The sequence below is a fragment of the Streptomyces sp. WG5 genome, from assembly GCF_049974565.1.
Taxonomy (GTDB): Bacteria; Actinomycetota; Actinomycetes; order Streptomycetales; family Streptomycetaceae; genus Streptomyces.
In genome coordinates this window covers 111,069-223,215 of sequence record NZ_JBNGGC010000011.1, presented here as the reverse complement: position 1 = coordinate 223,215, position 112,147 = coordinate 111,069, and the positions used below count along the sequence as shown (strand labels likewise).

Below are 112,147 nucleotides of genomic sequence, written 5' to 3'. Positions count from 1 at the left end.
GCGGAAGAGGTCCGCGTAGCTTCTGCGGCTCGTGTCTGGCATGCGGGGAGTCTGCGGCGGCCCGGAGACCCGCCGTTATTGTTTCGCGTGGACGCGAAAGGTGGGGGAGCGCCGAGGGGGGCGGGGTGGTATGGGCTGGTGGCAGATCAACGCCGACACGCTCGCCCGCAGCCGTTTCGTCCTCTCGCCGCTCGCCGAGACCTTCGCCTGTCTGAAGCTGCTGCACTCCGGCGTGGCCGGGCATCCGGGCGAACGGGCCTGGCGGGACGCCCACCTGCCCGCCTACCGGCGTCGGCTGGCGGGCGATCCGGTGACCGCGCTGCTCGTCCGCTCGGGGATCGGCCGGGAGTGGATCGCCGACTTCCTCACCCCCGCCCCGCGCGAGGGCGAGACCTTCGAGGAGGGCGTCGCCCGGGTACGGGCGGCCCACCCCGACGAGGCCAGGGCGGATCTCCGCGTCTCCCTCGCCGGTCCGCTCCCCGCCGCCCTGCACCGCGACGACCTGCCCGAACGCGCCGCCGCGCTGCTGGAGTACGTCTGGGACGAGGCCGTACGGCCGGACTGGGACCGGCGCCGCCGTGTCCTGGAGGCCGATGTCGTCGCACGGATCGCACAGGTGAGCCGGGGAGGCTGGGCGGCCGCGCTGGACACCCTGCGGCCGGGCACGCGCTGGCTCGGTGACAGCCGGCTCCAGGTCAACCTGAACGCGTATCCGCCGCGCGAGCTCTCCGGGGCGGAGCTGGTCCTCGTACCGATCACCCCGCAGCGGCACGGCTGGGTGTCGTGGGAGGAGGCGGAGCGGTACGCGGTGGTCTACCCGTGTGCCGGTGTCCTCGCGGACGGCGGCGCACGGGTCGTGCCCGCGGCCCTGGGCGCGCTGCTCGGGCCGGCCCGGGCGGGTGTGCTGGTGCTGCTCGGCTCCCCGATGAGCACCAGTCAGCTGGTCGGGGTGACCGGGCAGGGCCTCGGTTCGGTCGGACGGCATCTGCGGGTGCTGCTGGACGCGGGGCTGGTGGAGCGGCGGCGGGCGGGCCGGTCGGTGCTCTACTCGCGGACGGCGGCCGGGGAGGTGCTCGTCGAGGCGGGCGAACGCGGGGGATGACATGGCCGGGAGGGGACACGGCCGGGCGGAGACGCGGTCGGAGCGGGTGGGCGCCGGAGCGGGTGGGCGGGGCAGGGCCGTCGTGGTCCGGCGCGGGGCTAGCATCCGCTCATGACGACCTCCGAAAAGAACGCGCAGCACCACGACGGCCTCCCCCTCGACGTCGAGATCGGCGCCCTCCAGGGCGGGTCCGCCGACCTCGCCCAGTACGCGGGCCGGGTCGTGCTGGTGGTCAACGTGGCCTCCAAGTGCGGGCTCACCCCGCAGTACGCCGGTCTGGAGCGGCTGCACGAGCGGTACGCGGAGCGGGGCTTCACCGTGCTCGGCGTGCCCTGCAACCAGTTCATGGGCCAGGAGCCGGGCAGCGCCGACGAGATCGCCGAGTTCTGCTCGGCGACGTACGGCGTCACCTTCCCGATGACCGAGAAGGCGGAGGTCAACGGGGAGGGCCGGCATCCGCTGTACGACCGGCTGACCGGCTTCGCCGATGCCGGCGGGCACAGCGGGGACATTCGCTGGAACTTCGAGAAGTTCCTGATCGGGCGGGACGGCAAGGTCGCCGCGAGGTTCTCGCCGCAGACCGAGCCGGAGTCGGCCGAGGTCGTGGCGGCCGTGGAGGAGCGGCTGGCGGACTGATCGCACGGGTCCGGGCCGGCTGGTTGACCTTGCCCCTGGGGCAGGCCCGAGCGTCCTCGTTGCCGGGCGGAGAGGCCGCCCGGTGACGGAGGATGACGACGTGGACGATGCACGCGACGACGAGTTGCTGGCCATCGGGGCGTTCGCCGCGCGGGCCCGGCTGTCGGCCAAGGCACTCAGGCTTTACGACCGTATGGGCCTGCTGGTGCCCGACCATGTGGACGAGGCCACCGGTTACCGCTACTACCGCACCCGCCGGATCGAACGCGCCCGGCTCGTGGCCCTGCTGCGCCAGCTGGACATGCCGCTCGCGGAGGTCGCGGAGGTGGTGCGGGCGGACGGCCCCGGGGCCGCCGTTCTGCTCGACGCCTACTGGGCGGGAGTGGAGGCCCGGGTGGCCGGGCAGCGGACGCTCGTCGACTACCTCCGTGGACGTCTTTCGGGGAGGAGTTCCGAGATGTACGGGACATTCGTGGTCGAGACGGTGGACGTGCCCGAGCGGGTGGTGATCAGCGAGACCCGGCACACGCTGGCGGACGAGCTGCCGGCGTGGATCGGTGGATCGCTGACCCGGCTGGAGGAGGCGGCCCGGGACTGCGGGGGTGTGACGGCGGCGCCGTTCGTCGTGTACCACGCCGAGGTGTCGATGGAGAGCGACGGCCCGGCGGAGTCGTGCGTGCCGGTCGCCGACGAGGCGGCGGCCCGGGCGTGGTGCGAGGAGCGGGGGCGGGCCTGGCAGACGCGGGTGCGGGTGGAGCCGGCCCGGCGGCTGGCCTGCACCCGGATCGCCAAGGCGCAGGTGGCCCATCCGCAGATCCTGGCGGCCTTCGAGGCGGTGGAGGAGTGGATCGCCGCTCAGGGCCTGACGGTGGCGGGTCCGTGCCGTGAGGTGTACTTCGCCGACTGGGACGCGGCGGGCCCCGAGGACCCGGTGTGTGACATCGCCTTCCCCGTGCGCTGAGGCGGGGGCGAGGCCGGGTGACGGACGGTCAGTACTGAACAGAGCCCTCTCGGCAAGGTCGGCGAGCTGGTCGAGAGGGCTCCGTCGGCGGTGCCGGCGGACGGCGCGCGGAGTCGTTACTTCTTGACCGAGGTCACGAAGGCGTTCCACGCGTCGGCGGGGAACGCCAGGACCGGGCCCTCGGTGACCTTCGAGTCGCGTACGGCGAGTGCCGCCACGAGCGGTGACCGGACCTCGACGCACGCACCGTTTCCTCCGGAGTAGGAGGACTTGGTCCATGATTCCGTGGCGCCCTGAAGAATTGCCATGTCTGCTCCGATGGCGAGTTGCTGAGTACTGTCGCCGTGCCGCGCGCCCGCTGGGCCGCAGCGCGGTTTACGCCAATGACACGTGATCTTTGGCGTGATCGACGCTACTCGCTGACCTCGCCGATCGGAGCAGCCATTCACCCGACCGGATGGCATATCCAGACGACACTTCCCATACCACCTATCGGGGTGTAACATCCCGCCGCCTTGTCAGCGGGCGTAGTCCTTGGCCACATCCTCGATGCGCTGCCGCGACTGTTCCACGTTCAGCGCCTGGGCTCGCAGGTGCTCGTACATCACCGTGTACTTCTGCACGTCCTGCGCCTTCTCCAGGTACAGGTCGCTGGTCACGCCCTCGATGTACACGACGCTGGAGTCGGCCGCGTCGGCGAACTCCAGGATCGAGTACTGACCGTTGATACCGGGGTGCGCCCCGACGTCGAACGGCAGCACCTGCACGGTGATGTGCGGCAGCTGCGACATCTCGGCGACGTGCTCCAGCTGTTCCCGCATCACCTGCTTGCCGCCCACCACCCGGCGCAGGCTGGCCTCGTCGAGGACCACCCACAGCCGCAGCGGGTTGTTGTCGGCGCAGATGCGTTCCTGGCGCCGTATGCGGACCTGGACCCGTTTCTCGATGTCCGCGACCGACGTCTCGGGCAGGGCGCCCTGGATGAGCGCCTCGGCGTACGGCCGGGTCTGCAACAGGCCGGTGATGATCTGGGGTTCGTACGTCCGCAGCGACTCCGCGTCGGTCTCCAGACCGATGTAGACGCTGTAGGGGATGTCCCCGAACGCGTGCCACCAGCCCTGCTGGCGCGAGTCCTTCGCCATCTGCATCAGCGAATCGACGACCCGCTGGTCCTCGACCTCGTACACCCCGCACAGGTCGCGGACGTCACGCTGGCTGATGCTGCGCCGGCCGTTCTCCAGGCGGCTGATCTTCGACTGCGAGACCAGCAGCCGCTCCGCCACTTCCTCGGCCGTCATGCCCTTGAGCTCACGGAGCCGGCGCAGCTCCTGGCCCAGCCGGCGCCGCCTGACGGTGGGATTGACATTGGACGCCACGGGACGTGCACCTCCGGCTGCGTGACTCATGACTGCCACTTTGCGTATCTGCTGCTGAGCAGACTGCCACCAAGGTGCTTTCTACCGCTGGGAAACGGTCGATATGCGCCGCGTACACGCCAGTTCGGGGTGCCACCCGCACACATGGCCGCGCGGGGCGGCGGGAGCCTTCCGTACGTCCGGGCGCGCCGGACGTACGGTCGGCCCCGCCACCCCGCGCGAACCCGCGGCTCCCGTAACCGGGTACAAGGGGACTGGTGGTGCGGCGGTGCGTTACTGCGGTGCGGTGCGGCTCAATGGGCCACCGCACGCGCCATGGATCCGTGGCGCGGTTGCGCCGGAACACCGCGGGCGGGTTCCGGGGCGGGCCTGGCTCCCGGTCCCGCGGCCTGGCGGCCGGCCGGGGCCGGGCTGCGGCGCGGCTGGGCCGCAACGCCGTTCTGGACGTCCATCACGGCGTGCGCCACCAGTCCGCCCATGGGGTCGTGCCTGATGAGGTCCCGCAGGCGGGACCGTGACGAGCGTCCTTCGTTGCCCGGGTAGAGGTGCTTGCCGAGACCGACCGCGTGGGCCAGCGCGGCGAGCGCCGCGGTCCGCGGGTCCGGCGGTACGCCGGTGCGGATCGCCGAGTCCAGCCGGGCCTTGATCTCCCTGCTGATCGCCGTTTCCGTCGCCTGGTAGCGAGTTGTCGGCAGCACCCCGCACATCTGGCCCTCCACGGCATGCACCATGCCGCATCGCTCCAGATGCGAGAGGTAGGTCTGGCGCAGCCCCAGGCGGGGCCCGCCGATCCAGTTGACCGCCCGTACCGGAGCGCCACGCCTTCGCAGCAACTCCAACGCGCAGTCCAGTGTTGGATCTCCTGTCGGCCGTGGTGCCACCACGGCGATACGATCCCCGTCTGGGGCTATCCGTCCGGCCAGCGCCAGCTCCACCAGCTGTGCTCCGGCCAGACCGAGGTCGAGCGACTGCGGCTGTGCGGTGGTACCCGTGGTCGGGTCCAACGCCAGCAGCAGAAGCTCCTCCGGAAGTGTTCTGCGGCTCCTGCCCATCCATGCCTCCCCGCGTGGATGACAGACAGGGTGACCCCTCTCACATTGGTCTGTCGAGGGTGCGTGACCGCTTCGTAGTGGAACCAGTAGGTATGTCGTTCTCGTCTACCGCGTGGGTTCTACCCGTACACAGGACACTGGTACATGGTTCGGTAGCGCACACAGAACGTGCGCGGCGCGTGGAGGAGGCATCGGTGGCGGGCGAGTCCCCCGACAGTTCGAAGCAGTGCGAGTCGTCGGAAGAACCGACGTCGGGGAGCGTGGGCCCGGTTCCCGAAGCCAGGACCGAGGCGAGCGAGACGCGTGATCCGCGGCTGGCAGTGGCACGGGAGGACGCGAAGTCCTCGGCGTCCACGGGGTCCGCCGGGGCCCGCGGGAGCGTCGACACGGCGACCCGGGTGCTCTCGGTGCGCGAGACGGAGGCGGAGGCGGCCGCCGGACCGGGAAGCCCCGCCGAGGACGGGACAGAGACCGAGGACGAGGCCGCCGGCCGGGTGAACTCCGCCGGGGACGACGACGCCGAGCCCGCCGCTCCGACCGACGGTCGGCTGCGGGACGCCGTCGCCGCCTGGGTGGTGACCGCGGACGAGCGGGCCGCCGCGAACGCGCGGCTCGGGGACACGGGGGATCCGGGAGACGCTGAGGACTCGGGAGACGCTGAGGTCTCGGAGGACCCGGAGGACCCGGTGGAGGCCGGGGCGAGCGCCGCGGGCACGCCGGGCCCGGGGGCCGCGGCGGAGAGCCGGCGGGACTCGGAAGCGCCCAAGGACGGGCGCGGCGCCACCGCCGCGGACGCCGGCACGGCTTCCGGGACGGCCCCGGGCGCGCCCGACGCGCCCGCGGACACCGAGCAGCCCGCCGACGGCGGGACCGGCGGCCGTGCCGGCACGCCGCAGGGCACGGAGCAGCGCGAGGACGGCGGCGCCCCTGCCGGGGCCGAGCCGGGCCCCTCCGAGGACGACGGCGATGACGGCGCCGGCGGCGTTGACGACGAGCACCCCGTCGATCAGCCCACCGCCGTCTTCACGACCCCGCGGCCCTCCGCGCCCGCCGTCGACCAGCCGACGACCATGCTGAAGCTGGGCGACGCCGCATCCGCGCCCAGGAAGACCGCGCCCGCGAAGACCGGCGGGGGTGCCGAGACCGACTCCGAGCGGACCAGCAAGTTCGTCGCCCTCCGGCACCCGGACGACCCGGCGACGCGCAAGCCCCCGCAGCCCCCGTCCAAGGCGTCCGAGGCCTCCCAGGCCGCCCCCAAGGCGCCGCAGGCGCCCCGTACCGGCGCCACCGCCGCCGTACCGCAGGCCGGGCCCGAGCTGACCAGGCAGCAGCCGCTGCCGCCGAAGCCGCCGCTGGATCTGCTGGCGGAGCTGACGAACACCCCGCCGCCCCCGGAGACCCCGCTGCGGGCGACGGTGCGCCGGGTCAAGATCTGGACCCCGCTGGTCGTCCTGCTGGTGATCGTCCTCGGTGTCGTGCAGTCCATGCGTGCGCTGCCGACGCCGACCCTCGACCTCACGGCGCAGGACAGCTTTACCTTCGAGGGCGGCAAGCCCGAGATCCCGTGGCCGTCCAGCGGGCAGGCCGCGCTCGACGTGCAGGGCATCGGCACGTTCGGCTCGTCCGGCGAGCAGAAGCCCGTGCCGATCGCGAGTGTCGCCAAGGTGATGACCGCGTACGTCGTGCTGCGCGACCACCCGCTGGGAAGCGGCGTCGAGGGGCCGAAGATCCCGATCGACCAGGCCGCCGAGGACCAGTCGGACGCGGGGGACGAGTCGACCGTCCAGGTCTACGCGGGCGACTCGATCTCCGAGCGCGAGGCGCTGGAGGCCATCCTGATCGCGTCCGCGAACAACGTGGCGCGGCTGCTCGCCCGCTGGGACGCGGGGTCCGAGGAGGCGTTCGTGGCGAAGATGAACGCCGCCGCGAAGGACCTCGGCATGACGAACACGACGTACACCGACCCGTCGGGTCTGAACGACACGACGGTGAGCACGGCCGTGGACCAGGTGAAGCTGGCCAAGGAGGCGATGAAGTCGCCCGCGTTCCGCGAGGTCGCCGCGAAGATGTCGTACGACGACTACAAGGGCGAGAACCACCCCAACTGGAACCAGCTGGTGGGCTCCAACAACGTCGTCGGCATCAAGACCGGCACCACCACCTCCGCGCTCGGCAACCTCGTCTTCGCGGCGAAGAAGGAGATCGGCGGCGAGACCCGGACCATCATCGGTGCCGTGGTGCGCCAGCCGGCCGGCGGCAAGGACAACACCATCCTGGGTGCCGCGCTGGCCTCCAGCGACAAGCTGATCCGGGCCGCGCAGGACACGCTGGAGTCGTCGACGATCCTGAAGAAGGGCTCCGTGGTCGGGTACGTCGACGACGGCCTCGGCGGCCGGACGCCGGTCGTCGCCACGAAGGACGTCACGGCCGTCGGCTGGGCGGGGCTGACGGTGAAGCTGACGTTCACGGCGGACGAGGTGCCGCACACGGCCGCGGCCGGCACGAAGGTCGGCACGCTCACGGTGGGCGACGGCGGAGCCGCCGGCGCGGTGCAGGTGCCGGTCGCCCTGCAGGAGGACCTCGTGGAGCCCGCCCTCATGGACAAGCTGACCCGCCTGGGCTGACCCGCCCGGGCCGGACCGGCCCTCCCGTCCCCGCGGCCCCCCCGGCCGCGGGGACGTTCGCGTCCCGGAAGGTCACGGAAGGCCCGGAAGGGGCCCGGAGGGGGCCCGGAGGGGCGCCGAGGCGAGGAAGCCACGGTGCGGGGGTGCGTGCTAGCGTCACGAAACGGGGCAGGTCGCCGGTCGCGGGAACGGGACACGGCCGTAAGCAGAAGACGGGACACGGGGAGTGCCTTCAGGTGGCCACTACGGAGCCGACACGCGCCGACGACGCCGATCCGGGCTCGGGAGCCGGCCCTCGACCACACCTACCCGCTCCCCGCAAGGACGACGGGAAGAGCGGCGGCGCCGGTCACGGCCCGGTGGACGGCGACCGTGAGCCGGACCGTACCGGTACGGAGCGCGCCGGACCCCGCGGTGCGGGACCGGAGGAGCCGTCCGCGATGAAGGCCGCCTTCCTGGCCCTGCGCGAGCGCATGCTGCGCCATCCCGTGCTGTCGGTGACCGCACTGGCCGGGGTGCTCCACATCGCCTGGTTCTTCACGTTCGCGAACAGTGGTGGCGATCTCGCGGCCCAGGACGCGTGGGCGGAGTTCGTCGGCCGGCACCCGGACTCGGCGTACAACCTCGCCTGGTACGGCGGCATGCACCCGGTGTCGTACAGCGTGGTCTCGCCGTACCTGATGTCGGCGCTCGGCGTGCGGACGACGATGATGATCGCGGGGACGCTGTCGGCCGGGCTGCTGACGATGATCCTGATCCGCAGCCGGGTGGTCCGCAACCCGTTGTGGGCGTCGCTGGCGGGCCTGTTCGGGCTGCTGGGCAACGCGGCGTCGGGGCGGGTGACGTTCGGGCTGGGCATGATGTTCGGTCTCGGCGCGGTCGCCGCGGTGTTCTGCTGGCCGTACCGCTGGCGGTACGAGCGCTGGGCCAAGGGGCTGTGCGCGGCGCCGCTGGCCGCGTTGGCCACCATGTCGTCGCCGGTCGCGGGCCTGTTCGTGGGCCTGGTGGCGGTGGCCCTGTTCCTGCAGAAGCGCCGCCCGGGCGCCTGGTCGCTGGGGCTCGCCCCGGCGGCGGTGGTCGCGCTGTCGGCGGTGCTGTTCCCCTTCTCCGGCACGCAGCCGATGGGCTTCGGCTCGGCGGTGCTGCCGATCGTGTACGCGGGCCTGGTGTACGCGTTCGTGCCGCGCACCTGGACGACCGTTCGGATCACGTCGGCGGTCTACGGCCTGTCCGTGCTGCTGGTGTGGCTGATCAGCTCGCAGATCGGGTCCAACATCACGCGCCTCGCGATGCTCTTCGCCGGGGTGGCGCTGGTGGCGGCGCTGCCGTTCACGGTGCCGAGAACGCGCAAGTGGTACGCGCTCGTGGTCTCCTTCGTCGGTTTCGTCGGCTGGATCGGTTTCAAATCGGCCGACGACATCGTCCACACCCAGCCGACCGCCTCCTGGGCGCGGGAGCTGGCGCCGCTCGTCAACGAGTTGCAGGAGGTCGGTGCGGAGAAGGGCCGGGTGGAGGCGGTACCCGCGCGCTCCCACCGGGAGGCTTCGGCGCTCGCGCCCTACGTGAACCTGGCCCGCGGCTGGACCCGCCAGGCCGACATGGAGCGCAACCCGCTCTTCTACGACGACACGCTCAACTCGGCGAACTACCACGAGTGGCTGAAGCGCTGGGCCGTGCACTACGTGGTGCTGCCCAAGGGGGAACCGGACGGCGACGGCGGCAAACGCGAGCGGGAGCTGCTGCAGCGGGGTCTGCCGTACCTGAAGCAGGTGTGGGGGGACGCCAACTGGCAGCTGTTCGAGGTGATCGACCCGACGCCGCTGGCGGAGCCCCACGCGGTCGTCCAGCGGGCCGAGCAGGACGAGTGGACGATCGACGTGAAGCAGCCCGGCCGCATCCTGATCCGGATGCCGTACTCGCCGTGGCTGAGCCTCGTCGACGCCGAGGGCAAGAAGCTGGAACCGCCGCAGGAGACGGAGGCCTCCGAGAACAGCTCGGAGGGCACGCCGAAGACGTACGACAACGTCAACGGCTGCCTGATGGAGACGGAGGAGACCGCCGAGGGCGACACGTGGACGACGCTGATCGCCCCCGAGGCGGGCACGTACCGGCTGGCGTCGCCGTACGGGCTGAAGCGCGGCACGCCCTGCCCGGACGAGCTGAAGTAGGCGGCCTCGGGACACCCGCCAGGACGTTCATGTAGGTGAACCGAGGTCAGCAAGCCGAACATTTTTACTTCCTCTTGACCTTCCCCTTTCTTGTCGTGCCCTCGTCGACGCAACCACGATGAGCGGGCACTTCGCGGCCTGCCTCGCCCCTACCCCGCTCGTGCGAAGTGCCAACCAGCTGAGCGGAGTTCACAAGGCGGACCCCGGAAGGGGGCACATGAACGGTCTCGACTGGTCCGTGCTCATCGGCTACTTCGCCGTCATGGTGGCGATCGGTGTCTGGTCGCACAAACGCGTCGACGACGTCAGCGACTTCTTCACGGCCGGCGGCAAGATGCCCTGGTGGCTCTCCGGCATCTCGCACCACATGTCGGGCTACAGCGCGGTGATGTTCACCGGGTACGCGGGCATCGCCTACACCTACGGCGTCACGTCCTTCGTGACCTGGTCCTTCCCCATCGCGCTCGGCATCGCCATCGGCTCCAAGCTGTTCGCGCCGCGCATCAACCGGCTGCGCTCACGGCTGCACGTGGCCTCTCCCCTGGAGTACCTGAAGAACCGGTACAACCTGCCGACCCAGCAGGCCCTGGCCTGGTCCGGCATGCTGCTGAAGATCGTGGACGTGGCCGCGAAGTGGGCCGCCATCGCCACGCTGCTGTCGGTGTTCACCGGTATCTCGCTGAACCAGGGCATTCTGATCACGGGTGTCGTCACGGGCATCTACTGCACGATCGGCGGTCTGTGGGCGGACGCGCTGACCGAGCTGGGGCAGTTCATCATCCAGCTGCTGGCCGGTATCGCCATGTTCGTCACGGTGGTCGTGGAACTCGGCGACCACGGCGGTTTCTTCGGCGTCTGGGACGAGCCCGAGCTGCAGGGCCACGGCGATCCCCTGGTCGGCCCGTACGGCACGGTGTTCCTGCTCGCCTATCTGTTCATCAAGCTCTTCGAGTACAACGGCGGCATGCTCAACCAGGCCCAGCGTTACATGGCCACGCCCAACGCCCGCGAGGCGGAGCGGTCGGCGCGGCTGTCGGCGGTGCTGTGGCTGGTCTGGCCGCTGGTGCTGTTCTTCCCGATGTGGATGTCGCCGCTGCTGGTGGAGTCGCAGAAGCCGGACGGTTCCGACTCCTATGCCCTGATGACCGAGCAGCTGCTGCCGCACGGTCTGCTGGGTCTGGTCGTGGTCGGTTTCTTCTCGCACACCATGGCCATGTGCTCCTCGGACGCCAACGCCATCGCGGCCGTGTTCACCCGTGACGTGGCGCCGGTGCTCTCGGTGCGGGCGCGCTCCTGGGGCCGGCGGTCCGGGCTGCTGGCGGCGCGGCTGACGACGGTGGTCTTCCTCGCCCTGTCGATGGCGGTGGCGACGCAGGTCGACTCGCCGACGTTCAAGGACATCATCACCGTCGTCATCAAGTGGGTCGCCGGCCTGATGGGCCCGATCGCGATCCCGATGATGCTCGGCCTGCTCCGGCCCTTCCGCCGCTCGGGCCCGACGGCGGCGCTCACCAGCTGGGCGATGGGCCTGCTCGCGTTCTGGCTGGTCAACTATCCGATCAACTGGAACGTGGAGGGCGGAGTTCCGCTGGAGTACCAGGTGTCGATCCCGCTGGCCGTGTCGCTGGTCCTGTACGTCGTGATCGGCTTCCTGAAGCCGGAGGACACCCCGGAACGGCTCGCGATCATCGAGCGGGTCAACACGGACGGCGACGACGACACCTCCGGCGCGGCGGCCGCGGTCCCGGTGCCTGCGGGTGGCGCGGACGACGCGGTGGGGCGGAGCCGGGTGGGTGACTAGTCGGTGACCAGGGCCAGGGCGACGGCCTGACCCTGGCCTGAGCGGCCGGTGCCCCGGTGGTCGGGGCACCGGCCGTCGGGGCACCGGCCGGGCTCAGCGCAGGTCCTGGATGCGGATCTGGTGGCCTGCGGGGTCGCGGAAGACGCAGTCGCGGACCCCGTACGGCTGCTCGGACGGTTCCTGGACGATCCCGGCGTTCCGGGCGCTCACCCGGGCTGGTCAGCGGGACCGGCCGTGATCGGAACCGAGGGCGCCGCGGTAGAAGGCCGCGTGCTCCACCGGCCCGCTACCCCGGCTCGCTCCCCCAGCCCGCTCCACCGGCCCGCTCCACCAGCCTGTCGCCGGGGGCGGGCGGCTAACCCCGCGGGTATCGCCTCAGCCAGCCCGGGGAGGATCCCGCTGGGCCGTGCAGGGCGGGGCCCTGGGTCATCTCCATGGCGAAGTCGTCGGCCAGTTCCAGGAGGGTCGGGCGGCCCTCCAGTTCGGCCAGCCAGGCCGGGGGGAGCGCGGTCTCGCCGTGCAGGGCGCCGAGCAGTCCGCCGGTCAGCGCCCCGGTCGCTGCGGAGGGGCCGCCGTGGTTGACGGCGAGTCGCAGCCCGTGCCGTACGTCCTCGCCGACGAGGGCGCAGTACACGGCGGCGGCCACCAGGCCCTCCGCCGTCCCCTCGCCGATCAGCTCGGTCACGCGCCCCGGTGTGGGCAGCCCTTGGCGTACCGCGCCCAGCGCCTGCTGCAGGGCGTCCGCCACGACCTGGTGCCCCGGGCGGACGGCGAGCAGGGCGAGCCCTCGTTGTACGGCACCGTCCAGGCTCTCCCCGCGCGCCAGCCCGTGCACGATCACGGCGTACGCGCCCGCCGACAGGTAGCCGGTGGGGTGGCCGTGGGTCTGTGCCGCGCACTCCACGGCGAGCTGGGCGACCAGTTGCGGCTCCCAGCCGACCAGGAGTCCGAACGGCGCCGACCGGGCCGCGGCCTCGGGCCCGCGTTCACCGGGGTTCTTCGGCGCGTCCGGCGTTCCCATCGTGTCGTCGCCGAGCCCGAGCAGCAGCGCGCGTGTCGCGCCCCGGCGGGCGTACAGCCACTCCTCTCGGGCCAGCCAGCCGTCCTCCTCGCGCCGCAGGTCGGGCCCCCAGTCCCGCTGGGTGGCGGCCCAGCGCCGGTACGCCCGGTGGAGGTCGGTCGGCGGGTGCCAGGCGCCGGTGTCCCGCCGTACCTGCGCGCGGATCAGCCCGTCCACGGAGAACAAGGTGAGCTGCGTGAGGTGGGTGACGGCACCGCGCCGGCCGTAGGCGGAGGCGAGGTCGGCCAGCCCCTGCGGGCCGTGCGCCGCGCGGATGCCGTCGAGGTCCAGCCCGGCGACGGGCGCCCCGAGGGCGTCCCCGAGGGCCGCTCCGAGCAGCGTCCCACGTACCCGGCTGCGGAAGTCCTGCTGCTCGGCACGCCCCCAGACGGCACCGGCTGTCGCGCCCACCTGGACCTCCCTACGGCACTGTCCGTACGTACGACGTGCAGCACTGTATGCGAACGGAGCGGCCGGTTCAGGGGTGGAACGGTGTGGATGCGTTCACGTGGCGGTGTGCGTCTCCCGGCAGCAGCGGACGAAGTCCTGGACGACGGGGTTGGTGTCGTCCACGGGGGCCCATGCGACCGCGACCCTGCTGGGGCTCACCCCGGTGACGGGACGGTAGACGACCCCGGGGCGGGTGTAGAAGCGGGCCGCGGATTCGGGGGCGAGGGCGACGCCGTATCCGTTGGCGATCGCGCTGAGCCAGTCGTCCGGCTGCTCGGTGACCGCGCCGACGCGCACCGGGTGGCCGTCGCGCTCGTCCGCGGCCAGCCAGTACTCCCGCCACCGGCCCGTCTCGGCCGGGGCGGCGACGAAGGGCTCGTCCCACAGGTCGTGGAAGGGAATCGTGTCCCGGGCGGCCAAGGGGTGTGCCCCGGGCAGCGCGGCCCAGCGGGGTTCGCCGAACAGGACCGTCACCCGCAGCGCGTCCTGGCCGGGGAACGGCAGTCGTACCAGGGCCACGTCGACGTCCGAGTCCGCGAGTCCGGCGGACGGGTCCGACCAGGCGGCCTGCCGCATCTCGGCCCTCCAGCCGGGCCGGCGCCGGGCGAACTCCGCGACGATCGGCTGGGTCGCCTCGTTGGCTGCACTGGCGATGAACCCGACCCGCAGGACGCGGGCCGCACGGCTCGCCGCGGATCTCGTCTCGCGCCGTGCAGCCTCCCACCCGTCCAGCAGGGCCGGGACCCGCTGCGCCAGCGCCCGCCCCGGCTCGGTGAGGGTCATGCCGGTCCTCGACCTCGTGAACAGCTCCACCCCGAGCCCGGCCTCCAGCCGGCGGATCTGCTTGGTCAGCGCGGGCTGGGAGACGAACAGCCGCTCGGCGGCCCGGGTCAGGCTCCCTTCCTCCGCCACAGCGGCGAAGTACCGCAGCAACCGCGTGTCGACATCCATGCCGCCAGGTTATGGGCGCGGGTATTGGACGCCGCGGCGGGCCACGACGAGGCTTGACGGCAGGGAAGCGGCCCGCGTCGTGCCGGGCTCGCGAAGGCGCCGGCCGGAAGGAGAGGCACGTGTTCACGGCCTATGTGATCGTCACCGTCGTCGCGATCGCGGCGAACGCCGGGATCACCGTCGCGGACCTGGCGCGGGCCCGGTTCGTCCTCGCCAACTCCTCCGAGGTGGACGTCCCCCCGTCGTGGCTTCCGGGGCTCGCCGCGCTCAAGGCCGCCGGAGCCGCCGGGCTTCTCATCGGCCTCCTGGGCGTCCGGCCGCTCGGCGTCGCCGCCGCGGTCGGTCTCGTCCTCTTCTTCGTCGGCGCCGTGGCCGCGCACGTGCGCACGCGGGTCTGGCACAACATCGCGTTCCCCCTCGGCTACCTGGCCCTGAACGCAGCCGCGCTCCTCCTGGCCGCGGGGGCACTGTCCTGTCGGAAAGCGTGAACTTCTCGGGCCCTGCGTACTCGGGGAGCTCATGTGAGCGGCTGAAGGACGATTCGGTTCGAAAGTTCACGTGATGGGCGAGGGGGGTGGGCCTCCGCGGCCCTCCGCCCCGCCCCGCCGCCCGGACCTCACGGTAGTCGCGGCAGTCGCGGCAGTCGCGGCAGTCGCGGCAATCGCCCGGTTGCGGGGCGCGGAAGGCTCGGTCGCAGTCGTCGCAGGTCCGGAGGGGGCCGGGGGCGGGCGGCGGGGCCGAGGGCCTCGGCGCGGGCAGGGCCGAGGAAAGAATGTCATCGGCCCCCGCCGACGCCACCGTCCACGTCCGCGGCTCCGAGGGGAGCCACGGCGCCCGGCCGGCGTTCACCGACGTCTCGTGGGCCGCGTTCGGAGGCACCCAGACGCTCCCGGACGACCTGGACGACCTCCGCGCCCGTCCGCTCGCCGACCCCGGTCGCCACACCCGTCACCGTCGCCGCCAGCAGCCCGATGGCGGCAGCGGCAAGCTCAGCAGTCTCCACCCCGACCCCCGTTTCCCCATCGCATCAGGAACCATGGTGTTCCCGCTGCGGCGCAGGAGGACACCCTTCCGTAAGCCGTATCGCCGGCGGACCACTTCAGCATGATCACGATCTGTGAACCCGGCACTCGGGGCCCGCCGCGCCTGGAAACATCCCTCCCATGTCCAACACCCCACGCACTCTTTCCCTCGCGGCCACCGTGCTGACCGCCGTCCTCGCCCTCTACATCGCCCTCGTCGCCTTCGGGAACATCACCGATTTCGGCACCAACCGGGATTTCGTGCGTCATGTCCTCGCGATGGACACGACCTTCAAGGACGACGACCTGATGTGGCGGGCGATCACCAGCAAGGGCGTTCAGGACGCCGCCTACGTCGCGATCATCGTGTGGGAGACGGTGGCCGCACTGGTGCTGATCTACGCGACCTGGCTCTGGATACGCAGCGACCACGCCCCCGCACGACGCATGACCACCTACGGCACGCTCATGCTGATGCTGCTCTTCGGGGCGGGGTTCATCGGCATCGGCGGGGAGTGGTTCGCGATGTGGCAGTCGGCGGACTGGAACGGGCTGGAAGCGGCGACCCGGGTCTTCCTGCTCAGCGGGGTCGTGCTGATCGTCGCGCACCTGCCGTTCGGACAGGAGGACGCTAGCCGACGACCGTGACCTTCGTGCCGGTCGTCGCGAACGCCCAGACCGCCGTGCCGTCGGCCTTGTGCAGCCGTATGCCGCCCGTCTTCGCTCCGGAGGCGGGCGGAGGCGGCGAGGAGCCGTCGACGGCGTTGGAGAAGGCGACGGAGACGCCGTCCTCCTGGGCGAAGTAGACGATCTGCTCGATCCGCACGCCGTCGGAGCCGGTCGTGGCCCCCTTGCTGCGGGTGCCGACCGTGTAGGTGCCCGGGTCGGGGCTGACCGTGCCCGGCCACACCGTGAACGTCCGCCGCGCGGCGTCGCTGGCGTCGACCAGCCACACCCGCTTCTGGTCGAGCGAGTACACGATGCGCCGCCCGGTGCCGGAGCCGTCCGGTACCCGGGCCGGCGCGGTCTCCTTCGGCGTCGGCTGCGCCTCGGCCGACACCGACGGGCTCGGCCTGGCGACCGAGGCGGTGGGGTGGGGGCCCTGGTCCGCCTGTACGGCCAGGACGGTCACCGCCGCGATCGCCCCCACGGTCAGGCCGGAGACCCAGGCCCACGAGGGAAGTCGGGCTGGCACGGGCACGCATCTCCTCAGCTACGAGAACCCCGACACACCGGGGGCCCGATCATCGTACTGCGGGCGGCCCGTGCCCCTGCCGCTGCCCGGAATTCAGTCCAGTACCGGCAGCAGCCGCGGCAGATGGCCGTCCGACGCCGTCGCCGCCAGCTGCCGCTCCCGCGGCACCTCGCCGTACAGCGTCGTCCGGGGCCTCGCCGGGCGGCCCGCCGCGTCCGCTACGGCGATCAGGTCCTTGACCGACTTGTACGAGCCGTACGACGAACCCGCCATCCGGGAGATCGTCTCCTCCATCAGCGTGCCGCCGAGGTCGTTCGCACCGGAGCGGAGCATCTCCGCCGCACCCTCCGCGCCCAGTTTCACCCAGCTCGTCTGGATGTTGGGGATGTGCGGGTGGAGGAGGAGGCGGGCCATCGCCGTGACCGCGCGGTTGTCGCGCACGGAGGGACCCGGCCGCGCGATGCCCGCCAGGTACACCGGCGCGTTGGTGTGGATGAAGGGGAGCGTCACGAACTCCGTGAAGCCGCCCGTGCGCTGCTGGATGCCGGCGAGGGTGCGCAGGTGGCCCAGCCAGTGGCGGGGCTGGTCGACGTGGCCGTACATCATGGTCGAGGAGGAGCGGATGCCCAGCTCGTGCGCGGTCTCGACGATCTCGATCCACGTCGCCGTGGGCAGCTTGCCCTTGGTCAGGATCCAGCGGACCTCGTCGTCGAGGATCTCCGCCGCCGTGCCCGGGATCGAGTCCAGGCCCGCCTCCTTCGCCGCGCTCAGCCACTCGCGGACGGACATCCCGGTGCGGGTCGCGCCGTTGACGACCTCCATGGGCGAGAAGGCGTGCACGTGCATGCCGGGGACGCGTTCCTTGACGGCCCTCGCGATGTCGAAGTACGCCGTGCCCGGCAGGTCCGGGTGGATGCCGCCCTGCATGCAGACCTCGACCGCGCCCACGTCCCAGGCCTGCTGCGCGCGGTCGGCGACCTGCTCCAGGGACAGCGTGTACGCGTCGGCGTCCGTGCGGCGCTGGGCGAAGGCGCAGAAGCGGCAGCCGGTGTAGCAGACGTTGGTGAAGTTGATGTTCCGGGTGACGATGTACGTCACGTCGTCGCCCGACACGGACTTCCGCACGTCGTCGGCCACCTTGCACAGGGCGTCCAGCGCCGGGCCGTCGGCGTGCAGCAGGGCGAGGGCCTCGTCGTCCGTCAGCTTCGTCGGGTCGTCGGCCGCCGTCGCCAGGGCCTGGCGCACGTCGGTGCCGATGCGCTCCGGTGCCATGCCGGGGGCGGCGGCCTCGCGCAGGGCGCCCCAGTCGCCGTACACCTCGTCGAAGTCGTCGCGGCGGTCCGACGTACGGCCCTCGGTGTCGATGGCCGTGTGCAGGTCGGTTCGGCCGGTCGCGGTGAACGCCTCGTCCGGTTCCTGCCACGGGTGGCCCTCGACCGTCGCGTCCTCGCGGGCCAGCCCCGTCGCCGGGTCGGCGAGGGCCGCGACGTGCGGGCGCAGGCGCGGGTCCAGCCAGGGTTCGCCGCGGCGCACGAACTCCGGGTACACGCAGAGGCGTTCGCGCAGTGCGAAGCCGGCCGTGCGGGACTTCTCGGCGAGTTCGTCGATCTGCGGCCAGGGGCGCTCGGGGTTGACGTGGTCGATGGTGAGCGGGGAGACCCCGCCCCAGTCGTCGATGCCGGCGCCGATCAGGCGCTCGTACTCCGAGTCCACCAGGTTGGGCGGGGCCTGGAGGCAGGCGGACGGGCCCATGATGTGCCGGGCGACGGCCACCGTGGCGACCAGCTCGTCCAGCTCCGCGTCCGGCATGCCGCGCATCGCCGTGTCCGGCTTGGCGCGGAAGTTCTGGATGATCAGTTCCTGGATGCCGTGGTAGGCGCGGGAGACCTTGCGGAGGGCGAACAGCGACTCGGCGCGTTCCTCGTAGGTCTCGCCGATGCCGATGAGGACGCCGGAGGTGAAGGGGACCGAGGAGCGGCCGGCGTCCTCCAGGACGCGCAGGCGTACGGCCGGTTCCTTGTCCGGGGAGCCGTGGTGGGGGCCGCCGGGCTCGGACCACAGGCGGGTGGCGGTGGTCTCCAGCATCATGCCCATGGAGGGGGCGACCGGCTTGAGGCGCTGGAAGTCCGTCCAGGTCAGGACGCCGGGGTTGAGGTGCGGGAGGAGGCCCGTCTCCTCCAGGATGCGGATCGAGATGGCGCGGACGTAGGCGATCGTGTCGTCGTAGCCGTGCGCGTCGAGCCACTCGCGCGCCTGGGGCCAGCGGTCCTCGGGCTTGTCGCCGAGGGTGATCAGCGCTTCCTTGCAGCCGAGGGCGGCGCCGCGCCGGGCGATGTCGAGGACCTCGTCGGGGGACATGAACATCCCGTGGCCCTCGCGGCGCAGCTTGCCGGGGACGGTGACGAAGGTGCAGTAGTGGCACTTGTCCCGGCACAGCCGGGTCAGCGGGATGAAGACGCTCTTCGAGTACGTGATGACGCCGGGGCGCCCGGCGGCCTCCAGGCCCGCGTCCCGGACCCGGGCGGCGGACGCGGTGAGCGCGTCGAGGTGCTCGCCGCGGGCCTGGAGCAGCACCGCGGCCTCGGACACGTCGAGGGCGACGCCGTCCCGCGCGCGTTTGAGGGCGCGGCGCAGGGAGTTCTCGGTCGGGCCGGTGCGGCCGGTGTGGCCGGTCGGGCCGGAGGAGCCGGTTCCGGGGGTCTCGGAAGTCGTCATCCTTCGAGCATACGAGCGGGGTGATCAATAGGGTGGGGCCCGTCGCACCGGCCCGCCTCGCGGCCCCGCTCCCCCACCGCGCGGTTTCTCGCTCTCAATCCGTCGACCCCCTTTTCTTGTACGGGAGTTCACGGCTCAATACGAGGGTTGCACGCACCACCCCTGCACCACCGATGTCATGTCACTGACGACGCAGACGACACATGGGAGCAGCAGCATGTGCGAGGACGACCACGCCGGGATCGGCAGACGCGCGGTGTTCGTGACGGGAGCCGCCGCGGCGCTTACGTTGGGAAGCGTGAGCTTCGCCTCGGCGGCGCCCCGGGAGCAGCGGAAGAGGACGGTGCGCGGCACCCTGCCCCCCGGCTCGCCCGACTTCGTGTACATCCCCGTCGAGGTCCCGGCCGGTGTCCGGGAGATCCACGTCGCCTACACCTACGAGCGCCCCGCCGTCCCGGCCGGCACCCAGGGCAACGCCCTCGACATCGGACTCTTCGACGACCGCGGCACCGACCTCGGGGGCCGGGGTTTCAGGGGCTGGTCGGGCGGGGCGCGTACGGAGTTCTTCGTACGGGCGGACGACGCGACCCCCGGCTACATCCCCGGGCCGGTGCGGGCGGGCGTGTGGCACATCGCGCTCGGCCCGTACACGGTGGCTCCGCAGGGACTGCCGTACGAGATCACGATCACGCTGACGTACGGGGAGCAGGGCGAGACCGCGCGGCCGGTGTATCCGCCCGAGCGCGCCAAGGGGCGGGGCCGTGCCTGGTACCGGGGCGACTGCCACCTGCACTCCGTGTACTCCGACGGCCGCTACACCCTCGCCGAGATCGCGGCGCTCGCGCGCGCGGCCGGCCTGGACTTCATCAACTCCTCCGAGCACAACACGCACGCGGCGCACGCGCACTGGGCGCCGGAGGCCGGGGACGACCTGCTGATCATGCTCGGCGAGGAGGTGACGACCCGCAACGGCCACGTCGTCGCCCTCGGCACCGATCCCGGCACCTTCGTCGACTGGCGCTACCGGGCCCGTGACAACCGCTTCGGCCGTTTCGCCCGGCAGATCCGCCGCGCCGGCGGCCTGGTCGTCCCGGCCCACCCGCACGCCACCTGCATCGGCTGCAACTGGAAGTTCGGGTTCGGGGAGGCGGACGCGGTCGAGGTGTGGAACGGGGCCTACACGCCCGACGACGAGGTGGCGCTGGCCGACTGGGACGGCATGCTGGTCGCCGCCGTGCGGGAGGGGCGCGGCGGACGGGGCGGCGGGGACTGGATCCCGGCGATGGGCAGCAGCGACTCCCACCGCTCCCCGGACGTCATCGGCCGCCCCCAGACCGTCGTCCTCGCCGACGACCTGACGCGGGAGGCGATCCAGGAGGGCATCCGGGCGGGGCGGTCGTACGTCGCCGAGTCGGCGAAGCTGTCGCTGTCCCTCACCGCGTCCGGCGGCCGGGGCGAGCACGCCGGCATCGGCGAACGGCTGCGCGTGGACGACGACACCCCGGTCACCGTCCGCCTGGAGGTGCGGGGCGCCCCGCGCTGCACGGTCCGGTTCGTCACGGACCAGGGCGTGCTGTTCACCAGCGCCCCGCTGCCCGTGTCCGGTTCGGACGTCGTGGAGTGGCGGACGACCGCCTCGTACGCGGCGTACGTACGGGCGGAACTGCGGCACGAGGCGGCGGCGGGACCACTGCCGGGGGCACTGGCGGCGTTCACCAACCCGGTCTTCCTGGGGCGGTAGCCTCCCTGCCGTGCGCGACCAGGTCCGCGACGACCGCCGCGTGGTCGGAGGGCCATACGCCGTCCACGGGGCCGTCGCCGGCCCGCCTCACGGCACGAACCCGGCCGAGGCCGCCCGGCCCCGGCGGTCCCACGTGGATGTGGTCGATCCGGGCGCCCGGCACCGGCGGGTCCGGGATGTACGGGTTGGCCGCGTCCCAGGTGGCGGCCGGGGCCGCCGGGTCGGCGTGCTGCCAGGCGTCGTGGAGCCCTCCCGCACGCAGCAGGCGGACTTCCGGCGACTCGGGGCGGGCGTTGAAGTCGCCGGTGACGACGGGCGGGAAGGCGGTGCCGTGGCGGTGCGCGGCGACGAAGTCCGCGAGCGCGGCTGCCTGTTCGCGGCGCACCGCCGAGGCGTGGCCGCCCGAGTTCAGGTGGGCGGTGAAGAACGGGACCGGGTGGCCGGGCGCGTCCAGGCGGGCGTAGAGCGCGAGGCGTCCGTCGTCGATCTCCTCGGGGGCGGGCAGCCGCAGCGCGGCCCGCTCCACGACGGGCCAGCGGCTGAGCACCGCGGTGCCGATACCGACCGTGTCGTCCCCGATCCGCCGCTGCCACCGCTCGGGAGCCTCGGAGGCGGACCAGGCGCAGTGCAGGCCGAGTTCGCCGGCCAGCCACTCGGCGAGGTTGTCGCCGTCGTCGGCGGCCCACACCTCCTGGAGCCCGACGGCATCGGGCCGCAGCTCCCTCAGCACGGCGAGGATCGCCTTCTGCCGGTCGGCCCACGGCCCGAACCGCCACCACAGATTCCAGGTCACGACCCGCACGACCGCACCACCCGTCTCTTGACCCCGTCCTCACCTTCCCCTCAGGTTTTCCGTGGAACATGGAGGCACACGAGACGGGAGCGTGAACGAACGATGTCGATGTCGTCCCATGCCGAAGGACCGCCGTTCGCCGAGCGGAAGTACCGGGCCGTCACAGCCGTCCAGCGCCGCCTCAACGCCGTCCTGCGCCGCCTGCCCGCCCAGACCCTTCTGGAGACCACCGGCCGCGTCTCCGGCCTCCCCCGCCGCACCCCGGTGGGCGGCCGCCTGGTGGGAGACTCCTTCTGGCTGGTGTCGGAGTTCGGTGAGCGGTCCCAGTACGTCCGCAACATCCGGGCCGATCCGCGGGTACGGGTCCGGGTCCGGGGCCGCTGGCACACGGGAACGGCGCACCCCCTGCCCGACGACGACCCGGTCGCGCGCCTGCGGCGCCTCCCCCGGTTCAACAGCCTCGCGGTGCGGGCCATGGGGGTGGGCGAGGGGCTGCTGACGGTGCGGGTGGACCTGGAGAGGTGAGGAGGCAGGTGAGGGACCTGTGATCGGCGTCTCCCACGGCTGACGAGGTCGGCATGAACAAGGCAAACTGACGTAGTTGCTCAGGATGTCTAGGGGGACTGCATGGACGGTGTACCGCTCGTACCGGAGCAGCGGCGTCCCGGATCCCCGGTGGAACCGGACGGGACACCGGCGCTGCGCTTCGGCGTGCTCGGACCCGTACGCGCCTGGCGCGGCGGCGAACCGCTGGCCACCGGCTCCCCGCAGCAGCGCGCCCTGCTGGCCGCCCTGCTGCTCCGCGAGGGACGCACGGCCACGGCGGCCGAACTGATCGACGCCCTGTGGGGCGAGGAACCGCCGTCGCAGGCGCTCGCGGCGGTACGGACGTACGCGTCCCGGCTGCGGAAGGTCCTGGACCCCGGGGTCCTGGTGAGCGAGTCCGGCGGATACGCCGTGCGGGGCCTGGACGACGGGGCGCTGGACCTCGCGGCGGCCCAGGACCTGGCCGCCGAGGCCGAGAAGGCACGCGGCGCCGGGGACCTGTGCCACGCCCGTGACCTGCTGCGCCGCGCACTGGCACGGTGGGACGGCGAGGCACTGGCCGGCGTCCCCGGCCCCTATGCGCAGGCCCAGCGCGTCCGCCTGGAGGAGTGGCGGCTCCAACTCCTCGAAAGCCGCATCGACATGGACCTGGAGCAGGGCTGCCACGCGGAGACCGTCTCGGAGCTGACGGCACTCACGGCCGCGCACCCCCTCCGGGAACGCCTGCGGGAACTGCTGATGCTGGCCCTGTACCGCAGCGGACGCCAGGCGGAGGCCCTCGCCGTCTACGCGGACACCCGGCGCCTGCTCGCCGACGAACTCGGCGTCGACCCGCGCCCCGGCCTCCAGGAACTCCAGCAGCGCATCCTCCAGGCCGACCCGGGCCTGGCCGAACCCTCGGCGCCGGCCGCGGAGACGGCGGCGGCCCCCATGCGACCGGCCCAACTGCCCGCGACCGTACCCGACTTCACCGGGCGGACGTCCTTCGTCCGCGAGCTGACCGACGTACTGCCCGACGCCTCCGGGGCCGGCGCCGAGGGCCGCGTGATGGCGGTCTCCGCACTCGCGGGCATCGGCGGCGTCGGCAAGACGACCCTCGCGGTGCACGTCGCCCACCAGGCGCGGACCGCCTTCCCGGACGGGCAGCTGTACGTCGACCTCCAGGGCGCGGGCGCGCGGGCGGCGGAACCCGAGACGGTCCTGGGCTCCTTCCTCCGCGCCCTGGGCACCCCCGACTCGGCCATCCCCGACTCCCTGGAGGAGCGGGCCGCCCTGTACCGCTCGGTCCTGGACGGCCGCCGCGTCCTCGTCCTCCTCGACAACGCCCGGGACGCCGCCCAGGTACGCCCGCTGCTGCCCGGCACCGAGGGCTGCGCCGCACTGGTGACGGCGCGGGTGCGGATGGTGGACCTCGCCGGGGCGCACCTGGTCGACCTGGACGTGATGTCCCCGGACGAGGCGCTGGCGCTCTTCACGAAGATCGTGGGCGAGGAGCGGGTGACCTCGGAGCGGGAAGCGGCGCTGGACGTGGTCGGGGCGTGCGGATTCCTGCCCCTGGCGATCCGCATCGCGGCGTCCCGCCTCGCGGCCCGCCGCACGTGGACCGTGTCGGTCCTCGCCGCGAAACTGGCGGACGAGCGGCGCCGGCTGGACGAGCTGCAGGCCGGGGACCTGGCCGTCAAAGCCACCTTCGAGCTGGGCTACGGCCAGCTGGAACGGGCTCAGGCCCGCGCCTTCCGCCTGCTCGGACTGGCCGACGGACCGGACATCTCCCTCGCGGCGGCGGCGGCGGTGCTGGACCTTCCCCCGCAGGACACGGAGGACCTGCTGGAGTCCCTGGTGGACACGTCGCTGCTCGAATCGGCGGCACCGGGCCGGTACCGGTTCCACGACCTGGTGCGGCTCTACGCGCGTGCGTGCGCGGAACGGGACGAGCATCCGCCGAGCGAGCGGGGGGCCGCGCTGTCGCGGCTGCTGGACTTCTACCTGGCCACGGCCGCGGGGGTCTACGCGATCGAACGGCCGGGGGACCGGCTGGTGGACGGCCTGGAGGCGACCGAGTACCCCGGGCTGACGTTCACCGAGGGCTCGGCGGCGCTGGACTGGCTGTACACGGAGGCGGCGCCCCTGCTGGCGTGCGTGCGGCAGACGGCTGCCTCGGACCGGCTGCGGCGGGGCGTCGACCTCCTCTGGGCCGCCAAGGACCTCACCGAGTCCGGTGCCAACTCCCACCAGTACGAGACGACGGCCAGGGGCATGTGCGAGGCGACGCGCACGGCGGGCGACCCCCGGGCCGAGGGACGGGCGCGGACGGTGCTCACCGACGTCCTGCTGGTGACCGGCCGCATCCCGCAGGCGGAGGAGGAGTCACGGCTGGCGATGCGGCTCGCGGAGTCCGTCCAGGACGCCGCCGCGGTGAGCTGGGTCGCCAACAGCCAGGGACTCATCTGCCTGCACCAGGGACGGCACGGGGACAGCAAACCGTTCTTCGAGCGGGCCATCGACGGCTTCCGGGCCCTGTGCAACCGGCCCCCGGAGGCGACGGCCCTGTGCAACCTCTCGCGCGCGCACCTGGGGATCGGCGACGTCACGCAGGCCGTCGACTTCGCACGGCGGGGGCTGGACGCGCACGCCGAGTTCGGCAGGACCGTCCGCCTCGCCAACAGCCACTACGCGCTGGGCATCGCCCTCAACCGGGCCGGCCGGCACACGGAGGCGCTCGGACACTTCTCCGACGCCCTGACGATCTTCACCGCGCACCGGCAGCGGCTGTGGGAGGGAACGACGAACTTCCGCGTCGCCGAGGTGCACTTCGCGGCCGGGCGGCCCGCCCAGGCGGCCCAGCACGCCGAACAGGCCCTCGCGCTCGGCTGCATCGGCGGTGACCGGATGCAGGGCAACGTGCTGACCCTGCTGGGCCGCGCCCTGTCCCGCCTGGGAGAGACCGACCGGGCCAGGGCCTGCTGGAGCAAGGCCCTCCGGCTCTACGAGCAGGAGGGTGCCGACGAGGCGAACGAGGCACGGGCCCTGCTCTCCCCCGCGTCGGCCGCCTGAACGGCGCCCGGGCAAGGGCCTGAAGGCGTCCGGGGGGCGGGGCGTTCAGTATTCGTTTATCGCCCTGCGGCATGGTCGTACCCGTCACACCGTCGCGTCGGGGGGCAGGCGGTCTGACCAGGAGACCCACCGGTTATGGTGCGGCTCCACACGCCCGTCCGGCGAGCCACGGGGGAGTCCCGGGCGGGCGTTCGCCACATGCCATCACAGCGGAGGGACCAAGCCCATGAGCGAGAACCAGAAGGACACGGAAGCGACGGCCACGGGCGAGGCGTCCACCGACGACACCATCAGGACGCTCGGGGAGAACCCCATGCCCGCGCCGCCGAAGGACGGGGGCGCCGCCATGCGGGAGAACCCGATGCCCAGCGGACCGGCCGAGGCCGCGGTCAGGACGATGGCGGAGAACCCCATGCCGGCCCCGCCCGCCCTGGACCTGGACGGCAAGTAGACCTTCCGACCACACGGGGATCGGCCGCGGCGGCGCGGAGGGGAGCCGCCGCGGCCGCCGTGTGTCCGCGATCGGCTCCGTACGGCGTGAGGGCCGGCACGTTCCTCCCGGCGGGGACCCTGGAGACCAGGAGCCCGGGCGGGACGGACGCGCCGGTCCTCACGTCGTACGGGCCGTACCCGTGCCCTTCTCCGCGTCCAGGGCGTAGACGCAGCGGTCCTTGCTGCACGCGTACACGATGCCGTCCCGCACCACCGGGGAGCCGGTGATCTCACCGCCCGTGGCCAGCTTCCAGCGGAGGCGGCCGTCGTCGGCCTTCAGGGTGTAGAGCAGGTGGTCGGTCGAACCGAAGTGGATGCGGCCCTCGGCGACCGCGGGGGCGCCCACGATCTCGCCGCCCGCCTGGAAGCGCCACTTGGGGGTGCCCGTCACCGCGTCCAGGGTGTACAGGCCCTTGCCGCTGCCCACGTGGACGTGACCGGCGGCCACCAGGACCGGGTCGGTCGCGGAACGGGCCTCCGTGGCGATCCGCCAGCGGTCGCGGCCGTCGGTGGCGTCGAGGGCGTAGACCGTGCCGAGGTAGTCGACGAGGTAGACGCCGCCACCGGTCACCGCGGGGCCGGGGACGAAGGCGGGCGGGGCGAGGAAGACCGCCGGGGCCTCGAAGTGCCAGCGGACGTGGCCGGTGGTGACCTCCAGGGCGAGGACCCGGGTGCCGGCACAGACGTAGACGTAGCCGTCGGGGGCGTGCGCGACGCGGACCGGCACCCCGCCGCAGGAGGCGGCGTCGCCGATCGGGTACGACCAGCGCTCGTCGCCGGTACGGGCGTCCAGCGCGCGCAGCCGGGCGTCCTGCCAGACGTACACCGTGCCGTCGTGGAGCGCGGCGCCCGCCTCCGGGGACTCGAAGTCCGTCTGCGCGCCGGTGATCTCCCACAGCTTCTGGCCGCCCGAGGACTCGTAGGCCTGGACGCCGCCGCCTCGGGTGGCGGTGACGACCGTCCCCCGGTCGGCCCGGAGGGAGTACACCCAGGCGTCGGTCTGGACGCGCCACAGGTCGGCGCCCCCGCGGGCGTCCAGGGCGAACAGCGTGGGGCCGTCGGAGGCGTGGATACGGCCGTCCGCGACCGCCATCGACCAGGCGACGTCCCGGGTCTTGAAGCGGCGGCGCCCGGTGGCCACGTCCAGGGCGTGCACCTCGAACGAGGTGACGTAGACGAGGTCCCCGGCGACGGACGGCGTGCCCCAGACGTCGTTGGACATGCGGAAACGCCACGGGCGCCAGCCCGCCGGCGAGGCCTCGGGAGGTGCGGCGGGGGCGGGCGGGGCCGCCGCCGGTACGGCGGGGTCGGCACCGTTGACACCCGGCCGCGGACGGGACCAGGACGCGGCGAGGGCGGCCTCCGGCGGGGGTGCCGCGACGGCCGCGGAACGCATGTCGGCGACGCGCGGGCCGGGGCCGATGGGCACCGAAACCCCGGCCAGCCGGACCGGACCGGCGTCGGGGGCGCCGACGGGCGCGGGCACCGGTGGCGCGTGGACGGGCGGCGCCGGTACGACGGGATCGTGCGAGGGCGGGGGCGGGAGCGGAGGCGCGGGCACCGCGGGGCGGGCACCGGCCGGGCCGGCACCGCCACTGCCTCCCGCGCCGCTTCCGCCCAGGCCACCGCCGCGCCCGCCGGCCGTCGTGGCGAGCTTGGCCGCGGGGCGGCCGCCTCGGCGGCTCTCGATCAGGCCCACCGCCCGCTCGGGCAGCCAGGCCGACGCCGTACCGCTGTCGTCGGAGCCGGAGCCGAACAGGTGCGGGGCGAGCTGGGACTGGAGGTCGGCGGGGTTGGGGCGGGCGGTCGCCTCCATCTGCATGCAGGACTCGATCAGCGGACGCAGCTCGTCCGGGAGACCTTCCAGGTCGGGGCCCTCGCGCAGCAGCATGAAGACCGTCTCGACCGGGTTGGCGCCGTGGAACGGCGGGTGCCCGGTGGCGGCGAAGACCAGCATGGAGCCGAGCGAGAACACGTCGCTCGCGCCGGTGACGCTGCGGGAGTCCTTCGCCTGCTCCGGGGACATGTAGGCGGGGGTGCCGACGGCGACGTTCGTCATCGTCAGACGGGTGTTCGAAACGCCGGACGCGATGCCGAAGTCGATCACCCGGGGGCCGTCCTCGACGACGAGGACGTTGGAGGGCTTGAGGTCGCGGTGGACGAGTCCGGCGCCGTGGATCGACTGCAGCGCCTCCGCCACGCCCGCCGCCAGCCAGCGCACCGCCTGGGCAGGAAGCGGTCCGCACTCGTTCACTATCTCCTCGAGGGAGGGCGCGGGAACGTACGCGGTGGCCAGCCACGGGACCGCGGCACGCGGGTCGGCGTCGACCACCGCCGCCGTGTAGAAGCCGGAGACCGCGCGGGCCGCCTCCACCTCGCGGGTGAAGCGGACGCGGAACAGCTGGTCCTCCGCCAGCTCCGTCCGGACCGTCTTGATCGCCACCCGCCGGCCGGACGCCGAGCGCGCGAGATAGACCAGCCCCATGCCGCCGGCACCGAGCCGCCCCAGCACCTCGAACGGCCCGATCCGCCGCGGATCGTGCTGCGTCAGCTGATCCACCACTTGCCTGCCACCTCCCCGTACGGGCCGCGCCACTCACATATGTACGCGACCGAAGTGCAGCGTCTCACCACCGCACCTCCGTGGCGCCACGCACCCCGATTCTTCCTGTCCGAGTCGCTGCTGGCGAACCTGAGGACAATCAGGGTGTCCGACCTGATCCCGGGCAAAAGGGTAGAGGGTGGCGAGTGGAGGGGGGAGGGGGAGCTTCGAGCGCCGCCCTGCGGACCGTTCAGCGTTGCAGCAGCGCGAACGAGGCCCCCTGGCCGTCCGAGACGACGGCCACCCTCCCGTACGACGTCTCGAACGGCGGCACCCGCACCCGCCCGCCGAGCCGGTCCACCGCACCGAGCGCGGCCCCGCAGTCCTCGACCTGGAAGTGGACGAGGAAATGCGGCGGCATCTCGGCCGGGAACACGTCGGACACCGGGGCGCGGCCGAAGTCGGGGGAGGCGTCCGGGCCGAAGAGGGCCTCGTGGAAGAGGTCGCCGTAGAAGGCGTTGGCGGCCTCGGTGTTCCGGGTGTACAGCTCGGCCCAGGCGAAGGCACCCGGCTCGCGCCGACGCCCGAAGCCGGGGTGGCGGCCCGGCTGCCAGAGGGCGAAGACGGCGCCGTCGGGGTCGGCGGCGAGCGCGGCGGTGCCCAGGTCGCCGACCGGGTGGGGCGGCGTGACGATCTGGCCGCCGCCCGCCCGGATCCGCTCGGCCAGGGCCGCGGCGTCCGGGGTGTGGAAGTACACGGACCACACGGTGGGCATCCGCCCGTCCGTCTTGCGGGCCAGCGCGGCGACGGGAGCACCGCCCAGCCGCGCCCATACGGCCCCTCCTCCCGCCGCGTCTCGCGCTGCCTCCCGTTCCTCTTCCGCTTCCTCGAAGGTCCAGCCGAAGAGTCCGCCGTAGAAGCGCTTGCCGGCCGCTACGTCGGAGAGTCGGGCGTCCACCCAGCAGGGGGCGCCTTCCGGGTACGCGGAGGGAGGTGAGGGTGACGCGGAGGGAGGTGAGGGTGACGCGGAGGGAGGTGAGGGTGACGCGGACGGGTCGCTGGATGTCCGCTTCTCGGATGCCCCGTTTTCGGCCATGCCGCCAAAGTAACCGCGCCGCCCGCACCGCGCAGACCAGGCACACCAGCCTCTCTCCGCACCCGCACCCCATTTGCAGTCGGCCGAATCGCGCTCGGATCACCCGTCGGTAAGCTGACGGCATGACAGGACAAGTGCGTACCGTTGACGGCCGCGTGGCCGGTCGACGTGGGCAGGCGACCCGGCAGAAACTGCTCGACTGCCTCAGCGACATGCTCAGCTCCTCCCCCTATCGCGATGTCAAAGTCATCGATGTCGCCCGCAAGGCCGGCACGTCGCCCGCGACCTTCTACCAGTACTTCCCGGACGTCGAGGGCGCCGTCCTGGAGATCGCCGAGCGGATGGCCGCCGAGAGTTCCGGGCTGGCCGAGCTGACGGCGGGACGCTCGTGGGTCGGCAAGGCCGGCTGGCAGACGGCGCAGGAAGTCGTCGCCGGTTTCATGGAGTTCTGGCGGAAGAACGACGCGATCCTGCGCGTCGTCGACCTGGGTGCGGCCGAGGGCGACAAGCGGTTCTCCAAGATCCGCATGCGGATCCTGAACTCGGTCAACTCCTCGCTCGCGGACTCGGTCGCCGAACTGCAGGCCAAGGGCAAGGTCGACAAGGACGTGAACCCCGCGGCGATCGCCGGTTCACTGGTCGTGATGCTCGCGGCCGCCGCCTCGCACCAGAAGGGGTTCTCCTCCTGGGGCGTCAAGCAGTCCGAACTCAAGCCCCACCTGGCCTTGTTGATGTACCTGGGCATCACCGGCAAGAAGCCCGCCAAGTAGCACACCCGGCAGCCGAACCTGTCATCTCCGCGGCTCCCGCGCCCGTGTGACGGCCGGCGGCGGCCGGTCACGCACCACGCGCTCCCTCCACGCCTCACACACCGCATCACCGCACCGCCTCACCGGCGCCGCATCACCACACCGCCTCACCGGCGCCGCATCACCACACCGCCTCACCGGCGCCGACGTCAGCCTCCGCGCCTGCACCACCTCGCTGACCGCCCGCTCGAACTCGGCGACCGTGTCCCGGCTCTCCTGCCGCGTCGACACGATGACCAGCGCCTCGACGTTCAGTGCCTCGACGTTCAGTGCCTCGACGTTCAGTGCCTCGGCATTCCACGCCCTCGACGTCCAGCGCCCCGGTGTCCAGCCCCGCGGGGGACGGGCGGCCCGCCACCGCCCGGCAGCCACCGGTCACCCCCGCCCGCTCCGGCTCGCGCAGCCGCCGGTGCCCGTGCAGACTGGCGTTCTGGGGCTGCCGCGCACGGCCTGCCGTGCCGCCGTCCACCTCACGGCCGGCATCGGCGCGTTCCTGTGGTGCGGCGCCCCGCATCCGCCGTACGGGGAACAGCGGGCGGCCCGACCGGCGTTGTGTCCCACATCGACGCCCGCACCCGCTGGAGGAGACCGGAATGGCCCTGACCCGCGAAGAGCGTGAGAAGTTCCTGGCCGAGCCCCACATCGCCGCGCTCGCGGTCGACGGGGGAACCGGCCGCGCACCGCTGACCGTGCCGATCTGGTACCAGTACGAACCGGGCGGCGAGGCGTGGATCATGACCGGCCTCGACAGTCGCAAGAACGTACTGATCAAGGCGGCGGGCCGGTTCTCCCTGATGGTCGACCGGCTGGAGCCCACCATCCGTTACGTGTCGGTGGAGGGGCCGGTCGTCGAGACGGCTCCCGCCACCGAGGAGCACCTGCGGGAGATGGCGGCCCGCTATCTCCCGGCCGAGAAGGTCGACGGTTACGTCGACTTCGCCTCCGCGGATCACGGCGAGCAGGTCATCGTCCGGATGCGGCCCGAACGCTGGGTCTCCTCCGACCTCGGCTCGCTGTGAAACCCGGCCACCCGTGACCCCCTGACCCGTGCACCCCGCCCCGCTCTCCCATGCCCCGGCACCCCGGCACCCGTGACAATCGGGGCATGGGAACCGATCTTCACGAGCTGCTGAGGTCACTGCGGGTGTGGGACCCCGCGGTCACCGAACTGCCGCCCTTCGACCCGGCCACCGCGCCCGGCGACCCACTGCCCCTGTTCACGCGGTGGTTCGCCGACGCGGTGGCGGCCGGTCAGACCGAGCCGCACACGATGTCGCTGGCGACGTCGGACGCGGCGGGCCTGCCGGACGTCCGCATCGTGATGCTGCACGGTGCGGACGCGGACGGCTGGTCCTTCGCCACGCACGCCGACAGCCGCAAGGGCCGCCACCTCGCCGCCCGCCCGTACGCCGCCCTCGTCTTCTACTGGCCTGCGCTGGGCCGCCAGGTGCGCCTGCGCGGCCCGGTCGCCGTCGCGCCGGCCGAGGAGGCGCAGGCCGACCTGCACGCGCGGTCGACCGGCGCCCTGGCCGCCGCCCTCACCGGTCGGCAGAGCGCGGACCTGCACTCGCCGGACGAACTGGTCCGGGCGTCGGAGGCGGCCTGGGAACGGGCCGGACGGGAGCCGACGGCTCCCGTCCCGTCGTGGACGCTGTACCGGCTGCTCCCCGACGAGGTGGAGTTCTTCCAGGGGGACGCCCGCCGCCGCCACGTACGGCTGGCCTACCGGCGGGCGGAGGACGGCGGCTGGAGCACACGGTCGCTGTGGCCGTGAGCGGCGCTCACCGACCGCCGCCCGGCCCCGCCGGCTCCTCGTCCGTCGCCAGCCGCGCGTGCAGGTGCACGTCCCGGAACGCGTCCTGCCGGCCGGCCTCGAACATCGCGCCGCGCAGCGTGCCCTCGCAGGCGTAACCGCAGCGCTCGGCTGTCCGGCAGGACGCGTCGTGGCCCACCGCGTGGCCCAGTTCCAGGCGGTGCAGGCCGAGTTCCGCGAAGGCCCAGCGCGAGGCGAGGAGCAGGGCCCGGGTGGCGACCCCCTGGCCGCGGGCCTCCGGGAGCACCCAGTAGCCGACCCGTGCCAGCTTCAGCGGCCGGTTGATCTCCCCGACACCGATGTGGCCCAGCGTCGTGCCGCTCTGCGCGTCCGTGACCCGGAACGACACGGATGTGCCCTCCGCGGCGTCCCGCGCCCGCGCCCGCAGCGCCTCGCGGGCACCGCCGAGGTCCGTCCACAGCCTCATCGGGGTGTTCCAGCGCTGGAACTCGGGGTCGAGGTGACCGCGCAGCCACGTCTGCGCGTCCTCCTCGGAGCCGGCGTCCCAGGGCCGGAGGTGGAGGGCGTGTCCGCGTGGTTCGGTGAGCGCGGGGGCGAGGGTGTACATACGTGTCTGAGCCATCGGGCCATTCAATCCGGCCTGCGCGGTGGGCGGGGGCGGGGCGGAACGCCCTCATTCACGGGTGAGGATCCTCAGATCCCCTGCGTCCGGGTCACCGAGCAGCACGAACAGCTCCGGGACCTGCTCGGTGCCGCCGATCGTCCAGTCCGTCTCCTGCCCGCAGGCGCCGTTCAGCCGGACGAGGACCCCGTCGCGATACCGGCCGGCCTCGCCCGCCCGTACGACGGACCAGGTGCCGATGCCGTCGCACGCCGTGACGTCGCCGAGGTCTTCGGAGACCGGTATCCGGCCGGCCTCGGCCGCACCGTCCGGACGCAGCGTCAGCACGGCCCCGTCGGCGCCGTGCCACGACCCGGCGAGCTGCCCGGCGGAGAGCACCGGGGGCGTGTAGGAGTCGATCAGGACGAAGCCGCACGCGCCGGTCAGGACGAGCAGCCCCGCGCAGGCACCCGCCGAGCGCGACCAGACACCCCGCTCCCACCCCCGCCCGCGCAGGTACGCCAGCCCGAGCACCGGCAGAACCCCGCCGCCGGCGCACCACAGGACCGCATCGACGAGGGGCGCCCCCCACAGCACGCCGGCCGCCACCGCCCCGACCGCGCCGACCAGTACGGACGCCGCCAGGTGCCAGATCCACTCGGGTCCCCGGCAGTGCCGCGGTCGCAGGCGGGCCAGGGCGGCGGCCGGCATGATCTGCAGCGTGGCGTGCAGCAGGCCGAGGCACGGCACGATCACCGGCGCGGTCACCAGCAGGCAGGCCGCGCCCAGGGCGCCCCCGTACGCGCCGTGGTCGTCCGCGCTCGTCGCGACGATCCACCACCACAGCCCGACCGCCGGACACTGCGCCGCGCACAGCGCCGCCGCCTGGTTCCACTCACCGTTCGACCAGGTCGGGCGCCTGCGCCCGCTTCGCCGCCCCGCCGCCGCCCATCCCACGCACGGCAGCCTACGGCCCGGTCACGACAGGGCGGCCGCCGGAGCCGTCCGCCGCCGGATCACCAGTGCCATCAGGGCCGCCGCCGCGCACAGGGCGCCGGACGCGACCCAGACCACGTCGTACGACCCGAAGTGGTCGCGGGCGACGCCGCCGAGGAAGGCGACGAGGGCGGCGCCGATCTGGTGGGAGGCGAGGACCCAGCCGAAGACGATCGCGCTGTCGTCGCCGTAGTGCTCGCGGCACAGGGCGAGGGTGGGCGGGACGGTGGCGACCCAGTCGAGGCCGTAGAAGACGATGAAGAAGACCATCGGCGGGTGGATGCCGGGCGCGAGCAGCATGGGGAGGAAGAGGAGGGAGACGCCGCGCAGGGCGTAGTAGACGGCGAGCAGGCGGCGCGGTTCGAAGCGGTCGGTGAACCAGCCGGAGGCGATCGTGCCGATCACGTCGAACACGCCGATCACGGCGAGCATCGAGGCGGCGGTCGTCAGCGGCATGCCGTGGTCGTGGGCGGCGGGCACGAAGTGGGTCTGGATCAGGCCGTTGGTCGAGGCGCCGCAGATCGCGAAGGTGCCGGCGAGCAGCCAGAACGGGCCGGTGCGCACGGCGGAGAGGAGGACCGTCAGCGCGCGGCGGGCGGCGCCGGGCACGGGGGCGGGCTTGGGAACGAACTCCGCGGCACCGTAGGGCTTCTGGCCCACGTCCGCCGGGTGGTCGTGGAGGAGCAGCCAGACGAAGGGGACGACGGCGAGGGCGGCCAGGGCGACGGTGACGGCCGCGGGGCGCCAGTCGTACGTCTCCACGATCCAGGACAGCAGCGGCAGGAAGACCAGCTGTCCGGAGGCCGCGGCGGCGGTGAGCACGCCGGTGACCAGGCCGCGCCGCTCGGTGAACCAGCGGTTGGTGACGGTGGCGGCGAAGGCCAGCGCCATCGAGCCGGAGCCGAGACCGACGAGCAGGCCCCAGCAGAGGATCAGTTGCCAGGCGGAGTCCATCCACACCGTCAGGCCCGAGCCGAGGGAGATCACGACCAGGGCGGCCGCGACCACGCGGCGGATGCCGAAGCGGTCCATCAGCGCCGCCGCGAAGGGGGCCGTCAGTCCGTAGAGCGCGAGGTTGACGGAGACGGCGGCGCCGACCGTGCCGCGCGACCAGCCGAACTCCTCGTGGAGCGGGTCGATGAGGATGCCCGGCAGGGAGCGGAAGGCGGCGGCGCCGACGATCGTCACGAAGGTGACGGCGGCGACCCACCAGGCGCGGTGCACCCGGGTGCGGCGGCGCGGGAGGACGGGCTCCGGCTGGGGCAACGGTGCTGCGGCGGCATCGGTGGTCCGGGTCATACCCAGGAGCTTCCGGTGCGGGATCCGTCCGATCGAGTGGCCCGCAGGACACGGTTCGCTAGGATCGGGCCATGGCGTCCGACCGCACGTACCGCCCGCCCCGGCCGAGCCCGCCGCACCCGCAGGACCCACCGCACCGGCCGCACCGCGTCGTCGTCCTCGCCCTCGACGGCCTGCTCCCCTTCGAACTCGGCATCCCTCAGCGGATCTTCGGGCGTGCCCGGGACGCACGCGCGCGCCCGCTCTACGAGGTCGTCACCTGCTCGGTCCGCCCGCCGGGCCCGGTCGACACCGACGCGGATTTCGCGGTCCTGGTCGGGAACGGCCCCGAGGCCCTGGCCACCGCCGACACGGTCGTCGTCCCGTCCTCCTACGAGCTGGGCCCCGTGTACGAGGAGGGGGTGCTGACCGAGGAGCTGGCGTCCGCGCTCGCGCTCGTCCGGCCGGGCACCCGGCTCGTCGCGATCTGCACGGGCGGGTACGTCCTGGCCGCCGCCGGGTACCTCGACGGCCGGCCGGCGACCACGCACTGGGCCTCCGCCGAGCACTTCCAGCGGCTGTTCCCGAAGGTGCGGGTGGACGCGGACGTGCTGTTCGTCGACGACGGCGACGTGCTCACCTCGGCCGGGGTCGCTGCCGGGATCGACCTGTGTGTGCACATCGTGCGCCGGGACCACGGCACCGCCGTCGCCAACGACGTGGCCCGTCGCACCGTCGTGCCGCCCCACCGCGACGGCGGGCAGGCGCAGTACATCGAGCGGCCGGTGCCCGATCCGGGGCAGTCCTCCACGGCCAACGCCCGCGCCTGGGCGCTCGGCCGCCTCCAGGACCCGATCCAGTTGCGGGACATGGCCGCCCAGGAGTCGATGTCCGTACGCACCTTCACCCGCCGCTTCCGGGAGGAGGTCGGTGTCAGCCCGGGCCAGTGGCTGACCGGGCAGCGCGTCGAACGGGCCCGGCACCTGCTGGAGTCCACCGCCCTGTCCGTCGACCGGGTGGCCCGCGACGCGGGCTTCGGCACGGCCCAGTCGATGCGGCAGCACCTGCAGGCGACGCTGGGGGTCACCCCGACCGCATACCGGCGAACGTTCCGGGCCGAGTTGTCCACAGCCTGTGGACAGTGAGCGGACGCTCCAGCGTTCTGCCCGGACTCGTCGGACTTCCCCGAATCGCCGGACTCCCCCGGCTCCCGGCTCCCCGGACTCGTCGACTCCCCGGACTCGTCGGAACGGCGGCGCGGTGCTGTCCGCCCCGAGCATGGCACCGCGCGCCGCCACCCGACTCCGGCGTTCCCGTCCGGCTCCCGTCGCCCCCCGAGGAAACCGCCGCCGAATCACGACCCACGCTCGTCGAGGGCTCCGTCACCGAGCCCTCGTCGTCCCCTCGCGGCGAATCGCTGCCTACAAGCGTGAGGAAGCGGTCACGATCCGTCAACCGACCCAGGGGGATTCATCCCTTACGTCCCCTTCGCGCGGGACGCGCACGGAAGCACGTCCGGCGCACGGCCGCACCGGCCCCGGAGAAAGGGGGGCCTCACCGCACCCGGCGCATCCCGCGCCGCCGCTACACCACTTCGTACGCGAACCCGTCGCACGCCACGGTGCCGCCGCCGCTCCCGCAGGCCGGGGTCGCGCCCTCGCGCTCGCCGCAGCGGTCGAGTTCGCACCAGATGCGTTTGCCGGTGCCTTCCCGGCTCCAGCCCCAGCGGTCGGCGAGGCCGTCGACCAGGGCCAGGCCCCGGCCACCCGTCGCCTCGCCGTTCACACAGCGGGGCACCGGTGCCTGGTCGCTGGCGTCGTCCACTTCGAGGCGGACCGTGGCCTCCTCGGTCTCCTCGGTCACCGTTCCCGGGAGCACCAGCCGCAGCACGGCCGAACGGCCGGTGTGCACGACGGCGTTGGTGACGAGTTCGGAGACGAGCAGGACCAGCGTCTCGGCGAGTGGCTCGTCCGCCTGTATCCCGGCCCCGGCGAGCCGTGAGCGCGCCCACCGCCTCGCACGCCCCACTTCCGAGGGGTCGGGCCGGACCTCCAGTTGCACTTGAAGCACCTGCACCGCTCACACCATCCGAACCGGCGGACACAAAGGCTCGCGCCTCATGAGGGCCACGATCGTAGCCATTCTCTGCATGGCCAGAACAACGGCCGGGTCACGGGTCACGGAACGTGAATCCCTTACGGCACAGCATGGTTGACGTACAGTCACGCCAACAAGCGCTTCGGGCATATTCCAGCGCGAAGGAGTACCAGTGCGGCATACTGTGCGACGCTCGTTCCGGGAAGCCGGACCGGTGGCGGCCGATCGCCGTTCCACCCTGCGGGGCAAGGCGCACACCGCCGGTTCCGGAGCCGCCCCAGGGGCAACTCCGGCACGGCCGGCGCTCAGGACCACTCGCATCCCACACAAGGTACCGGAGTGTGGCACCGACTCCGGGCCGTGACGGGTCACGCGGCGGACACAACCCGGTATCAACGCTCCGTGACGCCCCTCTGCCACGATCCGCGACATCCGTCGCGTCGCCGGCGCTCCCCGGGGCCGGCCCGTCGCCTTCGGAGCGTGCTACTCGGGCACGGTGAAGTAGCGGGCGAACGCCGAGACGATCTCCGCCTCCCCCACCTTGCCGTCGCCGTCCGCGTCGAGCGCGGCGGCGACCGACCGGGCGGTGTCCCCGGGCACGCCGAGCACGGTGAGCACGCGTGCGGCGTCCTCGACGGTGGCGGCTCCGTCGCCGTCGGTGTCGGCGACGTCCAGGGCCGCGTGCAGGAAGGGGCGCGCGATCTCGGCGAACCGGTCCGGGGTGTCGCGCAGCCGCTTGACCGCCGCGGTGACGAACTCCTCGCGGGTGATGCGCTGGTCGCCGTCCCGGTCGGCGATGCCCGCCATGCCCTGCCAGAGCGCTTCCGCACCGCCGTACAGGGCCTGCCCCTTGTCGGAGCGGGCGGTGGTGCCGAACTCGGCGAGCAGCGCCTTGGCCGCTTCGCTGAAGTCCGCGCGGTCGATGTAGCCGTTGCCGTCCTGGTCGAAGACGGCGAACCTCGCGGCGATCCTGCGCTCGTACTCGCTGTTGACCATTGCTTCCTCCGGCCGCCTCACGTGTTCGTGTCGGTGCTCTGCGTCTCTCGCCCGGAGCGTACGACGCGGGGTGCGGCCGCGGGCGGCATCTACGCGGAGAGCGAGCGCGGCTCGTCACCGGTCGCCGAGGCGAGATCGGGGTGGACGTCGAAGAGCCGGCGCACCCCGAGCGCGCCGAGGACACGGTTGACGTGGGAGCCGTCGACGGCGCCCTGGGCCGGCAGTATCAGCCGCAGCCGGCCCTGGCAGGAGCGGATGAGCCGGCGGGAGGCGATGAGCACGCCGACCCCGCTGGAGTCGCAGAAGAGGACCTCGGAGAGATCCAGGACAAGACTGTGCCGCCCCTCGGCCACCTCGTCGTGCACGCGCTGCCGCAGCACCGGTGACGTCACCAGGTCCAGTTCGCCCGACACCTGGAGCACGGCCCACTGGCCCTGCTCGCCGCCGGTCACTTTGAACGTCACCACCATGCCTTTCATTCGCCGGAACGTCCGGAATCACCCGAAACGGAAGCCGTGCTTACGCTTCTTGGGCGCGCGCCTGCCCACCGGCCGTTCCCGCAAACACCCGGTCGGAAACGGTGTTCGGTCAGAAGAGGCTTGATTTAGACGCTTTCGATCCTGTTCGATCGAAAGCAATCGAATCCGGTCGCACGGTAGAGGGTAGGGGAGGCGGATCGGCGCATTTACCACCTGCGGGCCGTCGGGGGCGTGCATTGGCACAAAGGGGCGTGTGGTGTCGGACCCGCCGACTACATTCGGGAACACGGTGGCCGCAGCCCGATGACCGGTACGGCGGGACGACCACGGAACGACCACGGAACGACCGGGAGACCGGACAGGGGGGTGAAGGGCCGGATGGCGAGAAGCGGCGTACCACTGAGGTGGGACCACAAGATGCAGCAGCGGCTCGCGCGCGGCGAGGCCGCCGCCCTGGGGGAGTTCTACGACCGGTTCGCCTCACTCGTGCACGGCCTCGCGTACCGCGTGCTCGGTGACGAGCGGGCCGCCGACCACCTCACGCGCGACGTCTTCGCGTACGTCTGGGAACATCCGGACGCCTACGACCCCCGGCAGGGCCCGCTGCGCACGTGGGTGGCCGCGCTGACCCACCGCCTGGCCGTGCAGCGGCTGCGCGCCACCGAGACGGCCGCGCTCGCCCGCGGCGGTCCCGGTACCGCCGAGGAGCTGGAGAGCAGGGTGCGCCACGCCTCGGTCGCCGCCCGCGCCGACTACATCGTCCAGTCCATGCCGGCCCCGCTGCGCGCCGCCCTGGAACTGGCCTACTTCCAGCGCCGCGACTACCGCCAGACCGCCGCCGACCTGGGCGTCACGGAGGACGAAGCCCGCCGCCGCCTCCGCCTGGGCCTCCAGCTCCTGTCCACCGCCCGAGAAGCCGCCTCCCCGGACACACCCGGGACTCCGCCGGGCTACGGGGGTGCGGCATGAGGCAGGCGCGCGGCGGGACCGGGGACGGCCCCACGGCCTCCAGGTCCCCCGAGGCCTCCGCCGGACCGGACGGCCCCGGTGGGCCGGCGGCCTCCGGTGGGCCCGACGGGACCAGCGGGGCCTGTGAGCCCGCTGGGGCCGGTGGGACCTGTGGGACTGGCAGGACCTGTGAACCCGGCGGGACTCATGAGACCGATGGGCCTGGCGGGACCGGCAGGAGCACCTGGAACAGCAGGACCGGCGGCACCGGCGGAACCCGTGAGACCGACGGGCCGGCGGCCTCCGACGCGACCGGTGGGCCGGACCTGCCCGACAGGCCGGCGGCGGCGGTCTCCCACGAGCCCGGCGAACCACCCGACGCGGCCCGCGAGCCCGACGAACCACCCGACGAACCACCCGGCAAGGCACGTGAGCCCGATGAACCACCCGGCGAGGCCCGTGAGCCGGGTGGACCGCATGAGCCCGATCCGCCGAGCGACCCCGGTGAACCGACGGCCCCCGGTGGCCCTGAGGGAGTCGGCGGGCCCCACGGGGCCGGCGAACCCGGTGGACCTGGTGAGCCCGGTGGACCTGGTGAGCCCGGCGGGCCCGCGTGCTCCGGCGGAGGGAGCGGGGGCGGGGCCGCGCCGCGTGTACCGCTCCCCCGGGTGTCCGTCGAGGGCGGCGGGCGGCCCCTGCCCGACGTGGTGCCGAGTGGGCCGGTCGCGTGGGAGCACCAGGTGCTGACGTCGCTGCTCGGGGCGTGGGCGCTGGCCGCCTGCTCGGCGGAGGAGGCGGCGTCCGTCGAGGAGCATCTCGGAGAGTGCGACACCTGCGCCGACGAGGCACTGCGGCTGCGCGAGGCCGTCGCTCTGCTGCAGCGGCCGGAGAGCCTCGACCTGGACCCCGCCCTGCGCACCCGCGTCCTGGACGGCTGCCTGGAGCGGCGCCCGCCGAGGATCCCGGTACCCGAGTGGGCCAGACCGTACGACGCAGAGGTCGCGCGGCTGGACGCCCTGCTCCAGGACATCGGCGGCGCCGAGTGGCACGCCCCGGTCCGGCTGCGCTGGTTCGAGGCCGACGGCGCCACGAGCCGCCGTACCACCGTCGCCGGGGTCATCGCGCACCTGCTGACCGTCGACGGGCTGGTCGCGGTCGCCCTGGGCCTCGCCGACCCGCTGGACGACATCACCGCGCCCACCTCCGCCCCGGCCGACCGTACGGAGGCGTACTGGCGGGCCTCGCACTCCCCGCCCACCCGCCAGGTGCGGGCACCCTGGCGCGAGCAGAGCCACGGGATCGTCCGGACGGCGTCGTTCACCGGTGACGCCGGCCGGATGCCGGTCTCGTACGGCGACTTCGAGCTGCCGCTGCACGACGCGATGCTGGACCGGGCGTTCGAGTGCTGGGTGCACGCCGAGGACATCGCCGACGCGGTGGACTACCCGTACGAGCCGCCCTCCGGGCGTCATCTGAACCGCATGATCGACCTCGCGGCCCGGATGCTGCCGGCCGTCCTGGCGGCCCGCCGCCGGGACGGGCTGGCCGCGCCCGCGACCCGGCCGCACCTGGTCACGGCCGGCGAGCCGGGGCGCAGCCTGCGGCTGGAGATCGAGGGCTCGGGCGGCGGGGAGTGGCTCATCCCGCTCGACTCCCCCGGCGCGGTGGGCTCCGCGGAGCACGAGGTGGCCCATGTCGCCCTGGACGGCGTGGAGTTCTGCCGGCTGGCCGCGGGCCACGTGCCTCCGGCGGAGGCGGCGGCGGGCCAGGTGGGCGACCGGGACGCGATCAGGGACGTGCTGTTCGCGGCGGCGAGCATGAGCCGGATGTAGGGGCGCGAGGGGCGGGTCGCCGCAGTCCCGGCGCCTGCGGGCGCCGCGTTCGCCGTACGCGCTCAAGGGGCGCGGGGAACTGCGCGACCAGCCACCCACCACCCCGCAGCCGCCGCCGGCCGGAACCCCCGAGCTTCCCGGGGCTCCCCCGCGGAGCCCTGCGCGAAGCCCTGGACGGAGCCCTACGCGAAGACCACCGTCCGCCGCCCGTTCAGCAGAATCCGCCGCTCGGCGTGCCACTTCACGGCCCGCGCCAGCGCCTGGCACTCCACGTCCCGCCCGACGGCGACCAGCTGGTCCGGCGTGACGTCGTGGCCGACCCGCTCGACCTCCTGCTCGATGATCGGCCCCTCGTCGAGGTCGGCCGTCACGTAGTGCGCGGTCGCGCCGATCAGCTTCACGCCCCGCGCGTGCGCCTGGTGGTACGGCTTCGCGCCCTTGAAGCTCGGCAGGAAGGAGTGGTGGATGTTGATGATCCGGCCGCTGAGCTGCTTGCACAGGTCGTCCGAGAGGACCTGCATGTAGCGGGCCAGCACGACGAGTTCGACGTTCTCCTCGCGCACGATCTCCAGGACCCGCGCCTCGGCCTGGGGCTTGGTGTCCTTCGTCACGGGGATGTGGTGGAAGGGGATGCCGTACGACCCCACGAGCTCGGCGAAGTCCGTGTGGTTGGACACCACGGCCGCGATCTCCACCGGCAGCGCGCCGGTCCGGGCCCGGAAGAGCAGGTCGTTCAGGCAGTGCCCGAACTTGCTGACCATGAGGACGATGCGCATCTTCTCGTCGGCCCGGTTGATCTGCCAGTCCATGTGGAAGGCGTCACCGATGGCCGTGAAGCTGGCGCGCAGCTTGTCCACCGTCACCGGAGCGTCGCCCGAGAAGTGGACGCGCATGAAGAACAGTCCCGTGTCGTGGTCGCCGAACTGCTGGCTGTCCTCGATGTTGCAGCCGGTCATGAACAGGTAGCTCGACACGGCGTGCACGATGCCCTGCTTGTCGGGGCAGGACAGGGTGAGGACGTACTGGTCGGCGGGGGCGGCGGCCTGGGGGACGGCCGCGGAGGACTGCTCATTCATGCAGGACAGGGTCCCATATCCGGGCTCCCGGCCCGCGTGCCGTCCCGCCAGGCGGACCCGGGAGGACGCCGTCACGCGGAGCGGGTCAGCAGCCGCAGCAGATCGAGCGAGCGGGGCTCCGTCTCCGGGTCCTCGCCGTCACCGGTGGCCAGCCGCACGTGCGCGTCCCGCGCCGCCCGTACCGCCTCCGGCCAGTCCGGGTGGTCGAGGTACGCGTTCACCGGCGCGTCCGGGCCCACCTGGTGCATGATGCGCAGTACCCGCAGCACGGCGCTGTCGACGAGCGCCGCCTCCTGCGAGTCGCGGAAGACCGTGCCCACGTACTTCTCGGCGGACCAGTGGTCCAGCCAGGTGTCCTCCACCAGCCGGTACACCGCGTCGGTGACGTCTCCGTAGCCGTCCACACCGGCCAGCCAGACGTTCCGCTGGAAGGCGGGGGCGGAGAGCATGTGCAGCGCGGAGCGCACCTGGCTGCGCCAGCGCCACCACGGCATGTCGTTGAGGGGCATACCGCCCATGGTGGAGGAGCGACGGCCGCGACGAGAGGAGTTCTCCGAACTTTGCACGGTCATCGATCGTACGTTCCCCTCCACCCGTGCCTCACCGGCCCCCGCAATTCACCCCCGCGTCACCACGCGTTGACCGCAGGTCACTTCCAGGTTAGCCGTGTGACGGAATCGTGCGGGTACATGACCGGAAGGCGACGCACGCGCAGCAGCTTCCTCCGCGGCCTCCGCGGCCACTCCCGGGCCACCCGCACCGGCGCGCTGTCGGCCGGTGCACTGGTGGCGGCGTGTGCGTCGCTCACCACCGGCTGCGGGGTCGTCCCCGGTACCACGGGGGGTTCCGGGGACGACTCGATCACCGTCATGACCTGGGCGCCGCAGGACACGGGCGCGACCAACAAACCCGGCATGCCCGCCTTCGCGCAGGCCTACGCCCGCTGGATCAACGACCAGGGCGGCCTCGGCGGCCGCACGCTGAACGTCCTGACCTGCAACGACCACAACGACAGCGTGACCGCCGCGAAGTGCGCCCGCCGCGCCGTCAAGGAGGACGCGGTCGCCGTCGTCGGCTCCTACAGCCAGCACGCCGACGCCTTCCTGCCCGTCCTGGAGGGCGCCGGCATCCCGTACATCGGCGGCTACGGCCTCACCAACATGGAGTTCACCAGCCCGCTGTCCTACCCGGTCAACGGCGGTCAGCCCGCGCTGCTGGCCGGTCTCGGCAGCGCGCTCGCCGACTCCTGCGGGCCGGTCACGCTCGTCCGCCCCGACACCATCGTGGGCGACCAGCTGCCCACGCTGCTCGACTCGGGACTGACCTCGGGCGGCCACGGCCGGGCCCACGACCAGCGGGCGGCGGAGGACGCGACCGAGTACGACGGCCAGTCCGAGAGCGCGCTGGAACGGACGGCCACCGACCCGGCGGAACCGGGGTGCGTGGTGCCCGTCCTCGGGGACCGCACCGGCACCTTCATGGACTCCTTCCGGCGGGCCCGCGAGGACTATCCCGACGTGCGGACCGCGACCGTGCTCGGCAGCGTCGACCAGTCCACGGTCAACGCGAGCGGCGGCGCGTCCGGGCCCTACGAGGGGGCCTACGTCACCGGCTGGTATCCGGCGGTGAGCGATCCGGCCTGGGACGGCATGAAGAAGGTGATCAAGGAGGAGGCGTTCGGTGACAACAGCGTCGACGCGGCCGACGCCGGGGTGCAGACCACCTGGATCGCGTACACCGTCCTCAAGGAGGTCGTCGAGTCGCTCGGCGACGGCGAGGTCAGCGCCCACACCGTCACCCGCGCCCTCGACGACGGACTGGAGGTCGGCACGGGCGGGCTCACGCCACCGCTCCAGTGGGAGTTCCAGGGCAAGCTGGCCTCGGTCGGCTTCCCCCGCCTGGCCAACACGGAGGTCACCCTGCAGGTCGTCCGGCAGGGCCGCCTGGTCTCGGCCCGCGAGGGCGCCCTGGACACCACCCGCACCCTGCGGAACACCGACGTGACCTGAGCGCGCCGCCGGGCCGAGGCCGCCCGCCGGCGCGCTGACCGGGGCGAGGCCGCGCCGGGTCACAGCTGGGTCGGCTGGCGCTGGGTCAGGCCGTACTGCTCGGCGATGGCGTTCCAGAGCTTGGCGGCCGTGGCCTTCTCCTTGCTCGCCGTGCCGCTCGCCCGGTTGCCGGCCTGGGTCTCGCTGGTCGTGCGGGCCTTGCCCTTCTTGCAGCCCTTCTTGCCGGCCGTCTGGTCGGCCCAGGCCGCGTAGTGGTTGTCGGCCGACGCCGAGGCCTGCCACGCCTTGGTGAGGGCGGCGGTCAGCTCGGCGTGCCGGGGCAGCTTGTCCACGGACAGCTGGGAGAGGCTGGTGACCAGCCCGGTGCGCTGCTTGGCGGCCTCGCGCAGGTCCTTGGCCGCCTGGGGCAGGTTGTCGCAGGACTTCACGTCGGCGACGGCGTTGATCACCGTGGTCCGGCCGGTGCCGCTGTGGGCCAGCAGCTTGTCCAGCTCGACGGCCTGCTGCCGGACCGGGTCGACGGACGGCGACGCGGAGGCCGACGCGGACTCGGACACCGGAGCCGTGGCGGACACGGTCTGGTTGCCGCCCTTGTCCTCCTCGCCACCGCCGCCGGCCATCATCGCGCCGGCGCCGACCCCGACGACGGCGATACCGACGCCCACCGCCGCGAACAGCGGCAGGCGCGAACCGGTCCGCCCGCCGCCGCGGCCGCCCCGGCCGCCGCCGTCGTCGTACCCGCGCCGCCTGCCGCCGCCCGGGCCCTGCGGGGCGTACGGGGAGGGGGCACCGGGGCGCGGGGGCTGCGGCTCGTCGAAGCGGGGCATCTGCTGGGTGGACGAGGCCGGGCCGTCGGCGCCCGGGGCACCGCGGAAGAGGCTGTCGAACTCGGCGGGCGGCTGCCGCCCCTCGTCACCGCCGGGCGCGGCACCGTACGGGGCCGGGGCGGGGCCGCCGGGCACGGGTGCGATGTACTGCGTGGCCTCGGCGTCGGAACCGGGAACGGGCACGGCGGGGGTGGCGGGCTGGTGCCCGGCCCCGGGCTGCCCGGGGTACTGCGGGGCCCGGCCGAGGAACTGCGTCGGCTCCGCCTGCGCCGGCGCGGGTCTCTCCGGGGGCAGCGCTCCCGGCGCCACGGGGGGTATGTACTGCGTCGCGCCCTCGTCCGCGGGGGGCACGGGGGGTATGTACTGCGTCACGCCCTCCTCCGCGGGCATCCCGACCGGCGGCAGGTACTGGGTGGCGCCCTCGTCCACGGGCGGAAGCGGCGCGGACGGCTGGGGCGCGTGCGGGTGGGACGCGTGCGGCTGGGGCGCGTACGGGTAGGACGCGTGCGGCTGAGGCGCGTCCGGCCGGCCGTGCGGCGCGTACGGCGGCTGGGAGCCGTACGGGTGGCCGTCGGCCACCGGTCCGCCGTACGCCGGGGCCTGCGCGCCCTCCGGCGGCAGGGGGCCCGGTCCGGCCTGGGGCGGCAGGGCGCCGGGTGCCTGAGCCGGGCCGCTCCGCGCGGGCCAGGCCTGCGGAGCGGGCGGCCGGGCGGTCTCCGGGGACCCCCAGGACGGGGCGCCGGGCGACGCGGGCCAGCCCTGGTCCGGGGGCGGGCCCTGCTGCTGCCCGGGACCCCACGGCTGGTCCCAGGCCTGCCCGCCGGGCGGCGCCGAGGTGGGCACGGGGCGCCCTGCCTGCGGGCCGGCGATTCCGCCGGCCGGCCCCGGCAGCACGGGCTCGCCACCGTCCGAGGGCAGCACGATGCCTTCGCGCGCTTGCCGCGCCGAGGGCTCCTCGCCCTGTCCACTCTGCGTCACCGGGACTCCTACGAATGGGGGACCTTCGGAATCGTCGGCTCACGCTACCGGGTCCCCGGAGCCCGCTGCCACGCAGCACCGGGCGACAGCTCCTTCCCCGCGTACGCAGTAACAAAACCGGGCCACGGCACGCTGCTTACGGCCTTTCCCGCCCACCGCGCCGGATCCTCCCGCCCGTTCCGCATCCGCGGGCCCGTTCTTTCACGCGGCGACCTGCAGGTCGAGCCGTGCCCCGAACTCCCTCACCACCGCTTCCTCCCGGTACGGCTCCAACCGGGCCTGGAAGTCGTCCAGATACTCGGCGCCCCGGTTGGAGCGCAGCGTCTCGAGGAGTTCCACGGCCTTGGTCGCGGTGTTGCAGGCCTGCTCGATCTCGCGCTGCTGCACCTGTGCGGTGGCGAGCAGCACATGCCCGATGGCCCGCCGGCGCGCCCGCGACTCGGGGTGTCCGTCCAGGGACTGCCGCGCGTACCGGGCCGCCGCGTCGGCCTGCCCGAGGTCCCGGTGGCAGTGCGCCAACTCGTCGGCGAGATAGGCCTCGTCGAAGTGCGCGATCCACACCGGGTCGTCCCCGGAGTCCGGATCGGCCGCCTCCATCGCGCCGACCGCCCGCCCGGCCGCCTCATGGGCCGCCCGTACATCGCCGAGCAGCGCGTGGCCGCGGGCCTCGGCCGCGTGGAACATCGCCTCCGCGCGCGGTGTCACCCGTCCGCGCGCGCCCTCCTGGGCCGCGCGCGCCAACTGGGCGATCTCGCGGGGGTTCCCGAGCTGCGCGGCCAGGTGGCTCATGGACGCGGCGAGGACGTACCCGCCGTACCCGCGGTCCCCGGCCGCCTGCGCCAGCCGCAGCGACTGGATGTAGTACCGCTGGGCGAGGCCCGGTTGGCCGGTGTCGACGGCCATGTATCCGGCGAGTTCGGTCAGTCGGGCGACCGTGGCGAACAACTCCCGGCCGACCGCCTCCCGGTAGGAACCCGCCAGCAGCCCGGACACGACGCTGTTCAGGTAGTGCACGACCACCGGGCGCACGTGCCCGCTGCCGTACTGGTGGTCCAGGTCCACCAGCGCCTGCGTCGTCGCCCGCACCGCCGCCACGTCGGACTGGCCCACCCGCGGCCCGGCCGTGCGCGAGACCTGCGAGTCGGGGGCGGAAATCAGCCAGTCGCGGCTGGGTTCGACGAGCGCGGACGCGGCGACGGAGGAGCCCGACAGGAAGTCCCGGCGTCCCACGTCACTGCGCCACAGCTCGCAGACCTGCTCGATGGCCCCCAGTACCGTCGGCGAGAACTGGAGGCCGACGCCCGACGCGAGGTTCTTGCCGTTGGCCATGCCGATCTCGTCGATCGTGACCGTGCGGCCGAGCTTGCGTCCGAGCGCCTCGGCGATGATCGCCGGTGCCCGGCCGCGCGGTTGCTGTCCCCGCAGCCAGCGGGCCACCGACGTCTTGTCGTACCGCAGGTCGAGCCCGTGCTCGACCCCGCAGAGGTTGACCCGGCGGGCGAGGCCCGCGTTCGAGCAGCCCGCTTCCTGAATGAGCGCCTGCAGCCGTTCGTTCGGCTGCCGTGCGACGAGAGGCCTTGCGGCCATGGCGTACCCCCATGCGGTCTCGTGCGGTTCGATGCGGTCCCGGCGGACGAGAAGGTCCGGCCGTGAAGATCAATGCCCCGTCGATGTGCCGACAATGCGAGACTTGCGAAGTTTGCGAGGACTGCCGGGACGCTGGTCGGTGCGACCCCCAGACGTGGCTACCCAGCTCCGCGGCGAATCCTCCTGCGCGCCCCCGCACATGCACCCATGCGCCCCGGACGCGGAATCGATGCTCCTCCCCGCGCGCGCAACCCCCCCGTAACCCCCGGTGAGCGCGGGAGTTGAGTTCCACGTGGAAAAGACCATCCTCGGCACCGAAGCCGCTCAGATCCCCCAGCAGCGCGGCACGTCGCTGCTGGAGACCGCCGTACGCTATGCCGAGGAGCGCCACTGGGACGTGTTTCCCGGCACCTGGCTGGAAGCCGCTGACGGGGTGCAGCGCTGCTCCTGCGCGGACCCGGCGTGCGCCGCCCCGGGCGCGCACCCGGCGCGCGAGGACTGGGTGACGCAGGCGACGGGCAGTGCGACCGTCGCCCGCCGGATGTGGCAGAAGCAGCCGGCCGCGTCGATCCTGCTCCCCACGGGACGGACGTTCGACGCCGTCGACGTGCCCGAGACGGCGGGGTTTCTGGCCCTGGCCCGGATGGAGCGGATGGAGCTGACGCTCGGGCCGGTGACGCTGACGCCGGACCGGCGGATGCGGTTCTTCGTCCTGCCGGGGGCCGCGGTGAAGATGCCGGATCTGGTGCGGCGGTTGGGGTGGTCGCCGTCGTCCCTCGACCTGGCCGTGCTGGGGGAAGGCACGTACGTGGCCGCGCCGCCCACCCGCTACGGGACGCGGGGGGCCGTGCAGTGGGTGTGCCGCCCCACGGCGGCGAATCGGTGGCTGCCGGACGTGGAGGAGTTGATCTCGCCGTTGGCGTACGCGTGCGGCAGGGACCGTTAGGGCCGTAGGGCCGCCTCCTCGCCCGCCGGGCTGCTGTCCGGCCGGCGGCCGCGGGCCCGTCGTGGTTGATCGCGCGGTTCCCCCGCGCCCCTTCCGGGCGCTGTCCCCCGTAGGGTGCGTATGTGACGGAGGGAGACGTGGTGGGCGCGAGCGCCGTGCGTGTGCAAGGGCTCTGGAAGCGGTTCGGGCAGCAGGTCGCCGTGAGCGGGATCGATCTCGAGTTGCCCGCGGGAAAGTTCATCGGCCTCGTCGGGCCGAACGGGGCGGGGAAGACCACCACCCTGTCCATGGTGACCGGGCTGCTCCGGCCGGACCAGGGGTCGGTCGAGGTCGTCGGGCACGACGTGTGGCGCGATCCGGTCGAGGTGAAGGCCAGGATCGGGGTGCTGCCCGAGGGGCTGCGGCTGTTCGAGCGGCTGTCGGGGCGGGAACTGCTCGCCTACACGGGGCGGTTGCGCGGGCTTCCGGGGGCGGAGGTCGACAAGCGGGCCACGCAGCTGCTCGACGTGCTCGGCCTGTCCGGGGCCCAGCACAAGCTGGTCGTCGACTACTCGACCGGCATGCGGAAGAAGGCCGGGCTGGCGGCCGCACTGCTGCACAACCCGGAAGTGCTGTTCCTGGACGAGCCGTTCGAGGGCGTGGACCCCGTCTCGGCGCAGACGATCCGGGGTGTGCTGGAGCGCTACACCGCCTCGGGGGCCACCGTCGTCTTCTCCTCCCACGTCATGGAGTTGGTGGAGTCCCTGTGCGACTGGGTGGCCGTCATGGCCGCCGGCCGCATCCGCGCCACCGGCACCCTGGCCGAGGTGCGCGGCGATGCGGCCTCGTTGCAGCAGGCGTTCCTCGAACTCGTCGGTGCCGGGGAGCGGGACGCGGGTTCCGACCTGGACTGGCTGGGCGGCGGGTCCCGATGAGCGCGAAGGCCGCACCCTTCGGCTCCGGTATTCCGGGCACGCCCGGCACGCCGGACGCGCCTGCCGCGTCCGGTGCGCCCGCCGCGTCCCTCACGTCCGTCTTCGTACGGCTGAAACTGTCCCTGCTGCGCAACGGACTGCGGCAGTCCGGCGGACGGCGGGCCGCCTACGTCGCCTCGGCCGTCGTGGTGCTGCTCTTCGCGGCGCTCCAGCTGATCGGCCTGATCGCCCTGCGCGGACACGCGCACGTGGACTCCCTCGTCGTCCTGCTGGCGGCGGTGCTGGGCCTCGGCTGGGCGGTGATGCCGCTGTTCTTCCCGGGTGGGGACGAGACGCTCGACCCCACCCGGCTGGTGATGCTGCCGCTGCGGCCCCGCCCGCTGGTCCGGGCCCTGCTCACGGCCTCGTTGGTGGGCATCGGGCCGCTGTTCACGCTGTGCATGTTCGCCGGTTCCGTGGTCGCGGTCGCGCACGGCGGGGCGGCGTACGCCGTCGGCGTCGCCGGCGCGGTCCTCGCGCTGCTGGTGTGCGTGACGCTCGCGCGGGCCGTCGCCGCCGCCAACGTACGGCTGCTGACCAGCCGCAAGGGCCGCGACCTGGCGGTACTGAGCGGACTGGTCGTCGCGGTCGGCGCGCAGCTCGTCAACTTCGGTGCGCAGCGGCTGGGCTCGTCGGGGCTGGAGCAGCTCGACCCGGCGGCCGACGTGCTGCGCTGGGTGCCGCCCGCGTCGGCGATCGGCGCGATGGACGCGGCGGGCGAGGGCTCGTACGGTGTCGCGCTCGCCCAGCTGGCGGGGACCGCGGCGGCCCTCGTCCTGCTGCTGTGGGTGTGGGAGCGGCATCTGACACGGCTGATGACCACGCCGGACGGATCGACGCTGCGGAGCGACACGCGCCCGGTGCGCGAGCGCGGCTCGTCGGGACTCGCCCGGCTGCTGCCCGCGGGCCGCACGGGTACGACGATGGAACGCACCCTGCGCTACGTGTGGCGGGACCCGAAGACCAAGGCGGCGTGGGTGACGTCGCTGGCCATCGGCCTGATCGTGCCGGTGTTCAACGCCTGGCAGGGCACCGGCTCGGTGTACTTCGCGTGCTTCGCCGCCGGGATGCTCGGCCTCCAGATGTACAACCAGTTCGGGCAGGACACGTCGGCGTTCTGGATGGTCGCGATGACGATCTCGTCGACGCGGGACGCGTACGTCGAGCTGCGGGCCCGTGCGCTGGCCCTGCTGCTGATCACCCTGCCGTACGCCACCCTCGTCACGGTGCTGACCACGGCGATCCTCGACGACTGGCGGACGCTGCCCGAGGCCCTGGGCCTGTCCTTCGCCCTGCTGGGCGCGATGCTGGCGACCGGCGCGTGGACCTCGGCGCGCTTCCCGTACTCCATCCCGCAGGAGGGGTACAAGAACGTCGCCCCCGGCCAGGTCGGACTGGCCTGGATCTCGATCCTCGGCGGCATGGTCGGCGCGGCCCTGCTGTGCGCTCCGGTGATCGCGCTGACGATCTGGCTGAACCTCAGCGAGGGCGGCGACGCGTCGAGCCGGCTGCTGCTGCTGCCGGTGGGCGCGGCGTACGGCGCCGCGCTGACGCTGCTCGGCCTGCGGCTGGCCGCGCCCCGCACGGCGGGGCGGCTGCCGGAGATCCTCACGGCGGTCAGCAAGGGGTGACGGGCCGCCGGGGTGGGCCTGCGGCGGCCGTCGGCGAGGGACCGGCCGCCGGGTCGGCCGCCCGTGGTCAGCTCTCCCGGAGGCTGTCCAGGAAGGGCTCGATGGCCGCCCGCCACGCCTCCGGCTGGTCGTAGTGGACGAGGTGGCCGGCGTCGGCGACCTCCGCGTACTGGCCGCGCGGCAGCACCCGGACCATCTCCTGCGCCTCGGCGCGGCCCAGCTCGCCGTCGAGGCCGCGGACGACCAGGGTCGGGCAGCGGACCTGGGCCAGCTCCTCCCAGTGGGCGTCGTAGATCCAGGTCTCCCGGGACCTGAGCATCTGCTCCGGCTCGAAGACGGGCCGCCAGCCGTCCGCGGCCTCGGCCATCACCTCGGCGTAGAACGCGCCCCGGGCCGGATTCGGGCGCTCCACCCACGGGTCGTCCTCGCCGAACCACTTGCGTACGTCGGCGAGGGTGGCGAAGGGGACCGGCCAGGCGCGGAACCACTCGGTCCAGGTGTGCTGCGAGGCGGCGCCGAGCGCGGAGGCCCGCATGTCGCAGATGATCAGGCCGCGGACCAGGTCGGGGCGTTTGGCGGCGAGCTGCCAGGCGGTCAGCGCGCCCATGGCGTGGCCGATCAGGACGGCCGGGCCGAGGCCGAGCTGTTCCAGGGCGGCCTCGACGTCCTCGATGTAGGCCTCCCGGGTGTAGGACGCCCGCGGGGGCTTGTCGCTGCGGCCGTGGCCGCGCTGGTCGAGGGCGACGGCCCGGTGGCGGGCGGAGAGCCAGCGGGCCGTGGGGGCCCAGTGCGAGGCGCGGCCCATCAGACCGTGCAGTAACAGCACGCCCGGGAGGTCACCGGCCCTGCCGTGCGTCCCGGCCTGCGGCCGGTCGTGCGGCCGGTCGGTCTTGGGAGGGTCCCCGAACTCCCAGGCCGCGAGGCGTACGCCGCCCGCGCCGGTCACGTCGATGCGCCGCGCCATAGGTTGGCACCCCCAAGCTCCGCTCGGACCGCTCGCCCCTCACGGGTCGGCCGGTCCTGTGAACCGTGTCCTGCCTGCCGTGCCTTGTCGTTGCTGCCGCCGTGCCTGCCGCCGGGTCAGCGGCTCTTCGACATCCGCAGAGTATCGAATACTCATTCGAAACCGCTGTCCCGACGGGCAACACCCCTCATTCGAGTGACACCCTTCAGGGATTGATCGCCGTCGCCGGGGGGAGATCTTCATCGGGAGGCGGACCGCTCGGGGAAAACGGTCCGAGGGGATTGACCCTGAGAGCTCGGGGCTCCGGGTCAGCACAGGGGAGGACAGGCCCCGGCGCCACACGGCGCCGGGGCCCTCTCGCTCTCTCCGGCAACGCCCTCCCCCTCTCCGACCGGCGACATCGCTGTCATGCCACCGCGGCCAAGAGCCCCTTACGTCATATGCCTCACGCCACAGCCTTGCACGCGAAGCGTCCGGGCGCTGCTGTTCGGCTCACTGGACCCGGAATCGGCGCGATCGCGCGGTGGCGCGGTGGCGCGTGATTCCCCGGGGGCGGGAGGCCGACAGCCCCCTGGCCGCCACTCAGCGCTTGGCGACGAACACGTGGGAGGCGACGTCCGACTCCAGCTCGGCCGCCTCGCCGCCGCTGCCCACCAGCACACCGCCCGCCGACTCCGTCACGCTGACCACCGAACCGGGCTGCACACCCGCCCGGCGCAGCGTGTACATCAGCTGCGCGTCCGTCTGGATCGGCTCGCCGATGCGGCGCACGACGACCGTCTTGCCCTCCGGACCCGGGTCCAGGTCGGCGAGTGACACCATGCCCTCGTCCAGGAACGGATCGGCGCCGTCCGTCTCGCCCAGCTCCTCCAGGCCCGGGATCGGGTTGCCGTACGGCGACTCGGTCGGGTGCCGCAGCAGCTCCAGCACGCGGCGCTCGACGGCCTCGCTCATCACGTGCTCCCAGCGGCACGCCTCGGCGTGCACCTGCTCCCACTCCAGCCCGATCACGTCGACGAGCAGGCACTCCGCGAGCCGGTGCTTGCGCATCACGCGGGTGGCCAGCCGACGGCCCTCCTCCGTCAGCTCCAGATGCCGGTCGGCCGCCACGGACACCAGTCCGTCGCGCTCCATCCGCGCCACCGTCTGGCTGACCGTCGGGCCGCTCTGATCGAGCCGTTCGGCGATCCGGGCGCGCATCGGGACCACGCCTTCCTCCTCCAGCTCGAGGATGGTGCGGAGATACATCTCCGTGGTGTCGATCAGTCCGGACATACGTGCCCCTTGATGAGATTGCCGGAGGCTACGGCCCACCGGCGCGTGCGCTGGCCCTGTGTTCAATTCTGACGCATACCACCGACAACCGTGCCTCGCCGCGAAAACCCGGGCCCGTGCGGCCCACCACGCCGTATTGACACCGCACTGGTCCAGACCGCACGGTGATCCGCGACGCAGCCACAGCCGCCACTCCGAAGGGGCCCCGCATGAGCGACCGCAAGCCGGCCGGCCAGTTCATCGACACGGCGATCGACCTCCTGCGACGCGTCCGCGACGAGGAGGCCGGCACCATCGAGGCGGCCGGCACGCTGCTCGCCGACACCGTGCAGAACGGCGGCCGGCTCTTCGCCTTCGGCGCCGGTCACTCCTCCCTCGCCGCCCAGGACGTCGTCTACCGCGCCGGCGGACTCGCCCTGATGAACCTGCTCGCCGTGCCCGGCGTCGTCGGCGTCGACGTGATGCCGGCCACGCTCGGCTCCGCCCTGGAACGCGTGGACGGCCTCGCGAGCGCCGTACTCGACTCCTCGCCGCTCCGCGAGGGCGACACGCTGGTGATCATCTCCCTCTCCGGGCGCAATGCCCTGCCCGTGGAAATGGCCGTGAACGCCCGCGCGCTCGGCGTGCGGGTCATCGGGGTGACCTCGGTGGCGTACGCCTCCGAGACCAGGTCGCGGCACGCCTCCGGCACCTTCCTCAAGGACCACTGCGACATCGTGCTGGACTCCAAGATCGCCGTCGGCGACGCGGAACTCACCCTCGACACCGTCCCGGCGCCCTTCGCCCCCGCCTCCACGGTCGTCACCAGCGCCCTCCTCCAGGCCGTGATGGCCACGGCGGCCGCCGCCCTCGCCGACCGCGGCATCGAGCCGCCGCTGCTGCGCTCGGGCAACGTGGACGGCGGCCACGAATGGAACGGGCGGGTACTGGAGCAGTACCGGGACCGGATCTTCTACCGCCACTGAGACCGGGGCGGACCCGGCCCCCACCACTGAGACCGGGGCGACCACCGTCGCCACCGCCGAGACCCGGGCGGACGCGGTCCTTGCCACTGAGACCCGGGCGGACCCGGCTCCCACCGCTGGGACCGGAGGCGGGACGCGGTCGACCGGCACCGCCCGCCGGCGCCCCGCTACCGCTTCTCGACCGCGCCGCCCAGATCCAGGGCCGTCGCGATCCGGACCGCCACGTCCTCGGCGTACATCGCGTCGGACCTCTCGAACGCGCTCCGCCCCGAGCCCCGCAGAAACGTCACGACGCCCAGTGTCCGGCCCCGGCTGCGCAGCACGGCGCACAGCCCGTGCACCGTGTCCGCCGGCCACTGCCGGGCCGCGGCCCACTCACGCACCCGCTCGGCCGGCAGCGCCCGGACACCGGCACTGGCCCGCACCGAACCCACCCGCTCCACGCACTGCACCGCCGGATGCCCCTCGCCGTAGCGCACCGGCATCCCGGCCGTCCCGGCCGGCAGGCTCGGCCCCGGCGCGCCGGACGGCGTGGCCGCGACCCGGACCAGCCGGACCGGCTCCGCCGCGTCGGTGTCCGCCACCGCCCCGCCCACGACCCGGTCGATCAGGGCGTGGTCGGCGAACCCGGCGAGCGCGAAGTCCAGGTGGACGACCGCCGCCTCCGCCGGGTCCTCGCACTCGGCCGCCGCACGCGCCGCGCGGTGCAGCTGGTTGGCCCGGAACCGCAGCAGCGCCGCCTCCTGCTCACCCTGCTTCGACTCCGTGACGTCCTGGAACAGCCAGCCGACGCCCAACGGCACCGGCTCCTCCGCGAGCGGCGACGCCAGCCGTACGAACCCGCTGCGCCAGCACCGGCGCCGCTCCCCCTCCGGAGAGCGCACGCTCACCCACACCTCGGCGGGCGCGGGCGGCGCGCCCTCCGCCAGCACATGCGTCAGCGCGTTCTCCAGCTCCTCCACGCCCTGGGCGAGCAGGTCGCCGAGCGGCCGGCCCAGTACGGACGTACGCCCGGTGCCCAGCGCCCGCGCGGCGTGGGCGTTCACGACGGCGGGGCGCAGATCCACGTCCACCAGCACGACGCCCCAGCTCGCGTCCTCCAGCAGGGCCTCGCTCAGCGCGATGGACCGCTCCAGGTCGATCTGCGCGTGCACCTCGCTGAACGCGCAGTACACCCCCGCGGGCCGGCCGTCGGGGCCGCGTACGGCCGCGGACTGGGTGCGCACCAGCACCCGCCCGCCGTCCTTGGTCAGCAGCGCGAACTCGTGCACCTGCCGTCCCGGGGCCCGCATCACGGACAGCAGCCGCTCCTCGACCTCCCCGGCGTCCGCCCTGCGCACGGCCCACCCGGCGAAGCCCTGCCGCCCCACGGCCTCGGCCGCGGTCCAGCCCAGGATCCGCTCCGCCTCGCGGTTCCAGTGCGTGACGACACCGTCCACGTCGAACGCGCACAGGGCGGCGTCCATCCCGTCGAGCAGCGCGGCCAGCAGGTCCGCGCCGTCCCGCTCGGGCTGTGCCGGCTCGTCCGGCCCCAGCTCGTCGGTGGTCCCACTACGCCGGGAAGCACTCACCTGGACCCCCTGCAGGCTGCGTCCGCCGCACCGTACGCCGGTTCGCTCACTGGCCATCACTGGCCATCACTGGCCTTCATTCAACTCGAACGTGATGCAGCACACATCCGGTTCCCGCAAGATTGCGGAAATCGTTGTGCTGCGGAAACTCGGCATACGCCCCCGTCATGACGGGGGCGAGGCCAGCCGCAGACCGACCCACTCGTCGCTCCCGCCGGCCGGTACGTACCGCTCCGCTTCCACGAAACCCCGCGCCTCGGCGAACCGCAGTCCGTCGGCGTCGGCCGCCAGTACGACGGTCTGCACCGCGCCGGCACCGAGCACGCGCGCGTGCTCCAGCCCCGACGCGTACAGCGCCGCACCGATCCCACGCCCCCGGTACGCGGGCAGCACCCGGGCGATCACGGTCGCCGCCCGCTCCTCCCCCTCGGGCGGACGCACGGTGGAGCAGCCGACGAGCACGTCACCGAGGTAGGCATTCTCCAGCCGGTACCGCCCGCCGCGCTCACGCGCCTCGTCCGGGGTCATCGCGGCGGGCGGCACGATCATGTTGCGGACGTGCCGCCACTCCTCCGCCCTCGCGTCGCCGTCGACGGCCTCGATCCGCAGCCCCGCCCCCGGACCGACGGGCCCGCGCCGCGCGTCCACCTCGATCTCGATCCGCATCCGCTCGTCCGCGAGCCCGCACACCATCATCGTCGCCGCGGGCCGCACATCCCCGAACGCCCGCCGCAGCACGGGCCAGCACGGCTCGAAGTCCTCCCGGGCGGGCAGCAGGTACCGCACCCGCACCACGTCCCCGAACCCGCACCCCGCCTCGGCGAGCGCCGTCCCGATGTTCCGCAGGCACTGTTCGGCCTGCTCCACCACGTCCTCGGCGATGGTCATCGCCGCGTAGTCGAACCCGGTCGTCCCCGACACGTGCACCCGGTCCCCGTCGACGACGGCCCGGGCGTACCCGATCCGCTCCTCGAAGGCCGACCCACTGACAATCGTCCGCCTGACCGGCGGCTCCCCCTGTCGCTCCGTCATGGGCGGAACGGTAGGTGACCAGCGAAGAAGCGTCCATGGGAGACCGGCCGCGAAGCGGCTCGGAAAACCGATTGCCCGGCGGCCGAACGGTTCCTAGGGTGTGCAGTACACGAGAAGGGAGGTGGTTCGGCAGATGTATGAGAACCGGACGCGTGAGGTGGCTGCGGGCTAGCGGCCCGTCACCACACGGAGTGCGGTGCCGGACCAGCGCGTGACAGACGCGTGCAGCCGGCCCAATCCCCAGCAGTCACCCGACCCGCGAGTCGCCGGTACGTCCGGCCGGCTCCTCCCCGGAGGAACCAGACTCGCGGGTCGTCTGCGTGTACGGGGTCGGTGTCAGTGCGCGATGGTGTCGTACCCCTCGATCTCGCGCGGGTCGCGGGAGCCGGGGCCCACGTAGCGGGCGGAGGGTCGGACCAGGCGGCCGGTGCGCTTCTGTTCGAGGATGTGGGCGGACCAGCCGGCCGTGCGGGCGCAGGTGAACATCGAGGTGAACATGTGGGCCGGGACCTCGGCGAAGTCCAGCATGATGGCGGCCCAGAACTCGACGTTGGTGGCCAGGACGCGGTCGGGGCGGCGGGCGTGGAGCTCGGCCAGGGCGGCCTTCTCCAGGGCTTCGGCGACCTCGTAGCGGGGGGCGCCCAGTTCGCGGGCGGTGCGGCGCAGGACGCGGGCGCGGGGGTCCTCGGCGCGGTAGACGCGGTGGCCGAAGCCCATGAGGCGCTCGCCCGCGTCGAGGGTCTTCCTGACGTAGGCCTCGGCGTCGCCGGTGCGTTCGATCTCCTCGATCATGTGCAGGACGCGGGAGGGGGCGCCGCCGTGCAGCGGGCCGGACATGGCGCCGACGGCTCCGGAGAGGGCGGCGGCCACATCGGCGCCGGTGGAGGCGATGACGCGGGCGGTGAAGGTGGAGGCGTTCATGCCGTGCTCGGCGGCGGAGGTCCAGTAGGCGTCGACGGCGGCGACGTGCTTGGGGTCGGGTTCGCCGCGCCAGCGGATCATGAAGCGTTCGACGACGGACTGGGCCTTGTCGATCTCGCGCTGCGGGACCATGGGCCGGCCCTGGCCGCGGGCGGACTGGGCGACGTAGGACAGGGCCATGACGGCGGCGCGGGCGAGGTCGGCGCGGGCCTGCTCGGCGTCGATGTCGAGGAGGGGTTTGAGGCCCCAGACCGGCGCGAGCATGGCGAGGGCGGACTGGACGTCCACGCGGATGTCGCCGGAGTGGACGGGGATGGGGAAGGGCTCGGCGGGCGGCAGGCCGGGGTTGAAGGCGCCGTCGACGAGCAGGCCCCAGACGTTGCCGAAGGAGACGTGCCCGACGAGGTCCTCGATGTCGACGCCGCGGTAGCGGAGGGCGCCGCCTTCCTTGTCGGGTTCGGCGATCTCCGTCTCGAACGCGACGACTCCTTCGAGCCCGGGTACGAAGTCGGACATCAGGCGGCTCCTCGTGATCGTGATGTGTGGCGACCGGCCCGTCTCGGATCACCGGGTCCTGCGGATCCGCGGTCGTACGACGACTCGCGGTCCTGGTCTTCGGTCACCCGTGTGATGCCCCGTTCCGCCGGGAGTCATCCAACCGGGACGGGACCAGCACGATATCTCCGAGTGCCACCTTTGGGGAGGGGTCGCGGCACTGAGTGCCACATGGTGACGAAGAGCGCGGTGGAGGGCACGGTGGATACGGCAGGATGGCCGGTGTGACCGACCGCGATGCCGTCCCCTTCGATCTCGCCTCGATGCGCAAGCAGTACCGGGCCGAGGGGCTTTCCGAGTCCGAGCTGGCCGCCACGCCCGTGAAGCAGTTCGCGCGCTGGTTCGCGCAGGCCGCGACGGAGGGCGGGCTGTTCGAGCCGAACGCCATGGTCGTCTCCACGGCGGACGCCGAGGGCCGGCCCAGTTCCCGCACGGTGCTGCTGAAGCACTTCGACGAGCGGGGGTTCGTCTTCTACACCAACTACGACTCGCGCAAGGGCCGTGAGCTGGGCGGGAACCCTCACGTGTCGCTGCTGTTCCCGTGGCATCCGATGGCCCGGCAGGTCATCGTGACGGGGACGGCGCGGCGGACCGGGCGGGACGAGACCGCCGGATACTTCCGGACGAGGCCGCACGGCTCGCAGCTGGGCGCGTGGGCCAGCGCCCAGTCGTCGGTGGTGGCGGGCCGGGACGCCCTGGACGCCGCGTACGCCGAGCTGGCGGCACGGTATCCGGAGGGCGAGCAGGTGCCGGTGCCGCCGCACTGGGGCGGGTTCCGGGTGGTGCCGGACGCGGTGGAATTCTGGCAGGGGCGGGAGAACCGGCTGCACGACCGGCTGCGGTACGTGGCTCGGGCGGACGGCGGGTGGCGGGTGGAGCGGCTCGGTCCGTGAGCGTCGGTCCAGCGCTCCGTCCAGCGGCCGGGCCCACGGCTCGACGACTCGTTCCCGGCGGTCGCCCGCCCCTCCGTCGCAGACGGGAGAGGACGCCGGTGGCTGTCCGCGGGCGGGACGGTGACGCGGCCGGACGTCAGCGGTCTGTGACGCGGCCGGTCGCCCTCAGCCGGCGACGCGGAGTTCGACCGGGGCGGAGCGCAGCCCGGTGTCGCCGGACTCGCCGACCGGCTGGTACTCGTTGCTGGGTACGTTGACGACCGTCTCCCGCGAGCAGCGCGACCGTAGCCAGGACGTGGGCCACCACCGCCCGTGCGGCGGCCGACCGGGCCGAGCAGGACGCCGTCGCCACCGCGGAGTCCGCCGCCCAGGCGGAGTTCTCCGCCCGTTACGCACGTTCCTCCGCCGCCATGGCCGACGAGGCGGCGGACGAGGCACGCGCTTCCGCACTCGCCGCCGGCAAGAGCGCCCAGGAGGCGGAGGCCGCGGCGGCCGGCGCCTGGAGCCGTGTGGTCGAACTGCGTGAGGCCGAGGAGGCCAGGGCCCGGCAGCAGGCCGAGGAACGGCGCAAGGCGGAACGGGAGAACGAACCGGAGCCCGAGAGCACCTGCTACCTCTACCCCACCCGGGACAGCCTCCCGCCCTGCGCGTACGGGGCCGCTTCCCGCGGAAAGCCCGTCGCGCTCCCGGAAGCGGAACTTGGCCGACTGAGCTCCATGACGGTCCGGGGCCCTCGCACCAAGGGGTGCGGGGGCCCTCCGCGTTCGAGGCGACGGTGTACTGCCGCCGCACCCGGTGCGCCGCGCGCCGGCAGCACTGCCGGCCGTGTCCCCCGGCCCCGGCAGCGCTACCGGCCGTCGTCCCCCGGCCCCGGCAACTGACGCTTCCCTCTGCTCCCCCGTCCCACCTGGGTCCGCACCGCCCCCATGCTGGCCGCGATGACCAGGGCGATAGCGGCGGACTGGGTGGCGGACAGGGCCTGGTCGAGGACGAGGAAACCGGCCGCCGCGGCGATGGCGGGCTCCAGGCTCATGAGGATGGCGAAGGTGGGTGCGGGCAGTCGGCGCAGGGCGAGGAGTTCGAGGGTGTAGGGCAGCACGGAGGAGAGCAGGGCGACCCCGGCGCCCAGCGCGAGCGTGGACGGTTCGATGAGCTTGCCGCCCGACTCGGCGATGCCCAGCGGCAGGAACAGCACCGCCCCGACCGCCATGGCGAGGGCCAGCCCGTCGGCCTGCGGGAAGCGGCGGCCCGTACGCGCGCTGAAGACGATGTACGCCGCCCACATCACGCCCGCCCCCAGCGCGAAGGCGGCACCGGCCGGGTCGAGGCTGTCGAAGCCTCCGCCGCCGAGGAGGAAGACGCCGGCCAGGGCGAGCGCGGCCCAGACCAGGTTGACCGCGCGGCGGGAGGCGAAGACGGACAGGGCGAGCGGGCCGAGCACCTCCAGGGTGACGGCGGGGCCGAGGGGGATGCGGTCGACGGCCTGGTAGAAGAGGCCGTTCATGCCGGCCATGGCGATACCGAAGACGACGACCGTGCCCCAGTCGGCCCGGGAGTGGCCGCGCAGCCGGGGCCGGCAGACGAGCAGCAGGACGACGGCGGCCACGGCCAGCCGCAGGGTCACCACGCCGAGCGCACCGGCCCGGGGCATGAGGCTCACCGCCAGTGCGGCACCGAACTGCACGGAGAGGCCACCGGCGAGGACCAGGCCGACCGGTCCCAGGGTGCCGCGGCCCGTCGGGGTGGACGGGGACCCCGGGCCCGCCCCGGATGCGGCGGCGGCCGGGGTGGACGGGGTGGCGGCGCTGGGGGTGGTCACGGGGCCTTCCTGGGGGCTTGGCACGGGAACGGGACTCCTGCCGGGCGTCGGGCGGCGCAGTGCACCTGCACTGCGCCTGCACTGCACCGACCGCTCCAGGGTAATGACCTCCGGACAGGACCGTGCAATGGTCACGCACCTGACGATGAGTCCCTCGCCCCGTCCGGGTCAATCCCGTCCGCCATCCGGACCGGCGCCCTGTCCTCGGGATCGGGACGCCGGGTCGGTGACGCCGACCGGTGACGCTGGGCGGCCGGGCGACCGTCGGCGCGGCCGGGACGGGACGAGGCGAGGCGGGCCGGGGCGGGGCGCGTGCGGGTGGCCGGGGGGACGGCAGGTCGGCGGGTGGCCGGGCGGCCCGGGAGCAGCAGGGCGGCGGGATGCCGGGGGACGGCCGGTCGGCCGGGCGCCGCGGCGGGTACCGTCCCCTTGGCTGATGCCGCTGCCCGCCACCCCACCACCACACCCCCGAGGTCCCGTGCGACGACTCCTTGCCCGTCTCTGGCGGCTCCTGCGGCCCTTCCAGAGCCGCGTCATGTGGTTCCTGAACGCCAAGTTCGTCGTCGGCGTGACCGGCGTCGTGCGCGACGACGAGGGGCGGGTCCTGCTGCTGAAGCACCGGATGTGGCCGCCGGGCCGCCAGTGGGGTCTGCCGAGCGGCTTCGCGCGCAAGGGCGAGGACTTCCGGCAGACCGTGGTCCGCGAGGTCAGGGAGGAAACGAACCTCGACGTGGAGGCGGGCCGCCTGGTCATGCTGAACAGCGGCTTCCGCACCCGCCTCGAAGTGGCCTACGAGGCCCGTCTGCTGGGCGGTGAGCTGCGCATCGACCCGTTCGAGATCCTGGAGGCCCGCTGGTGCCGCCCGGACGACCTCCCCGAGGGCGTCCAGCCGGTGTGCCATCCGCTGATACGGGGCGAGACGGTGCCCTGAACCGCCCACGCGGACGGTGTCGAGAACGCGGTCTCCCGATCGACGTGAGGGTGAAGGCAGCACACCCCACGACTTCGGGAGCACTCCTCATGACCGTGACCGCGGACCTGGCCATCACCCTCGACGGCTACGTCGCCGGCCCGAACGTCACCCTCGACAACCCGGGCGGCGACGGCGCCGAACCGGTCTTCGACTGGATCCACACCCTGGCGAGCTGGCGGGAGCGCCAGGGCATGTCCGGCGGGGTGGAGAACCGCGACTCGGAGCTGATCCGCGAGTGGTTCGACGCCACCGGAGCCGTGGTCATGGGCCGGATGATGTACGACACGGGCGAGGAGTTCTGGGGCGACAACCCGCCGTTCCGCACCCCGGTCTTCGTCCTCACCCACCGGCCCCGCCCCACCCTGGTGAAGGAGGGCGGCACCACCTTCACCTTCGTCACCGACGGCATCCACAGTGCCCTGGAGCAGGCGAAGGCCGCCGCCGGGGACCGGAACGTCGACATCGCGGGCGGGGCGAGCACGGTGCGGCAGTACCTCGGAGCCGGGCTCATCGACGAACTCCAGCTGCACGTGGTGCCCGTGCTCCTCGGCGACGGGCTGCGCCTCTTCGAGGGGCCGGGCGCGGTGCGGCACGGCCTCGAACAGCTCAGGGTCGTCGAGACGCCCCTGGCAACCCACCTGAAGTACCGCTTTCCGAAGTGACCCGGCCGGACCGGCCGGGCGTCTTCCAGTAGCCGTACGACGGCCGTACGGCCGGACGCCGCCGGTCAGCCCATGCTTTTGGCACCGTCCAGGGACTCGCGGATGATGTCGGCATGGCCGGCGTGCTGGGCGGTCTCGGCGACGATGTGCATCAGCACCCGGCGGGCCGACCACTGCCTGTCGGCCTCGAACCACGGGGCCTTCGGCAACGGCTGCGTGGCCCCCAGGTCGGGCAGCGTGGCGACCAGTTCGTCGGTCCGGCGGGCCGCCTCGGCGTAGTCGGCCAGGACGCCGGCCAGCGTCTCACCGGGCAGCAACCGGAACTCGTCGGCCCGCTGGGCCCAGTCGGCCTCGGTCATGGCCGTGAAGTCTCCCATCGCCGACGGGCCGTTCACGATGAAGTCCGCCCAGCTCCGCTCGACCGAGGACACGTGCTTGATCAAGCCGCCCAGGCAGAGCTCACTCGCGGTGGTCCGGAGTCCGGCCTGCTCGTCGGTGAGGTCACGGGTGGTGAAGCGCAGGAAGTGCCGTTGGTGGGCCAGCATCTCCAGCAGGTCGGCGCGCTCACCGGTGACGGCCGGGGCCTCGGCCGGGTCGCCGGTGGTCAGGTCGCGGGTGGTCGACTCGTCGAGAGTGGTCATGGTCTCCGCCTTCCGGTGTTCTGCTCCGTCGGTCGAGACCACGCTATGAGTCATATAGGTCCGATCGTGTCCTAGACCACACGTGGCGGCGAGGACGGAGGCGCCTGGAGGGCGATCCCACCGCCGCCCATCAGCAGGGGTATCCCGGCATCGTCCTGGGTGAGGTACTGGCACCGGCCGACCCCCGTCCCGTCCCCCGCCCCGTACGCGACCTCGATACTCCCGCCGTTCACACTCCCCCTCGAGCCGAAGGCCAGGTCGGAGTGACCGTCCCCGTCGAAGTCGGCGGCGCCCTCAGGCGCGGGCCGCCCCGACGCGGGCGCGGCGGTGCCGTGGACCGGGGTGCGGCACGCGTACGGCGCGGCGATGTCGGCCGGCTCGCTGTTCGCGGTCACTCCCACCGCAGCCCCCACAGCCTGCCCACCACCCTCGACGGCACCAAGACCGTGGCCGTACGCCCGTACCTCCTCACGGGCGCGCCGCACGGCGAGCTCCGCTTCCTCGCCGAGCACCTCACCGAAGCCCTCGCGGACGCACTGCGGGTGGCCGAGAGCCGAGGACGGAGGCTGCGCGGGCTCAACTGAGCGGGCCGAGGACACTCGGGCCGTTCTGTCCTCCGTTTCTGGGGACCGCCCCAACCCCGGGGCGGCAGCCCTTGCAGGACGGGCACAGATCGAGGGCGTCCCGGACCTCCGTGCGGCCGGGGTCAGCCCAGGGACTTCCAGAAGTCGTACTGGTGGTCCTTCGCGAAGTCGACCGGGCGGATGCCGCCCGTTCCCGACGCGAGCGAGCGCGCGTTCAGCGCGGACGGGGTGGTCGCCTTCCAAGGGGCCTCACCCCTGCGGGCGAAGTCGGACCAGATACGGATCACCGCGTCGGACAGGGCTCGCTGGGGCTCGGTGAGCGGGTCGAACTCGGTGAGCTCGAAGAGGTAGGGCAGCTCGAAGGTGTGCGCGGCGCCCATCGGGAAGGAGGGCTTGGCGTACGTTTCGGCATCGGCGTACCAGGGTGTCTCCCGGTCGGCGAACTCGTAGGTGTAGGTGCGGACAGCGCGGGCGAGCGCGCGGCCGGTGTCGACGGTGTACCGGGCCTGGTCGGCGTCGGTGAGGACCGCCGACAGGGCCAGGGCCGGGCTGCCGTCGTACGCGGAGACGGGGTACCGGGCGGCGACGGCGGCGGCCTTCTCCGGGCCGAGGTCCTCCTCCAGGCGGGCGCGGTAGTCGGCCTCGTCGAGGGTGGCTTCCGGGTCCCGGGTCGCGTACCTCTTGGCCAGCTCCGCCCCGTACACCATCGCGCGGCCCTCTTCGCGGTTGATTCCCTGCAGCACGGGCACCTTGTTGAACCTGCCGGTGGTGATGGCCTCCTGGGGAGTGCGCGGCAGCAGCTCGCCGCCGTAGACCGGCCCGTACGGGTAGGGGGTCTGTCCGAAGTCGTACACCAGGTGCCGGGGGTCCGCCGTGCGCCAGTCGGACGTCCCGCCGCTCTCCGTGATCCTTTCCTCGATCGCCTCGGCGGCATCCTCGCCCTGGCCCAAGGCGTCGGCGCGCTCGCGCGTCGCCTCGGCGCGCAGGCACGCACCGCTCTGCAGGACGACCCGGTCGAAGAGGCCGGCCGAGGACGGGGCGACCAGATGCGCGCACGTGCTGGTGGCACCGGCGGACTCGCCGAAGAGCGTCACGTTCTCCGGGTCTCCGCCGAAGGCGGCGGCGTTGCGTTCCACCCAGCGCAGTGCCGCCTGCTGGTCGAGAAAGCCGTAGTTGCCGGACTCGCCCCGGCGTTCCAGGTCCGGGTGGGCCAGGTAACCGAGGGCGCCGAGGCGGTAGTTGACCGTCACTACGATCACGTCGCCCTGGGCGGCCAGTCTCCGGGCGCCGTGCATGGCACCCGCGCCGTCGGTGTGGTCGCCACCGTGCAGGTAGACCATCACGGCCCGCGGCCTGTCGGACGCGGCACGCGGCGTGGTGACGTCGAGGAAGAGGCAGTCCTCGGTGGAGGACGCGGGCCCGGCCGGCGGGACGGCCCCGGTCTGGGGGCAGGCGGCGCCCGGTTCGGTGGCGTCCCGCACCCCGTGCCAGCGTCTCGCGGGCGCCGGGGGTGCCCAGCGGCGTTCGCCGGTGGGCGGGGCGGCGTAGGGGATGCCCTGGAACGTGCGTACCGCGCCGGCGGCCGTCCCGCGCACCGGGCCCTTGTCGGTGCGTACGACGACCCGGTCGCCGTGTCCTGCCGCCGCGGCGGCGGTGCCCGCCGCGGCCACGGTGCCCGCGGTCACAGCGAGGGCGATGACTGTGTGCGCTGTCCTCTTCAACATGAGGCAGACACTAGGAAGTTGCGGATCTCGGCAGCAGCCGGGCAGCCACCGCCCCTGGGGTGGTGCCGGCACCACCCCAGAGCGTCCCGCGGGCCCTACCGGGCGACCCCTCCGCCGCCCATCAGAAAGCCCAGCCCCTCGGTGTCGTCGAAGGTCTCCCCGGACAGCCGGTTGACGCCCCCGGTGTCCGGGGAGACGAGGACCGTGTTCTCGTCCTGCGGTTCCTCACCGGGCACGCCCGGCGTGCCGTGGCCGGAGGTCGATCGGCACCCTGCCGAGCGGCCGGCCTCCCTCACTCCTGCCGACGCCCCACCGCCAGCAGATGCGAACTCGCGGCCAGCAACTCCGGGTACGGCTCGGCCATACGGGCGGCGGTGAGGACGGACTCGAACAGGCTCGACTCACGGAACGACTGGCCGGTGTTCCGCTCCGCCGCCGCCAGCAGCGACCAGGCAGGCCCTTCGATCCCGAAGACGTCCGCGCCGACGAAGCCTGCCGCCGCCACCTCGTCGCGCAGCTGCTCCCCGCTGTGGAAGTAGGCCGTGGTGAACGCCTTCTTCCCGTCATGGATCCGGGTGGCGAGGATGTTGCCGATGCTCTCCCTCATCGACTCCTTGTGCAGGTGCGCGTACGCGGCATGCTCGAAGAGGGACGCGTACCGGTTGATGCCGGCGACCGCCAGCAGTCCGCCGGGCTTGAGCACACGGCGGGCCTCTGCCAGTGCACGGTCCCGGTCCGTCCGTTCCGGCAGGTGATAGAGGGGTCCCAGCATGAGCACGACGTCGTAGGAACCGGTGCCGGCCGTGAGGCTTCTGGCATCACCGAGTTCGACACTCGCGCCCGTGACCCTGGCCTGTTCCACGTGCCGGGGAATGGGATCGACCAGGTGAACGGCGTACCCGTCTGCAACGAGCCAGCGCGCGTGTGTACCGGGCCCGCCGCCGACATCGAGTACCCGAGCCCTCGGGGAGGGGAGGTACCGGCGCAGCAACTCCTGCGTACGTACCATCTCCAGACGCCCGTCGGCGGTGGTGAGCAACCGGGCCGCCTCGTCGACGGTCTCGCTGTAGAACCTCACGATCTCCGGCGTCACCTCAAGGCTCGTCATCCGTGCATTCTGGTGTCGAACCGGTGGACCAGTCCAGTGATCGGGAAAGAGTGTCATGCCGCTACTGAAGTACGAGCAGATCGCCGCTGATCTGCGCACCCGGATCGCGAACGGTGAGTTCGGGCCGGGTGACCTGCTGCCTTCAGGCCGTGACCTGGCCGAACAGTGGGGCGTATCGCGGGCCACCGTGGTCAAGGCGTACGACATCCTGCGCCACGACGGTCTCGTCGTCGCACGCCAGGGCTCCGGCTTTCTTGTCACGGAGACTCCTGTCGCCCGGCCCGCCGGTGGACGTCGGGCGGGTTCCAGTCGGCTGTCGGGCGGAACACCGTACCGCCGCCTCGGCGCACCGGACCGTGCAGTTCCGCCTGCTCACGTCGCCGATGCCTTGGGACTGACGCACGGCGAGGAGGCCTTGCGTCGGGTCCGGCTCATGCTCCTCGACGACGGCTCGCCGCACAGTCTGGTGACCGCGTGGTTTCCGGCCTCGGTGGCGGACGCCGCGCCACGCCTGTCCGCGAGGGGGCCGATCGCCGAGGGCACGACACATTACGTCCGCCGCGAGACGGGCCGTGCCCCCGTGGAGGGCAACGACGTGACCACCGTGCGCCTGGCCACGGACGAAGAGGCGCACCTCCTGGAAGTGGAACAGCCGACCGCAGTCGCCGTCGTCCTGCACACGGCGTTCGACCAAGGGCACCGCGCATTGGTGTGCGAGGAGGGCGTCACGCCCTCCCACGTCTTCGAGCAGACCGACAACTACCCCATGCGGTAGGGGAACTGACGTTCCGCTTGACTGGACCGGTCCACCGGTCCAGTCTGTGTTGCTGTGCCCACATGGACAGCGCTCCGTCGCGCTGCCTCGGCCGCCCCTGCCACGCACGCCGACACGGCAAGACCCCGGCGGCCGTCCGACCGGCCCCGGGGCGTGGCCACCAGCTGACTCCTGATCGGAGCTGATGACATGACCGACCCTATCGGCCGCCTCGTCACCTGGGTGAGCCTCCTGCTCAGCCCCCGAGGCACTCACCGCCGCACCAGCCCACGCCCAGGGGCCTGCCCCGCACCGCACCGTCCGGCCGCCGCCGACGTGGTCCCCCTCCCTTCCCACCGCAGCCCCTACGGTCTCCCCTCCGTCCTCGACGGAGCCGAGACAGCGGCTGTACGCCCGTACGTCCCCGCAGGCGCGCCGTACGAACTGGAGGCGGCGGCATGACCCAGTCACCCGAGCCCCGCCTGCTCCCCTGGCCCGGCCCCGAGGGCAAGCCCTGTTACCTGATCACCGACAACGACGGCGGCCCCGTCTCCCGCCTGGCCGACACCACCGAGTCCACCCAGCTCGGGATGGGCCTCGAACTCCTGGCCCACGCCCGCTGTCTCCTCCCGGACGCGCCGCACGGCGAACTCCGCTACCTCGCCGAGCGACTGGCGGAGTGCCTCGCCGACGTCCTGCGGGTGGCCGAGAGTCGCGGCCGGCGGCTGGAAGCCTTCGACTCGGCGAGCTGAGAAGCCGACGAGGGGTGGCGGCCCCGGCTCCTCCCCGGGGCCGCCCCGGCTCGGCCACATGTTGAGCGAGGGTGAGCCGCTGCCTCTACGGTGTCCGCGGGAAGGTTCACCGATCGGCTCGGAGATGCCATGGCGCCGCAGATGAAGTTGGCCGCGATCACCCTCGACTGCCCCGACCCGTCGACTTTGGCGGCGTTCTATCAGCAGGCCACCGGTCTTGAGCTCCACCCGGATACGGATGCCGACTTCGCGGGTCTCAACCGTGAGGACGGCCTCTTCATCGGATTCCAGCGGGTCGACGACTACCGGGCGCCGGTCTGGCCCGGCCAGAGCGTTCCCCAGCAGCTGCACCTCTGCTTCGACGTCGCGGACCTGGACGAGGCGGAGGCCCGGCTGCTGGAGCTGGGTGCGGGGAAGCCGGATCACCAGCCTCATGAGGCTGCCAGGGCGCGTGTACTCACCGACCCGGCCGGTCATCCCTTCTGCATCTGCCGGGGCTGATCAGCACTATCCCCTGGCCGGCTGTGCCAGCTGGACCGGCAGGAGGCTCTCGGGCCCGCCGGTCCGCTCTCAGACGAGCGCGGTAAGTACATCAACCCGCCTTCGTTCGCCCCTTCTTCGACCTCACCTGGCCGAGGGACCGCCGCCACCCGCCCGGCGCTCCGCCTCCAACGCCTCCGCCAGCACCTCCGCCAGATGCCGCCCCCGCACCCCGCCCAACTGCTCCAGCTGCGTCCGGCAGGAGAAGCCGTCCGCCAGGACCACCGCCCCGTCCGGCGCCTCGCGCACCGCCGGGAGCAGCTGGTCCTCCGCGCAGGCGGCCGACACCTCGTAGTGGCCCTTCTCGAAGCCGAAGTTGCCCGCGAGGCCGCAGCAGCCGCCGCTCAGCTCGCCGGTCAGGCCGGCTGCCTCGCGCAGGCGGCGGTCGGCCGCGTCGCCCAGGACCGCGTGCTGGTGGCAGTGGGTCTGACCGGTGGCCGGGCGGTCCACGGCGGGCGGGGTCCAGTCGGGGGCGTGGCGCTCCAGGGCCTCCGCGAAGGTCAGGACGCGGGCGGCGAGCCGGGCCGCCCGCGGGTCGTCGTGCAGCAGCTCGGGCAGGTCCGTGCGCAGGGCGGCGGCGCAGCTCGGTTCCAGGACGACGACCGGCGCGGACGTCTCCAGCACCGGGGCCATCAGGTCCAGGGTGTGGCGCATCACCGCGCGGGCGCGGTCCAGTTGGCCCGTGGAGACGTACGTCAGGCCGCAGCAGACCCGGCCCCGGCGGGCGGTCAGCAGCGCCAGAGCCGACTTCGACGTGCCGTCCCCGATCACCACACGCCCCCGCAGCGTCGGCGGCAGCACCACCCGCAGCCCCGCGGCCTCCAGCACCCGTACCGCCGCCCGGCCCACGGACGGGGACAGATGCTCGGTGAAGGTGTCCGGCCAGAGGACCACCAGGTCACCGGTCCGCCCCGCTTCCGCAGGCCGCCTCCGCCACCACCGGCTGAACGTCTCCCCCGCCAGCCGCGGCACCTCCCGCTCCCCCGCGATCCCGCCCAGCCGCTTCGCCACCGCGGCCAGCGGCCCCACGGACGCCAACGCGTTGACGACCGGCGCCACCCGCGCCCGCGCCGCCCACCGCAGCCACACCGGCAGCCACCCCATCGCGTAGTGCGCGGCGGGGCGGCGACGGCCGGCGTAGTGGTGGTGCAGGAACTCCGCCTTGTACGTGGCCATGTCGACCTCGACCGGGCAGTCGGAGCGGCATCCCTTGCAGGACAGGCACAGGTCGAGCGCGTCGCGGACCTCCGTGGAACGCCAGCCGTCCGTCACCACCTCCCCGGCGAGCATCTCGTGCAGCAGGCGTGCGCGGCCCCGCGTGGAGTGCTCCTCCTCCCCCGTCGCCCGGAACGACGGGCACATCACGCCCGAGCCGGTCACCGACGTCGTACGGCACTTGGCGACGCCCACGCAGCGGCGCACCGCCGCCGAGAAGTCGCCCCCGTCGGCGGGGTAGCCGAACTCCACGTCCACCGGCTCGCGCGGCAGGACGGCGAAGCGGAGGTTCGCGTCGAGCGGGGCCGGGCGGACCAGCATCCCCGGGTTGAGGAGGTCGTCCGGGTCCCAGACGCCTTTCGCGCGCTCGAAGAGGGCCACCGTCTCCTCGCCGTACATCCTCGGCAGCAGCTCCGCCCGCGCCTGCCCGTCCCCGTGCTCCCCGGAGAGCGAGCCGCCGTGCGCCACGACGAGCTCCGCCAGTTCCTCGGAGAAGCGGCGGAAGCGGGCGACGCCGGCCGCCGTCAGCAGGTCGAAGTCGATGCGTACGTGGATGCAGCCGTCACCGAAGTGCCCGTACGGCGTGCCGCGCAGGCCGTGGGCGGCGAGCAGGCTCCGGAAGTCCCGCAGGTAGTCGCCCAGCCGGGCCGGCGGCACCGCGCAGTCCTCCCAGCCGGGCCACGCCTCCGCACCGTCCGGCATCCGCGTCGCCGTACCGCTCGCGTCCTCCCGGATCCGCCACAGTGCCCGCTGCCCGGCCGGGTCGGTCACCACCAGGGCGTCCACGACGTCCGCCGCCCGGACCACCGCCTCCGCACGCGCGCGTGCCTCCGCCTCCGTGTCCCCGCCGGTCTCCACGAACAGCCAGGCCCCGCCCCTCGGCAGCCCCTCCGTGGACGGCACCAGGTCCACCGCCATGCCCTCCACCGTGAGGGGGCCGAGCGGCAGCAGCCCGGCCGCCGCCTCCGCCGCCCCCGCCTCGTCGGCGTAGCCCAGCACCGCGAGCGCACGCGCGCGCGGAGACTCGACCAGCCGGACGACGGCTTCCGTCAGCACGCCCAGCGTGCCCTCCGAGCCGCAGAAGGAACGGGCCACGTCCGCGCCCTTCTCGGGCAGCAGGGCGTCCAGCGCGTAGCCGGAGATGCGGCGCGGGAGGTCCGGGAAGCCGGTGCGCAGGCGGGCCAGGTCGCCGTCCACCAGCTCCCGCAGCCCCTCCGGCGCCCCGGCCCACTCCTGCCCGAGCCGCAGCCGCCGCCCCCGCGCGGTGGCCACGCTCAGCTCGCGCACGCTGTCCGCCGTCGTGCCCCAGGCCACCGAGTGGGAGCCGCACGAGTTGTTGCCGATCATGCCGCCGAGCGTGCAGCGGCTGTGGGTGGAGGGGTCGGGGCCGAAGCGGAGCCCGTGCGGGGCGGCGGCGTCCTGGAGTCGGTCGAGGACCAGCCCCGGCTGGACGACGGCCGTGCGCGCCTCCGGGTCGAGCGAGACCAGCCGGTTCATGTGCCGGGTGAAGTCCAGGACGACGCCCGTGCCGGTCGCCTGCCCCGCGATCGACGTGCCGCCGCCCCGCGCCACCACCGGCACGCCCCGCGCCCGGCACACCTCCAGCACGGCCGCCACGTCGTCGGCGTCCACCGGCGCCACCACCCCGAGCGGGACCCGCCGGTAGTTGGACGCGTCCATGGTGGTCAGCGCCCGGGACGTGGTGTCGCATCCGACCTCGCCGCGTACGGCGCCGCGCAGTGCTGCCTCCAGATCGGTCATGCCCTCCAGCATGAGCGCTTGTGGCTTGGCACAGGTCCGCACAGCGGAGATCTCGTCTCATCGGACGGACATGTCTCCGTCCGGTTTGGCCGAGGGGATACGCTCCCGCACGTGGCTGAGATCCAGATTCCTGCTGACATCAAGCCCGCGGACGGTCGATTCGGCGCGGGTCCCTCCAAGGTGCGGGTTCAGGCGCTGGACGCCCTGGCCGCCACCGGTACGTCCCTCCTCGGCACCTCCCACCGCCAGGCCCCCGTCAAGAACCTGGTCGGCAAGGTCCGTGAGGGCATCTCCGAGCTGTTCCGGCTCCCCGACGGCTACGAGGTGATCCTCGGCAACGGCGGCTCCACCGCGTTCTGGGACGTCGCGACCCACGGACTGATCGAGAACAGGTCGCAGCACCTGAGCTTCGGCGAGTTCTCCTCCAAGTTCGCCAAGGCCGCGAAGCTCGCCCCGTGGCTGGCCGAGCCGACGGTCGTCTCGTCCGACCCGGGCACGCACCCCGAAGCGCGGGCCGAGGCCGGCGTGGACGTGTACGCGTTCACGCACAACGAGACCTCGACCGGCGTCGCCATGCCCATCAAGCGCGTGGCCGGGGCCGACGAGGGCTCCCTCGTACTGGTCGACGCGACGTCCGGCGCGGGCGGCCTGCCCGTGGACATCGCCGAGACCGACGTCTACTACTTCGCCCCGCAGAAGTCCTTCGCCTCCGACGGCGGCCTGTGGATCGGCGTCTTCTCCCCGGCCGCGATCGAGCGCGCCGAGCGGATCCACGCGAGCGGCCGGCACGTCCCGGAGTTCTTCTCGCTGCCGACGGCGATCGACAACTCCCGCAAGAACCAGACGTACAACACCCCGGCGCTCGCCACCCTGTTCCTCCTGGGCGAGCAGCTGGACTGGATGAACGGCCAGGGCGGCCTGGACTTCACCACCGGCCGCACCAAGGACTCCTCGTCCCGCCTGTACGCCTGGGCGGAGGAGGCCAAGTACGCCGCCCCGTTCGTCTCGGACCCGGCCAAGCGCTCCCAGGTCATCGGCACCATCGACTTCTCCGACGACATCGACGCCGCCGCCGTCGCCAAGGTGCTGCGCGCCAACGGCGTCGTCGACACCGAGCCGTACCGCAAGCTGGGCCGCAACCAGCTGCGCGTCGCGATGTTCCCGGCGATCGACCCGGCGGACGTCGAGGCGCTGACCAAGTGCGTCGACTACGTGATCGAGAAGCTGTAGCAACAGCGGTCGTACGACGATGAGGGGCGCCCGGCGTTACGCCGGGCGCCCCTCATCGTTCCCCCGCCCTACCGGCTGAGCCGCTGGAAGCGCCGCACCGACAGCGGCAGGAAGATCGCCGTCAGCACCACCGGCCACACCCCGGCCATCAGCAGCGCGTGCTGCTCGACCCACGAGTCGCCGCCGCCGACCGGCGTGCCGAACAGCTCGCGGGCCGCCGCGGCCGTGGAGGAGATCGGGTTCCAGGCGGCCACCCAGCCCAGCCAGTCCGGCATGAGCTGCGGGGCGACGAAGATGCTGGAGATCATCGTCAGCGGGAACGCCACCGCGAACAGGCCGCCCGCCGCCTCCGGGTTGGGGACCAGCAGCCCCAGCCACACCCCGACCCAGATCAGCGCGAACCGGAGCCACAGCAGCAGCCCGAACGCGGCCAGGAAGTTCCAGCCCCCGTCCGGCCGCCAGCCCATGGCGAGCGCCGTCAGTACCAGGATCGTGAGCTCGGCGCAGGCGACGACCAGGTCGGTCACACCGCGCCCCGCCACCACCGCGGAGGAGGACATCGGCATGGAGCGGAACCGGTCGATGACGCCCTTGGTGGCGTCGTGGACGACGACGGTCGCGGTGTTGATGAAGCCGAACGCCATGGTCATCACGAACATGCCCGGCATCAGGAAGTCCTTGTAGTCCCCGCCGCCCGGCACGGTCATCGCGCTGCCGAAGACATAGCCGTAGAGGAGGACGGACAGGATCGGGAAGCCGAGCTGCCAGACGATGTTGACGGGCTGGCGCTGGTAGTGGGTCAGGCCGCGGCGGACGATGTTGCCGCAGTCGGCGACCGCCCAGTACAGCCGCCCGCGGTCACGCGTGCCTCCCGTGGTCAGGTCGAGGGCGCTCATGCCGCCGCCGCCTCCTTCCGCGCGTCCGTGCGCTCTCCGGCGCTCGTACGGTGTCCGGTCAGGCGCAGGAACACGTCGTCGAGGCTCGGCCTGCGCAGCCCGATGTCCTCCACCCGGACGCCCTCGTCCTGGAGGGTGCGCGCCACCTCGGTGAGCGCCGCCACCCGGTCGGTGACCGGGGCGTGCACCCGCAGCGTCTCCTCGTCGGCCTCGGGTTCGCCGTCGCAGACGCGGGCGACCACCTTCACCACCCTCGGTATCTCGGCCCGCTCGGCGACCTGGACCTCGACGCGGTCGCCGCCGACCCGGTCCTTCAGCCCGTCCGGGGTGTCGTCGGCGATGGACCTGCCCTGGTCGATGACGGTGATGCGCGAGGCGAGCTTGTCGGCCTCCTCCAGGTACTGCGTGGTCAGCAGTACGGTCGTACCGCTCGCCACCAGCGCCCGCACGGAGTCCCAGACCTCGCTGCGGCTGCGGGGGTCCAGGCCCGTCGTCGGCTCGTCCAGGAACAGGACGGCCGGGGCGAGGATCATCGACGCGGCGAGGTCCAGGCGGCGCCGCATGCCGCCGCTGTACGTGCCGACACCCCGGTCGGCGGCGTCGGTCAGGTCGAACTGCTCCAGCAGCTCGACGGCGCGGGCCCGGGCCCGCCGGCCGCCCAGGTGGAACAGGCGCCCGAACATCTCCAGGTTCTGCCGGCCGGTGAGCACCTCGTCCACGGCCGCGTACTGCCCGGTGAGGCCGATCCGCGCCCGCACTTCGCGCGCCTGCCGCCCGACGTCGAGGCCGGCCACCACCGCCCGACCCCCGTCCAGCCGGACCAGCGTGGACAGGATGCGCACGGCCGTGGTCTTGCCGGCGCCGTTCGGCCCCAGCAGGCCGTGCACGGTGCCCTCGCGGACGGCCAGGTCGAAGCCGTCGAGGGCGCGTTTTCCGCCGTACCGCTTCTCCAGGCCCTCGGCCCGTACCGCGTACGCGTCGCTCATGGGTCCCCCTCTCACTCCCTCACTGAGTACACCGTACCCGATTACGAGTACACCGTACCCAGTTCGGCGCGTACGCCGTACCCACTTTTCTGCCGCGGATTTAAACTGAATCGCATGGCAAGCGGTACGGAGAGCAGCGGCAGCGGCGACATCGGCCGCACCCTCGACCTGTTGTGGGACACCGGCAAGCGGCCCAGCCGGGGACCCAAACCGGGTCTGACGCTGGAGCGGATCGTCGAGACCGCCGTCGAGGTCGCGGACCGGGACGGACTGGGCGCGGTCTCGATGCGCCGGATCGCCACCGAGCTGGGCACCGGGGCCATGTCCCTGTACCGCTACGTCCCCGGCAAGGGCGAGCTGATCGACCTGATGCTGGACCGCGTGCAGCGCCCGTCCGAGAACCCCGGCGACCTCGGCGACGGCGACTGGCGCACCGCGCTGGAGGAACTCGGCCGCGCCACCCTCGCCCTCTACCGCCGCCACACCTGGCTGCTGGAGGTCAACCAGTCCCGCCCGGTCCTCGGCCCGAGCGCCCTGGACGGCTTGGAGAAGGTGCTCACCCGGATCAAACCGATGGGCCTGACCGACCCCGAGCTGGTGTCGGCGATCATCATGATCGACGGGTATGTCGTCGGCGCCGCCCGCACGCAGGTGCACGGGGAGGAGGCCGAGCGAAGTTCCGGACTGACGGACGCACAGTTCTGGCAGGCCCAGGAGCCGGCGCTGGAGAAGGCCATGACCAGCGGCCGCTACCCGGTCCTGGCCTCCCTCTCCGAGGACACCTTCGGCACCGGCTTCGACCACTTCGAGTTCGGGCTGCAGCGCATCCTGGACGGGCTGGAGGTACTGGTGGCCGCGCGGCGCGCGGCGTCCGGCTCAGCGGCGGCGGAAGAGCCGTCGTAGCCCGAAGAACGCGGCACCGCACGCGACGACCAGCCCGACCGTCCCGATCTTGAGGGTGTTCCCGTCGGAACCGCCGGACCCGTCATCCCCTCCGGAGCCCCCACCGGAGGCGCCGGAGCCCGCCCCGCCCGACCCGCCGCCGCCCCCGGGCGCGTCCTGGGCCTTCACGGGGCTGCTCTCGCCCTCCATCCCGAGCAGCAGTTTCTCGCCGTCGGGGGTGTAGGTGACGGACTCGCCCTGCCCGAGCGGCACGCTGATCCGCCCCTTGCGCTGGATCTTCCCGCCGTTCCAGTCGTACCAGATACCCCCCATGTAGCCGCGCACGGCGAGCCGCTCGCCGTCCGGGGAGAAGGCGGCGTCGGTGGCCCACAGCTCGACGGGGGCGGCGCGCCGGAAGACGTTGGTGCCGGAGGCGGACAGCTTCGCCGGACCCTCGTACAGGTGCCCGCCGTCCTCCTTCTTGTCGATGATGTAGACCCGCCCGGTCTTCGGGTGGACGACCATCGACTCCGCGTCACGGGCGCCGTCCGCGTACTTCACGACGTACTGCGTCGCCTTGACCGTCTGGTCCTTGAGCTCCTTCGGCTCGGGCAGCTCGTAGATCCACACGTGCGGCCAGGTGCCGCCGAGGTTGTCGCCGATGTCACCGACGAAGATCCGGTTGCCGGGCCCGATGGAGATCGCCTCGACGTCGCGGGGCGTGCCGACGCCGGAGAGCGCGACGCGGGCGACGGTCTCGCCGGTGGAGCCGTCCACGGCGTAGAGGTACGGCCCGTTGTCCTGGTCGTTGTGCGTCCAGTAGACGCCGGGGTGCAGGCGGGAGGCGGCGAGGCCGCTGGACTCGGTGATGCGCGGGTCCTTGATCGTGAAGCCGTCGCTGCCGTCGACCCCGTCGGCGGCGGAGGCGGGCGCGGCGAACGCGCCCACGAGAAGGGCCGAGGCGAGGAGGGCGAAAGATCGGCGCATGCGCCAAGCCTGCCATCCCGCACGGGCGTTCACCGCAACGGTCACCCAGCGTGGTCGGGCTCACATCGCGCCGGCCGAGCCGATCGTCCATGATGAGCGGATGCTCAGGTTCATGTTTGTCGGTGACTCCATGACGATCGGGAGCGCGGGCGAACACACGTGGCGCTACCGGATGTGGCAGCACCTGCGCGACTCCTACGGCCGCCCCTTCACCTTCGTCGGCCCCCGCGAAACACTCCACGACCAGTCGACGGACGCCCCCACCTCGTACGCCTACGCCGACCCCGGCTTCCCCCGCGCCCACCTGGCCGGCTGGGGCGAGGGCTGGCACCACATGGCCCCGCTGATCGGCGAGACGGTACGCGCCTGCCGCGCGGACGTGCTCCTGGTCTCCCTGGGCCTGATCGACCTCGGCTTCTACACGAACGCGGAGCAGACCAACGACAACGTCCGGGCCTTCGTGGCCGAGGCACGGTCGGCCAACCCGCGCGTGCGCATGGCCGTGATGCCGGTGATCCCGAACATCCGGGTGGAGGCCGACGAGACCTTCGCCGAGCAGGTCGCCCGCTTCAACGAACTCCTCGTGAAGACGACCGCCGACCTCGACGAACCGCGCTCCTCGCTGCTCCTCGTCCCGCCGCCGGTGTCGTACGACTTCCACACGGACACGTACGACGGCACGCATCCCAACGAGAGCGGCGAGCACCGGATCGCGGAGGCGTTCGCGGAGGCGATGGACGAGGAGTGGGGGCTGGGCGGGCCCTACTCCGCCGCGTCCTAGGGGAAGCCGTCCTGGCCCTAGGGGAAGCCGTCCTGGCCGCCACGCCCCTCGGCTCTCGGCCTCATTCCCAGGACCGCTGACTTCCCCCCGCGCCTGAACCGAACCAACCCGCTTGCCTGGAGCGCACTCCAAGCCGTTGGCTTGGGGACCATGAAGTACACGCAGCTGGGACGCACAGGACTCAAGGTCAGCCGGCTCGTCCTCGGGACGATGAACTTCGGTCCGCAGACCGACGAGGCCGACAGCCACGCCATCATGGACGCGGCGCTGGACGCCGGCATCAACTTCTAGCGCATCGCTGACGCTCACCGCTCCTGCGGACCCCGAGTGGAAACGACGAAGCCGCCGCCTCCCACTCGCTTCGAACGCAAGCAGAAGACGACGGTCCCTCACACAGACCCGCTACCTCACCATGCGAAGGCCTCGGGAGACGGTCCGGGACCGGGGAAGACCTCGTCCAGAGACGTCAGCAGTTCCTCGCTCAGCTCCAGCTCCAGGGCACGCAGCGCCGAGTCCAGCTGCTCCTGCGTGCGGGGGCCGACGATCGGGCCGGTGACGCCGGGGCGTGTCAGCAGCCAGGCGAGCGCCGCTTCACCGGGCTCCAGGCCGTGCTTGTCGAGGAGGTTCTCGTACGCCTGGATCTGCTCGCGTGTCTTGGTGTCCTTGAGCGCGTCGGCAGCGCGGCCGCTCGCCCTGCGCCCCTGTGTGGCCTCCTTCTTGAGGACGCCGCCGAGCAGCCCGCCGTGCAGCGGCGACCAGGGGATGACACCGAGCCCGTACTCCTGCGCGGCCGGGATGACCTCCATCTCGGCGCGGCGCTCGGCGAGGTTGTACAGGCACTGCTCACTAACCAGACCCATGCGGCCGCGCCGGGCAGCCAGCTCGTTGGCCTGGGCGATCTTGTAACCGGGGAAGTTGGACGACCCGGCGTAGAGGATCTTGCCCTGCTGGACCAGGACGTCGATCGCCTGCCAGATCTCCTCGAACGGCGTCGACCGGTCGATGTGATGGAACTGGTAGATGTCGATGTAGTCGGTCTGCAGCCGCTTGAGGGAGGCGTCGACGGACCGGCGGATGTTCACCGCGGAGAGCTTGTCGTGGTTGGGCCAGACGGAGGAGTCGTCCGGGGCCATGTTCCCGTACACCTTGGTGGCGAGGACCGTCCTGTCGCGCCGCCCGCCACCCTGGGCGAACCAAGTACCGATGATCTCCTCGGTGCGGCCCTTGTTCTCACCCCACCCATAGACGTTGGCCGTGTCTACAAAGTTCAGACCCGCGTCGAGAGCGGCGTCCATGATGTCGTGGCTGGTTGATTCGTCTGTCTGCGGACCGAAGTTCATCGTGCCGAGAACGAGTCGGCTGACCTTGAGTCCGGTGCGTCCGAGCTGCGTGTACTTCATGGACCACAAGCCAACTGCTTCGAGCCCGCTCCAGGCAAGGACATCAGGTGCCGCCGTCAGGCCGGTCGGCGTTCTTGCCCGACGCCTTGTCCTCGAAGACCCGGGCGCACGCACTTGGACCAAACAGATAAGAGAGGACGCAAGCGTTCCCGCAGTTCGGATGCTGTTTGGGTACACGCCAGGCGTGCTCTGGCTACACGGACAGCGTGTACTTACCGGTCCTGGTGGAGACGGCAGGGAACTGGCGCACCCTTGCCCTTCTGGAACAGGTGGGGAGGGAGCACGAGGCAAGCGGCCCCGGAGCGGGGCGACACAAGGTCCAGCTCCTTGACGCGGGCCATCGCGTTGCGGGTGCTCTGCTCGGACAGTGGCTTACCTTCCTTGCCCAGCAGTGCGGCCAGCCGGCCGGGGGCGAAGCCCGCGTGTCCGTGCCGGTCTGCCCATCCGATGGCGGCGAAGTGGACGCGGTAGGCGAGCTGGTGCGCAGGGTTCTGCGCCATGCGCCGGTACTCGTGCTGGGAGACACCGCCCCACGGGCGGTCATGGCCGAAGCTGATAGCCACCGGATGTGGCTCCTTCCTGTGAGGCGCACACGCGTGCGCCAGTCCCCCGCCGGATGGCGGGACATGTGCCTCCCTTTCTTCGCGGGGGTGGACCGTGCACGGATGGCGCGGTCTCTCTTCACAGGTGGACGCCCAAGCCTTCGGGCCTGGACTCAGTCTCGTGCGGTCGGGAGCGACGGCGGCGACCTGCCGGGCAGCTTACAAACGCGCAGAAGGCCCCGACCACAGGACCCTCCTCGTCACCTGCAGTTGTCGGTCAGCCTTCGCTGTGGACCGCCGCCATGTTGCGCAAACGCTGCTTGAAGTCCATCGGGATCAGAACCTGAACTCTCCCGACCGGGTGTTGCCACATCCCCTCATGGCCATCGGGAGCCATGAGCCGCGCGGCGGCCATCCCGGGAATCGGCTCGGCATGGATGACTGCCTTGACCCCTGCGGCGCGTAGCTCCCTGCCCTTTTCGTGCTGGGTCGACAACGTGCTCCACCGTTCCCGGTAGGTCTCTCCTGTCGGGATCTCCTCCCAGGTGTCCGGGCGCGTGGGCTGCGCGATGAGCTGTTCACGTCGCGCGTCCAACCGCTTGTACGCCTCCCGGTACTCCTGCTTGCCCAGCTCACTGGAGTAGAGGCCCGCCTCGCGGTCCTCCCTCAGGTCCGACAGGGCGCGGTTCACTTCCTCGATGTCGCGCGTGTAGTCCACGCCCGGCCGGAAGACCTTCCGGACGATCTCGACGTCCCCGGCAGCGAGGAGGAACGCCTTTTCCACGGCGTCCTCCAGCGTGTGCGCCGCGATGCCCTTGCTTCCGGTCGGACACGGCTTGTGCGTGGTACGGGAGGCGCAGCGGTAGTAGGGCCAGTTACGGCCAGGGCCGAGATATGCCGGCTCCCCACATGTGCAGAACGCGACCCGGAGCAAGGGCGACCCACCCTTGCGGTTGCCGTTGCGCTTGCTGGTGTTCTCGTCCAGCTTCTTGTTGGCCAGCTCCCACTCCTCGTGCGTGATCAGCGGCTCCGCGCGCTGGAGGGGCTGGCCGTCAGCGTCCCGGACGACCCGGCGTCGTGTCGTCTTCTTCCCGTCGACCATCACCTCCTCGGATACCTCCATCTGCCCCAGGATGCAGCGGGAGCGTACGACCTTGGCCGTGTTCGCGGCGGTCCAGCGGCTGCCCTTCGGGGTCTTGCCGCTGCGGATCATCTGAGCGTCGAGTGACGTCGGGGTCTTCGACACGTCCTCGTTGAGCCACTGCGCGATGCTGTTCGCCGACTCGCCCGCGATGAGACGGCGGACAATCTCACGGAGTGTCCCGGCCGTGTCGGTCCCGTAGTCGTCAGGGACGAGCTTCCACCCCTCGCCGGTCTCCTGCTTCTCCTCGCGGTAGCCGTACGGAGTGCGGCCGCCACGCCAGCGGCCCTCCTTCACCAGGTGGTTGTACGAGGACTTGGCCCGCGCCTTGATGGCTTCGAGCTCCCCTTCCGCGAAGGACGCGATCAGGCTCAGGAGGAGCTTCCCCATCTGCGTGTTGAGGTTGATCCCGTCCTCGACGGTCGCGACCTCCTTGCCGTTCTTCTCGCACCACTCCAGGAGGGTGTGCACGTGCAGCACGCGCCGCGAGAGGCGGTCGATCTTCAGCGCGCAGAGGATGTCGTACTCATCGGCGCGCGACTCCTCCATCGCGATCCGGTGCTCGATCGCGCTGACCTCCTTTCCGATCGTCGAAGGCAACCACTTGCCGAACTCTGGGCGCTTCCACGGCTCTACCCCGCCGGACACGTCGATGTCCTCGACCCATCCCACGACGACGTGCCCCTCCTGATCGGCCCATCGCTGGATGGACCGACGCTGACGCTCCGGCGATGTGGTCTCGTCCGACATCCTCGACAGACGGACCACGCCCAGAACTCTCGCCATGCTCGTCCCCCTCTCCCCTGTGGCACGCATCGCGCACAAGGGGTGACGGTATGTGGTTCGGATCATGGCGTCAAAATTGACCTTTGGACACCGCCAACGTGTACGGCTGGGGCGAGAACAAGGGCCGCACCGAGGAGATCATCGGCAACTGGTTCGCCCAGGGCGGCGACCGGCGGGACAAGACCGTCATCGCCACCAAGGTCTACGGCAACATGGGCGCCGACGGCGAGGCGTGGCCCAACCACGACAAGCTGTCCGCCGTGAACATCCGGCGGGCGGTCGACGCCAGCCTCAAGCGGCTCCGGACCGACCACATCGACCTGTACCAGTTCCACCACATCGACCGCGCCACCGGATTCGACGAGATCTGGCAGGCCGTCGACACGCTGGTCCAGCAGGGCAAGGTCCTCTACGCCGGGTCCTCGAACTTCCCCGGCTACAAGATCGCCCAGGCCAACGAGACCGCCGCCCGGCGCGGCGGCACCATCGGCCTGGTCAGCGAGCAGTGCCTGTACAACCTGGCCGAGCGCCGCGCCGAGATGGAGGTCATCCCGGCCGCGCAGGACTACGGCCTCGGCGTCATCCCCTGGTCGCCGCTGCACGGCGGACTGCTCGGCGGCGTGATCAAGAAGGAGGTGCAGGGCGGGCGCCGCGCCTCCGGCCGGGCGGCCGACGCCCTGGCCGACCCCGCGCAGCGGGCGCAGATCCAGGCCTACGAGGACCTGCTCGACAAGCACGGCGTCGAGCCCGGCGAGGCCGCCCTGGCCTGGCTGCTGACCCGGCCCGGCGTGACCGGCCCGATCGTGGGTCCGCGCACGGCCGAGCAGCTCGCGTCGGCGCTGCGGGCCGTGGAGCTGGAGCTGCCGGAGGAGCTGCTGACCGGGCTGGACGAGATCTTCCCGGGGCCGGGCCCGTCGCCGGAGGCGTTCGCCTGGTGACGGCGTGAAGGGGGCGGCGGCCGGCTCACGGCTGCTCAGCCGAGCGCCGCCGCCACCGCCACCACGAGCATCATCAGTACGAGCACGCCGGCCATGATCCGGTTACGGGTCTTCGGGTCCACGCCCCGAGCCTAACCGGAAGCGCCGAGCGGCCAACGGGCGACCGTCTCGTAACGGGGCTGCTCGCCCGGCACGCCGGACCTCGGCAGGTTGCTGCGCACCAGCTCCAGGTCCGTGACGGTCCAGGCGGGGCTGGTGAAGCCGGCCAGGACCTCGACGTACGGCCGCACGTCGTACGCCGTCCGGCTGCGGGCCACCGTCAGATGGGGCTTGTAGCGCCGGTGCTCCCCCCTCTCGACGCCCGCCTTGCGCCCCGCCGACTCCGCGCGGTCGGCCAGCAGCCGCAGGCTGGTGAGGTCCCCCTGCGCGCCCGCCCACAGGGCCCGTCCGTGCCCGAAGTGGCCGCCGCCGCGCAAGGCCAGCCCGAAGGGCTCGGTGCGGTGGGCGGCCCGCTCCAGGCGGGCCGACAGGTCCGGTACGAGGTCGTCGTCGACCTCGCCGTAGAAGGCGAGAGTGAGGTGCCAGCCGGGGCGGCCGGTCCAGCGCAGCCCGTCCGCGCCGGGCAGCCTCCGCAGCGCGGCCACCTCGGCGGCGAGGGCGGCGGTGACGTCGTCCGGGGGCAGTACGGCGGCGAACAGTCTCATGGCGGCCAGTCTCCCTGGAGAACACGTGTACGTCCGCGCGTGTCCCGGTCACCGTGCGTAGCGTTGTACCGCGCGGCTGCACTCGCGTCGAGCGCCACGATGACCGTCCTTGACGACAGGATCGAGATGGCCGAAGAGAGCACCGAGCTGACTCTGGACGTCATGTTCGAGTGGCCCAGCTTCGGCTTCGGCTTCGGCTTCGGCGAGGACATCGACCTGACCGGCACCGTCGTCGGCCTCACCCTCAGGACCGACGACTTCCCCCGCGACTGACCCGGGGACCGGCTACGCCGCCGGCGCCAGCTCCTCCCGCCGCTCCCGCGCCACGAACCGCACCCTGGGGTGCCCCCGGTGCCAGCCGACCGACAGCCGCAGGTTGCCGACGCGGGCCAGGACCAGGCCGATGACGATCGCGGCCGTGGCGGCCACGGCGCCGCCCGCGGCGAAACCGATCCGGGCGCCGTAGGTGTCCGTGACCCAGCCGACGATCGGGGCGCCGACCGGGGAGCCGCCGAGGAAGACCATCATGTACAGGGCCATGACGCGGCCCCGCATGGCCGGGTCGGTGGACATCTGGATGCTGGTGTTGGCGGTGACGTTGACCGTCATGCTGAAGACACCTATCGGGACCATCAGCAGCGCGAACAGCCACAGCCCGGGTGCCGCCGCCGCCACGATCTCCAGCGTGCCGAAGGCGAGGGCCGCCGCGATCAGCACGCGCAGCCGCGCCGTGCCGCGCCGGGCGGCGAGCAGGGCGCCGGCGACCGAGCCGACGGCCATGAGGGTGTTGAAGAGGCTGTAGGCGCCGGCGCCCGCGTCGAAGACGTCGTCGGCGAAGGCGGACAGGAAGACCGGGAAGTTGAAGCCGAAGGTGCCGATGAACCCGACCAGGGTGATCGTCCAGATCAGCTCGGGGCGTCCGGCGACGTAGTGCAGACCCTCCCGGAGCTGGCCCTTTCCGCGCGGGGCGCGCTCGACGGCGCGCAGGTCGCGGGAGCGCATCAGCAGCAGGCAGGTGAGCGGCGCGACGAAGGACAGGCCGTTGGCGAGGAACGCCCAGCCGGTGCCCACCCCGGTGATCATCAGTCCGGCGACGGCGGGGCCGACCAGGCGGGCGGACTGGAAGTTGGCCGAGTTGAGGCTGACCGCGTTCTGGAGCTGGTCCCGGCCGACCAGCTCGGCGACGAAGGACTGGCGGGCGGGGTTGTCGACGACGGTGGCCAGGCCCATCGCGAAGGCGGCGACGTAGACGTGCCAGACCTGGACGTGGCCGGTCAGGGTGAGGACGGCGAGGAAGAGCGCGGTGACGGCCATCGCGGACTGGGTGACCAGCAGGGTGGGCCGCTTGCGCAGGCGGTCGACGAGGACGCCGCCGTAGAGGCCGAAGAGCAGCATCGGCAGGAACTGCAGGGCCGTGGTGATGCCGACGGCGGCCGAGGAGCCGGTGAGGCTGAGCACCAGCCAGTCCTGGGCGATGCGCTGCATCCACGTGCCGATGTTGGAGACGACCTGGCCCAGGAAGAACAGGCGGTAGTTCCTGACCCCCAGGGAGGCGAACATCGAGGTCGGGGAAGTCTTGCGGGGGGCGTCGGGAGTGGTCGGGTCGTCGCGGCCGTCAGGTGCGGGGGCGGAAGCTGCTCCGGGTCCCGTACTCAAAAGGGTTCACCTCCTCGCGATTGGTGCTTACCGGTGTGCGAGCTTCTCCAGCACGGGGGCGGCGGCGCGCAGTTTCGCCCACTCGTCCTCGTCGAGTCCCTCGACCAGCGTGGCCAGGAACGCGTTCCGCTTGCGGCGGCTCTCCTCGAGCATGACCACGGCCTGCTCGGTCTGCGTCACGACCTTCTGGCGCCGGTCCTCGGGATGCGGCTCCAGCCGGACCAGTCCCTTCGCCTCCAGGAGCGCCACGATGCGGGTCATCGACGGCGGCTGGACGTGTTCCTTGCGGGCGAGCTCGCCCGGGGTCGCGCTGCCGCAGTTGGACAGGGTGCCCAGCACCGACATCTCGGTGGGGCTCAGTGACTCGTCGACCCTCTGGTGCTTGAGCCGACGGGACAGCCGCATCACGGCGGAGCGCAGGGAGTTCACGGCGGCGGCGTCGTCGCCATGCTTGAGGTCCGGCATGTTCCTTAGCGTAACTCATTAGTCTCGCGAAATACCACCGCTCACCCGCCCGCGTGCCCGTGACGCCCGCCACTGAAACCCAAAGTTCACCCGTACGAGTGAGCAATTTCCGGAAAACGGAGCATCGTCCGACCGGTGGGGGTGACCCTCGTGCCCATGGGGACCAGTGTGCTCAGCCTGCGGATGGACGGGGAGCTGCTCGACCGGCTCCGGAACCACGCGGCGAAAAGAGGAATGAGCGTCCAGGACTATGTCGTCCGGACGCTCATCCGTGATGACTTCGACGAGCGGTTCCAGTCCGCCGTGGAGGAGACGGAGCGCTTCTACGGGGTCACCTGAGCCCCACCGGTCAGGTCAGGCCGAGGGCCGGCATCAGGTAGTAGAAGGCGAACACCGCCGAGACCACGTGCATGGCCACCGGGACCTCCCGGCCCCGTCCGGCTGCCAGGCGCAGCACCGAGAAGGTGATGAAGCCCATCCCGATGCCGTTGGTGATCGAGTAGGTGAACGGCATCATCAGCATCGTCACGAAGGCCGGGATGGCGATCGTGAAGTCGGACCAGTCGATCTCCCTGATCGAGCCGGCCAGGATCAGGAAGCCGACCGCGATCAGCGCCGGCGTGGCCGCCTGGGACGGGACCATCGTGGCGACCGGCGTGAGGAACAGCGCCACGGCGAACAGCGCGCCGGTGACGACGTTCGCGAGGCCGGTGCGGGCGCCCTCGCCGACGCCGGCCGTGGACTCCACGAAGCAGGTGGTGGCCGAGGCGGAGCTGGCACCGCCCGCGGCGACCGCGACGCCGTCGACGAACAGGACCTTGTTGATGCCCGGCATCTGGCCCTGGGCGTCGGTCAGCTTGGCCTCGTCACCGACGCCCATGATCGTGCCCATCGCGTCGAAGAAGCACGACAGCAGGACGGTGAAGACGAACAGCACGCCGGTCAGGACACCGACCTTCTCGAACCCGCCGAACAGGCTGACCTCGCCGACCAGCCCGAAGTCGGGCGTGGCGACCGGGTTGCCGGGCCACTCCGGGGTGGTCAGGCCCCAGGAGGGGATGTCGGCGACGGCGTTGACGACCACCGCGAGGACGGTCATCACGACGATCGAGATCAGGATGGCGCCGGGGGTCTTGCGGACGATCAGCGCGAGCGTCAGCAGCACGCCGAGCACGAAGACCAGCACCGGCCAGCCGTGCAGGTGACCGCCGGTGCCCAGCTGGAGCGGGACGGTGGTCTGCGCGGCGTCCGGCATCCGGGTGACGAAGCCGGAGTCGACCAGGCCGACGATCATGACGAACAGGCCGATGCCGATGGAGATGGCCTTGCGCAGGCCGTAGGGCACGGCGTTCATCACGCGCTCCCGCAGGCCGGTGGCGACCAGCAGCATCACGACGAAGCCGGCCAGCACCACCATGCCCATGGCGTCCGGCCAGGACATCCGCGGGGCGAGCTGGAGGGCGACGACGGAGTTCACGCCCAGGCCGGCGGCGAGCGCGATCGGGACGTTGCCGATGACGCCCATCAGGAGCGTGGTGAACGCCGCCGTCAGGGCGGTCGCGGTGACCAGCTGACCGTTGTCGAGCTGGTTGCCGTACATGTCCTTCGCGCTGCCCAGGATGATCGGGTTCAGCACGATGATGTAGGCCATCGCGAAGAAGGTGGCGAAGCCGCCGCGGATCTCGCGGGGCAGCGTGCTGCCGCGCTCGGAGATCTTGAAGTAGCGGTCGAGGCCGTTCTGCGGGGGCCGCCGGTCTTCCGGCGCCTCGGGGGACGGGGGGACCTTGGCGGAGGCCGAGGTGGGCATGCGGAACCTCATCACCAACAGGTTCCCCCACGGCCTTATTGGTGCTTCCTACGAATAAAAACGGTCAGAGACAAACGGATTCAGTATGAACGTATGAGCCACAGATCGCTATCTCCGCGCGTAGACCCATGGTGGCGCCGCGCTGTCACCCCACCGGCGCCCTCTCGTAAGCTGTACGCATGACGAAGTGGACACCCACGCACGAGGCGCCGGAGCCCCTGGAGGGCCCCGTGGTTCCGACCATCGTCGGCGGCACCGTCCTCTGGTTCGTCCTCTTCCTCGTGCAGCTGCCCTTCTACGGCTGGTTCGACGACCGCGGGCACGCCTGGTGGGTGTGGACCTGCCTGGCCGGCGCCGGGCTCGGGCTGATCGGCATCTGGTACGTGCGGGGGCGCGACGCCGCGCTGAAGCGGGCGGCGCGGGACGGCGCCTGACGCCCGTGACCGAGCACGGGCCGGCGACGCGGTTCGGCGGGCGCCCCGGTCCGACGTTCCGGCGCGAGCTCGGGGACCTGTCCGGTCCCGCGGTACACGCCCCGTAGTACTACGGCATCACTCACCGGACCGCCCCGTCCTCCCGTGGTCGGAACTTCCGCCCATTCGGGGGGTGAAGCCCCATAACCGCACGTACCGTCGAACGCATGACGCATCTCGACGCGGACGACCGGCTCGGTTCCGCGCTCCCCGTGCACGCCCCGGCCCCGGCGACCGGCCTGACGGCAGCCGGGGTCGCCGAACGGGTGGCCCGCGGCCAGGTCAACGACGTGCCCGTGCGCAGCAGCCGGTCCCTGACCGACATCGTCCGCGCCAACGTCTTCACCCGCTTCAACGCGATCATCGGCGTGCTCTGGGTGATCATGCTGGGTGTCGCGCCGATCCAGGACAGCCTGTTCGGCTTCGTGATCCTCGCCAACACCGGCATCGGCATCATCCAGGAGTGGCGGGCGAAGAAGACCCTCGACTCCCTGGCCCTGATCGGTGAGGCCCGGCCGACCGTGCGCAGGGACGGGGCGGCCGCCGAGGTCAGCACCTCGGAGATCGTGCTGGACGACGTCATCGAGATCGGCCCCGGGGACAAGGCCGTCGTCGACGGGGTGTGCGTCGAGGCGGACGGGCTGGAGATCGACGAGTCGCTGCTGACCGGCGAGGCCGACCCGGTCGTCAAGCAGCCGGGGGACCAGGTCATGTCCGGCAGCTTCGTGGTGGCGGGGGGCGGGGCGTTCCGGGCGACCAAGGTCGGGCGCGAGGCGTACGCCGCGCAGCTCGCCGAGGAGGCCTCCCGCTTCACCCTGGTCCAGTCCGAACTGCGCTCCGGCATCTCCACGATCCTGAAGTACGTCACGTGGATGATGGTCCCGACCGCGATCGGCCTGATCCTCAGCCAGCTGCTCACCAAGGACAACGAGCTGGACGACTCGATCGCGCGGACCGTCGGCGGCATCGTGCCCATGGTCCCGGAGGGCCTGGTCCTGCTGACCTCCGTCGCCTTCGCGATCGGCGTGATCCGGCTCGGCCGCAAGCAGTGCCTCGTCCAGGAGCTGCCCGCCATCGAGGGCCTGGCCCGCGTCGACACGGTCTGCCTGGACAAGACCGGCACCCTCACCGAGGGCGGCATGGACGTCACCGAGCTGCGTGTCCTCGACGGCGCCGACGAGGAGCACGTCCGCACGGTGCTCGGCGCCCTCGGCGAGTCCGACCCGCGCCCGAACGCCTCCCTCCAGGCCGTCGTCACGGCGTACCCGGCCCCGGACGACTGGCGCTGCACCGAGTCGCTGCCCTTCTCCTCCGCCCGCAAGTACAGCGGCGCCGCCTTCAGCGAGGGCGACGGCGCCTCCAGTACGTGGCTGCTGGGCGCGCCCGACGTGCTGCTGGCGGAGAACGACCCCGCCCTCGCCGAGACCGGGCGGCTCAACGAGCAGGGCCTGCGGGTGCTGCTGCTGGCCCGCGCCCACCGTGACCTGGACGACCCGGGGGTGGCCGAGGACGTCACGCCCGCCGCCCTGGTCGTCCTGGAGCAGCGGCTGCGCCCGGACGCCGCCGACACCCTGCGCTACTTCGCCGACCAGGACGTCAGCGCCAAGGTCATCTCCGGCGACAACGCGGTGTCGGTCGGCGCGGTGGCCGCCAAGCTGGGGCTGTCCGGCACGGTGGTCGACGCGCGCCGGCTGCCCGAGGGGCGGGAGGAGATGGCGGGAGCGCTCGACGACGGCACGGTCTTCGGGCGGGTCACCCCGCAGCAGAAGCGGGACATGGTGGGCGCCCTCCAGTCGCGCGGGCACACGGTCGCGATGACCGGTGACGGCGTGAACGACGTGCTGGCGCTCAAGGACGCCGACATCGGCGTGGCGATGGGCTCGGGCTCGGAGGCCACCCGGGCGGTCGCGCAGATCGTGCTGCTGAACAACAGCTTCGCCACGCTGCCGTCGGTGGTGGCCGAGGGCCGCCGGGTCATCGGCAACATCACCCGGGTCGCGACGCTGTTCCTGGTGAAGACCGTGTACTCGGTGCTGCTGGCGATCCTGGTGGTCTGCTCCCAGGTCGAGTACCCGTTCCTGCCCCGCCACCTCACCCTGCTCTCCACGCTCACGATCGGCGTGCCCGCCTTCTTCCTGGCCCTCGCCCCGAACAAGGAGCGGGCCAGACCCCACTTCGTACGGCGTGTGATGCGGTACGCGATCCCCGGCGGGGTGCTGGCCGGGGCGGCGACCTTCACGACGTACCTCGTCGCCCGGCAGCACTACTCCGGTCCGGGCGCGCTGGACGCGGAGACGAGCGCGGCGACGCTGACGCTGTTCCTGATCTCCATGTGGGTGCTGGCGATCATCGCCCGCCCGTACACCTGGTGGCGCGTGGGGCTGGTGGCGGCGATGGGCGCGGGCTTCCTGGTGGTGCTGGCGGTGCCGTGGCTCCAGGACTTCTTCGCGCTGAAGCTGGTGGGCGTGACCATGCCGTGGGCGGCGGTCGGCATCGCGGTGGCGGCGGCGGCCGTCCTGGAGTTCGTGTGGAGGTGGGTCGACCGCCGCGTACCGGCCCAGTAGGGCCGGGCTGCCGGGCAGCCCGGCCCGGGGAGGGCCACCACCCTGCCCGGAAACCGTGAACACTTCGGCCTCACCGTCCTCGTGCCGCTCCTCTGAGGGCCTGGAGGACAGGTGGCCCGCCACGTTACTCGCGTCCGCCGGTTGGGACCGGGCGGCCGTCCGCTCGGGGATTCCCGTACACGTCGGTGAAAGTCAGGGTGAACGTCCCGTCGAAGCCGCTCACCGAGGCCGGGACCCCGGCTCGCGAGCGGCACCCGGTCGTCGGCTTTCTCCGGCACCGGTTCCCCGCCGCCCCGGGAACCGCCTGCCGCCAACCGCACCGCGAAGCGCACAAGGCTCTCCGCCCACGCGCCGCGGTGATCCGAGCCAAGGACCCCACCCGGACCACCCATCGACCACGACTCGGTACGCGTCCTAGTCGAACCAGCGGTCCCGGGCCAGTTCGTCGGTGCGGGACTCGTCCTCCAGCAGGGCGGCGACCTCGAAGCGGCGCGGCCACTGACCGGCCGCCCAGGCGAGCCCGGCGGCGACGCCCTCCAGGGTCGCGGCGTGCAGCACGCCGTCGTCCGTCAGCCGCCAGTCGATCTCCACACCGTCGACGACCAGCTCCTCGTGCTCCACGTACGACGCGGGGGTCCGCGCCCCGAGCAGCACCCGCACCGGCTCCGGTACGTCGTGCTCGGCGCCCTCGGAGTCCACCTCGCCGGTGACGGACTCGCTCAGCCGCCGCACCTGGAACAGCTCCGCCAGCTCGGCGGCCCGGGCCGGGCGTACGGGCAGCAGCGGCACGCCCGACGTGAAGGGCAGCAGGTCCGGTGAGTCCACGACCACGGCGTCGGCGGCGTCCACCACCTCCACCCGGCCGTCGACGACGGCCCGTACCTCGTCCGGCAGGGTGACCTGGTCCGGGTCCAGCTCGGCCAGCGCCCCGTACAGGGCGTGCAGTTGGGCGGCCGTGACCGGGCGGTCGGGGTCGGCGAGGCGGTCCAGCAGCTCGGCCGCGCCGCCGGGCTCGGCGAGGAGGGCCGCGACGGACGTCCGTACGCCCAGCGCCCGCAGCACCTGCTCGTCGTCGAAACCCGCGGCGTCGGCCTCGTCGTACAGCCCCCGCAGCAGCGGGTCGCCGCCCGCCGCGCGCAGACCCGCCGGGCGGCGCCCGCCGAGCACCGGGTGCCCGCGCAGCCACCACGCGGTGTACGGCCGTACGATCTCGTGGGTGCCGTCGGGCAGGAGGACGCGCACGGGCAGGACCAGCGCGTCGCGCAGCGGCGGCTGCGACAGCAAGGCGAGCGCCTGCGGCCACCGGTCGTCGTCCACCAGGTCCAGGTCGCGCACGGCGACGATCTCGGTGGCGACCGGCGGTACGGGACTGTCCGGGAAGCGGTCCAGGACGTCCTCGCTCCACACGTCCACGGCGTCCAGCAGGCCCGCGTCGTCCGGCTCGGCGAAGTCGCCCTCGCGGGGCTCGAGTTCGTCGGGGTCGAGGACGACGTCGGTGGCGCGGACCAGGGCGAAGGTGACGAGCACGCCGCAGGCGGCCAGGGGCTCCGGCCCCCACTTGCGCGCCAGTTCCGCGTCCACGGTGGCGAGTTCGTCCTCGCGCATGACCTGGGCGAACGGGCCGTCGGGGAAGACGAGTTCACCCGCCGGGGAGAGTTCGCCGTCCTCGTCGGGCAGGGCGAGCGCGCCGAGCCAGGGCTCGTCCCCGGGGTCGAGTCCGGCGTCGCGGACCAGGCCGAGGACGGTGTCGGCCAGTTCGTCGGCGTCGAGGACGTCCTCCTCCCAGTTCGTGCCGCCCTCGTCGTCCAGGGACGCGGCGACGGCGGCCCGGACCTGCGGGGTGGTGAGCACGGCACGCGGGGTGGCGGGCAGCGCGCCGAGCTTCTCCAGGAGCCCGTGGGCGGCGTCCGGGTGGGCGACCTTCAGGCCGAGCCGGGTGAGGACCTCCGGGTCGAGGGAGGCGGCATCCGCGGAGGGCAGCAGCACCTGCCGGGGGCCGATGGTCGTCCGCCCGTCCGCGAGGGGCACGGGCAGTCCGGACAGCCGGTCGGGATCGACCCCGGCGAGGCTGTCGTAGAGCCGCCGCCACCAGCCGGGGGCCTTCTCCAGGCCGGCCAGCCGGTCGATCGCGTCGGTCAGCGGCACCCGGGCCACGCCCAGCGTGCGCAGCTCCGCCCGGCGTTCGAGTCCGGCGGGCAGCAGGGTCGGCAGCACCTCGGCGAGGACCCGCACGGTGTCGGTGCCCGCGCCCTCGACGACCTCGGCGTCGCGGGGCCGCAGGGACACCGGCAGGTCGGGGTCGTCCTCGCGCGGGGCGACGGCGGGCGGCAGGAAGGCGGTGCGCGGCAGCCGTGCGAGGATCGCCTGCCGCAGCGCGCCGTCCAGCTCGCCCTTGCCCAGCGGGCCGGGCACGAGGTCGATGAGGCCGGCGGCGACCGGACTCCAGTCGGCGAGCAGCCCCGCGTAGGCGTCCGCCGCCCGCTCCGTCAGGAAGTCGGTCAGCGGGCCGCGGGCCGCGTGCCGGCGGGTGGAGTCCAGCGGGAACGACGCGATGAGCAGCGCGGGCACGCCGAGCGGCTCGTCACTGGGCGTGGGCGCGTGGACGACGGGAGTGGTGCGGGGCCGGGCGGGAGAGCCGTCGGCGTCCACGGGCACCGCCCAGGTCACGGACCAGTGGGGACGCAGCCGCTCCTCCACCGGCCGGTCGGCGAGGAGGTCGGCGGTGAGGGGTCCGTGCGCGGCGGCGGTACGCCAACGGGTGACGCCGTCGAGGGAGTCCTCCACGACGGTCAGGGCGTCCTCGGTGCGGCGGGAGAGCGTGCGCACGTCGTCCGCGACCTCGACCACGACCTCCCGCAGCCCCGGCAGGGCGAGGAGCAGGGCGTCGTCCACGGCGCGCAGGAGGCGCTCGGCGAGGTCGGCGGCGGCCGTGTCGCGCAGCGGGAGGATGACGGCCGTGTCGTACGGGTCGGGGGCGGTGCCCTCGGCGGGGAACGGCAGCCGCAGCAGCGGGACGTGCCCGTCGCGCCGCCGGATCTCGTTCCCCAGGCCGGGGCTGTGCCGTGCGGTGTCGGCGGCCAGGTCGCGGGCCTCGGCCAGGGACCAGCGCACGCCGCCGTGCCGGCCGACGACGGCGGGCTCGTCGGTGACGGCCAGGACGGCGGCGAAACCGACCCCGAACCGGCCGACCGTGCCCTCGCCGCCCTCCCGCTTGGCGGAGGCGCGCAGCGTGGACAGCGACTCGACCCCGGCCGCGTCCAGCGGGGCGCCGGTGTTGGCGGCGACGAGGACACCGTCGCGCAGGGTGAGACGCAGCCGGCCGGGCACGCCGGCCCGTGCGGCGGCGTCGGCGGCGTTCTGCGCGAGCTCGACGACCAGCCGGTCGCGGTAGCCGCCGAGGACGAGGTCCTCCTCCGCGTTGGCGTCCTCACGGAACCGGGCCGGGCTCGTCGCCCAGGCGTCCAGCACCCCGCGCCGCAGACGTGCCGTACCGAACGGATCGGCGCCCTCGGCGGCAGGCCGCACGTACATGCTCACGGTGACTCTCCTCATCGACGGACCACGAAGGTACCGCTCCGACCCGCGTCGGGCAGAACGCCGACCACGGTGGCGGGGCCGCCCGACCGGTGAGCACTCAGCCCGACCGGCGACCGGGGGACGAGTCCGTCAGGGCCGGCCCGGGTCCGCGGCGCGGCCCCGGGGGACGCGAGCCGCGACGCACCCGCACCACCGTCACCGGCGCACCCTACGAGTGCCCGAGCTCCGCGGCCGCCTCGTCCTCGGCCACCGGAACCGACCCGGAGTCCGGCGCGGGCCGCAACGGGAACGGGTCGACCCGCGTCTCGTCGATCACCGGCGGAGCCGGCTGCGGCGGCTTCGGCATCACCGCGGCCTCCGAGTGCCCGCCGCACCCGTAGGCCAGCGACACCACCCGGCCGTCCGCCGGGGAGAACTCGTTGGCGCACACCCCGAAGGCCTGCCCCAGCGAGCCGCCGATACGGGCCAGGAAGCCGCAGCTCACGCAGGACGCGGGGGCAGCCTGGGCCATCGCGGTCTTCGGGCCGTAGCCCTCCTCCCAGCGGTCCGCGGCGACGTGCAGGCCGTACCGGGAGAGCACCCGCGCACGGCGCATGCCCAGCTCCTCGGCGACCGCGGAGATCGTGCCGCGGGCCGGGACGACCGACAGCTCGGCGGGCGGTCCGGCCGTGACCTCGGCGTCCTCGGCCTCCACGAGGTCGGCCATCTCGTGGGAGACGGCGGAGTTCGGCGGCGGCTCGTCCTCGCCGGTCCAGCCCGGCTCCAGCCGGAGGTCCTCCGCGTCGGTGGGCAGCAGGTCGCCGGGGCCCATGTCACCGGGGCGCAGCCGCTCGCTCCACGGCACCCACTCGGGGGCGAGCAGCGCGTCCGGGCCGGGCAGCAGCACCGCCTCGTCCACCGTGACGATCTTGGCGCGGGAGGCGCGGGCCACCGTGACGGCCCAGCGCCAGCCCCGGTACCCGAGCTCCTTGCAGGCGAAGTAGTGCGTGACGACCCGGTCGCCCTCCGACACCAGCCCGGCGTGCTCGCCGACGACGCCGGGTGCGGCGGCCTCCTCGGCTGCCGCGCGGGCGAGGTCGATGGCCTCGGCGCACAGACGGTCAGGGGTGCGGCTTCGCGTTGTCGCTGCGCTCACAGGTATCGCTTCTCTCCATACGCCGTCTCACGAGTGCGCCGCTGCCTGCGAGGGGCGGACGGAGCGGACCTGTGGACCGCGTCGACGTCCGCGCCCGATCGCGCTCGGGCACACCTACGTCATCCATTCTGCGGGATGCCCGTAAGGCGCGCGGCCGAGAACGTTCGCCACGGCGCGCTAGGCACGCTACCTGCTCAGGTGCGCTGGGCCTACACCGACGGGAGTTTCGGCGGGGTACGAACCCGGCGTTCCCCGGTGGTGTCACCCGACTCGTTCACCGCCATCCGTGCCGTACAGACGCTATAGCCCCCGCTCTCGGGGCACTATGACGGGGTGGCAGCCGCACGGACGGAGTTCAAGGGCGGGAGCCGGGGGCGCGGCCCCGGCTCCCGGTTCCGAGCGCTCGGCCGCGCGCTGCGGCTGCCGGTGACCGCAACGGTGCGCGGCATCCGCCGGGCGACGCACGCGCACGGCGCCGGCGAGTCCGGTCTCGGCAAGCTGATCGAGCTGCACGGGGTGAACGGCGCCGGCGACGTCATGATCACCGTGGCGCTCGCCTCGACCGTCTTCTTCTCCGTCCCCACCGACGAGGCGCGCGGCCGGGTCGCGCTCTACCTCGCCATCACCATGGCCCCGTTCACGCTTCTCGCGCCGGTGATCGGCCCGCTCCTGGACCGCCTGCCGCACGGCCGGCGCGCGGCGATGGCGGCGGCGATGGGCGCCCGGGCGCTGCTCGCGCTGGTGCTGTCCGGGGCGGTCGTCAGCGGCAGCATCGGGCTGTACCCGGCCGCGCTCGGCGTGCTGGTCGCCTCGAAGGCGTACGGCGTGGTCAGAAGCGCGGTGGTGCCCAGGCTGCTGCCGCCCCGTTTCTCCCTGGTGAAGGCGAACTCGCGGGTCACACTGTGCGGGCTGCTCGCCACCGGGGCCGCCGCCCCGATCGCGGCGGGGCTCCAGCAGATCGGGCCGCGCTGGCCCCTGTACGGCGCCTTCGTGATCTTCGTCGTGGGCACCGTCCTGTCGTTCACGCTGCCGCCGAAGGTGGACTCGGCGCGCGGCGAGGGCCGGGCGCTGCTCGCGGCGGACGAGCGCCGTCCGCACGGACCGCTGCGCGGGCCGGACAAGCGCCCCGGGCTGCGCACGGTCGGCCCGGCGGTGACGCACGCGCTGGCCGCCAACGCCGGCGTCCGCTGCCTGACCGGATTCCTGATCTTCTTCCTGGCCTTCCTGCTGCGCGTGCATCCGCTGTCCGGGCAGAGCGCGGCCGTGTCGCTGGGGATCGTGGGCGTCGCGGCCGGTGCGGGCAACGCGCTGGGCACCGCGGTCGGGGCCTGGCTGCGGTCGCGGGCGCCGGAGCTGATCATCGTGACGGTGGTCGCGGTGGTACTGGGCACGGCGGTCACGGCCGCGGTGTTCTTCAGCACCGTCCTGGTGGCGTGCCTGGCGGCGGTCGCGGGGTTCGCGCAGGCGCTGGCCAAGCTGTCCCTGGACGCGCTGATCCAGCGGGACGTGCCCGAACAGGTCCGCACCTCGGCGTTCGCGCGCTCGGAGACGCTGCTCCAGGTCTCCTGGGTACTCGGCGGGGCGGTCGGCATCGTGCTGCCGCTGAACGGCACGCTGGGCCTGTCGGTGGCCGCCGCGATCGTCGCCGCCGGCTGGCTGACGACCGTACGGGGCCTGATCGACTCGGCCCGGCACGGCGGACCGGCGCGACCGCGGGTGGCGTGACGGCGGCGCCACCACGGGCGGCGGGACGGCGGCGGCGCGGCTGCGGGTGGCGCGACCGCGGGTGAGGAGATCGCGGGCGGCGCGACCGAGGGTGGCGGGACCGCGGTGGCGTGATCACGCCACGCCGTACCCAGGTGGGGGGCGGGCCGGGGGCGCCATATAGCCTTCGCCCATGACCACGTTGCAATCCGCTGTGCGACGCCGCCGCGCCGTCGCCGCCGCCGGCGCCGTATCCGCCGGACTGCTCCTGCTGTCCGCCTGTGACCAGCCGACGCCCATGGCCACGGTCACGGTCGGCAGTGACTCGGTCAGCTCCGAGGCCACCTGCGGCGGTGAGGACAAGGTCCTCGAGACCGCCGAGATCCAGAAGTGCCTGCAGGACGACGACGTCGAGTCCATCACGGTCAACCCCGACGACACCGTGCGCTTCGGCGTCGACCCGGAGGTCGCCGACCAGCGCTGGACGATCCTGATGAACGGTCAGCAGCTGACCGACGACACGGACAACACCTACCGCACGGTCCCGGGCAGCGTGTTCTTCAACGCCCAGTACGGCGCCCAGGGCGACTCGACGCTCGTCACCATCAAGGCCGGCGACGGCAAGGAAGGCAGCGAGGCGGCCACCGGCCTGTGGTCCTTCCGGCTGAAGAAGGACAGCTGACCACGTCCTCCGTACGCGTCCTCGTGGCCACCGCGGTCCCCGTCGAACGGGACGCGGTGGCTCGGGCGTTCCCGGGACCGGAGGCAGCGGCGGAGGTGCCCCGGCCCGGCGTCGTCCTGCACCGGCTCCCGGGCGGCTGGGATTTGCTGGCCGCCGGTGTCGGCCCCGCCCTCGCCGCCGCCTCCACCGCCGCCGCCCTGACCGCCGCCGCCCTCGACTCCGCGCCCTACGGCCTGGTCGTCTCGGCCGGCATCGGCGGCGGCTTCGTACCGGACGCGCCCGTCGGCTCGCTCGTCGTCGCCGACGCGATCACCGCGGCCGACCTGGGCGCCGAGACGGCCGACGGTTTCCTGCCGGTCACCGACCTCGGCTTCGGCACCGTCACCCACCACCCGCCCGCCGGGCTGGTCCGTGCCGTCGCCGCCGCGACCGGGGCCCGCGCCGGCACCGTCCTGACCGGCTCCACCGTCACCGGCACCGCCGGACGCGCCGCGCTGCTGCGTGCCGGCCACCCGCGCGCGCTCGCCGAGGCCATGGAGGGCTTCGGCGTCGCCGAGGCCGCCGCCGCGCACGGGGTGCCCGTGCTGGAGCTGCGCGCGGTCTCCAACCCGGTCGGCCCGCGCGACCGGGCCGCCTGGCGCGTCGGCGACGCGCTCGCGGCCCTGACGGACGCCTTCGGGAAGCTCGCACCCGTCCTCACGAGTTGGAACCCACATGACCGCTGAGCCCTTGCAGATCGCGTACTCCCCCTGCCCGAACGACACCTTCGTCTTCGACGCCCTCGCCCACGGCCGGATCCCCGGTGCTCCCGCCCTCGACGTGACGTTCGCGGACATCGACATCACCAACGGCATGGCCGAGCGCGGCGAGTGGGACGTGCTGAAGGTGTCGTACGCCGTGCTGCCGTACGTCCTCGGCGAGTACGCCCTGCTGCCCTGCGGGGGCGCGCTGGGCCGGGGCTGCGGACCGCTGGTGCTCACCCGGGAGGCCGACGCCGACCTGCGCGGGCGCACGGTCGCGGTGCCGAGCGAGACGTCGACGGCGTACCTGCTGTTCCGGCTGTGGGCGGCGGACACGGTGCCCGGCGGGGTCGGCGAGATCGTCGTCATGCCGTTCCACGAGATCATGCCGGCCGTGCGCGACGGGAAGGTCGACGCGGGGCTCGTGATCCACGAGGCGCGCTTCACGTACCGGAACTACGGGCTGCACAAGCTCGCCGACATGGGCGAGCACTGGGAGCGGACCACCGGGCTGCCGATCCCGCTCGGCGCGATCATCGCCAAGCGGTCGCTGGGCGCCGAGACGCTGACGCGCCTCGCCGACTCGGTCGTCGCGTCCGTACGCGCGGCCTGGGACGACCCGGAGGTGTCCCGGCCGTACGTCATGGAGCACGCCCAGGAGATGGACCCGGCCGTCGCCGACCAGCACATCGGGCTGTACGTCAACGAGTTCACGGCCGGCCTCGGCGAGGACGGCTACGCGGCGGTCCGTGGCCTGCTGACCCGCGCGGCGGCCGAGGGCCTGGTACCGGCCCTCGGCCCGGACGCGCTGGCTTTTCCGTAGCGGGTGCGGCGCGGGGTCAGACGTCCAGCTGGTCGGCGACCGCGCGGAGCAGGCCGGCGATCTTCTTGCCGGCGGTCTTCTCGGGGTAGCGGCCCCGCTCCAGCATCGGGGTGATGTTCTCCAGGAGGGTGGTCAGGTCCTGGACGATGGAGGCCAGTTCGTCCGGCTTCTTGCGCTGCGCGGCCGCGACCGACGGGGCCGGTTCCAGCAGGGTCAGGGACAGGGCCTGGTCACCGCGCTGCCCGGCGACGACGCCGAACTCCACGCGCTGGCCCGGCTTCAGCGCCTCGACTCCGGCGGGAAGGACCGAGGAATGGACGAAGACGTCACCGCCGTCGTCGCGGGAGAGAAAGCCGAAGCCCTTCTCGCTGTTGAACCACTTGACCTTGCCGGTAGGCACGTCTGTCCTCGTCCTCGTACTCGTCGGAAAACTGCTCGGAAACGGCTCTTGATAGCACTTGGGCGGGTCGTCCGGACCCGCCGGTACCAAGGCTAATGGTCTTCAGGCCGGTGACAAGACGTCCCCCGGTCGTTCCCTAGGGCTGGGAACTACCCTGGTCGGGTGCGTGACAAAACCCGAACGAATTCCGCCGCGCCCGGTGACCGACTGATCCGCGCCGGTGCGATCGTCTTCTTCATCGGTACCGTGGCCACTCTGGTCACGGTGGCCCCGCTGTTTCTGGGGACGACGCCCTTTCCCACCTACATGTTCGTGCTGAGCATGCTGATGGGAGTGGGCTTCCTGATCGCCGGTGCGGGGGTGTTCCAGTCGATCGCGGCGGGCCGGCGTCAGGCCCGCGCCGCGTCGAGCCCCTCGGCGTCGCCGTCGCCCTCGCCGTCGCGGTAGGCCGCGAGCCACTCCGGGAACTCCGTCAGGTCGCCGAGGACGACGTCGGCGCCGGCCGCGCGCAGCTCCCCGGCGCCGTACGGCCCGCTGGCCACGGCCACCGCGAGGGCACCGGCGGCGCGGGCGCCGCGTACGTCGCCGAGGTGGTCGCCGACGTACACGTCCGCGCCGTGCTCGCGCAGCGCCACGGCCTTCTGCTCGGCCCACAGGTCGCCGATCACCGCGTCCGGCTCGATGCCGAGGTGCGCCAGGTGCAGCTTGGCGTTCGGCTCGTACTTGGCGGTGACGACGATCGCCCGTCCGCCGGCCTCCCGCACGGCGTCGACGGCCTCCCGGGCGCCGGGCAGCGCGGGCGTGGCGGCGACGGCGTACGCCGGGTACATCTCCCGGTAGAGGTCGGCGGTGGCGGCGATCTCCTCGGCCGGGAACCAGTGGGCGAGCTCCTCCTCCAGCGGCGGGCCGAGGCGCGTGACGGCCAGGTCGGCGTCGACGAACGTCCCCGTCCGCTCGGTCAGCGCCAGGTAGCAGGCGCGGATGCCGGGCCGCGAGTCGATGAGCGTCATGTCGAGGTCGAAGCCGACGGTGGGCGCGGGGCGGGTCGTGGAGGCCATGGCCCCCATTGTGCCGGGAGGGCCGCCGGAGCCGGCCGGGGCGGGTCGGCCCCGGCCGGGCGCCCGTCCTCGGCCGGGGCGGCTCAGGCCCGGGGGCCGGTCGTCGGCCGGGGCGGCTCAGGCCCGCGGGCCGCGGGAGCGCCGGAGGAGGTACAGGGCCGTGGCGACGGCGGCGGCGCGCAGGACCCAGGGCCAGGTGTCGGCGACGGCGTCGCTCATGCGGCCCTCGGCGACCGGGTCGCCCCAGCGGCCCTCCGTACGGCCCCACAGCCAGACGACACCGGCGGCGGCGACCGTGCCGGGCAGGCCCAGGACCGCCCACTTCACCTGGGCCGGGGTCAGGCGGCGGGAGAGGTAGACGATCCCCCAGCCGAGGCCCATCGGAATGAGGCTGCCGATGACCGCGCCGGAGACCAGCAGGGCGGCGGCGAGCAGCAGCAGCGGGTTGTTCCAGCCGCCCTCGGGCCACAGCCGGGGCAGGCGGCGGCGCGGGGCCCCGCCCTCCTTCCCGGCGTCCGGCTCCGGGGCCTCCTCCACCGCCTCGGCGGCCGTCTTCCCGGCCGTCCCGTTGCTCTTCGCCGCCCCGCCCGTCCCGTCCTCGTTCCCCGGCGGGGGCCTGAGCAGCTCCGGGATCTCCACTCCGCCGACGAAACCGGGCACGCTGTCGCCGCCGCGCCCGAACGGGCCGTCGTCCATCCGCCACCAGTCCGGCTGCGGGGCGCTGCCGTCCCCCAGCTCGTGCGCGCCCGCCCGGTGCGGCGGGAGGGGAGCCGGCGCGGGCCCGGACTCGGGCGTGGCGGGGCGAGGGCGCGGTACGGCGCGCCGCAGACTCCTGAGCCGCTCCGCCATCCGCGGCTCGCCCTCCGGCTTCCGTGTCCCGCCGTCGGCCTTCCGTGCTCCGCCGTCCGCCTTCCGCGGCCCGCCCTCCGGCTGCGCGGGCACGGAGGCGGATCGCGGCACCGACGGCCGCGGGGCCTCCCCTCCTGCACCACCAGCACCCTTCGAACCGTTGGCACCACCGGCACCACCGGCACCACCGGCAGCACCGGCACCACCGGCAACGCCCACACCGCTTGCGCCGCCGGCACCGCCCGCCGCGTCGACGATGTCGTCCGGACTGCCGAGCCGGTCCAGGATGCGGCGCACGGCGGCGGGGCTGTCCACGGTGGTCCGGGCACGGTGCCGGTCGATCTCGTCGCGCAGTTCGGAGACCAGCCGCATGCGCGTGGCCGACGGCAGCTGCCGTTGCTGGGCCACGTCGCCGACGCGGCTCAGATACTCGTAGACGACCTGGTCGCTCTCGATCCCCACGGAGCCCTCCGGGGCGGTGTGTTGTGGTACGCCGTCGGACGAAGGTACCGAATCCCCCGGGCGCGGCGGACGCGCACCGCACCGCCGCACACGCACCCCGCCGTCACACCCACCCGCTAACGTGGGCCGGATGAGCACCGAGGAGAAGTCCGCGGCCCCCCGGTCCCTCGCGGAGGCGCTCCGCGCCAGGGACGACGTCTCGCTGGCCGCCCTCCTGCGCAGCCGTCCCGACCTCATCACCCCCGTGCCCACGGACCTCACGCAGCTCGCCACCCGCGCCGGCACCCGCGCGTCGGTCGTACGGGCGCTGGAGCGGCTGGACCGGTTCGCGCTGCAGACGGCGGAGGCGCTGGCCGTGGCGGCGGACCCGGCGTCCTACGCCGAGCTGCTCCGGCTGATGGCCGGCGACGCGGGGGATCCGGTGGTCGCCGCGGCCCTCCCCCGTGCCCTCGCCGTACTGCGCGAACAGGCCCTGGTGTGGGGGGCCGACGACCGGCTGCGGCTGGTGCGCACCGCACGCGAGCTGCTCGCGCCGTCCCCGCAGCACCCCTCCCCGACGGGGCTCGGCCCCACCGTGCGGGAGGCCACGGCGGGGATGTCACCGGGCCGGATCCAGGAGATCCTCGCCGCCGTCGGCCTGCCCTCGACCCACGACTCCGTGTCCGCCGTGTCCGCGCTCGGCGCCCTGTTCGCCGACCGGCCGCGGATGGCGGCGCTCCTCGCCGGCCTGCCCGAGGAGTCCCGGGAGGTGCTGGACCGGCTGGTGTGGGGCCCGCCCTACGGCCAGGTCACCCACGACCCCGCGCCGCACCTGCGCCGGCTGCTGGAGCGCGGCCTGCTGCTGCCGACCGCGCCGGGCACGGTCGTCCTGCCCCGCGAGGTCGCCCTGCACCTGCGCGGGGGCCGGGCGCACCGCACGCCCGAGCCGGTGCCGCCGCCGGTGGAGGCCGCCGCCGCGCACCGTCCACGGGTGGTGGACGCCACCGCGGCCGGGCAGGCCCTGGCGGCGCTGGCGGCCGTCGAGGAGCTGCTCAAGGAGTGGGACGAGGGCGGACCGGCGGTGCTGCGGGCCGGCGGGCTGAGCGTGCGGGACCTCAAGCGGACGGCCGTCGCCCTGGACGTGCCCGAACCGGTCGCCGCGTTCTGGGCCGAACTGGCCTACGCGGCCGGGCTGATCGCCTCCGACGGAGAGGCCGACGAGCGGTACGCGGTGACCCCGGCGTCCGACGAGTGGCGGGAGCTGCCCCCCGCGGAACGCTGGGCGCGGCTCGCCGGGACGTGGCTGACGGCCACCCGCACGCCGGGTGTGGTCGGGGGGCGGGACGCGAAGGACCGTACGCTCTCGGCGCTGGGCCCCGGCCTGGACCGTTCGGCGGCGCCGGAGGTACGGCACCGGGTGCTGGCGCTGCTGGCGGAGCTGCCCGAGGGTGCCTCGGCCACCGAGGAGTCGGTGCTGGCCCGGCTGCGCTGGGAGCGCCCGCTGCGCGGCCCGCGACGGGACGGGCGGGACGGCCAGGACGACGACCTGCGCACCCGGCTGGCCCGCTGGACGCTGTCCGAGGCCGAGCTGCTGGGCGTCACCGGGCGCGGCGCGCTGGCGGCGCCGGGACGGGCGCTGACCGGGGCGCCCGAGCCGTCCCACCCGGCGGAGGCGCCCAGGGAGCCCGAAGGGGCCGAACCGCCCCGGGGCCCCGGCGACCGGCTCCCCGTCCACCACCGCACGCCGCCCACGCCCGCTCCCCGGCCCCCCGCCGAACAGGCCACCGCCACCGCGAGGGCCGCCCGGCTGCTCGCGCCGCTGCTGCCCGAACCCCTGGACCACGTGCTGCTCCAGGCCGACCTGACGGCCGTCGCACCGGGGCCCCTGGAGCCCGAGCTGGCCGACCAGCTGGGGATGCTCGCGGACGTGGAGTCCAAGGGCGGGGCGACCGTCTACCGGTTCACGCCGGGCTCGGTACGCCGCGCGCTGGACTCCGGGCAGCCGGCCGCGGACCTGCACGCGTTCCTCGCCCGGCACTCCCGTACGCCGGTGCCGCAGCCGCTCACCTACCTGATCGACGACGTGGCCCGGCGGCACGGGCGGCTGCGGGTGGGCGCGGCCTCGGCGTACGTGCGCTGCGACGACGACGCGACGCTGGACGAGATCGTCGCCGACAAGCGGGCCGCCGGCCTCGGCCTGCGCCGCCTCGCGCCGACCGTGCTGGCCGCGCAGGCCGACCCGGCGGCGCTGCTGGAGGGGCTGCGCGCGATGGGGTTCGCGCCGGCCGCCGAGTCCGCCGCGGGTGACGTGCTGATCGCCCGCGCCGACGCCCACCGCACGCCGCCGCGGGCGGCACCGCAGCCGGTCCCGGACGGTCCGCCGGTCCCCGACGACACGCTCCTGGCGGCGGCGATCCGCGCCGTCCGGGCCGGCGACCTGGCCGCCACGGCCCCGCGCAAGCCGGGCCCCGGGAGCGAGGCGGGCTCCGGAGGCGGGGCGGGCGACACCCCGGCCGCGGGCGGCGAGCTGCCCCGTACCGCCGCCGCCGAGACCCTCGCCACCGTGCAGGCGGCGGTCATGACCGGCGAGGCGCTGTGGATCGGCTACGTGAACGCCGAGGGCGCCGCCAGCCAGCGCGTCATCGCCCCGATCCGGGTCGAGGGCGGCTTCGTGACGGCGTACGACCACACGGCGGACGAGGTGCGCACGTATCCGCTGCACCGGATCACCGGCGTGGCCGAACTCGCCGACGGCGCGACGTGACGCGACGGGTGGCGTGGCCTGCGGTGACATGAACCCCCGGGTTTTACGCGCGCCCGGCCGTGATTCCGCCCGGGTGCGCACTTTCGGGCGTACGCGGTGACTCATGCACGCCACGCCGGGTGATTCGCACCTGAGAGGGAGCTTTTTTCATATTCCGCATCGGTTCGCGGACGGTCGGGCAGCCACCGGGTGCCCTGCAAACCAACCGAAAGGGAGAACCTGATGCGTACCGCTGTTCGTCGCGTCGCCACCGTCCTGACCTCCACCGCCGCCCTCGTCGCGGCGTTCGCCGCCGAGGCCGCCGCGGTCGGCATCGACCTCGGCGGGGGCCTGACCCTCTGACCGTCCTCTGATCCTTCGCTGATCCCCCCGATCAGCGTGCCCGTCGGCGGGCCGGGTCCCAGCCCCCCTGGGCCCGGCCCGCCTCCGCCCGCTCCGGACTCCCCCCTCGCCTCCTGCCCTGCTCCACGGCCTCCTCCCCTGCTCCACGGCCCTCCTGCCCTGCTCGACGGCCTCCTCCCCTGATCACTCCCCCTGAAAGGCCGGACACCCCCATGCGTTCCGAGTTTCCCGACACCGACCGCTCCGCCACCCGCTCCGCCGCCCGCAACGCCGTCGCCGTCTCCGTCGCCGCTCTGATCACCGCTGCGGCGCTGTTCGGCGCGCTCGCCCCCAAGGCCGCCGCGCTGCCACTGCCCCTGCCCCCGCCGGTCACCGGCGTCCAGTCCCTGGTCACGGAGGGGATCGCCCTCGAGGGCCCGCTGATCAACAACCTCACTCTCCGGTAGCCCGGCTCCCCGATCAGGCACACTGGACGTTTGGCCGAACCGTCCAGTCGCTGTCGGCCGTACGCGCGCGAAAGGGTGCCGCCCGTGAATGGTCCGCTGATCGTCCAGTCCGACAAGACCCTGCTCCTCGAGGTCGACCACGAGCAGGCCGGCGCCTGCCGCCGGGCCATCGCGCCGTTCGCCGAGCTGGAGCGGGCGCCGGAGCACATCCACACCTACCGGGTGACCCCGCTCGGCCTGTGGAACGCGCGGGCCGCGGGCCACGACGCCGAGCAGGTCGTGGACGCGCTCGTCGAGTACAGCCGCTACCCGGTGCCGCACGCGCTGCTCGTCGACATCGCCGAGACCATGGACCGCTACGGCCGCCTCACCCTCTCCAAGCACCCGGCGCACGGCCTGGTCCTGACGACCACCGACCGGCCGGTGCTGGAGGAGGTGCTGAAGTCGAAGCGGATCGCGCCGCTGGTCGGCCACCGCATCGACCCCGACACGGTGGCCGTGCACCCCTCCGAGCGCGGGCAGATCAAGCAGACGCTGCTGAAGCTGGGCTGGCCCGCCGAGGACCTCGCCGGGTACGTCGACGGCGAGGCGCACCCCATCGAGCTGGCCGAGGACGGCTGGGCGCTGAGGCCCTACCAGAAGCAGGCGGTGGAGAACTTCTGGCACGGCGGCAGCGGTGTCGTCGTGCTCCCCTGCGGCGCCGGGAAGACGCTGGTCGGGGCCGGTTCGATGGCGCAGGCCAAGTCGACGACCCTGATCCTCGTGACGAACACCGTCTCCGCCCGGCAGTGGAAGCACGAGCTAGTGAAGCGGACCTCCCTCACGGAGGACGAGATCGGCGAGTACAGCGGGACCAAGAAGGAGATCCGTCCCGTCACCATCGCCACGTACCAGGTGCTGACGACGAAGCGGAAGGGTGTCTACCCGCACCTGGAGCTGTTCGACTCCCGGGACTGGGGGCTGGTCGTCTACGACGAGGTGCACCTGCTGCCGGCGCCCGTCTTCAAGTTCACCGCCGACCTCCAGGCGCGGCGGCGGCTCGGCCTGACCGCGACCCTGGTCCGCGAGGACGGCCGCGAGTCGGACGTGTTCTCCCTCATCGGCCCGAAGCGCTTCGACGCCCCGTGGAAGGAGATCGAGGCGCAGGGCTACATCGCGCCCGCCGACTGCGTGGAGGTCCGGGTCAACCTCACCGACTCCGAGCGCCTCGCGTACGCCACCGCCGAGACCGAGGAGAAGTACCGCTTCTGCGCGACGACCGCGACGAAGCGGAAGGTGACCGAGGCGATCGTGCGGCGCTTCGCCGGGCAGCAGATCCTCGTCATCGGCCAGTACATCGACCAGCTGGACGAACTGGGCGAGCACCTGGGCGCGCCGGTCATCAAGGGCGAGACGTCCAACGCCCAGCGGGAGAAGCTCTTCGAGTCCTTCCGCCAGGGCGAGATCAGCGTGCTCGTCGTGTCGAAGGTCGCGAACTTCTCCATCGACCTGCCGGAGGCCACCGTCGCCATCCAGGTGTCGGGCACCTTCGGGTCCCGGCAGGAGGAGGCCCAGCGGCTCGGCCGGGTCCTGCGCCCCAAGGCCGACGGCCACCAGGCGCACTTCTACTCGGTCGTCGCCCGCGACACCCTCGACCAGGACTTCGCCGCCCACCGCCAGCGCTTCCTCGCGGAGCAGGGGTACGCGTACCGGATCGTGGACGCGGACGAGCTGCTGACGGAGAGCTGAGCGGACACCCCGGCAGGACCTGGACCGGCCCGGCCCGGCCCCGGGGTGGGACGGTCAGGCCCCGGGGAGGGTGAACACCGGGATCAGTACGAACACGGGCGCCACCGGCGAGGGACGCGGTGTCACCGGCGGCGGACGCCGGCCTCCTCGCCGTACTCGCCGAGGACGACCACGTCGAAGGCGGCACCCGCGAACACCCTGACGGCGCGCAGGGCGTCACCGAGCCGGTGCCGGTGGCTGCCGGCCACGGGCGTCGCACCGGACGCGCGGCCCGGTGCCGGAAGGGGGGAGATGGTTGCTGCGCTCATGCCTCCATGGTGCGACCGCGGCCCCCGTACCGGCATCGGTCTGCGGGACGGCCCCCGCACCGCTCCGTACTCCTCCGGACGGACGCCGCTCCCCTCAGAGGGGAGGGCCCCGTCCCCTAGGGGACGTAAAACCATTTGGCCCGCGCCGCCCCCGCTCCCTAGAATCTCCGCTCTTGCCCGCCTCCCCACGGGAGTGCCGCCGTCCGGACGGAAACCGGTCGGCCCACCGCGCGCAGCCCGCGCCCGCCGCACCGCAGGTCACCCGGAGGCACCCCCTTGTCCACGCCCGCCCACGACGACCCTCTGTCCACAGAGCGCTCCCACCTCGCCGCGTCCCGTTCCGCCCTGCGCGCCATGCGCGAGGACGTCGAGTCCCTGGACATCACCGACGTCACCGCGAACTGGGTCAACGCCGCCGTGCTGGAGAGCCAGATCGAGGACCGCATCAAGGCGCTCGCCGACCTGAGCGAGACCCCGCTGTTCTTCGGCCGGCTCGACTACCTGCACGCCCCCGGCGCCGAGCAGGCGGAGGACGCGGAGGGGGAACGCCCGCGGCCGGAGGCCGCTTATCGGACACTGCACGTCGGGCGCCGGCACGTGCACGACGCGGACGGCGACCCGATGGTGATCGACTGGCGGGCGCCGGCGTCGCAGCCGTTCTACCAGGCGTCGAAGAAGAACCCGATGGACGTCGCCCTGCGCCGCCGCTTCGGCTACACCGGCGGCGACCTCACGGCGTACGAGGACGAGCACCTGTCCGACCCCGACGAGGCCGCGACCACCAGCACGCTGCTCCAGCAGGAGATCGAGCGGCCCCGCGTCGGTCCGATGCGGGACATCGTGGCGACCATCCAGCCCGAGCAGGACGAGATCGTGCGCGCCGGGCTGACCGGATCGGTCTGCGTGCAGGGCGGCCCCGGCACCGGCAAGACCGCCGTCGGCCTGCACCGGGTCGCCTACCTCCTCTACGCCCACCGCGAGCGCCTCGCCCGCACCGGCACCCTCGTCATCGGGCCGAACAAGTCCTTCCTGCACTACATCGAGCAGGTGCTCCCGGCCCTGGGTGAGCTGACGGTCCGGCAGGCCACCGTCGACGACCTGGTGGCGCACGTCGAGGTGCGCGGCGCGGACGAGGCGGCGACAGCGGTGGTCAAGGGCGACGCGCGGATGGCGGAGGTGCTGCGCAGGGCCCTGTACTCGCACGTCACCCTGCCCACCGAGGGTGTCGTCGTGGTGCGCGGCTCGCGCCGCTGGCGGGTGGCGGCGTACGAGCTGGAGGAGATCGTCCGCGAGCTGCTCGCCCGCGGCATCCGCTACGGCGCGGCCCGCGAGGCGCTCCCGCAGCGCATCGCGCACGCCGTGCTGGTGCAGATGGAGCGGGCGGGGGAGGCGCCGGACGACCGGGTGCAGAACGCGGTGGCGCGCAACGCCGCCGTGAAGGCGGTGGTGAAGACCGTCTGGCCGCAGGTCGAGCCCGCGAAGCTGGTCCTGCGGCTCCTGACGGACGCGGACTTCCTCGCCGAGCACTCCGAGGGCGTCCTCACCGAGGAGGAGCGGAAGGCGGTGCTGTGGGCGAGGCCGGCCCGTTCCGTGAGGTCCGCCATGTGGTCGCCCGCCGACGCCGTGCTGATCGACGAGGCCACCGACCTGATCGAGCGCACCCACTCCCTCGGACACGTGGTCCTCGACGAGGCGCAGGACCTCTCCCCGATGCAGTACCGCGCGGTGGGCCGGCGCTGCACCACCGGTTCGGCGACCGTGCTGGGCGACCTGGCGCAGGGCACCACGCCGTGGGCGACCCGGAGCTGGGGCGAGGCGCTGGCGCACCTGGGCAAGGGCGAGGCCGTGGTCGAGGAGCTGACCGCCGGTTTCCGCGTGCCGACGGACGTCATCGCGTACGCCTCCCGGCTGCTGCCGCACATCGCGCCGGGCCTGACGCCGGTGGCGTCGATCCGTGAGAACCCGGGCTTCTTCGACATCCGGGCGACCGCGGAGGGAACGGCGGAGGGGACCGCGGACGTGGTGTCCGCCTGCCGTGAACTGCTGGAACGCGAGGGCTCGGTCGGCCTGATCGCCGCCGACGCGCGGGTGCCGCAGCTGGCGGAGGCTCTCGGGGCGGCGGGGATCGGCTTCGTCGGGCCGGGCGAGGAGACGACCCACGCCACCCGCCTGACCCTGGTGCCGGCCTCGCTGGCCAAGGGTCTGGAGTACGACTACGTGGTCCTGGACGAGCCGCAGGCCGTGGTCGACGGCGAACCGGACGAGCGGACGGGGCTGCGACGGCTGTACGTGGCGCTGACCCGGGCGGTGTCCGGGCTGATCGTGACGCACGGGGCGGCGCTGCCGGTGCAGCTGGGCGGGTGACCGGCGTCGCCGCCGCCGTCTCGTGGACGGGCACCGGCGTCGCCGGGGGACGAGTGACGCGGCCCGGATCCGGCGGGGTGACCGGCGTCGCGGCTGGGGAGCTGGGGCGCGACCCGGCGGCGCAGGCCGGGTACCGCCGCCGTCCGCCCGTGCACCCCCTGGGGTGTCCCGGGCCGTTCAGGCGCTGGGGGAGGCACGACTCCCGCGGTCGCACGGCACGCGGTCACACGGCATGCGGTCACACGGCACCCAGCTGCACGGCACCCAGTCGCCCGGCACACGGCACGCGACCGCCCGGCACGCGGTCGCACGGCGGACGGTCACGCCCCCAGAACCCGCCGCCACTCCCCCACCGCCGCCGCCGACACCGGCCCGGCCCAGCCGGAGGGCCTCGCCGCCCCGCCGATGTGGAAGCCGTCGATTCCGGCGTCCAGCAGCCCCGGGACGTGGTCCAGCCGCAGGCCGCCCCCGACCAGCAGCTGCTGCTCGTACCCCGGCTCCCCGCGCCGCCGGGCCTCGGCGAGCAGTACGGTCAGCCCGTCGTCCACGCCGCCGGCCGCCCCGGCCGTCAGATAGGTGTCCAGGCCCGGGAAGTCCGCGAGCTGTTTGCGCAGGGCGTCCCGGTTCGCGGCGCGGTCGATCGCGCGGTGGAACGTCCACCGGCACCCCTCCAGCACCCCGGCGACCCGCTCCACCGCGCCGAGGTCCACGTCGCCGTCCGCGTCGAGGAACCCCAGCACGAACTGCGTGGCCCCGGCCTCCCGCATCTCCCCGGCGACCCGCGCCAGCCGCTCGGCGTCCCCCGCGGCGAACCCGTCCGCGAGCCGCAGCATCACCCGTACGTCGATGTCGACGGCGGCGCGGATCGCGGCGACGGTCGCGGTCGACGGGGTGAGTCCGTCGGCCGCCATGTCGGTGACCAGTTCGAGGCGATCCGCGCCTCCGGCCTGGGCGGCGACCGCGTCCTCGACGTCGAGGGCGATCACCTCCAGGACTGCACGCTTGCTCATGGGACCCCATTCGTCGGCCTGCTACAGGTCTAGTCCAATCCAAGACTACGCCCAGACGACCGGCCGGGGCTCCCCCTCGTTCCGGGCGGGCCCGCTCAGCCGCCGAAGAGGTTCAGCTCGGCCGCCGTCACCCCGGCCAGCTCGTACCCGGCCGTGCCGTCCACGGGCCGGCCCGCGTACAGCCGTACGAGCGTGGCGGCGTCCCCGATGAACCGCCCCGGCGGCCGCTCACCGCTCGCCCCGCCCAGCTTCAGCGGCTCGTCCACGTCGTCGAGGTCGGCGTGCAGCGGCACGTGCCCGCGGTCGCGGGTGAGCGAGGTGAGCAGCGCGAGCGCGTCCGGCAGTCCGCGCCCCGCGTACGCCCCCGGCTCGCCGAGGGCCACCCGGATGTCACCCGCGTGCACCCACTCGCCCAGCGCGAGGCCGTCCAGGGCACCGCCCGCGCGGACGATCACCGGACCGGCCTCGGTCAGGCCGCGCTCCAGCTCGTCCACGACCCGGGCGTTCGTCCAGTCGGCGCGTTCGGCGATGTCGCGGTCGTTCGACTCGGGCGAGAAGACGCCGTCCTCGAAGCGGTCCTCCACCACCCGCGTCAGCGCGCCGGAGCAGTGCGCCAGCACGTCCCGCACGGTCCAGCCCGGACACGCGGCCACCGGCAGCGCGAAGTCCCCGTCCGCCCGGGACCGCAGCAGCGGCACCAGTTCGTCGCGTTCGGTGGCCAGCAGCCGCCCGGGCACTCCGGGGTCGCGTACGTCGTGCACATCCGCAGGAGTCGTCATGGACCCCACGTTAGGGGCGGCCCGCCCCTGTGGTCGGCGTTCCGGCGGGCACCAGCGGGTTCCAGCAGGCGCCAGCGGGCTCCAGCAGCCGAGGAGTCATCGGCCTGGGGCCGTCTCCCGCACGCCGCGCTCCCGCGCCGTCCCCGCCGTCCTCGATGCGGGTCCCGCTGCCCGGGGGAGCTTCCGGGGGCACAGGACCGGCGCGCACCGGTGACAATGGCCGCATGGCCGACCTCGACGCCCTGCGCTCCCGCTGGCTGCGTGCCCTCCTCCCGGCACGTGACGGCGCCTGTCACCCGGATCCGTACCGGTACGCCGACGAGTTGCTGCGCCGGTGGTCCGAGCCGCAGCGGCGGTACCACACGCTCGCGCACCTGACCGCGGTCCTGGACCACGTCGACGTACTGGAGGAGTACGCCGACAACCCGGACGTGGTGCGGCTCGCCGCCTGGTTCCACGATGCCGTGTACCTGCCCGACCGGTCCACCAACGAGGAGCGCTCGGCCCGCCTCGCCGAGCGCGCGCTGCCCGAGGCCGGGGTCCCGGCGGAGAAGACCGCCGAGGTGGCCCGGCTGGTCCGCCTCACCGTCACCCACGCCCCGGCCGGCGACGACCGGGACGGGCAGGTGCTGTGCGACGCGGACCTGGCGGTCCTCGCCTCGCCACCCTCGGCGTACGCCGCGTACACGGCGGCCGTCCGCGAGGAGTACCACTTCGTGCCGAACGACGCCTTCCGCGAGGGCCGCGCCGCGGTGCTGCGCCAACTCCTCGGCCTGCCACGCCTGTTCCACACCCCGCACGGACGCCGGGAGTGGGAGGCCACCGCCCGCTACAACCTCGCCGGCGAGCTGGAAATGCTGTCGCCGGGCGGCGCCCCGGCCCCGTAGCCTGCCCGG

The 112,147-nt window shown here is 73.2% G+C and carries 101 protein-coding genes and 3 pseudogenes (1 of these 104 running past the window's edge); 51 read left to right on the top strand and 53 right to left on the bottom strand.

What is annotated here, in order from left to right; all coding sequences use genetic code 11:
* A protein-coding gene (locus ACP4IX_RS14330; protein ID WP_426555684.1) for an MFS transporter crosses the window boundary here: on the bottom strand, positions 1–42 show its 5' portion. It extends 1,182 nt beyond the left edge of the window; 42 of the gene's 1,224 nt are visible here — the first part of the coding sequence; the start codon lies at positions 40–42; the stop codon falls past the left edge of the window.
* Positions 43–130: 88 nt separating this feature from the next.
* On the opposite strand from ACP4IX_RS14330, the gene ACP4IX_RS14325 reads away from it, so the two are divergent.
* From ACP4IX_RS14325 to ACP4IX_RS14315, 3 genes are all read left to right on the top strand, one after another.
* The gene (locus ACP4IX_RS14325; RefSeq protein ID WP_426555683.1) at positions 131–1,102 is read left to right on the top strand and encodes an ArsR/SmtB family transcription factor; all 972 of its coding nucleotides are present in this window, start codon (positions 131–133) and stop codon (positions 1,100–1,102) included.
* A 111-nt stretch (positions 1,103–1,213) separates the two neighbouring features.
* Entirely contained in the window at positions 1,214–1,738 is a 525-nt protein-coding gene (locus ACP4IX_RS14320) for a glutathione peroxidase (RefSeq protein ID WP_426520375.1), read from the top strand.
* 100 nt (positions 1,739–1,838) lie between these two features.
* On the top strand, positions 1,839–2,699 hold the full coding sequence (locus ACP4IX_RS14315; RefSeq protein WP_426555681.1) for a MerR family transcriptional regulator: 861 nt from the start codon (positions 1,839–1,841) through the stop codon (positions 2,697–2,699).
* Positions 2,700–2,815: 116 nt separating this feature from the next.
* Here the strand turns inward: ACP4IX_RS14315 and ACP4IX_RS14310 are convergent, their stop codons facing one another.
* The 3 genes from ACP4IX_RS14310 to ACP4IX_RS14300 form a co-directional block, all read right to left on the bottom strand.
* The gene (locus ACP4IX_RS14310; RefSeq protein ID WP_398133892.1) at positions 2,816–3,007 is read right to left on the bottom strand and encodes a DUF397 domain-containing protein; all 192 of its coding nucleotides are present in this window, start codon (positions 3,005–3,007) and stop codon (positions 2,816–2,818) included.
* Between the two features lie 210 nt (positions 3,008–3,217).
* A complete protein-coding gene (locus tag ACP4IX_RS14305; protein WP_426555680.1) occupies positions 3,218–4,075 on the bottom strand; it encodes a helix-turn-helix domain-containing protein in 858 nt (285 codons plus the stop codon).
* A gap of 293 nt (positions 4,076–4,368) precedes the next feature.
* Positions 4,369–5,127 carry a GOLPH3/VPS74 family protein gene (locus ACP4IX_RS14300; RefSeq protein WP_426520382.1) on the bottom strand — a complete coding sequence of 253 codons (759 nt, stop codon included), beginning with the start codon at positions 5,125–5,127 and terminating at the stop codon, positions 4,369–4,371.
* A gap of 194 nt (positions 5,128–5,321) precedes the next feature.
* Between ACP4IX_RS14300 and ACP4IX_RS14295 the strand changes: the two genes are divergently transcribed.
* From ACP4IX_RS14295 to ACP4IX_RS14285, 3 genes are all read left to right on the top strand, one after another.
* Entirely contained in the window at positions 5,322–7,751 is a 2,430-nt protein-coding gene (locus ACP4IX_RS14295) for a D-alanyl-D-alanine carboxypeptidase (protein ID WP_426555679.1), read from the top strand.
* A gap of 236 nt (positions 7,752–7,987) precedes the next feature.
* Positions 7,988–9,919 (top strand): MFS transporter, encoded by a 1,932-nt coding sequence (locus ACP4IX_RS14290; protein ID WP_426555678.1) that lies wholly within the window; start codon positions 7,988–7,990, stop codon positions 9,917–9,919.
* A 217-nt stretch (positions 9,920–10,136) separates the two neighbouring features.
* Positions 10,137–11,720, top strand: coding sequence for a sodium:solute symporter family protein (locus ACP4IX_RS14285; protein ID WP_426520388.1), 1,584 nt, complete (start codon positions 10,137–10,139; stop codon positions 11,718–11,720).
* Positions 11,721–11,813: 93 nt separating this feature from the next.
* On the opposite strand, the pseudogene ACP4IX_RS14280 reads toward ACP4IX_RS14285, so the two are convergent.
* The 3 genes and pseudogenes from ACP4IX_RS14280 to ACP4IX_RS14270 all read right to left on the bottom strand — a co-directional run.
* Positions 11,814–11,915: pseudogene (locus ACP4IX_RS14280) on the bottom strand (VOC family protein); the annotation flags it as partial.
* Positions 11,916–12,075: 160 nt separating this feature from the next.
* Positions 12,076–13,191: an ADP-ribosylglycohydrolase family protein gene (locus ACP4IX_RS14275; protein WP_426520390.1), complete on the bottom strand. Its 1,116-nt coding sequence runs from the start codon at positions 13,189–13,191 to the stop codon at positions 12,076–12,078.
* A gap of 93 nt (positions 13,192–13,284) precedes the next feature.
* Entirely contained in the window at positions 13,285–14,181 is an 897-nt protein-coding gene (locus ACP4IX_RS14270) for a LysR family transcriptional regulator (RefSeq protein ID WP_426555677.1), read from the bottom strand.
* 119 nt (positions 14,182–14,300) lie between these two features.
* Here ACP4IX_RS14270 and ACP4IX_RS14265 point away from each other — a divergent pair, with 119 nt between their 5' ends.
* A complete protein-coding gene (locus ACP4IX_RS14265) occupies positions 14,301–14,669 on the top strand; it encodes a DoxX family protein (RefSeq protein ID WP_426555676.1) in 369 nt (122 codons plus the stop codon).
* Positions 14,670–14,956: 287 nt separating this feature from the next.
* Here the strand turns inward: ACP4IX_RS14265 and ACP4IX_RS14260 are convergent, their stop codons facing one another.
* On the bottom strand, positions 14,957–15,184 hold the full coding sequence (locus tag ACP4IX_RS14260; RefSeq protein ID WP_426520396.1) for a hypothetical protein: 228 nt from the start codon (positions 15,182–15,184) through the stop codon (positions 14,957–14,959).
* A 160-nt stretch (positions 15,185–15,344) separates the two neighbouring features.
* Between ACP4IX_RS14260 and ACP4IX_RS14255 the strand changes: the two genes are divergently transcribed.
* Positions 15,345–15,851 (top strand): DUF2165 domain-containing protein, encoded by a 507-nt coding sequence (locus ACP4IX_RS14255; protein ID WP_426555675.1) that lies wholly within the window; start codon positions 15,345–15,347, stop codon positions 15,849–15,851.
* Here the strand turns inward: ACP4IX_RS14255 and ACP4IX_RS14250 are convergent.
* Positions 15,835–16,398 carry a hypothetical protein gene (locus tag ACP4IX_RS14250; protein WP_426520400.1) on the bottom strand — a complete coding sequence of 188 codons (564 nt, stop codon included), beginning with the start codon at positions 16,396–16,398 and terminating at the stop codon, positions 15,835–15,837. The genes ACP4IX_RS14255 and ACP4IX_RS14250 overlap by 17 nt on opposite strands.
* Before the next feature lie 93 nt (positions 16,399–16,491).
* Positions 16,492–19,113 (bottom strand): bifunctional FO biosynthesis protein CofGH, encoded by a 2,622-nt coding sequence (locus tag ACP4IX_RS14245; protein ID WP_426520402.1) that lies wholly within the window; start codon positions 19,111–19,113, stop codon positions 16,492–16,494.
* A 217-nt stretch (positions 19,114–19,330) separates the two neighbouring features.
* On the opposite strand from ACP4IX_RS14245, the gene ACP4IX_RS14240 reads away from it, so the two are divergent.
* The gene (locus ACP4IX_RS14240; RefSeq protein WP_426520728.1) at positions 19,331–20,854 is read left to right on the top strand and encodes a CehA/McbA family metallohydrolase; all 1,524 of its coding nucleotides are present in this window, start codon (positions 19,331–19,333) and stop codon (positions 20,852–20,854) included.
* Here ACP4IX_RS14240 and ACP4IX_RS14235 read toward each other — a convergent pair.
* Positions 20,826–21,656 carry an endonuclease/exonuclease/phosphatase family protein gene (locus tag ACP4IX_RS14235; RefSeq protein WP_426555674.1) on the bottom strand — a complete coding sequence of 277 codons (831 nt, stop codon included), beginning with the start codon at positions 21,654–21,656 and terminating at the stop codon, positions 20,826–20,828. The two genes, ACP4IX_RS14240 and ACP4IX_RS14235, sit on opposite strands and share 29 nt — an antisense overlap.
* Before the next feature lie 99 nt (positions 21,657–21,755).
* On the opposite strand from ACP4IX_RS14235, the gene ACP4IX_RS14230 reads away from it, so the two are divergent.
* The 3 genes from ACP4IX_RS14230 to ACP4IX_RS14220 all read left to right on the top strand — a co-directional run bounded on the left by ACP4IX_RS14230 (position 21,756) and on the right by ACP4IX_RS14220 (position 25,698).
* On the top strand, positions 21,756–22,172 hold the full coding sequence (locus ACP4IX_RS14230) for a nitroreductase/quinone reductase family protein (protein WP_426520406.1): 417 nt from the start codon (positions 21,756–21,758) through the stop codon (positions 22,170–22,172).
* A 102-nt stretch (positions 22,173–22,274) separates the two neighbouring features.
* The gene (locus ACP4IX_RS14225; RefSeq protein ID WP_426555673.1) at positions 22,275–25,247 is read left to right on the top strand and encodes a BTAD domain-containing putative transcriptional regulator; all 2,973 of its coding nucleotides are present in this window, start codon (positions 22,275–22,277) and stop codon (positions 25,245–25,247) included.
* 226 nt (positions 25,248–25,473) lie between these two features.
* The gene (locus ACP4IX_RS14220; protein ID WP_426520410.1) at positions 25,474–25,698 is read left to right on the top strand and encodes a hypothetical protein; all 225 of its coding nucleotides are present in this window, start codon (positions 25,474–25,476) and stop codon (positions 25,696–25,698) included.
* A gap of 159 nt (positions 25,699–25,857) precedes the next feature.
* Here ACP4IX_RS14220 and ACP4IX_RS14215 read toward each other — a convergent pair whose 3' ends face one another.
* Both ACP4IX_RS14215 and ACP4IX_RS14210 read right to left on the bottom strand, forming a co-directional pair.
* Positions 25,858–28,302, bottom strand: a complete 2,445-nt coding sequence (locus tag ACP4IX_RS14215) for a PQQ-binding-like beta-propeller repeat protein (protein ID WP_426520412.1) — start codon at positions 28,300–28,302, stop codon at positions 25,858–25,860.
* Positions 28,303–28,531: 229 nt separating this feature from the next.
* Positions 28,532–29,377 (bottom strand): VOC family protein, encoded by an 846-nt coding sequence (locus ACP4IX_RS14210; RefSeq protein ID WP_426555672.1) that lies wholly within the window; start codon positions 29,375–29,377, stop codon positions 28,532–28,534.
* 134 nt (positions 29,378–29,511) lie between these two features.
* Between ACP4IX_RS14210 and ACP4IX_RS14205 the strand changes: the two genes are divergently transcribed.
* The 3 genes from ACP4IX_RS14205 to ACP4IX_RS14195 all read left to right on the top strand — a co-directional run bounded on the left by ACP4IX_RS14205 (position 29,512) and on the right by ACP4IX_RS14195 (position 31,960).
* The gene (locus tag ACP4IX_RS14205; protein ID WP_426520730.1) at positions 29,512–30,147 is read left to right on the top strand and encodes a TetR family transcriptional regulator; all 636 of its coding nucleotides are present in this window, start codon (positions 29,512–29,514) and stop codon (positions 30,145–30,147) included.
* 632 nt (positions 30,148–30,779) lie between these two features.
* The gene (locus tag ACP4IX_RS14200; protein ID WP_426520416.1) at positions 30,780–31,205 is read left to right on the top strand and encodes a pyridoxamine 5'-phosphate oxidase family protein; all 426 of its coding nucleotides are present in this window, start codon (positions 30,780–30,782) and stop codon (positions 31,203–31,205) included.
* Positions 31,206–31,291: 86 nt separating this feature from the next.
* Positions 31,292–31,960, top strand: a complete 669-nt coding sequence (locus ACP4IX_RS14195) for a pyridoxine/pyridoxamine 5'-phosphate oxidase (protein WP_426555671.1) — start codon at positions 31,292–31,294, stop codon at positions 31,958–31,960.
* A 7-nt stretch (positions 31,961–31,967) separates the two neighbouring features.
* Here the strand turns inward: ACP4IX_RS14195 and ACP4IX_RS14190 are convergent, their stop codons facing one another.
* From ACP4IX_RS14190 to ACP4IX_RS14180, 3 genes are read right to left on the bottom strand one after another with little or no spacing between them, the layout of a single operon-like run.
* Positions 31,968–32,582 carry a GNAT family N-acetyltransferase gene (locus tag ACP4IX_RS14190; RefSeq protein ID WP_426555670.1) on the bottom strand — a complete coding sequence of 205 codons (615 nt, stop codon included), beginning with the start codon at positions 32,580–32,582 and terminating at the stop codon, positions 31,968–31,970.
* A gap of 51 nt (positions 32,583–32,633) precedes the next feature.
* Complete coding sequence (locus tag ACP4IX_RS14185) at positions 32,634–33,518, bottom strand: hypothetical protein (protein ID WP_426520422.1); 885 nt, start codon at positions 33,516–33,518, stop codon at positions 32,634–32,636.
* A 21-nt stretch (positions 33,519–33,539) separates the two neighbouring features.
* Positions 33,540–34,856, bottom strand: a complete 1,317-nt coding sequence (locus tag ACP4IX_RS14180; RefSeq protein WP_426520424.1) for an MFS transporter — start codon at positions 34,854–34,856, stop codon at positions 33,540–33,542.
* Positions 34,857–34,927: 71 nt separating this feature from the next.
* On the opposite strand from ACP4IX_RS14180, the gene ACP4IX_RS14175 reads away from it, so the two are divergent.
* Positions 34,928–35,980 (top strand): GlxA family transcriptional regulator, encoded by a 1,053-nt coding sequence (locus ACP4IX_RS14175; protein ID WP_426555669.1) that lies wholly within the window; start codon positions 34,928–34,930, stop codon positions 35,978–35,980.
* 439 nt (positions 35,981–36,419) lie between these two features.
* On the opposite strand, the gene ACP4IX_RS14170 is transcribed toward ACP4IX_RS14175, so the two are convergent.
* From ACP4IX_RS14170 to ACP4IX_RS14160, 3 genes are all read right to left on the bottom strand, one after another.
* Positions 36,420–36,896, bottom strand: a complete 477-nt coding sequence (locus tag ACP4IX_RS14170; RefSeq protein WP_426555695.1) for an ATP-binding protein — start codon at positions 36,894–36,896, stop codon at positions 36,420–36,422.
* A 519-nt stretch (positions 36,897–37,415) separates the two neighbouring features.
* Positions 37,416–37,928: an EF-hand domain-containing protein gene (locus ACP4IX_RS14165; RefSeq protein ID WP_426520428.1), complete on the bottom strand. Its 513-nt coding sequence runs from the start codon at positions 37,926–37,928 to the stop codon at positions 37,416–37,418.
* An 89-nt stretch (positions 37,929–38,017) separates the two neighbouring features.
* Entirely contained in the window at positions 38,018–38,398 is a 381-nt protein-coding gene (locus ACP4IX_RS14160; protein WP_426520734.1) for an STAS domain-containing protein, read from the bottom strand.
* 387 nt (positions 38,399–38,785) lie between these two features.
* On the opposite strand from ACP4IX_RS14160, the gene ACP4IX_RS14155 reads away from it, so the two are divergent.
* Positions 38,786–39,376 (top strand): sigma-70 family RNA polymerase sigma factor, encoded by a 591-nt coding sequence (locus tag ACP4IX_RS14155; protein WP_426520430.1) that lies wholly within the window; start codon positions 38,786–38,788, stop codon positions 39,374–39,376.
* Between the two features lie 305 nt (positions 39,377–39,681).
* A complete protein-coding gene (locus ACP4IX_RS14150) occupies positions 39,682–41,187 on the top strand; it encodes a maleylpyruvate isomerase N-terminal domain-containing protein (RefSeq protein ID WP_426555694.1) in 1,506 nt (501 codons plus the stop codon).
* A 182-nt stretch (positions 41,188–41,369) separates the two neighbouring features.
* On the opposite strand, the gene purU is transcribed toward ACP4IX_RS14150, so the two are convergent.
* Positions 41,370–42,263 (bottom strand): formyltetrahydrofolate deformylase, encoded by an 894-nt coding sequence (purU, locus tag ACP4IX_RS14145; protein WP_426520432.1) that lies wholly within the window; start codon positions 42,261–42,263, stop codon positions 41,370–41,372.
* Between the two features lie 71 nt (positions 42,264–42,334).
* Complete coding sequence (locus ACP4IX_RS14140) at positions 42,335–42,835, bottom strand: SCO4402 family protein (protein ID WP_426520434.1); 501 nt, start codon at positions 42,833–42,835, stop codon at positions 42,335–42,337.
* 117 nt (positions 42,836–42,952) lie between these two features.
* Here ACP4IX_RS14140 and ACP4IX_RS14135 point away from each other — a divergent pair, with 117 nt between their 5' ends.
* Positions 42,953–44,272 (top strand): ABC transporter substrate-binding protein, encoded by a 1,320-nt coding sequence (locus ACP4IX_RS14135; RefSeq protein WP_426520436.1) that lies wholly within the window; start codon positions 42,953–42,955, stop codon positions 44,270–44,272.
* A 59-nt stretch (positions 44,273–44,331) separates the two neighbouring features.
* On the opposite strand, the gene ACP4IX_RS14130 is transcribed toward ACP4IX_RS14135, so the two are convergent.
* The gene (locus ACP4IX_RS14130; RefSeq protein WP_426555668.1) at positions 44,332–46,077 is read right to left on the bottom strand and encodes a hypothetical protein; all 1,746 of its coding nucleotides are present in this window, start codon (positions 46,075–46,077) and stop codon (positions 44,332–44,334) included.
* Between the two features lie 201 nt (positions 46,078–46,278).
* On the bottom strand, positions 46,279–47,664 hold the full coding sequence (locus tag ACP4IX_RS14125; RefSeq protein ID WP_426520440.1) for a transcriptional regulator: 1,386 nt from the start codon (positions 47,662–47,664) through the stop codon (positions 46,279–46,281).
* 292 nt (positions 47,665–47,956) lie between these two features.
* On the opposite strand from ACP4IX_RS14125, the gene ACP4IX_RS14120 reads away from it, so the two are divergent.
* From ACP4IX_RS14120 to ACP4IX_RS14110, 3 genes are all read left to right on the top strand, one after another.
* Positions 47,957–48,610, top strand: coding sequence for a bifunctional DNA primase/polymerase (locus tag ACP4IX_RS14120; protein WP_426520442.1), 654 nt, complete (start codon positions 47,957–47,959; stop codon positions 48,608–48,610).
* A 122-nt stretch (positions 48,611–48,732) separates the two neighbouring features.
* Positions 48,733–49,524 carry an ABC transporter ATP-binding protein gene (locus ACP4IX_RS14115; protein WP_426520444.1) on the top strand — a complete coding sequence of 264 codons (792 nt, stop codon included), beginning with the start codon at positions 48,733–48,735 and terminating at the stop codon, positions 49,522–49,524.
* Entirely contained in the window at positions 49,521–51,194 is a 1,674-nt protein-coding gene (locus tag ACP4IX_RS14110) for a transporter (RefSeq protein WP_426555667.1), read from the top strand. Before ACP4IX_RS14115 ends, ACP4IX_RS14110 begins: the two co-directional genes overlap by 4 nt.
* A 67-nt stretch (positions 51,195–51,261) precedes the next feature.
* Here the strand turns inward: ACP4IX_RS14110 and ACP4IX_RS14105 are convergent, their stop codons facing one another.
* Both ACP4IX_RS14105 and ACP4IX_RS14100 read right to left on the bottom strand, forming a co-directional pair.
* Positions 51,262–52,158, bottom strand: a complete 897-nt coding sequence (locus tag ACP4IX_RS14105) for an alpha/beta fold hydrolase (RefSeq protein ID WP_426520448.1) — start codon at positions 52,156–52,158, stop codon at positions 51,262–51,264.
* 582 nt (positions 52,159–52,740) lie between these two features.
* Complete coding sequence (locus tag ACP4IX_RS14100; RefSeq protein WP_426520450.1) at positions 52,741–53,433, bottom strand: metal-dependent transcriptional regulator; 693 nt, start codon at positions 53,431–53,433, stop codon at positions 52,741–52,743.
* A gap of 209 nt (positions 53,434–53,642) precedes the next feature.
* On the opposite strand from ACP4IX_RS14100, the gene ACP4IX_RS14095 reads away from it, so the two are divergent.
* Entirely contained in the window at positions 53,643–54,398 is a 756-nt protein-coding gene (locus tag ACP4IX_RS14095; RefSeq protein ID WP_426555666.1) for an SIS domain-containing protein, read from the top strand.
* A 167-nt stretch (positions 54,399–54,565) separates the two neighbouring features.
* On the opposite strand, the gene ACP4IX_RS14090 is transcribed toward ACP4IX_RS14095, so the two are convergent.
* The 3 genes from ACP4IX_RS14090 to ACP4IX_RS14080 all read right to left on the bottom strand — a co-directional run bounded on the left by ACP4IX_RS14090 (position 54,566) and on the right by ACP4IX_RS14080 (position 58,438).
* On the bottom strand, positions 54,566–56,026 hold the full coding sequence (locus ACP4IX_RS14090; RefSeq protein ID WP_426555665.1) for a PAS domain-containing protein: 1,461 nt from the start codon (positions 56,024–56,026) through the stop codon (positions 54,566–54,568).
* Positions 56,027–56,134: 108 nt separating this feature from the next.
* A complete protein-coding gene (locus ACP4IX_RS14085; protein ID WP_426555664.1) occupies positions 56,135–57,001 on the bottom strand; it encodes a GNAT family N-acetyltransferase in 867 nt (288 codons plus the stop codon).
* A 336-nt stretch (positions 57,002–57,337) separates the two neighbouring features.
* A complete protein-coding gene (locus ACP4IX_RS14080) occupies positions 57,338–58,438 on the bottom strand; it encodes a citrate synthase 2 (RefSeq protein ID WP_426555663.1) in 1,101 nt (366 codons plus the stop codon).
* Between the two features lie 254 nt (positions 58,439–58,692).
* Between ACP4IX_RS14080 and pdxH the strand changes: the two genes are divergently transcribed.
* Complete coding sequence (pdxH, locus tag ACP4IX_RS14075; protein ID WP_426520460.1) at positions 58,693–59,370, top strand: pyridoxamine 5'-phosphate oxidase; 678 nt, start codon at positions 58,693–58,695, stop codon at positions 59,368–59,370.
* 410 nt (positions 59,371–59,780) lie between these two features.
* Entirely contained in the window at positions 59,781–60,251 is a 471-nt protein-coding gene (locus ACP4IX_RS14070; RefSeq protein WP_426520462.1) for a hypothetical protein, read from the top strand.
* Here the strand turns inward: ACP4IX_RS14070 and ACP4IX_RS14065 are convergent.
* Positions 60,218–61,189 (bottom strand): EamA family transporter, encoded by a 972-nt coding sequence (locus ACP4IX_RS14065; protein WP_426555662.1) that lies wholly within the window; start codon positions 61,187–61,189, stop codon positions 60,218–60,220. The two genes, ACP4IX_RS14070 and ACP4IX_RS14065, sit on opposite strands and share 34 nt — an antisense overlap.
* 478 nt (positions 61,190–61,667) lie before the next feature.
* Between ACP4IX_RS14065 and ACP4IX_RS14060 the strand changes: the two genes are divergently transcribed.
* A complete protein-coding gene (locus tag ACP4IX_RS14060) occupies positions 61,668–62,120 on the top strand; it encodes an NUDIX hydrolase (protein ID WP_426555661.1) in 453 nt (150 codons plus the stop codon).
* 89 nt (positions 62,121–62,209) lie between these two features.
* Positions 62,210–62,824 carry a dihydrofolate reductase family protein gene (locus ACP4IX_RS14055; RefSeq protein WP_426555660.1) on the top strand — a complete coding sequence of 205 codons (615 nt, stop codon included), beginning with the start codon at positions 62,210–62,212 and terminating at the stop codon, positions 62,822–62,824.
* Positions 62,825–62,889: 65 nt separating this feature from the next.
* Here the strand turns inward: ACP4IX_RS14055 and ACP4IX_RS14050 are convergent, their stop codons facing one another.
* Together ACP4IX_RS14050 and ACP4IX_RS14045 are read right to left on the bottom strand one after the other, a co-directional pair.
* Positions 62,890–63,465 carry a DinB family protein gene (locus ACP4IX_RS14050; protein ID WP_426555659.1) on the bottom strand — a complete coding sequence of 192 codons (576 nt, stop codon included), beginning with the start codon at positions 63,463–63,465 and terminating at the stop codon, positions 62,890–62,892.
* A 71-nt stretch (positions 63,466–63,536) separates the two neighbouring features.
* Positions 63,537–63,860 carry a hypothetical protein gene (locus ACP4IX_RS14045; protein WP_426555658.1) on the bottom strand — a complete coding sequence of 108 codons (324 nt, stop codon included), beginning with the start codon at positions 63,858–63,860 and terminating at the stop codon, positions 63,537–63,539.
* A 51-nt stretch (positions 63,861–63,911) separates the two neighbouring features.
* Between ACP4IX_RS14045 and ACP4IX_RS14040 the strand changes: the two genes are divergently transcribed.
* The gene (locus ACP4IX_RS14040) at positions 63,912–64,049 is read left to right on the top strand and encodes a hypothetical protein (protein WP_426555696.1); all 138 of its coding nucleotides are present in this window, start codon (positions 63,912–63,914) and stop codon (positions 64,047–64,049) included.
* Between the two features lie 122 nt (positions 64,050–64,171).
* Here the strand turns inward: ACP4IX_RS14040 and ACP4IX_RS14035 are convergent, their stop codons facing one another.
* From ACP4IX_RS14035 to ACP4IX_RS14025, 3 genes are all read right to left on the bottom strand, one after another.
* The gene (locus ACP4IX_RS14035) at positions 64,172–65,773 is read right to left on the bottom strand and encodes a carboxylesterase/lipase family protein (RefSeq protein ID WP_426555657.1); all 1,602 of its coding nucleotides are present in this window, start codon (positions 65,771–65,773) and stop codon (positions 64,172–64,174) included.
* Between the two features lie 95 nt (positions 65,774–65,868).
* Positions 65,869–66,009 (bottom strand): hypothetical protein, encoded by a 141-nt coding sequence (locus ACP4IX_RS14030; RefSeq protein ID WP_426555656.1) that lies wholly within the window; start codon positions 66,007–66,009, stop codon positions 65,869–65,871.
* Between the two features lie 56 nt (positions 66,010–66,065).
* Positions 66,066–66,881, bottom strand: a complete 816-nt coding sequence (locus ACP4IX_RS14025) for a class I SAM-dependent methyltransferase (RefSeq protein ID WP_426555655.1) — start codon at positions 66,879–66,881, stop codon at positions 66,066–66,068.
* A 55-nt stretch (positions 66,882–66,936) separates the two neighbouring features.
* Between ACP4IX_RS14025 and ACP4IX_RS14020 the strand changes: the two genes are divergently transcribed.
* The 4 genes from ACP4IX_RS14020 to ACP4IX_RS14005 all read left to right on the top strand — a co-directional run bounded on the left by ACP4IX_RS14020 (position 66,937) and on the right by ACP4IX_RS14005 (position 68,888).
* Complete coding sequence (locus ACP4IX_RS14020) at positions 66,937–67,656, top strand: GntR family transcriptional regulator (protein WP_426555654.1); 720 nt, start codon at positions 66,937–66,939, stop codon at positions 67,654–67,656.
* Between the two features lie 189 nt (positions 67,657–67,845).
* Positions 67,846–68,097, top strand: coding sequence for a hypothetical protein (locus ACP4IX_RS14015; RefSeq protein ID WP_426555653.1), 252 nt, complete (start codon positions 67,846–67,848; stop codon positions 68,095–68,097).
* Entirely contained in the window at positions 68,094–68,387 is a 294-nt protein-coding gene (locus ACP4IX_RS14010) for a hypothetical protein (RefSeq protein WP_426555652.1), read from the top strand. Before ACP4IX_RS14015 ends, ACP4IX_RS14010 begins: the two co-directional genes overlap by 4 nt.
* Before the next feature lie 129 nt (positions 68,388–68,516).
* Positions 68,517–68,888, top strand: coding sequence for a VOC family protein (locus tag ACP4IX_RS14005; protein ID WP_426520482.1), 372 nt, complete (start codon positions 68,517–68,519; stop codon positions 68,886–68,888).
* Between the two features lie 123 nt (positions 68,889–69,011).
* On the opposite strand, the gene ACP4IX_RS14000 is transcribed toward ACP4IX_RS14005, so the two are convergent.
* A complete protein-coding gene (locus tag ACP4IX_RS14000; RefSeq protein WP_426555651.1) occupies positions 69,012–71,903 on the bottom strand; it encodes an FAD-linked oxidase C-terminal domain-containing protein in 2,892 nt (963 codons plus the stop codon).
* A 111-nt stretch (positions 71,904–72,014) separates the two neighbouring features.
* Here ACP4IX_RS14000 and serC point away from each other — a divergent pair, with 111 nt between their 5' ends.
* The gene (gene serC / locus ACP4IX_RS13995) at positions 72,015–73,133 is read left to right on the top strand and encodes a phosphoserine transaminase (RefSeq protein ID WP_426555650.1); all 1,119 of its coding nucleotides are present in this window, start codon (positions 72,015–72,017) and stop codon (positions 73,131–73,133) included.
* 68 nt (positions 73,134–73,201) lie between these two features.
* Here serC and ACP4IX_RS13990 read toward each other — a convergent pair whose 3' ends face one another.
* The gene (locus ACP4IX_RS13990; protein WP_426520488.1) at positions 73,202–74,029 is read right to left on the bottom strand and encodes an ABC transporter permease; all 828 of its coding nucleotides are present in this window, start codon (positions 74,027–74,029) and stop codon (positions 73,202–73,204) included.
* On the bottom strand, positions 74,026–75,015 hold the full coding sequence (locus ACP4IX_RS13985; protein WP_426555649.1) for an ATP-binding cassette domain-containing protein: 990 nt from the start codon (positions 75,013–75,015) through the stop codon (positions 74,026–74,028). The genes ACP4IX_RS13990 and ACP4IX_RS13985 overlap by 4 nt, the downstream gene beginning before the upstream one ends.
* Before the next feature lie 114 nt (positions 75,016–75,129).
* On the opposite strand from ACP4IX_RS13985, the gene ACP4IX_RS13980 reads away from it, so the two are divergent.
* Positions 75,130–75,918 carry a TetR/AcrR family transcriptional regulator gene (locus ACP4IX_RS13980; RefSeq protein WP_426520492.1) on the top strand — a complete coding sequence of 263 codons (789 nt, stop codon included), beginning with the start codon at positions 75,130–75,132 and terminating at the stop codon, positions 75,916–75,918.
* Here ACP4IX_RS13980 and ACP4IX_RS13975 read toward each other — a convergent pair.
* The gene (locus ACP4IX_RS13975) at positions 75,892–76,884 is read right to left on the bottom strand and encodes a WD40 repeat domain-containing protein (RefSeq protein ID WP_426555648.1); all 993 of its coding nucleotides are present in this window, start codon (positions 76,882–76,884) and stop codon (positions 75,892–75,894) included. The genes ACP4IX_RS13980 and ACP4IX_RS13975 overlap by 27 nt on opposite strands.
* A 100-nt stretch (positions 76,885–76,984) precedes the next feature.
* Between ACP4IX_RS13975 and ACP4IX_RS13970 the strand changes: the two genes are divergently transcribed.
* Together ACP4IX_RS13970 and ACP4IX_RS13965 are read left to right on the top strand one after the other, a co-directional pair.
* Entirely contained in the window at positions 76,985–77,665 is a 681-nt protein-coding gene (locus ACP4IX_RS13970) for an SGNH/GDSL hydrolase family protein (protein ID WP_426520495.1), read from the top strand.
* A gap of 150 nt (positions 77,666–77,815) precedes the next feature.
* Positions 77,816–77,953, top strand: a pseudogene (locus ACP4IX_RS13965) (aldo/keto reductase); the annotation flags it as partial.
* Between the two features lie 119 nt (positions 77,954–78,072).
* Here ACP4IX_RS13965 and ACP4IX_RS13960 read toward each other — a convergent pair.
* The 3 genes from ACP4IX_RS13960 to ACP4IX_RS13950 form a co-directional block, all read right to left on the bottom strand.
* Entirely contained in the window at positions 78,073–79,065 is a 993-nt protein-coding gene (locus ACP4IX_RS13960) for an aldo/keto reductase (RefSeq protein ID WP_426555647.1), read from the bottom strand.
* A gap of 212 nt (positions 79,066–79,277) precedes the next feature.
* Complete coding sequence (locus tag ACP4IX_RS13955; RefSeq protein WP_426555646.1) at positions 79,278–79,628, bottom strand: hypothetical protein; 351 nt, start codon at positions 79,626–79,628, stop codon at positions 79,278–79,280.
* A 256-nt stretch (positions 79,629–79,884) separates the two neighbouring features.
* Positions 79,885–81,534 carry a recombinase family protein gene (locus tag ACP4IX_RS13950; RefSeq protein WP_426555645.1) on the bottom strand — a complete coding sequence of 550 codons (1,650 nt, stop codon included), beginning with the start codon at positions 81,532–81,534 and terminating at the stop codon, positions 79,885–79,887.
* A gap of 86 nt (positions 81,535–81,620) precedes the next feature.
* Between ACP4IX_RS13950 and ACP4IX_RS13945 the strand changes: the two are divergent.
* Positions 81,621–82,472: pseudogene (locus ACP4IX_RS13945) on the top strand (aldo/keto reductase); the annotation flags it as partial.
* Between the two features lie 131 nt (positions 82,473–82,603).
* Here the strand turns inward: ACP4IX_RS13945 and thpR are convergent.
* Positions 82,604–83,176 (bottom strand): RNA 2',3'-cyclic phosphodiesterase, encoded by a 573-nt coding sequence (thpR, locus tag ACP4IX_RS13940; RefSeq protein ID WP_426555644.1) that lies wholly within the window; start codon positions 83,174–83,176, stop codon positions 82,604–82,606.
* 99 nt (positions 83,177–83,275) lie between these two features.
* On the opposite strand from thpR, the gene ACP4IX_RS13935 reads away from it, so the two are divergent.
* A complete protein-coding gene (locus ACP4IX_RS13935) occupies positions 83,276–83,449 on the top strand; it encodes a hypothetical protein (RefSeq protein WP_426520505.1) in 174 nt (57 codons plus the stop codon).
* 12 nt (positions 83,450–83,461) lie between these two features.
* On the opposite strand, the gene ACP4IX_RS13930 is transcribed toward ACP4IX_RS13935, so the two are convergent.
* Both ACP4IX_RS13930 and ACP4IX_RS13925 read right to left on the bottom strand, forming a co-directional pair.
* Positions 83,462–84,832, bottom strand: a complete 1,371-nt coding sequence (locus ACP4IX_RS13930; RefSeq protein ID WP_426555643.1) for an MFS transporter — start codon at positions 84,830–84,832, stop codon at positions 83,462–83,464.
* 27 nt (positions 84,833–84,859) lie between these two features.
* A complete protein-coding gene (locus ACP4IX_RS13925; protein ID WP_007450858.1) occupies positions 84,860–85,297 on the bottom strand; it encodes a MarR family winged helix-turn-helix transcriptional regulator in 438 nt (145 codons plus the stop codon).
* A 150-nt stretch (positions 85,298–85,447) separates the two neighbouring features.
* On the opposite strand from ACP4IX_RS13925, the gene ACP4IX_RS13920 reads away from it, so the two are divergent.
* Positions 85,448–85,636 (top strand): ribbon-helix-helix protein, CopG family, encoded by a 189-nt coding sequence (locus ACP4IX_RS13920; RefSeq protein WP_426520738.1) that lies wholly within the window; start codon positions 85,448–85,450, stop codon positions 85,634–85,636.
* A gap of 10 nt (positions 85,637–85,646) precedes the next feature.
* Here the strand turns inward: ACP4IX_RS13920 and ACP4IX_RS13915 are convergent, their stop codons facing one another.
* Positions 85,647–87,104, bottom strand: a complete 1,458-nt coding sequence (locus ACP4IX_RS13915; protein ID WP_426520740.1) for an NCS2 family permease — start codon at positions 87,102–87,104, stop codon at positions 85,647–85,649.
* Positions 87,105–87,283: 179 nt separating this feature from the next.
* Between ACP4IX_RS13915 and ACP4IX_RS13910 the strand changes: the two genes are divergently transcribed.
* Both ACP4IX_RS13910 and ACP4IX_RS13905 read left to right on the top strand, forming a co-directional pair.
* Positions 87,284–87,538: a DUF2530 domain-containing protein gene (locus ACP4IX_RS13910; protein ID WP_426520510.1), complete on the top strand. Its 255-nt coding sequence runs from the start codon at positions 87,284–87,286 to the stop codon at positions 87,536–87,538.
* A 206-nt stretch (positions 87,539–87,744) separates the two neighbouring features.
* Complete coding sequence (locus tag ACP4IX_RS13905; protein ID WP_426555642.1) at positions 87,745–90,141, top strand: HAD-IC family P-type ATPase; 2,397 nt, start codon at positions 87,745–87,747, stop codon at positions 90,139–90,141.
* Positions 90,142–90,555: 414 nt separating this feature from the next.
* Here ACP4IX_RS13905 and ACP4IX_RS13900 read toward each other — a convergent pair whose 3' ends face one another.
* Positions 90,556–93,678 carry a sacsin N-terminal ATP-binding-like domain-containing protein gene (locus ACP4IX_RS13900; protein ID WP_426520514.1) on the bottom strand — a complete coding sequence of 1,041 codons (3,123 nt, stop codon included), beginning with the start codon at positions 93,676–93,678 and terminating at the stop codon, positions 90,556–90,558.
* Between the two features lie 208 nt (positions 93,679–93,886).
* Positions 93,887–94,813, bottom strand: a complete 927-nt coding sequence (locus ACP4IX_RS13895) for a DUF3027 domain-containing protein (RefSeq protein ID WP_426555641.1) — start codon at positions 94,811–94,813, stop codon at positions 93,887–93,889.
* Positions 94,814–95,146: 333 nt separating this feature from the next.
* Here ACP4IX_RS13895 and ACP4IX_RS13890 point away from each other — a divergent pair, with 333 nt between their 5' ends.
* From ACP4IX_RS13890 to ACP4IX_RS13875, 4 genes are all read left to right on the top strand, one after another.
* Positions 95,147–96,538 carry an MFS transporter gene (locus ACP4IX_RS13890; RefSeq protein WP_426520518.1) on the top strand — a complete coding sequence of 464 codons (1,392 nt, stop codon included), beginning with the start codon at positions 95,147–95,149 and terminating at the stop codon, positions 96,536–96,538.
* A gap of 172 nt (positions 96,539–96,710) precedes the next feature.
* Positions 96,711–97,199 carry a DUF2771 domain-containing protein gene (locus tag ACP4IX_RS13885; protein ID WP_426520520.1) on the top strand — a complete coding sequence of 163 codons (489 nt, stop codon included), beginning with the start codon at positions 96,711–96,713 and terminating at the stop codon, positions 97,197–97,199.
* Entirely contained in the window at positions 97,169–97,924 is a 756-nt protein-coding gene (locus tag ACP4IX_RS13880; protein WP_426555640.1) for a futalosine hydrolase, read from the top strand. Before ACP4IX_RS13885 ends, ACP4IX_RS13880 begins: the two co-directional genes overlap by 31 nt.
* On the top strand, positions 97,914–98,762 hold the full coding sequence (locus ACP4IX_RS13875; RefSeq protein ID WP_426555639.1) for a 1,4-dihydroxy-6-naphthoate synthase: 849 nt from the start codon (positions 97,914–97,916) through the stop codon (positions 98,760–98,762). Before ACP4IX_RS13880 ends, ACP4IX_RS13875 begins: the two co-directional genes overlap by 11 nt.
* Before the next feature lie 16 nt (positions 98,763–98,778).
* On the opposite strand, the gene ACP4IX_RS13870 is transcribed toward ACP4IX_RS13875, so the two are convergent.
* On the bottom strand, positions 98,779–99,162 hold the full coding sequence (locus ACP4IX_RS13870) for a cold-shock protein (RefSeq protein ID WP_426520526.1): 384 nt from the start codon (positions 99,160–99,162) through the stop codon (positions 98,779–98,781).
* Positions 99,163–99,324: 162 nt separating this feature from the next.
* Here ACP4IX_RS13870 and ACP4IX_RS13865 point away from each other — a divergent pair, with 162 nt between their 5' ends.
* Positions 99,325–99,609 carry a hypothetical protein gene (locus ACP4IX_RS13865; RefSeq protein WP_426520528.1) on the top strand — a complete coding sequence of 95 codons (285 nt, stop codon included), beginning with the start codon at positions 99,325–99,327 and terminating at the stop codon, positions 99,607–99,609.
* Here ACP4IX_RS13865 and ACP4IX_RS13860 read toward each other — a convergent pair.
* Positions 99,552–100,220, bottom strand: coding sequence for an HAD family hydrolase (locus tag ACP4IX_RS13860; RefSeq protein ID WP_426520530.1), 669 nt, complete (start codon positions 100,218–100,220; stop codon positions 99,552–99,554). The two genes, ACP4IX_RS13865 and ACP4IX_RS13860, sit on opposite strands and share 58 nt — an antisense overlap.
* Before the next feature lie 117 nt (positions 100,221–100,337).
* Positions 100,338–101,531, bottom strand: coding sequence for a hypothetical protein (locus tag ACP4IX_RS13855; protein WP_426555638.1), 1,194 nt, complete (start codon positions 101,529–101,531; stop codon positions 100,338–100,340).
* Between the two features lie 130 nt (positions 101,532–101,661).
* Here ACP4IX_RS13855 and ACP4IX_RS13850 point away from each other — a divergent pair, with 130 nt between their 5' ends.
* The 3 genes from ACP4IX_RS13850 to ACP4IX_RS13840 all read left to right on the top strand — a co-directional run bounded on the left by ACP4IX_RS13850 (position 101,662) and on the right by ACP4IX_RS13840 (position 106,790).
* A complete protein-coding gene (locus ACP4IX_RS13850) occupies positions 101,662–104,274 on the top strand; it encodes a helicase C-terminal domain-containing protein (RefSeq protein ID WP_426555637.1) in 2,613 nt (870 codons plus the stop codon).
* Positions 104,275–104,828: 554 nt separating this feature from the next.
* Positions 104,829–105,062, top strand: a complete 234-nt coding sequence (locus tag ACP4IX_RS13845) for a hypothetical protein (protein ID WP_426520536.1) — start codon at positions 104,829–104,831, stop codon at positions 105,060–105,062.
* Positions 105,063–105,146: 84 nt separating this feature from the next.
* Positions 105,147–106,790: a DNA repair helicase XPB gene (locus tag ACP4IX_RS13840; protein ID WP_426520538.1), complete on the top strand. Its 1,644-nt coding sequence runs from the start codon at positions 105,147–105,149 to the stop codon at positions 106,788–106,790.
* Positions 106,791–106,912: 122 nt separating this feature from the next.
* Here the strand turns inward: ACP4IX_RS13840 and ACP4IX_RS13835 are convergent, their stop codons facing one another.
* Positions 106,913–107,098 carry a hypothetical protein gene (locus ACP4IX_RS13835; RefSeq protein WP_426520540.1) on the bottom strand — a complete coding sequence of 62 codons (186 nt, stop codon included), beginning with the start codon at positions 107,096–107,098 and terminating at the stop codon, positions 106,913–106,915.
* Positions 107,099–107,374: 276 nt separating this feature from the next.
* Between ACP4IX_RS13835 and ACP4IX_RS13830 the strand changes: the two genes are divergently transcribed.
* Positions 107,375–109,462, top strand: coding sequence for a HelD family protein (locus tag ACP4IX_RS13830; protein WP_426555636.1), 2,088 nt, complete (start codon positions 107,375–107,377; stop codon positions 109,460–109,462).
* A 320-nt stretch (positions 109,463–109,782) separates the two neighbouring features.
* Here ACP4IX_RS13830 and ACP4IX_RS13825 read toward each other — a convergent pair whose 3' ends face one another.
* Together ACP4IX_RS13825 and ACP4IX_RS13820 are read right to left on the bottom strand one after the other, a co-directional pair.
* Positions 109,783–110,472 carry a copper homeostasis protein CutC gene (locus ACP4IX_RS13825; protein ID WP_426555635.1) on the bottom strand — a complete coding sequence of 230 codons (690 nt, stop codon included), beginning with the start codon at positions 110,470–110,472 and terminating at the stop codon, positions 109,783–109,785.
* 95 nt (positions 110,473–110,567) lie between these two features.
* On the bottom strand, positions 110,568–111,251 hold the full coding sequence (locus ACP4IX_RS13820; protein ID WP_426555634.1) for a maleylpyruvate isomerase family mycothiol-dependent enzyme: 684 nt from the start codon (positions 111,249–111,251) through the stop codon (positions 110,568–110,570).
* A 224-nt stretch (positions 111,252–111,475) separates the two neighbouring features.
* On the opposite strand from ACP4IX_RS13820, the gene ACP4IX_RS13815 reads away from it, so the two are divergent.
* Entirely contained in the window at positions 111,476–112,138 is a 663-nt protein-coding gene (locus tag ACP4IX_RS13815; RefSeq protein ID WP_426555633.1) for an HD domain-containing protein, read from the top strand.
* Positions 112,139–112,147: the final 9 nt, after the last annotated feature.

Coding starts and splice junctions, on each gene's coding strand:
- ACP4IX_RS13850 (WP_426555637.1), top strand. CDS start 101,662: ATGAGCACCGAGGAGAAGTCCGCGGCCCCCCGGTCCCTCGCGGAGGCG.
- ACP4IX_RS14020 (WP_426555654.1), top strand. CDS start 66,937: ATGCCGCTACTGAAGTACGAGCAGATCGCCGCTGATCTGCGCACCCGG.
- ACP4IX_RS14240 (WP_426520728.1), top strand. CDS start 19,331: ATGTGCGAGGACGACCACGCCGGGATCGGCAGACGCGCGGTGTTCGTG.
- pdxH (WP_426520460.1), top strand. CDS start 58,693: ATGGCCGGTGTGACCGACCGCGATGCCGTCCCCTTCGATCTCGCCTCG.
- ACP4IX_RS14025 (WP_426555655.1), bottom strand. CDS start 66,881: ATGACGAGCCTTGAGGTGACGCCGGAGATCGTGAGGTTCTACAGCGAG.
- ACP4IX_RS14080 (WP_426555663.1), bottom strand. CDS start 58,438: ATGTCCGACTTCGTACCCGGGCTCGAAGGAGTCGTCGCGTTCGAGACG.
- ACP4IX_RS13985 (WP_426555649.1), bottom strand. CDS start 75,015: ATGAGCGACGCGTACGCGGTACGGGCCGAGGGCCTGGAGAAGCGGTAC.
- ACP4IX_RS14220 (WP_426520410.1), top strand. CDS start 25,474: ATGAGCGAGAACCAGAAGGACACGGAAGCGACGGCCACGGGCGAGGCG.
- ACP4IX_RS13875 (WP_426555639.1), top strand. CDS start 97,914: ATGACCGCTGAGCCCTTGCAGATCGCGTACTCCCCCTGCCCGAACGAC.
- ACP4IX_RS14035 (WP_426555657.1), bottom strand. CDS start 65,773: ATGTTGAAGAGGACAGCGCACACAGTCATCGCCCTCGCTGTGACCGCG.
- ACP4IX_RS13960 (WP_426555647.1), bottom strand. CDS start 79,065: ATGAAGTACACGCAGCTCGGACGCACCGGACTCAAGGTCAGCCGACTC.
- ACP4IX_RS13975 (WP_426555648.1), bottom strand. CDS start 76,884: ATGCGCCGATCTTTCGCCCTCCTCGCCTCGGCCCTTCTCGTGGGCGCG.
- ACP4IX_RS13935 (WP_426520505.1), top strand. CDS start 83,276: ATGACCGTCCTTGACGACAGGATCGAGATGGCCGAAGAGAGCACCGAG.
- ACP4IX_RS14255 (WP_426555675.1), top strand. CDS start 15,345: ATGTCCAACACCCCACGCACTCTTTCCCTCGCGGCCACCGTGCTGACC.
- ACP4IX_RS14160 (WP_426520734.1), bottom strand. CDS start 38,398: ATGGTGGTGACGTTCAAAGTGACCGGCGGCGAGCAGGGCCAGTGGGCC.
- ACP4IX_RS14085 (WP_426555664.1), bottom strand. CDS start 57,001: ATGACGGAGCGACAGGGGGAGCCGCCGGTCAGGCGGACGATTGTCAGT.
- ACP4IX_RS14010 (WP_426555652.1), top strand. CDS start 68,094: ATGACCCAGTCACCCGAGCCCCGCCTGCTCCCCTGGCCCGGCCCCGAG.
- ACP4IX_RS13950 (WP_426555645.1), bottom strand. CDS start 81,534: ATGGCGAGAGTTCTGGGCGTGGTCCGTCTGTCGAGGATGTCGGACGAG.
- ACP4IX_RS14300 (WP_426520382.1), bottom strand. CDS start 5,127: ATGGGCAGGAGCCGCAGAACACTTCCGGAGGAGCTTCTGCTGCTGGCG.
- ACP4IX_RS13970 (WP_426520495.1), top strand. CDS start 76,985: ATGCTCAGGTTCATGTTTGTCGGTGACTCCATGACGATCGGGAGCGCG.
- ACP4IX_RS14310 (WP_398133892.1), bottom strand. CDS start 3,007: ATGGCAATTCTTCAGGGCGCCACGGAATCATGGACCAAGTCCTCCTAC.
- ACP4IX_RS14225 (WP_426555673.1), top strand. CDS start 22,275: ATGGACGGTGTACCGCTCGTACCGGAGCAGCGGCGTCCCGGATCCCCG.
- ACP4IX_RS13990 (WP_426520488.1), bottom strand. CDS start 74,029: ATGAGCGCCCTCGACCTGACCACGGGAGGCACGCGTGACCGCGGGCGG.
- ACP4IX_RS14000 (WP_426555651.1), bottom strand. CDS start 71,903: ATGACCGATCTGGAGGCAGCACTGCGCGGCGCCGTACGCGGCGAGGTC.
- ACP4IX_RS13820 (WP_426555634.1), bottom strand. CDS start 111,251: ATGACGACTCCTGCGGATGTGCACGACGTACGCGACCCCGGAGTGCCC.
- ACP4IX_RS14320 (WP_426520375.1), top strand. CDS start 1,214: ATGACGACCTCCGAAAAGAACGCGCAGCACCACGACGGCCTCCCCCTC.
- ACP4IX_RS14100 (WP_426520450.1), bottom strand. CDS start 53,433: ATGTCCGGACTGATCGACACCACGGAGATGTATCTCCGCACCATCCTC.
- ACP4IX_RS13860 (WP_426520530.1), bottom strand. CDS start 100,220: ATGGCCTCCACGACCCGCCCCGCGCCCACCGTCGGCTTCGACCTCGAC.
- ACP4IX_RS14195 (WP_426555671.1), top strand. CDS start 31,292: ATGGGAACCGATCTTCACGAGCTGCTGAGGTCACTGCGGGTGTGGGAC.
- ACP4IX_RS14175 (WP_426555669.1), top strand. CDS start 34,928: ATGGCGTCCGACCGCACGTACCGCCCGCCCCGGCCGAGCCCGCCGCAC.
- ACP4IX_RS14005 (WP_426520482.1), top strand. CDS start 68,517: ATGGCGCCGCAGATGAAGTTGGCCGCGATCACCCTCGACTGCCCCGAC.
- ACP4IX_RS14110 (WP_426555667.1), top strand. CDS start 49,521: ATGAGCGCGAAGGCCGCACCCTTCGGCTCCGGTATTCCGGGCACGCCC.
- ACP4IX_RS13980 (WP_426520492.1), top strand. CDS start 75,130: ATGGCAAGCGGTACGGAGAGCAGCGGCAGCGGCGACATCGGCCGCACC.
- ACP4IX_RS13910 (WP_426520510.1), top strand. CDS start 87,284: ATGACGAAGTGGACACCCACGCACGAGGCGCCGGAGCCCCTGGAGGGC.
- ACP4IX_RS13815 (WP_426555633.1), top strand. CDS start 111,476: ATGGCCGACCTCGACGCCCTGCGCTCCCGCTGGCTGCGTGCCCTCCTC.
- ACP4IX_RS13845 (WP_426520536.1), top strand. CDS start 104,829: ATGCGTTCCGAGTTTCCCGACACCGACCGCTCCGCCACCCGCTCCGCC.
- ACP4IX_RS14270 (WP_426555677.1), bottom strand. CDS start 14,181: ATGGATGTCGACACGCGGTTGCTGCGGTACTTCGCCGCTGTGGCGGAG.
- ACP4IX_RS14055 (WP_426555660.1), top strand. CDS start 62,210: ATGACCGTGACCGCGGACCTGGCCATCACCCTCGACGGCTACGTCGCC.
- ACP4IX_RS14285 (WP_426520388.1), top strand. CDS start 10,137: ATGAACGGTCTCGACTGGTCCGTGCTCATCGGCTACTTCGCCGTCATG.
- ACP4IX_RS13905 (WP_426555642.1), top strand. CDS start 87,745: ATGACGCATCTCGACGCGGACGACCGGCTCGGTTCCGCGCTCCCCGTG.
- ACP4IX_RS14125 (WP_426520440.1), bottom strand. CDS start 47,664: ATGGCCGCAAGGCCTCTCGTCGCACGGCAGCCGAACGAACGGCTGCAG.
- ACP4IX_RS14070 (WP_426520462.1), top strand. CDS start 59,781: ATGGCCGACGAGGCGGCGGACGAGGCACGCGCTTCCGCACTCGCCGCC.
- ACP4IX_RS14135 (WP_426520436.1), top strand. CDS start 42,953: ATGACCGGAAGGCGACGCACGCGCAGCAGCTTCCTCCGCGGCCTCCGC.
- purU (WP_426520432.1), bottom strand. CDS start 42,263: ATGAATGAGCAGTCCTCCGCGGCCGTCCCCCAGGCCGCCGCCCCCGCC.
- ACP4IX_RS14140 (WP_426520434.1), bottom strand. CDS start 42,835: ATGACCGTGCAAAGTTCGGAGAACTCCTCTCGTCGCGGCCGTCGCTCC.
- ACP4IX_RS13915 (WP_426520740.1), bottom strand. CDS start 87,104: ATGCCCACCTCGGCCTCCGCCAAGGTCCCCCCGTCCCCCGAGGCGCCG.
- ACP4IX_RS14200 (WP_426520416.1), top strand. CDS start 30,780: ATGGCCCTGACCCGCGAAGAGCGTGAGAAGTTCCTGGCCGAGCCCCAC.
- ACP4IX_RS14105 (WP_426520448.1), bottom strand. CDS start 52,158: ATGGCGCGGCGCATCGACGTGACCGGCGCGGGCGGCGTACGCCTCGCG.
- ACP4IX_RS14245 (WP_426520402.1), bottom strand. CDS start 19,113: ATGACGACTTCCGAGACCCCCGGAACCGGCTCCTCCGGCCCGACCGGC.
- ACP4IX_RS14015 (WP_426555653.1), top strand. CDS start 67,846: ATGACCGACCCTATCGGCCGCCTCGTCACCTGGGTGAGCCTCCTGCTC.
- ACP4IX_RS13825 (WP_426555635.1), bottom strand. CDS start 110,472: ATGAGCAAGCGTGCAGTCCTGGAGGTGATCGCCCTCGACGTCGAGGAC.
- ACP4IX_RS14210 (WP_426555672.1), bottom strand. CDS start 29,377: ATGGCCGAAAACGGGGCATCCGAGAAGCGGACATCCAGCGACCCGTCC.
- ACP4IX_RS14095 (WP_426555666.1), top strand. CDS start 53,643: ATGAGCGACCGCAAGCCGGCCGGCCAGTTCATCGACACGGCGATCGAC.
- ACP4IX_RS14180 (WP_426520424.1), bottom strand. CDS start 34,856: ATGACCCGGACCACCGATGCCGCCGCAGCACCGTTGCCCCAGCCGGAG.
- ACP4IX_RS13925 (WP_007450858.1), bottom strand. CDS start 85,297: ATGCCGGACCTCAAGCATGGCGACGACGCCGCCGCCGTGAACTCCCTG.
- ACP4IX_RS14155 (WP_426520430.1), top strand. CDS start 38,786: ATGGCGAGAAGCGGCGTACCACTGAGGTGGGACCACAAGATGCAGCAG.
- ACP4IX_RS14230 (WP_426520406.1), top strand. CDS start 21,756: ATGTCGTCCCATGCCGAAGGACCGCCGTTCGCCGAGCGGAAGTACCGG.
- ACP4IX_RS14190 (WP_426555670.1), bottom strand. CDS start 32,582: ATGGCTCAGACACGTATGTACACCCTCGCCCCCGCGCTCACCGAACCA.
- ACP4IX_RS13835 (WP_426520540.1), bottom strand. CDS start 107,098: ATGAGCGCAGCAACCATCTCCCCCCTTCCGGCACCGGGCCGCGCGTCC.
- ACP4IX_RS14165 (WP_426520428.1), bottom strand. CDS start 37,928: ATGGTCAACAGCGAGTACGAGCGCAGGATCGCCGCGAGGTTCGCCGTC.
- ACP4IX_RS14050 (WP_426555659.1), bottom strand. CDS start 63,465: ATGACCACTCTCGACGAGTCGACCACCCGCGACCTGACCACCGGCGAC.
- ACP4IX_RS14325 (WP_426555683.1), top strand. CDS start 131: ATGGGCTGGTGGCAGATCAACGCCGACACGCTCGCCCGCAGCCGTTTC.
- ACP4IX_RS13885 (WP_426520520.1), top strand. CDS start 96,711: ATGACCACGTTGCAATCCGCTGTGCGACGCCGCCGCGCCGTCGCCGCC.
- ACP4IX_RS14090 (WP_426555665.1), bottom strand. CDS start 56,026: ATGGCCAGTGAGCGAACCGGCGTACGGTGCGGCGGACGCAGCCTGCAG.
- thpR (WP_426555644.1), bottom strand. CDS start 83,176: ATGAGACTGTTCGCCGCCGTACTGCCCCCGGACGACGTCACCGCCGCC.